Raw genomic sequence first — 112,438 nt, 5'->3', positions numbered from 1 at the left:
GCCGCTGGTGGTGGGCGCCACGCCGTTCTTCGCGCGCCTGGTGGAAACCGCCCTGCGCGAGGTGGACAAGGGCATCATCGAGGCCACCCAGGCCATGGGCGCCAGTACCCGCCAGATCATCTGGAACGCCCTGCTGCCCGAAGCCCGCCCGGGCATCATCGCCGCCATCACCGTCACCGCCATCACCCTGGTGTCCTACACCGCGATGGCCGGCGTGGTGGGCGCCGGCGGCCTCGGCGACCTGGCGATCCGCTACGGCTACCAACGCTTCCAGGACGACGTGATGCTGCTCACCGTGGTGATGCTGGTGGTCCTCGTCCAGATCCTGCAGACCGTCGGCGACAAGCTGGTGGTCCACTATTCCCGCAAATAACCGCAGGGCCCGCCGGATGCGGGCCGACCAAGGAGCCAAGCATGAAGAAACTGTTCGCCGCGTTCGCTGCCGCCGCCGTCATCGGCGCCCCGCTGGCCCAGGCCGCCGACAGCCTGACCGTCGCCGCCACCCCGGTGCCGCACGCCGAGATCCTCAACTTCGTCAAACCCATCCTGGCCAAGGAAGGGGTTGAACTGAAGGTGAAGGAATTCACCGACTACGTGCAGCCCAACACCCAGGTCGCCGAGAAGCGCCTGGACGCCAACTTCTTCCAGCACCAGCCGTACCTGGATGAGTTCAACAAGACCAAGGGCACCAGCCTGACCGCCGTCACCGGCGTGCACATCGAGCCGCTGGGCGCGTACTCCACCAAGTTCAAGAAGCTCGAAGAGCTGCCCTCGGGCGCCACCGTGGTGATCCCCAACGACGCCACCAACGGCGGCCGCGCCCTGCTGCTGCTGGACAAGGTCGGCGTGATCAAGCTCAAGGACAACAAGTCCATCACCGCCACCCCGAAAGACATCGTCGCCAACCCGAAGAACATCAAGGTGCGTGAACTGGAAGCGGCCACCCTGCCGCGCGTGCTGACCCAGGTTGACCTCGCCCTGATCAACACCAACTACGCCCTGGAAGCCAAGCTCAACCCCACCAAGGACGCGCTGGCCATCGAAGGCGCCGACTCGCCCTACGTGAACATCCTGGTTGCCCGCCCGGACAACAAGGACAGCGCCGCCATGCAGAAACTGGCCGCCGCCCTGCACAGCCCCGAGGTGAAGCAGTTCATCCTCGAGAAGTACAAGGGCGCCGTGGTGCCGGCGTTCTGATCGCCGCATCGCTGACGCTGATGAAAAGCCCGGTCGAATGACCGGGCTTTTTCGTTTCTGGCGTTCCGCTTTCCGGCTCGTGGGCTCCGGAGTGTGGACCAGGGGCTTTTCGTAGGAGCGAGCTTGCTCGCGAACCCGTCCAACTCCGGCGCTGCCGGCAAACACTGTTCGCGAGCAAGCTCGCTCCTACTATCGCGGCGGGGCCTGCCCTCTCCCCCTGGCTGTGCACCCTGCTCCGAAGGGAGAGAGCTGTCCGTGCCGGCTGATGCAGTGGTTTCACTCTGCACCGAACGGTCCCCTCTCCCTTCGGAGCGGGGCGCGTAGCCAGGGTTAGGGAGAGGGAATATCTCGGCACGGACTTTTAGAGAAAGACCCCGTTGCTCCTACCTTGACGCGCAACACCCCACCGCTTTGAGCAAATTTTCGCCAACCTTCCTTGCATATTTTCCATGCGGCAAAGGCATCGCTTTTTTGCTGATTCTCGCAAAGCCACGGCTGCCGCGGCCTGCAGCGATCCGGGAAAAACCTATAGTACCGAAAGTTATTTAAATAAGAGAAACAATCACTTCAAGAGCTAAGGCGCTCCGCCAATCATGCAGGTCCGTTTCAAGCGCGACTTAGAGCCGCGCAGACCTGCAAGGAGATCGTTCATGGCTCAACCCCAGCATGCCCTCGCGCCGGATGCCTTCCTGCGCCACGTGCCCGGCGGCGACCTGGTCGATCTCGGCCGCCCGCTGCGCCACGCGCTGGAGCTGGGCCGCCATGTGCCGGCGAAAAGCCGCGCGCTGAGCCGCCGCGAAGCCGTCCTGCTCGGCCTGTTCGCCCTGACGCTGCATGGCGCGGTGGTCTACTGGCTGAGCCAGCAGCCCACGCCGAAGCTGCCCGAAGTGCCGCCGCAGGTGCCGCCGATGACCATCGAATTCACCGCGCCGACACCGCCGGTCGTCGAGCCGCCGCCGCCCGAACCGATTCCCCAGCCGGTGGTACAGGAACCGCCGCCCCCCGTGGTGGACGAGAACGCGGTGAAACCGCCGCCGCCCAAACCGATTCCCAAACCCAAGCCCAAACCGGTGGCCAAGCCCAAACCCGTGCCCAAGCCGGTCGAGCAACCCACGCCGCCCAAGGCCGAAACCCCGCCGCCGCCACCGGCTCCGCCCGCCCCGGCGGCACCGGCCCCGGCACCGCTGACGCCGCCCTCGGCCAGCGCCGGGTACCTGAAGAACCCGGCGCCGGAATACCCGCCGCTGGCCCAGCGCCGCGGTTGGGAAGGCACCGTGCTGCTTCGGGTGCATGTGCTCGCCAGCGGTAGCCCGAGCGAGATCCAGGTGCAGAAGAGCAGCGGTCGCGACGCCCTGGACGATGCCGCGGTGCGCGCGGTGAAACGCTGGAGCTTCGTCCCCGCCAAGCGCGGCGACGTGGCCCAGGACGGCTGGGTCAGCGTACCCATCGATTTCAAATTGCATTGATTCAACTTGCCCAGATCAGCCGCACGAGAATCGCGGAAGGAGAACACCCATGAGTCTGCCCCTTAACCCCCTGGAATCCGTCGAAGGCGCAGTCATCTGGCTGCTGGTCGGCTTCTCCGTCGTCACCTGGGCCCTGGCCCTGGTGAAAGGCGTTCAGTTCACCCGCCAGAAATCCCAGGACAAGCGGTTCCAGAAGCAGTTCTGGAGCGCCACCAGCCTCGAATCGGCCGGTGACCAGGCCGCCGGCAAGCCCGGCGCCGGTGCCCGCGTGGCCCAGGCTGGCTTCGCCGCCATCCAGGTGCAGGACAACGGCCAGCCGGACCTCGCCCAATCGATCAATCACCAGGACCGCCTCGAACGTGCCCTGCGCCAGCAGATCCAGCGTGAGCGTCGTTCCCTGGAATCGGGCCTGGCAGTGCTCGCCTCGATCGGCTCCACCTCGCCCTTCATCGGCCTGTTCGGCACCGTGTGGGGCATCATGGAAGCGCTCAAGGGCATCAGCGCCGCCGGCTCGGCGAGCCTGGAAACCGTCGCCGGTCCCATCGGCAGCGCGCTGATCGCCACCGGCGTGGGTATCGCCGTCGCCGTCCCGGCGGTGCTGGTCTACAACTACTTCCTCCGCCGCCTGAAGCTCACCGCGGCCGACCTCGACGACTTCGCCCACGACTTCTACAGCCTCGCGCAGAAGAGCGCCTTCCGCGTCGTCACCCTGCCCACCGCCGCCCGCAAACCGGCTACCGGCGCCAGCGTGAAGGAGGCGAGCTGACATGGCCTTCTCGACCCAGGACAGCGACGAGGTTCTCTCCGAGATCAACGTCACCCCGCTGGTGGACGTGATGCTGGTGCTGCTGGTGGTGTTCATCGTCACCGCGCCGCTGCTGACCAACGCCATCCCGATCAACCTGCCCAAGACCGAGGCAGTCGCGCCGCCGGAGCAGAAGGACCCGCTGGTGGTGAGCATCGACGGCGCCGGCAAGTGGTTCATCAACAAGGACGAGATCCAGCCCGAGCTGCTGCAGGGCAACCTGGAGGCGGCCAAGGCCAAGGACGCCCAGCTGCGCGTGCAGCTGCAGGCCGACGACGGGGTGAACTACGGCCAGGTGGCCAAGGCCATGGCCTACATCGAGAAGGCGGGCATTACCAAGCTGGCGGTGATCACCGCGCGCTGAGGCCCCTGTAAGACACCTGACACAGAGCGGGTGTAGAACAGGACCTCCACCACATACCGAGCTTCAAGGCCGCTCTCCCAATACTCAGGCAGGGGTGAGCGGCCTTTTTTTATTCGCCGATTCCGCGCCACGGCTGTGGATCGCGTAGGAGCGGACTCCGTCCGTGATGTGCAACCGGCCGGCTCCGAGCCGCCGGCAATTGATCGCGGACGGAGTCCGCTCCTACATGAAGCCATGTACGACGGCCCTCCCTCTCCCTTCAGGGAGAGGGCGAATCGCAGCGCAGAACCGTAGGGCGCATAACCCGGAACGGGTTATCCGCCGCATGCCCCGCGGCGGATAACGCTGGCGCGTTATGCGCCTACGAGAGCGCCAGCGGCCGCTGCGCCTGGCAAATCACCCGCCGTTCGTCGCCCTCCCCGCTCTGGCAATAAACCTATGCCTTTCAGGCCCTTCCGTGGCCGCCGCAGTTCCACTAAGTTGATGACAGTCTGGAGACCTGAGGGGTATCGCGTGACATCGTCTCCCACTTCGCAAGGCCCGTTCTATCCGCCGACACTGGGGGTGCCGGAACGTTTCACACCCGCACAGCTGCGCGCCTCGCTCGACATCACCATGAGCGAACACGGCGCCGGCCCGGTGTGGCTGTTCGCCTACGGCTCGCTGATCTGGCGCCCGGAATTCCCGGTGGCCGAGGCGCGCCGCGCGCGGGTGCACGGCTACCACCGCGGGCTCTACCTGTGGTCCCTGACCCACCGTGGCACTCCGGAAGCGCCAGGCCTGGTGCTCGGGCTCGACCGCGGCGGCTCCTGCGCGGGCTTCGCCTTCCGCCTGCCCGAGGACAACCTCGACGCCAACCTCTATGCCCTCTGGGAACGGGAGATGCCCTACGCCTCCTACCGCCCGGAATGGCTGAATTGCCGCCTCGACGACGGCACCCGCGTGCGCGCCCTGGGCTTTGTCCTCGAACGCCACCTGCCCAGCTACGCCGGCTCCCTGCCCGACAGCATCGTCCAGCACGTGCTCGACAGCGCCCAGGGGCACTTCGGCACCACCCGCGACTACGTCGAGCAGACCGCCAAGGCCCTGCGCGACTACGCCATGCCCGACCTCAACCTGGAGGGCATCCTGGCGCGCTGCTGCCCGCTGCGCCGGGCACAGGAATAGCCCCTTATAGCCGTTTGCTTAGTCTAAATATCGCATAAGCAAAGAATTTCTTATTCCTTAACGTATATTAAAACCCTCCCTAGAATGTCTTCCATGACGATTCGAGAGGGCCGCTCCATGCGCAACGAACGCATCCGCTATCTGATCGTGCCGGGCTGGCACGGCTCCGACGACGCCCACTGGCAGAGCCACTGGCAACGCGCCCTGCCGAACGCCGGGCGGGTGCAGCAGCAGGACTGGATCACCCCGCAGCACAACGACTGGGTCGCCGAACTGGACCGCGAGATCCGCCGCGAGCCCGGCAGTGTGATGCTGATCGCCCATAGCCTGGGCTGTGTGACCGTCGCCTCCTGGGCCGCCCGCGCGGACCGCCGCGCCCTCGCCCAGGTCGCCGGCGCCCTGCTGGTGGCGCCGGCCGACGTAGAGCGGGAAACCTGCCACGAGGCGCTACGCAACTTCGCCCCCATCGCCGCCCAGACGCTGCCCTTCCCCGCCGTGCTGGTGGGCTCGGACAACGACGCCGCCTGCAGCCCGCAGCGCGCGCTGGTGCTCGGCCGCGCCTGGGGTGCCGAAACGGTGATCCTGCCCTCCGCCGGGCACATCAACGTGAAATCCGGCCACGGCGCCTGGGAATCGGGCTACCGTCATCTGTATCGCCTGCAGTACCTGATCGACCAGCAATCGCGCCAGCGCGCCTGAGGCCAGCCTCGATCGCGCGGTGTGACCACCGCGCCTATCCCCTCCTGGCGCGGATTCGGCTAGGGTGTGGCATAGCCCCACGCCGGAGACCGCCATGCCACCGTTGCACGACCTGTCCGCCGTCGAACTGCTGGCCCTGTACCGCTCGCACCAGCTATCCCCCGTCGAGTACCTGGAGCACCTGGTCGCTCACATCGACCGCTGGGAGCCGCAGCTTTGCGCGCTCTTCGCCTTCGATCCGCAGCGGGCCATGGAGCAGGCGCGGCGCTCCGAGGCGCGCTGGATCCGCTGTGCGCCGTGCGGCGAACTGGATGGCGTGCCGGTCACCATCAAGGAACTGATCGCTACCCGCGGCGACCCGATCCCCCAGGGCAGCGCCGCCACCCTGCTGCAACCATCCACGGGTGACGCTCCGCCCGCGGCGCGAATGTTCGAAGCCGGGGCGATCCTGCTGGGCAAGACCACCGTGCCGGACTTCGGCATGCTCTCCTCCGGGCTTTCCAGCTTCCACGAACTGGCGCGCAACCCCTGGGACCTGCGCATGAACCCGGGCGGCTCCAGCGCCGGCGCTGCCTCGGCCGCCGCGGCTGGCTACGGGCCGCTGCACATCGGCACCGACATCGGTGGCTCGGTGCGCCTGCCGGCGGGCTGGTGCGGCCTGGTCGGCTTCAAGCCGAGCTTCGGGCGCATCCCCATCGACCCTTACTACACCGGCCGCTGCGCCGGCCCCATGACCCGCACCCTGGACGACGCGGCGCTGATGATGAAGCACCTCGCCCGCCCGGACTGGCGCGACGCCACCGCCCTGCCACCGGCGAACCTGGACTGGCATATCGAGCCGCTGGACGTGCAGGGCCTGCGCATCGGCCTGCAACTCGACCCCGGTTGCGGCCTGCAGCCGGAAGCGGAGGTCCGCGCCGCCGTCGTGGCCGCTGCCCGGCGCTTCGCCCAGGCCGGCGCGGAGATCGTCGACGTCCGGCCTATCCTCGACCGCGAGCTGCTCGACGGCCTCGACAAGTTCTGGCGGGCGCGCCTGTGGGCCGAGCTGGAACACCTGCCGCGCGAGCGCCAGGCCAAGGTGCTGCCCTACATCTACCAGTGGGCCGAGGGCGGTGCCTCGGTCAGCGGTGCCGATGCGGTGCGCGGCTACAACCGCACCTTCGACATGCGCCGGCGGGCGGCCGAGCAGTTCCACGAGATCGACTTCCTGCTCTCGCCGACCAACCAGGTCGCCGCCTTCCCCGCCGAGTGGGCCTCGCCGACCAACGACCCGGCGCAGCCCTTCGAGCACATCGGCTTTACCGTGCCGTGGAACATGTCCGAGCAACCGGCACTCTCGATCAACTGCGGCTTCACCAGCGCCGGCATGCCCATCGGTCTGCAGATCGTCGGCCCGCGCTTCGCCGACATCGAGGTACTGCGCCTGGGCAAGACCTACGAGCACTGGCGCGGCCCCATCAGCCGCTGGCCGCAACCGCCGGGAGCCAACTAGGCTCAGAGCATCCGCCGACCACAAGGACCCGATCGCGCGCCCATGCAGTACAGCACCTACATCGCCCACTTCCTGGTGGTCATCCAGCTCCTGGGCATCGTCGCCGCGGTGCACGCCGTCCTCAGCGTGCGCACCGCGCAAGGCGCCATCGCCTGGGCCACCTCCCTGGTGTTCATGCCGCTGCTGACCCTGCTGCCCTACCTCGTCTTCGGCCGCAGCCGTTTCGACGCCTACATCGGCGCGCGGCGCCAGGCCAACGAGGAAATGCACCTGGCCGCCGCCGAACTGGACTGGCGCCCCTGGGTGGAAGAGGCGCTCGCCGCGCGCCAGTACCACGCCTACAAGTCGCTCAAGGCCATGGTCGGGCTGGCGCGCATGCCGACCCTGGCCAATAACAACGTGCGCCTGCTGGTGAACGGCAAGGCCTCCTTCGAGGCGATGTTCGAGGCGATCTCCCGCGCGCGCAAAGTGATCCTGGTGCAGTTCTTCATCGTCCGTGACGACGCCCTCGGCCAGCGTCTTGCGCAGCTGCTGCTGGAGCGCGCGGCCAACGGCGTGGACGTGTTCCTGCTGTACGACGGCATCGGCAGCCACGCCTTGCCCCGCCGCTATGTCGAGCGCCTGCGCCAGGGCGGCGTGCAGGTGCATGCGTTCAGCACCGGCAGCGGGATGATCAACCGCTTCCAGGTGAACTTCCGCAACCACCGCAAGATCGTGGTGGTCGACGGCGTGCGGGGCTTCGTCGGCGGGCACAACGTCGGTGTCGAGTACCTGGGCGAGAAGCCACCGCTGGCCCCCTGGCGCGACACCCACATCGAATTGCACGGCCCGGCCGTGGCGTGCCTGCAGGAGTGCTTCGCCGAGGACTGGTTCTGGGCCACCCACACGCTGCCGACGCTGATCCTGCCCGATGGCTACGACGACGCCGGCATGCTCTGCCAGGTGGTCGCCAGCGGCCCGGCGGACACCCAGGAAACCTGCTCACTGTTCTTCGTCGAGTCGATCAACGCGGCGGTGGAGCGGGTGTGGATCACCACGCCGTATTTCGTCCCGGACGAAGCCGTCGCCGCCGCCCTGCGCCTGGCGGTGCTGCGTGGCGTGGACGTGCGCATCCTGCTGCCCTCGCGGCCGGACCACAAGACGGTCTACGCCGCCTCCAGCCTCTATGCGCTGGAGGCCGTACGCGCCGGCGTGCGGGTGTTCCGCTACCAGCCGGGGTTCCTGCACCAGAAGGTGGTGCTGATCGACCACGACAGCGCCGCCGTGGGCAGCGCCAACCTGGACAATCGCTCGTTCCGCCTGAACTTCGAGATCATGGTGATCACCGTCGACGAAGGCTTCGCCCGCGACGTGGAAGCCATGCTGGAAGAGGACTTCGCCCAGTCGGTGGAGATGACCCTGGACGACCGCAAGCGTGTGCACCGGTTGCAGCAGCTGGGGATGCGGGTGGCGCGGCTGGTGTCGCCGATTCTCTGACCCGGCAGCGGATTCAACCTGCGCGCGGTCGCGGGCATGGCCCGCTCCTACAGGGACTGCGAGCGCCGGCTCTTCGTAGGAGCGAGCTTGCTCGCGAACACTTTTGCCCCAAAAGAAAACGCCCGGTTCACTCGCGTGAACCGGGCGTTTCTGTTTCTAGCGCGAAGCGATCAGGCCGGCGCGGAGGAGCGGATCAGGTGGTCGAAGGCGGAGAGCGACGCCTTGGCGCCTTCGCCGACCGCGATCACGATCTGCTTGTACGGCACGGTGGTCACGTCACCGGCGGCGAAGATGCCCGGCAGCGAGGTTTCACCGCGAGCGTCGACGATGATCTCGCCGCGCGAGGTCAGCTCGATGGTGCCCTTGAGCCATTCGCTGTTGGGCAGCAGGCCGATCTGCACGAAGATGCCTTCCAGGTCGATGGACTTGAACTCTTCCGAGTTGCGGTCCTTGTAGGCCAGGCCGGTGACCTTCTGGCCATCGCCTTTCACTTCGCTGGTCAGCGCGCTGGTGATGACTTCCACGTTCGGCAGGCTGAACAGCTTGCGTTGCAGCACCGCGTCGGCGCGCAGCTTGCTGTCGAACTCCAGCAGGGTCACATGGCTGACGATACCGGCCAAGTCGATGGCCGCCTCGACGCCGGAGTTGCCGCCGCCGATCACCGCCACGCGCTTGCCCTTGAACAGCGGGCCGTCGCAGTGCGGGCAGAAGCACACGCCCTTGGCCTTGTATTCCTTCTCGCCCGGGACGCCCATTTCGCGCCAGCGGGCGCCGGTCGCCAGGATCACGGACTTGGCCTTCAGGCTGCCGCCGCCCTCGAACTGCACTTCGTGCAGGCCGCCGGCGGTCTTCGCCGGAATCAGGGCGCTGGCGCGCTGCAGGTTCATGATGTCGACGTCGTAGTGCTTGACGTGCTCTTCCAGCTGGCGAGCCAGTTTCGGGCCTTCGGTCTCGGTGACCGAGATGAAGTTCTCGATGGCCATGGTGTCCAGCACCTGGCCGCCGAAGCGCTCGGCCGCCACACCGGTACGGATGCCCTTGCGAGCGGCGTAGATGGCCGCAGCAGCACCCGCCGGGCCACCGCCGACGACCAGTACGTCGAACTCTTCCTTGGCCGACAGCTTCTCGGCTTCGCGGGCAGCGGCGCCGGTGTCGATCTTGGCGAGGATTTCCTCCACGCCCATGCGGCCCTGGCCGAACACTTCACCGTTGAGGTAGATGCTCGGCACCGCCATCACCTGGCGACGCTCGACTTCTTCCTGGAACAGCGCGCCGTCGATGGCGACGTGGCGGATGTTCGGATTGAGCACGGCCATCAGGTTCAGCGCCTGGACCACGTCCGGGCAGTTCTGGCAGGACAGCGAGAAATAGGTTTCGAACTCGAACGAGCCCTGGATGCCCTTGATCTGCTCGATGACGTCAGCGTCGAGCTTGGACGGGTGGCCGCCGACCTGCAGCAGCGCCAGCACCAGGGAGGTGAATTCGTGGCCCATGGGGATGCCGGCAAACGCCAGGCCGATGTTCGCCCCCGGGCGGTTCAGCGAGAAGGACGGCTTGCGCGCATCGCTGCCATCTTCACGCAGGGTGATCTTGTCGGTCAGGCCGACGATTTCGTGCAGCAGCTCGCTCATCTCGCGGGATTTGTCGCTGTCATCGAGGGACGCGACGATCTCGAACGGCTGCTGGACCTTTTCCAGGTAGGCCTTCAACTGGGTTTTAAGAGTGGCGTCCAACATGATTCAAATCCTCGGAATTTGAGCAAAGGGGTTCCCCGGCGGGCTTTTCAGCCCACCCTACGCACGCTTTTGGCTTAGGTAGAGAGGATGCCGATAGGCATCCTCGGGGTACTGCGAAACGGTAGGGGAAGCTGCCGGGTCTGAAGGAAGGGCAGCAAGCGCTGCGCAACAGCTTCCCAGCCGTTTTAGATCTTGCCGACCAGGTCCAGGGACGGAGCCAGGGTCTTCTCGCCTTCTTTCCACTTGGCCGGGCAGACTTCGCCCGGGTGAGCGGCGGTGTACTGGGCAGCTTTCAGCTTGCGCAGGGTTTCGCCGACGTCACGCGCGATCTCGTTGGAGTGGATTTCGACGGTCTTGATGATGCCTTCCGGGTTGATCACGAAGGTGCCGCGCAGGGCCAGGCCTTCTTCCGGGATGTGCACGCCGAAGGCGTTGGTCAGCTGGTGGGTCGGGTCGCCGATCAGCGGGAACTGGGCTTTGCCAACGGCCGGGGAGGTTTCGTGCCACACCTTGTGGGAGAAGTGGGTATCGGTGGTCACGATGTAGACCTCGGTACCGGCCTTCTGGAACTCGGCGTAGTTGTTGGCGGCGTCTTCGATCTCGGTCGGGCAGTTGAAGGTGAAGGCTGCCGGCATGAAGATCAGAACGGACCACTTGCCCTTGAGGGATTCTTCAGTGACTTCGATGAACTTGCCGTTATGGAAAGCGTTGACCTTGAACGGCTGAACGGCGGTGTTGATCAGGGACATTAGGCAATTCCTCAATGAGAGTTTGTCGTTTAATCGAGTGGTCGATCGGTTGAAATTCGACAGGGGGAAGATTATCGCCTGATGACAAGGAATGCCCATTGATTTAGGGCATCACGGATATTGAGTATCTCTATCGAGATATCTATAAAAGGAAGAAGTTTCCTATCAAGCGAGACGCCGCATCCGACGACTGGATCTCGGCCGCAAGGCCTCTGGCGCGGGGCTCTCGCCCCGTCCCCCGGTGTAGGCGGTGCATGCCAACCTGACCACCTTCGCCCGAAATGGCGATGAGGACAACGCCGGTCGCGACGTACGGCGCCCCAGCCAGCGCCGGGACGCGTGTCCCCCCGCGGTTTCCCTGCCCTGCTGGTCAAGCCGGTCCACGAGCCTATGCTTGTGCCTGAGAGCCTTCGCCACGCAGCGCTCGGCCTCCACGGACAGCCTTTGCGAGGCGGCGCGGCCGCCCGCATGACGACGAGGACTCCCGATGATTGAGTTTCTGCTCGGCGACGAAGCGGTCCAGGCCGATGGATTCGCCCCCGAGACCAGCCTGCTCGACTACCTGCGCATCCACCGCGCGCGCACCGGCACCAAGGAGGGCTGCGCCTCCGGCGACTGCGGTGCCTGCACCGTGGTACTCGTCGAGCCCGAGGGCGAGGCGCTGCGCTATCGCGCGGTGAACGCCTGCATCACGCTGCTGGGCACGGTGCACGGCCGCCAGGTGCTGACCGTGGAGCACCTGGGCAAACCGGGCGCGCTGCACCCGGTGCAACAGGCGATGGTGGACTGCCATGGGTCGCAGTGCGGTTTCTGCACGCCGGGCATCGTCATGTCGCTGTTTGCCTGGCACCACGCGCCGCCACCGCACGACCGGGAGACGGCGCTGAGCGCCCTCTCCGGCAACCTGTGCCGCTGCACCGGCTACCGGCCGATCCTCGACGCTGCCACGCAGATCGCCGGGCAGCCCTGCCATGACCGCTTCACCCAGGACACCGCCCTGACCGTCGCCCGTCTTCGGCAGATCGCCACGGCCGGCGCATTGCAGGCCGGCGACGCCCAGGCCTGGCTGCCCGCCTCGCTGGAGGAGCTGGACGCCCTGCTGCACGAGCACCCGGCCGCCCGGCTGATCGCCGGTGGCACCGACCTGGCGCTGGAAGCCACGCAGAACCTCAAGGCCTTCCCGGCGCTCATCCACCTTGACCGAGTGAGCGACCTGCAACGCCTGGAGGTCCACGACGACCATCTGCTGATCGGCGCCGCGCGGACCTATGCCGACTGCCTGGCGGCGCTGGAGGAATTCCCCGGTGTCGGCGCCCTGCTCGAGCGGCTCGGCTCGCTGCAGATCCGCCAGCGCGGCAGCCTGGGCGGCAACATCGCCAATGCCTCGCCCATCGGCGACATGCCGCCGGTGCTGCTGGCACTGGACGCCCAACTACGCCTGCGCAGGGCAGGTGCGGTGCGCGAGGTCGCCATCGACGGCTTCTTCACCGGCTACCGGCAGACCATCCTGCCACCGGGCGAGTACATCGAAGCGCTGCGGATTCCGCGCTTGCGCAGCCACCAGCGCTTTCGCGTCGACAAGGTGTCCAAGCGCCGTGACGACGATATTTCCGCCGTCTGCCTGGCCTTGCGCCTGGACCTCGACGAGGCAGGCATCGTCGCGGACGCACGCCTGGCCTGTGGCGGCATGGCGGCCACCCCGCTACGGGGTGCGAACACCGAAGCGGCCCTGCGCGGCCGGCCCTTCGACGCCGCTGCCGTGGCGGCGGCGCAAGCCGCGATAGCGCTGGACTTCCAGCCCATCGACGACCTGCGCGCCAGCGCCGCCTATCGCCTGAAGGTGGCGCAGAACCTGTTGCAGCGCGCACTACTGGAAGGGTTCGAATGCCCTGCGGAGGTGCGCCATGCGTAGCCTGCCACCGTTGGCCGGCAACGGCGTCGCGGTCGCCGTGCACAGCGCCGGCAAGCCCCGCGAGCACGACAGCGCCGCGCTGCATGTGAGCGGCGCCGCGCACTATGTGGACGACCTGAAGGCCCCGCGCGAACTGCTGCATGCCGCCGTCGGCCTCACCGAAATCGCCTGCGGCGAGGTGCTCTGCCTCGACCTCGACGCCGTGCGCAGCGCGCCGGGCGTGGTGGCGGTGCTGACCCTGGGCGACGTGCCCGGCCACACGGACATCGGCCCGGTGTTTCCAGGTGATCCACTGCTGGCCGGCGACCGGGTGAAATACCACGGCCAGGCGCTGTTCGCGGTCGCCGCCGAAACCCTCGTCCAGGCGCGCCGCGCGGTGCGCCTGGCGAAGGTCGAGTACGCGAAGCAAGACCCGCTGATCGACCCGCTGCAGGCCAAGGCCGAGGAGCGCTTCGTGCGCCCGCCGCACCACATGCGCCGGGGCGACGCAGACGCGGCATTGGCGCAGGCTCCGCAGGTCCTGGAGGCCCGCCAGTTCATCGGCGGCCAGGAGCACTTCTACCTCGAAGGCCAGGCCTCGCTGGCGCTGCCGACCGACGATGGCGGCATGCTGGTGCACACTTCCAGCCAGCACCCCAGCGAAGTGCAGAAACTGGTGGCCGAGGTACTGGCGATTCCACTGGCCAAGGTCACGGTGGAAGTACGCCGCATGGGTGGCGGCTTCGGCGGCAAGGAAACCCAGGCCGCGCCCTTCGCCTGCCTTGCCGCCCTGCTCGCGCGCCAGACCGGCCGCGCGGTGAAACTTCGCCTGCCGCGTGCCGACGACATGCGCCTGACCGGCAAGCGCCACCCCTTCCACAACCGCTACCGCATCGGCTTCGACGCCGAGGGCCGGCTGCTCGCTGCGCAGCTCGAAGTCGTGGGCGATTGCGGCCATTCCCCGGACCTCTCCGACGCCATCGTCGACCGTGCGATGTTCCACGCCGACAACGCCTATTTCATCCCGGACGTGGCCATCGCCGGCTACCGCAGCTTCACCAACATCGTCTCCCACACCGCCTTCCGCGGCTTCGGCGGCCCGCAAGGGATGATGATCATCGAACGCGCCATGGACGACATCGCCCGCGCGGTGGGCAAGGACCCGCTCGAGGTCCGCAAGCTGAACCTCTACGCAGGCCAGGGCCGGGACCTGACGCCGTATCACCAGAGGGTCGAGCACAACCTGCTGGGCGAGCTGATCGCGCGGCTGGAGCAGAGCAGCGACTATGCCGCGCGCCGCTGCGCGATCCGTGCGTTCAACGCGCACAGCCCGGTGCTGAAGAAAGGCTTGGCGCTGACGCCGGTGAAGTTCGGCATTTCCTTCACCGCGCAGCACCTCAACCAGGCCGGCGCGCTGGTGCACCTCTACACCGACGGCAGCATCCAGCTCAACCATGGCGGCACCGAGATGGGCCAGGGCCTGAATACCAAGGTCGCGCAGATCGTCGCCGAGGAATTCCAGGTACCGCTGGAACAGGTGCACCTCACCGCCACGCGCACCGACAAGGTGCCCAACACCTCGCCCACCGCCGCCTCCAGCGGCACCGACCTGAACGGCATGGCCGCCCGCGATGCGGCGCGCACGCTGAAGAAACGCCTGATCGAGTTCCTCGCCGAACGCGACGGCGTGAGGCCCCAGGAGGTGCGTTTCGAGCGCGGCGGGGTGACGGTGGGGACGCAGCACCTGGGCTTCGCCGAGGCCGTCCAGGCCGCCTATTTCGCGCGCATCCAGCTCTCCGCCACCGGCTTCTACCGCACGCCGAAGATCTTCTACGACCGCGAGAAGGGCCAGGGGCATCCGTTCTTCTACTTCGCCTACGGCGCCGCGGTGTCCGAGGTGGAGGTCGACACGCTGACCGGCGAGTACCGCGTGCCGCGGGTGGACATCCTCCACGACGTCGGCCGCAGCGTGAACCCGGCCATCGACATCGGCCAGATCGAGGGTGGCTTCGTCCAGGGCATGGGCTGGCTGACCACCGAGGAGCTGCGCTGGGACGACGCCGGCAAGCTGCTCACCGTGGGGCCGGCGACCTACAAGATCCCGGCGGTGAGCGACGCACCAGCCGACTTCCGCGTGGCGCTGTTCGACCGCCCCAACGAGGAAGACAGCGTGTACCTGTCCAAGGCGGTGGGCGAGCCGCCGTTCATGCTGGCGATCTCGGTGTGGTCGGCGCTGCGCGACGCCATCGCCAGCCTCGCCGACTACCGGCTGAGCCCGGACCTGGATACGCCGGCGACGCCGGAACGGGTACTCTGGGCTTGTGAGGCGATGCGCCGTTCGGAGCAAGAGCGCCCTCACCCTGGCCCTCTCCCGCAAGCGGGAGAGGGGACTGATCGGCGTGAGGTGAACCAGCAGACTCAGCCGGCAGTTGTGGGGTCACACGACGCACTGATCGCTACCACCGCAGCGGACAGCCCCCTCTCCCTCCGGGAGACGACTGCATGGATGCAGGAGGTAGAGCGACGCAGGATGCCAAAGCCGAGGGTTGGGGTGAGGGAAAACCCACCCACTCCCGACTCGACCCAGGAACCCCAACCATGACCCGCACCTGGATGCACGCCATCGCCCGCCTGCGCGACAGCGCCGAGCCCTACGTGCTGATCACCGTGATCGGTGTGCAGGGCTCCACGCCCCGTGAGTCCGGCAGCAAGATGCTGGTGACCGCCGGGGAAACCTTCGACACCATCGGCGGTGGCCACCTGGAATTCGCCGCCATCGAGCACGCCCGCCAGCTGCTGCTGGCCGGCAAGGATCAACAGGCGCTCGAGCACTTCCCCCTCGGCGCGCGGCTCGGCCAGTGCTGCGGCGGGCGCGCCAGCCTGCTGTTCGAGTGCTTCGCCGCGCGCGGTCCGCAGGTACTGCTGTTCGGCGCCGGCCACGTCGGCCGCGCCCTTGCGCCACTGCTGGCGGGCTTGCCACTGCGCCTGGAATGGGTGGACAGCCGCGCCGCGGAGTTTCCCCGGGCGGTCCCCGAGGGCGTGCGCACGCGCCTGCTGGAGGAGCCGGAAGACGCCGTGCACGAGGCGCCGCCGGGCAGCTACTTCCTGATCATGACCCACAACCACCCGCTGGACTACGCCATCGCCGAGGCGGTGCTCAAGCGCGGCGACGCCGGCTTCCTCGGCATGATCGGTTCGCGCACCAAGGCCCGGCGCTTCCAGATGCGCCTGGAGCAGCAGGGTTATCCACAGGACGTGATCGCGCAGATGCACTGCCCCATTGGCCTGTCCGAGGTCCCGGGTAAACGCCCGCTGGAAGTGGCCGTTTCGGTCGCCGCCCAGGTCATCGCCCGCTACCACCAGGACGCCCCCGCCCGGCAGACCCGCGACGGCGTGGAATGGGAGGCCCTCTCCACTCATGGAACGTGCAGCGAAGGCTCATGTGACGCGTCCTCGCCGCGCGCAAAAACCTGACCAACGCGACAACAGTTTTCCGCACCGCCGCCGATACCCTCAACGACCCCGTCTCTTCGCCCGCCGCCTGGCGGGCGTTTCGTTGTGCGTTCGGAGGAAAACAAGAAATGCGCCTGCGAAGTATCCAGACCCAACTCATCCTCAGCATGGGCGCTGCCCTGCTCATCAGCCTGCTCATCGTCCTGGGCCTGTACGCCGTGCTGGTCAATCGCCTGAGCGAGCGCTACCTGCTCGAACAAGCGCTGCCGGCAAGCATCCAGGCGATCGCCAACGACTTCGAGAAGCGCCTCACCGGCCCCATCACGGCGGCGGCCGGCATTGCCGAGAACACCCTGGTCAAGGACTGGCTGGCCGCCGGCGAAAGTCCGGAAAAACTTGCCGACTTCACCCGGTACCTGGGCGGCATCCGCGCCTCCCAGCACGCCTTCTCCGCGCTGATCACCGCCAACGCCAGTGGCGCCTACTACAGCGACAAGGGCAAGGAACGCACCCTGAGCCGCAGCGACCCGAAGGATGGCTGGTACTTCCAGTTCATCGACAGCGGCCAGGCACGCACCTTGAACATCGACACCGACGCCAGCACCGGCGAGCTCGCGCTGTTCATCGACCAGCGCGTGGAGCAGGACGGCACCCTGCTGGGCATCGCCGGGCTGGGCTTGCAGATGCGCGAGCTGTCGACCCTGATCCGCGATTTCCGCTTCGGCCAGTCCGGCCGCGTGTACCTGGTGAACAACGACGGCCAGGTGCAGATCCACCCCGACGCCTCGCTGCCCAAGGGCCGCAGCCTGGGTGACCTGATCGGTGCCGACGCCGCCGGCGCCCTGCTGGGCCAGCAGGGCTTCCACAGCGCCCGCTTCGAGCGCGACGGCGAAGCCTACCTGGCGGCCAGCCTGCCGCTGCATGATCTGGGCTGGACCCTGGTCAGCGAAGTGCCGGAAGCGGAAATCTACGCCGATGCCCGCTCCGCGCTGGCCTTCTCCGGCCTCGCCGGCGCCGTGGTCGCCCTGCTCTGCCTGGCGCTGGTGGTGCTGATGGCGCGCAGCCTGGTCAGGCCGATCCGCCAGGTCACCGGCGCGCTGCTGGAAATCGGCGGTGGCGGCGGCGACCTCACCCGGCGCCTGGACGACAGCCGCGCCGACGAACTGGGCGACCTGGCCCGCGGCTTCAACCGCTTTCTCGAAGGCCAGCGCGCGCTCATCGGCGCGGTGCTCGGTACGAGCCAGCAACTGCTGCGCACCGTCGGCGAAGTGGCACAGGTGGTGGACAATACCGCCGACCGTGCCGGTCGCCAGCAGGAGATGACCGACATGGTCGCCACGGCGGTGAACGAGATGGGCAGCACGGTGCAGGAGATCGCCCGCAACGCCGAACAGGCCGCCAGCGCATCGCAGCAAGCCCGCGAGGAAGCCGGGCAAGCGCGGCGCGTGGTCGGCGGCTCGTTGCAGGTGGGCCAGCGCATGTCCGGCGAGATTGGCGAAGCAGCCGGCGCCGTGGGCGAACTGGCGGGGCAGGTCGCGAGCATCGACCAGGTGCTGGCGGTGATCCGCGGTGTGTCCGAGCAGACCAACCTGCTCGCTCTCAACGCCGCCATCGAGGCGGCGCGCGCCGGCGAGCTGGGTCGCGGTTTCGCCGTGGTGGCCGACGAGGTGCGCACGCTCGCCAGCCGCACCCAGGGCTCCACAGACGAGATCCTGACGATCATCCAGCGCCTGAAGGACGGTGCGGAAGCGGCGGTGCGCTCGATGCAGTCAGGCCAGCAGGCCACCGGGCAGAGCCTGGCCGCCAGCGAACAGGCCAGCGCTTCGCTGGGCGCCATCGCCGACCAGGTGGAGCGCATCAGCGACATCAACCATCAGGTCGCCACGGCCACCGAGGAGCAGTCGGCGGTGACCGAGGAGATCAACCGCAACGTGCAGGGCATCGCCGACCTCGCCCATGCCACCACCCGGGAAGTGCAGCACGGCCGCGAGCAGTGCCGCGAGCTGCGCAGCCTGGCCGACGACCTGGCGCGGCAGATGGCACAGTTCCGTCTCTGACCCGCTCTGGCGCCGGCCATGCCGGCGCCTTTTCCCCAGTGTTATCCACAGGTTTTCGAAGTGAAGCGGCGGGCATTTCGCCAGGGCTGGCAGCCTGTGACGACCGTTCAGCGCACAACCTGTCTCGCCCGTGAGACAGGTTCCCCACAGATTGCCCACAGTTTATCCAGTGCTTTGCCCCCAACCTCAGGCAACGCAGTCCGCGTCGCCGGCGAAACGCCCGAGCCCAGGCATGGCAAGCCCTGCATCAATCCGATGAATAATCCACCGAAGGGTCAGCTTCGCTCCGCCGTCGCCTTCGCCGATCATTTCACTCACACCTTTTCCACAGCTTGTTCATATTTTGCTCAGCAGCGGACGGGCACATTGGTCAGAAAATGATCAACCTGCGAAAAGCGGCGGATGGCGCGGACAGGCGGAGACCGACCACAGGTTATCCACAGGCGGTTCCACGGTGTTTGGGGAGAAGCGTCAGTCGTCCAGCAAACGAGCCTGGAGTCGTCCGCGACTGAGATCGTTGAGCAGCTTCTGCAGCGCAGGGACCTGGGTGGTCGGCAGGTTCAGCGTCAGTCGAACCCCGTCCGCGCCAAAGGCTTCGTCCTCGACGCTGGCCCCCAGCGCCAGCACCCGCGCCTTGAACAGCGCGTGCTCGGCAAAGTTGCAGTCGAACGCCAGGCGGCTGCTGGGCACCAGCTCGATGCGCGGGACATCCTGCAGGCATTTCGCCGCGCAACCGCCATAGGCACGGGCCAGCCCGCCGGTGCCGAGCTTGATGCCGCCGAACCAGCGGCTGACCATGACCACCACGCGGTCCATGTCCTGCCCCTCGATCGCCACCAGCATGGGCCGGCCGGCGGTGCCGCCCGGTTCGCCGTCGTCGCTGAAGCGATACTGGTTGCCCAGCTTCCAGGCCCAGCAGTTGTGCCCGGCGCTGGCGTCGCGGTGCGCGGCGAGGAAGGCCTGGGCCTCGGCCTCGCTGGCGATGGGCGCGGCGACGCAATGGAAGCGGCTCTTGCGGATGTCTTCGTCGTACACCGCAGGACCGGCGAGGGTGAAGCTCATGCCGTGGCCGGCGGCGTCAGCCCGCAACCCTTGAGGATGATGCGGATGAGGTTGTCGCTGGCATCGCTGAAGTCCTGCTTGGACATGCGCTTGCGCCCGGTGACGAAGCCGATCTGGGTGGCGAAGTCGGCATAGTGCTGGGTGCTGCTCCAGATCAGGAAGATCAGGTTCACCGGATCGACCGCGTCCATCTTGCCGGCGTCGATCCAGGCCTGGAACACGGCGGCGCGGCCGGCGAACCAGGTGCGGTAGTCCTGGCTGAAATGTTCGGACAGGCATTCGCCACCGCTGATGATCTCCATGGCGAAGACCCGCGAGGCCTGCGGGAAGCGGCGGGAGAACTCCATCTTCGCGCGGATGTAGCTCGCCAGCGCGATGGCCGGGTCATCGTCCACGGTGAGGTGGTTGAAGGTGCTGTCCCACAGCTCGAGGATGTTGCTCAGCACCGCCACGTACAGCCCCAGCTTGTTGCTGAAGTAGTAGTGCAGGTTGGCCTTGGGCAGGCCGACGCGCTGGGCGATGGTGTTCATGCTGGTGCCCTTGAAGCCGTGGCGGGCGAACTCTTCCTCGGCGGCGGTGAGGATGGCTTCCTCGTTCTTCTGCCGAATGCGGCCGGCGGGCTTTTCACCGTTGGGCGCGGTATGGGCGGGTACCTGGAGGGTCATGCGTAGGTCCATGCGTGAGCGAGGGGCGGTGCATGGATAACCCAGGCAGGTGGCGGGATTCAAGCGCAAGACGTGAAAAAGGGCAGGAACCGGCATCGCCAGCCCTGCCCTGGTGCTCACAGCCCCCGGCAGCGGACCGGGGGCATGGGATCACTTGGTGGTGCCGGTGGTGCCGGACGAGCCGTGGTGGCCACCGCCGCCACCGCCGTGGCTGCCGATGGCGGCGCCGATGGCGACGACCGCAGCACCGATGCCCACGCCTTCGCCGACGGTCAGGCTGCCGTACAGCGGGCGGGCCAGGCCAAGGCCAGCGCACGGGTCGGCGGTCGGAATCACCGCGACGCCGCGGCGGTTTTCATCCTGCTCGTCGCCACGTGCCTGGGCCTGGGCCTGCTCGTTCTGCTCGGACTTGCCAGCGCCGCCCCAGAGCGGGGCGCACTCGTTGGCCGCGACCACGGCCGCCTTGTGCTCCTCTTGCGGCTCCTCTTTCACCGGTGCCGGCTGGGAACGGGTGATCACGTCCTGGTAGAAACCACCAGCGTGGGTGTTGTCATGCACCTGGGTCGGCGGAATGCTGGGGTGCCCCAGCGGCGCCGCCAGCACGGATGCGCTCAGGCTCGCGGCGATGGCCGCGCTCAACAGTTTCTTCATCATGGCTCACATCTCCTGCGTAAAGCTAAAGAGACGTAAAGCTAGAGGTTGGCGAGCGCCGCACCAATCGGCCGGGAGCCGGAAACGGTGTCGGCAACTTCCGAAAGCGCTGCGGGCCGCGACGCCAGTCCGCCCACCCGCTGTGCGACCCGCACAAGGACCGACCCCGCCAGGCGGCGGGGTCGGTGGGAGCATCAGAAGTGGTACTTGACCAGGGCGCTGACGGTGTTCTGGTCGGTGGTGAAGTACTGCGAATCCTTGATGCCGTACTTGTCGGACCAGTAGTCGTACTCGATACCCACGTACAGGTGCTTGGCCTCGTAGCCCAGGGACTTGCCCAGGTCGTACTTGAGCTGCGGGTTGAAGTGCAGGTTGGCGTGGTAGTCCGACTGGTTACGCTCGCTGGAGCTGGCGCTCTTGTTGTTGACGACCCAGTCCATGAAGCCGTCGAAGAGGATGTCGGAGTTGCCCACCGGGAAGGTGATGGCCCAGGCCGGGGTGATCTGCCAGGCGCCGGACGGCACGCGATTGCCGTCGGGCTTGCGGTAGTAGAAGTTCAGCTGGAAGTAGTCGAAGCCCGGCAGCGCCAGGTCGAAGCCCGGGCCGACCAGGTAGGACTCGACGTCGCCTTCGCCGAATTCGTAGGTGGTGGCCAGCAGCACGTCCTTGACCGGGCCCAGGGACAGGTCGGCACCGGTGATCTTGCCGAACGACAGGCGCGGGCTGAACTCGCCGTAGTAGGTGTTCTTGCCGTTGGTGGCGCTTTCCTTGCCGTTGTAGTTGATCTGGTCGACGAAGAACCAGATGTCGCCCCAGGTCCAGGCGCTCGCGCTCTCGAAGGTGAAGGTCTGCTGGATCGGCGGATCTACCTTGAAGTTCTTGCCCCACAGGTAGGTCAGGCTTTCGTTGTGCCAGATCAGCGGGCCATCGTTGACGGCCGGGGCCGGAGTCAGGTCTTCACCGCCAGCGATGGCCTGCCCGGCCGCGAGCAGCCCGCCGGCGAGCAGCAGGGATGCGAGAGTGCGAGTCATGCGTTGCTCCTAATCAGTGCAGTCGTGTTGCGTTTTTAATTGTCGGTGGAACCTGTCCGGTCGGTCAGGCCTGGCGAGGAAAGCAAGATTGGCGCCAATCCTGACCAGTTGTTCCACTTTTATGACGAACCCTTCAGGGTCCGCTCCTTTGGCAGAGAAGACGCAGGTGCAAAGGCCGGGCGATTTCCTGACCCGCAGGACAACTTCGCCTGATTGCAGGGCACCGCCCCATGGGAAGGCACCGAACTGGCAATCACCCACCGGAAGATTGGATACATGACAAAGCTGTGTTGAAACGAATCAACACAATTTGTGTATACAACACCCTTGTAGGAAATCTACCCAATCGCCTTCGGCGCGCACCGCGTGTTTTTCCGGGCGCGGATAATGCCAGAGGCGGGCCTTCCCCACACCTGCCAGAATGCCTCGGGCCGCCAGGCGGTCACCGTTCGAACGCGGCCGTCGACGCCTCTGCCGGCGCGCCACGCTTGAGGCGCCCGGGCAGGACTGCCAGACTTCGGCCACTCGCGACTGCCGCCCCGATGGACCGATGAAAGGACAAGCTCCCGAACTGCAACGCCTGATCCCGGTGCTGGACCGACTGCCGCGGCCGGTCTATGCGCGCGCCGAACGGCTCCGCGCGGGGTCCTGGACCAGTAGGCACCACCACGCCTGGGTGCAGTTGTCGTATGCCATCACCGGGGTGCTGGGTGTACACACGGCGCAGGGCAGCTTCTTTGCGCCGCCGCAGCGGGCGATCTGGATTCCGGCCTACCTCGATCACGAAGTGGTCACCTCGACCCAGGCGGAAATGCGCAGCCTGTACATCCGCGACGACGCCTGCCAGTGGGCGCCGGATCGCTGCCGTGTACTGGAGGTGACGCCGCTGGCGCGCGAGCTGATCAAGAGCTTCTGCGAGCTGCCGGTGGATTACCCACAGGGCGACAGCGCCGAGTCGCGGCTGGTCCAGGTGCTGCTGGACCAGTTGCGCGAGCTGCCGGAAGTGGCGTTCTCCCTGCCGATGCCGCAGGAGGGGCGGCTGCTGCAGCTGTGCCAGACGTTGATCGATCACCCCACCGACAACCACACCCTGGGTGACTGGGCGCAGCGCATCGGCACGTCGGAGAAGACCCTGTCGCGGCTGTTCCAGCGCGAGACCGGCATGACCTTCCGCCTCTGGCGCCAGCGCCAGCGCCTGCTCGCCTCCCTCGGCTCGCTGGAGGCCGGCGACAGCGTGACGGCGGCGGCGCTGGATTGCGGGTACGACTCCACCTCGGCCTATATCGCCTCGTTCAAGGGGTTGTTCGGGTTTACCCCGGGGGATCTGTTCCGCCAGCGGTAGGCCGTGCCGGTGGATGCCGATCCCGGACGGAGTCCGCTCCTACCCAATGTCCGTCGTCCGCGATGGGCCCAATCCTGTACCGACTCCATGCCGGAGCGCCTTTTGTAGGAGCGCGCCATGCGCGCGATCGCGGGCATGGCCCGCTCCTACAAGGGAGATTCGGTCGCTGAAGATTGTTGGCGTGTAACGGCGCGATCTGTTCGCCAACGGTAGGCCGTGCCGGCGGAATCCGATCGCGGACGGAGTCCGCTCCTGCCCAATGCCCGTCGTACGCGACGGGCTGAACCCCGCACCGAAGCCCCAATGTAGGAGCGAGCTTGCTCGCGAACCGCCCAACCGCGGTGCCGCCGGGAAATTCGTTCGCGAGCAAGCTCGCTCCTACACCCACCTCGGCGGATTTCCGCTCAAGGCCCGCCACGATAGGCGCCCCTTCGCCTGCCCGCACACGCCTCAAACGCTGCGCAACCCTTCTGCCACGCGGCTTTCGCGCCTTGGCACGGTGCCTGCTATCGCCCTCGACACTGCGCCGCCCTCGCGGCGCGCCGGCGTGACGTTTCGAGTAGTCCGCACGCCTGACGACAACAACGACAAGAGGAACACCCCATGGATAGCGCAAGCGCCGTCTCCGCTTCTGCCGCACCCCGCACGACTTCCCAGCGCATCAAGTCGATCTTCAGTGGCTCGGTCGGCAACCTGGTCGAGTGGTACGACTGGTACGTCTACGCCGCCTTCTCGCTGTACTTCGCCAAGGCCTTCTTTCCCCAGGGCGACATGACCGCCCAGTTGCTGAACACCGCCGCGATCTTCGCCGTGGGCTTCCTGATGCGCCCGATCGGCGGCTGGCTGATGGGCATCTACGCCGACCGCAAGGGCCGCAAGGCGGCGCTGCTGGCCTCGGTGCTGCTGATGTGCTTCGGCTCGCTGATCATCGCCCTGACCCCCAGCTATGAAACCATCGGCGTCGGCGCACCGATCCTGCTGGTGCTGGCGCGCCTGCTGCAGGGCCTGTCGGTGGGCGGCGAATACGGCACCTCCGCCACCTACCTGAGCGAGATGGCCAACAAGGAGCAGCGCGGCTTCTTCTCCAGCTTCCAGTACGTGACCCTGATCTCCGGCCAGCTCATCGCCCTGGCGGTGCTCATCGTGCTGCAGCAGACCCTGACCACCGAGCAGCTGGAAAGCTGGGGCTGGCGTGTGCCGTTCTTCATCGGCGCGCTGTGCGCGGTCGTGGCCATGTTCCTGCGTCGCGGCATGGAAGAGACCGAGTCCTTCGCCACCAAGAAGGAAGAGCCCAAGGAGAGCCTGCTGCGCACCCTGCTGCGCCATCCCAAGGAAGTGCTGACCGTGGTCGGCCTGACCATGGGCGGTACCCTGGCCTTCTACACCTACACCACCTACATGCAGAAGTACCTGGTGAACACGGTGGGGATGAGCAAGAACGACTCCACCATGATCTCGGCGGCCACGCTGTTCCTGTTCATGCTGCTGCAACCCATCGTCGGTGCGCTGTCGGACAAGATCGGCCGTCGCCCGATCCTGATCGCCTTCGGCGTGCTGGGCACCGTCTTCACCTACCCGATCCTCAGCACCCTGCACACCATCGACACCTGGTGGGGCGCGTTCTTCCTGATCATGGCCGCGCTGGTCATCGTCAGCGGCTACACCTCGATCAACGCCGTGGTGAAGGCCGAGCTGTTCCCCACCGAGATCCGCGCCCTGGGCGTGGGCCTGCCGTACGCGCTGACGGTGTCCATCTTCGGCGGCACCGCCGAGTACGTGGCGCTGTGGTTCAAGAGCATCGGCATGGAGAGCGGCTTCTACTGGTACGTCACCGCGTGCATCGCCTGCTCGCTGCTGGTGTACGTGACCATGAAGGACACCCAGAAGCACTCGAAGATCACCACCGACTGATTGGGCTGCTTGCCCAGGCCCCGCCGCACACTCTGCGGGGCTTTTTATCCACAAGGCCCGGCATATGCCGGGCCTTGTCGTTCCGGGCTCCAGCTCGGCAGAGGGCTCGGCTGTTTTTTGTAGGAGCGAGCTTGCTCGCGAACAGCGTTCGCCGACCACACTGGCGCTGAGCGGTTCGCGAGCAAGCTCGCTCCTACAGAATCAGCTTCCGGAGAAACCGTCAGGCGCCCTTGTTATGCTCGCCTTCATTTTCTCCGGCGAAGGCCCTCCATGAACCTTCCGCAAATTCCCCTCGGCCCGTTGCAGGCGCGCGAGCTGCGCGGCGCGCTCAGCGGGCCGTTCGATCTCGAGCTGGCGCCCGGCCGCTGCACGGTGCTCAGCGGGCCGTCGGGGATCGGCAAGAGCCTGTTGCTGCGCATGCTCGCCGACCTCGACCCGAACCAGGGCCGCGTCAGCCTGGGCGGCGTCAGCCGCGAGAGCCTGCCGGCCAGCACCTGGCGGCGCCTGGTCACCTACGTGGCGGCCGAGTCCGGCTGGTGGGAAGACAGCGTCGCCGCGCACTTCACCGACCTCGACGCGGTGCGCCCCCTGCTGCCGCAAGTGAACCTCGACCCGGCGCTGTTGCAGGCCCAGGTCCTGCAACTGTCCACCGGCGAACGGCAGCGCCTGGCGTTGCTCCGCGCCCTGGTGCAGCAGCCGCGCTTCCTGCTGCTGGACGAACCCACGGCGGCGCTCGACCCGGCCAGCCGCGACGCCGTCGAGCAGTTGCTGCGACGCCAGCGGGAACAGGGCATGGGCCTGCTGTGGGTCAGCCACGATGCGGACCAGGCGCAGCGCCTCGCCGATATCCACCTGCGGCTCGATGAGCATGGCCTGCATGAGGACGCCCCATGACCCCGCTCCAGCTCAACCTGCCGGAACTGGCCCTCTCCGCGCTGCTGATCGTGGCCGCCGCCGCGCTGTCCTGGGCGCTGCGCCTGGGCCTGCAGCGCACGCTGCTGATCTCCGCCGTGCGCCTGGTGGTGCAGCTGGTGCTGGTGGGATTGTTCCTGCGCCAGGTGTTCGCCCTGTCCTCGCCCTGGCTGACCGCCCTGGTGGTGGCGGGCATGCTCGGCGCCGCCACCGTCGAGGTCGGCTCACGGCAGCGCCGGCGCCTCGCCGGCTTCTGGCACCTGGGCATCGGCGGCGGCACCGTCGGCGTCGCCACCCTGGGCATCGCCCTGTTCGCCCTCGCCAGCAGCCTGCGGCCGCAGCCCTGGTATGACCCACGGCACGCCATCCCGCTGGTGGGCATCATCCTCGGCACGTCCATGAACGCCGCGAGCCTCGCGCTGAACCAGGTGTTCGCCAGCGTCACCCGCGAACGCGCCGCCATCGAAGCGCGCCTGGCCCTCGGCGCCGACCGCTACACCGCGCTGGGCGGCGTGCTGCGCCGCGCGTTGTACACCGGGCTGATCCCGACGCTGAACCAGATGGCCGCCGCCGGCATCATCACCCTGCCGGGGATCATGACCGGGCAGATTCTCGCCGGCATGGACCCGCTGGACGCCGCGCGCTACCAGATCCTGCTGATGTTCCTGCTCGCCGCCGCCGGCTTCGCCACCGCCCTGGGCGCCGTCTGGCTGTCGGCCTGGCGGCTCACCGACGAGCGCGACCGATTGCGTCTGGATCGCCTGCGCGCGGAGGATTGAGCGGTTATGCTGGAGCCTTTCCAACGCTGCCGGAGAGCCCCATGAGTACTGCCAAATCCGCCCTGATCATCGGCGCCTCGCGCGGCCTCGGCCTGGGCCTGGTGCGCGAACTGCTGGGCCGCGGCTGGGACGTCACCGCCACCGTGCGCGACGCCGCCCACCCCGGCGAACTGGCCGCGCTGCCGGTGCGCGTGGAATCCCTGCTGCTCGACGATGCGCCGTCCCAGGACCGCCTCGCCGAAAACCTGGCCGGCGCCCGCTTCGACCTCGTCTTCATCAACGCCGGCATCTACGGCCCGCCGCATCAGTCGGCCATCGACGCCAGCCTGGCCGAGGTGGGCCAACTGTTCATGGTCAACGCCGTCGCCCCGCTGCGCCTGGCCGAGCGCCTGCTGCCGCGGCTGGACGCCGAGCGTGGCGTCCTGGCCTTCATGACCTCGGAACTGGGCAGCGTCGCCGGCAATCAATCCGGCGGCATGGCGCTGTACCGCGCGAGCAAGGCGGCGCTCAACTCGCTGACCCGCAGCTTTGTCGCCGGGCTGGAGGAAACCGGCATCACCGTGCTCAACCTGCACCCGGGCTGGGTGCGCACCGACATGGGCGGCGAGTCCGCGCCGCTGGACGTGCCGACCAGCGTGAAGGGCCTCGCCGACCAGGTCGAAGGCCACGCCGGCCGGGGCGGCCAGTTCTACCTGGATTACCAGGGAACGACGATCGACTGGTGACGGCTCGCGCCGATACGGCTACCATGAGCCTTCACTTGACTCCGACGTCAGGTTCTGCGAGCTAGAGCCAGGCAAGGCGGCGGTTGTCCGGAAAGCACAGTTGACGCCAGTCAATGAGCATTTCCCGACGATCGCCAACGCCCCATGGCCGACGCGCAGCGAACCGCTCGGTAGCACCAAGCGTACCTGGATCAGCAGACAGGGTTAACACTGAGCTGGCTTCCCATGACCCCATGGAGCCGGCTCGACACGAACGGCTCCGTCCGTTTGGAGAACTCACCCATGTCTTCCCCGCGTCTCTGGCTGCGCAACCCGCTGGCCATCTTCACCGCCAACGACCTCGACGCCCGTGGCGGCATCGTCGTCCAGGACGGCCGCATCGTCGAACTCGTCGCCCTCGGCCAGCAGCCCTCCACCCCCTGCCAACACACCTTCGACGCCAGCCGGCACGTGCTGACGCCCGGCCTGATCAACACCCACCACCACTTCTACCAGACCCTCACCCGCGCCTGGGCGCCGGTGGTGAACCAGCCGCTGTTCCCCTGGCTGAAGACGCTCTACCCGGTGTGGGCGCGCCTGACCCCCGACCAGCTGGCGGTCGCCACCAAGGTCGCCCTGGCCGAACTGCTGCTGTCGGGCTGCACCACCGCCGCCGACCACCACTACCTGTTCCCGGACGGCCTGGAGCAGGCCATCGACGTGCAGGCCGGCGTGGTCCAGGAACTGGGCATGCGCGCCATGCTCACCCGCGGCTCCATGAGCCTGGGCGAAGCCGACGGCGGCCTGCCGCCGCAGCAGACCGTGCAGAGCGCCGAGGCCATCCTCGACGACAGCCAGCGGCTGATCCGCGAGTACCACCAGCGCGGCGAAGGCGCCCAGGTGCAGATCGCCCTGGCGCCCTGCTCGCCGTTCTCGGTCACCCCGGAAATCATGCGCGCCAGCGCCGAGCTGGCCGAGCGCGAGGACGTGCGCCTGCACACCCACCTGGCCGAAACCCTCGACGAGGAGGACTTCTGCCTGCAGCGCTTCGGCCAGCGCACCGTGGACTACCTGGACAGCGTCGGCTGGCTCGGCCCGCGCACCTGGCTGGCCCACGGCATCCACTTCAACGACGAGGAAATCCGCCGCCTGGGCGCAGCCGGCACCGGCGTCTGCCATTGCCCCAGCTCGAACATGCGCCTGGCCTCGGGCATCTGCCCCACCGTGGCGCTGGAAGCCGCCGGCGCGCCGGTAGGCATCGGCGTGGACGGCTCGGCCTCCAACGACGCGTCGAACATGATCCTCGAAGCCCGCCAGGCCCTGTACATCCAGCGCCTGCGCTACGGCGCCGAGCAGATCACCCCCGAGCGCGCGCTGGGCTGGGCGACCCGGGGCTCGGCCAAGCTGATCGGCCGCAGCGACATCGGCGAACTGGCCGTGGGCAAGCAGGCGGACCTCGCGCTGTTCACGCTCGACGAGCTGCGCTTCTCCGGCAGCCACGACCCGCTGTCGGCCCTGTTGCTGTGCGGCGCCGACAAGGCCGACCGGATCATGATCGGCGGCACCTGGCGGGTCATCGACGGTGAAGTCGAAGGCCTCGACCTGCAGCGCCTGATCGCCGACCACACCCAGGCGGCGCGCAAGCTGCTCGGCACCCTCTGAGCCACCTGCGTAGGAGCGGGCTCCGGCGCGATGCAGGCCTATCGCGGACGAAGTCCGCTCCTACACCCAGGTCGATTCCGTCGCCCATTGCAGGAGCGGGCCATGCGCGCGATCGCGCGCCTGGCGCGCTCCTACAGTCGCCCCCGACTGACTGGCTCCGGATGCCACTCCCGCCGGCACGTTTTGTCATCGAAAAATCGCTACAACCCGCGTCCCACAAGGCCTGCGCGCTACCGCCCGTCGCCCGCGAAACAGCCTCGATGAACGGCGATTCAGCAAAAACCCCTCTAGATCAAGGGCATATCCCTGACGACGGAAATATGCCGTCAGTTTGACATCACGCAGCAGCACTCTAGTTTTAAATCGCGAGGCCGAATTCCTGCTCAAGACGTATCAAGAGCCGTTCGGCCCGTTCACGGCGCCCGGCAATGGAGTGCATACATGCGCGATTCACAGTTGACCCCCCAGGCGGAACATGACGCCGGCCAGGGCTGGCCGCGGCGCCTCGTCATCCAGAGCCTGCCCTGGGCGGTGGTGGCCGCACTCTGCGCCCTCGGCGTGCCGTTCTGGTGGATGCTGCCGGTGGGCTGGCTGTCCAGCCTGGTGCTGAGCAGCCTGCTGTGCAGCGCCAGCCAGGCCGGCAGCGACCCGCAGGCCGCCAGCCTGAATACGGACGAGCTGCCCCATTGGCGCCCCGTGCAGGACGCCGTGGAAAGCCACCTGGCCTCGGTCAACGGGCATACCCACCAGATCGACAACCTCCTGCACCAGGCCATCCGCCAGCTCACCGACAGCTTCCACGCCCTCGCCGAACGCATCGACACCCAGCGCGGCCTGTCCCATTCGCTGATCGAGCGCTACGACGGCCGTGGCCACCTGGACGGCGACATCGACTTCCAGCGCTTCATCCACGCCACCCAGGAAACCCTCGGGCTGTTCGTCGAAGCCACCCTGGAAACCAGCCGCACCTCGCAGCAACTGGTGGAGCGCATGGACCGCGTGACGCACAAGATCGCCGAGATCCTGCAGTCCACCCAGGACATGGACGCCATCGCCAAGCAGACCAACCTGCTGGCGCTCAACGCCGCCATCGAGGCCGCCCGCGCCGGCGAAAGCGGCCGCGGCTTCGCCGTGGTGGCCGACGAGGTCCGCGCGCTGTCGACCCGTTCCACGCATTTCTCCCAGGCGATCCGCGAGCACGTCGACGTGGTCTATCGCGAAATCAAGGACGCCGAAGGCGCCATCAGCCAGCTGGCCGACAAGGACATGACCTTCGCCCTGGATTCGCGGCAGAAGATCCAGCACATGCTCGACGACCTCGACGCCATGAACCAGCACACCGTGAAGGTGGTGCAGGAGCTGGACCGCATCTCCCTGGAAGTGGGCGACGGCGTCAACGCCGCGGTCACCGCCCTGCAGTTCCAGGACATGAGCAGCCAGCTGCTCGGCCAGATCGGCAAGCACAGCGCGCGCCTGGGCGCCCTCGCCGTCGGCCTCGGCGCGCTGGATGGCCGCCCACCCGGCGAGTGGGGCGAGCGCCTGCGCGGCGAAGTCGCCGAACTCGGCCGCCCCCTGAGCAACCCGGTCGCCCAGACCAGCCTCAGCGCTGGCGAGGTGGAACTGTTCTGATCTGAAGGCAACGCAGGAGCCCCGACATGCTGCAGTCCGTCTTCGAATACCTGGCCAACCTCGCCCTCATCGGCTGAGACCCACCCACCCCTTCCGCGCGCCGGGATGGCGCGAGCACCTGTGCGCCCGCGCGCCAGGCCAACGCATTGCAACCCGAGGAGAACACACGCAATGGGAAAGCAGATTCTGATCGTCGATGACTCGGCCTCCATCCGGCAGATGCTGAGCTTCACGCTCAAGTCCGCCGGCTACGAGGTGGACGAGGCCGTGGACGGCAAGGACGGCCTGGGCAAGGCCCAGCGCAAGACCTACAACCTGGTCTTCACCGACCAGAACATGCCGAACATGGACGGCCTGACCCTGATCCGCAGCCTGCGCGACATGGCCGGTTATCGCGGTACGCCGATACTCATGCTGACCACCGAATCCAGCGACGCCATGAAGCAGCAGGGCAAGAGCGCCGGCGCCACCGGTTGGCTGGTCAAGCCGTTCGACCCGCCCAAGCTGCTGGAAGTGACCCGCAAGGTCCTGCCGTAGGGGTATCGCCGATGGCCACTGGAATGGAACATTTCCTCCAGGTGTTCTTCGAGGAAACCGACGAGCACCTGGCGACCCTCGAACTCCTGCTGATCGGGCTCGACCTCGATCAGCCGGACGCCGAGACGCTCAACGGGATTTTCCGCGCGGCCCACTCGATCAAGGGCTCCAGCGGCATGTTCGGCTTCGACGACCTGACCGCCGTGACCCACGAGCTGGAAACCCTGCTCGACCGCATCCGCTGCGGGCAGACGGCCTTGCACGCGGACATGATCGGCGTGTTCCTCGAAGCCCGCGACGTCCTGCAGCGCCTGCTCGACGCGCACCGCAGCCAGGTGCCCGACCCGGACGCACCGGTGGCCGCCACCGTCGAACGCCTGCGCGCCTGGCTGGCAGCGCCTGTCGCAGCGGCCAGCGATGCCGGCTTCGGCCTGTTCGATGAGGCCCCGGCGGCCCGTGACGGCAACGCCGCTGACGACAGCGCCAGCGATGACGACGCCTTCGGCTTCTTCGACGATGCCCCCGGCACGCCGGACGCCAGCGCCAGCATTAGCGCCAACCACGACGACGATTTCGGCTTCTTCGACGACGCTCCCGGCGCGCCCGCCGGCGCGGCCCCGGTAGCCGTCGCGCCAGCGCCCGCGGCGGCGCCAGGCCCGGCGAAACCGGCCGCCACGCCGCGCGCCGACAGCGAGTCCAGCTCCATCCGCGTCAGCGTCGAGAAGATCGACAGCCTGATCAACCTGGTGGGCGAGCTGGTGATCACCCAGGCCATGCTCAGCCAGCTCAGCGAAGACCTGGACCCTACCCACTTCGAACGCCTGCAGCAGGCCCTGGCGCAACTGGAACACAACACCCGCGACCTGCAGGAATCGGTGATGTCGATCCGCATGTTGCCGATCAGCTTCATCTTCAGCCGCTTCCCGCGCCTGGTGCACGACACCTCCGCGCGACTGGGCAAGCAGGTCGAGCTGATCCTCCAGGGCGAGCACACCGAACTGGACAAGAGCGTTATCGAGAAGCTCAGCGACCCGCTCACCCACATCGTCCGCAACAGCATCGACCACGGCATCGAAACGCCCGCCGAACGCCTGGCCGCCGGCAAGCCGGCCCAGGGCTCGGTCAAGCTCGCCGCCAGCCACCAGGGCGGCAGCGTGGTGGTGGAAATCTCCGATGACGGCCGCGGCCTGTCCCGCGAGCGCATCCTCGCCAAGGCCCGCGAGAAGGGCCTGGCCGTGCACGACGGGATGAGCGATGCCGAGGTCTGGCAACTGATCTTCATGCCCGGCTTCTCCACCGCCGAGGCGGTCACCGAACTGTCCGGCCGTGGCGTGGGCATGGACGTGGTGCGGCGCAACATCCAGGCCATGGGCGGGCGCATCGACATCGATTCGGCGCCGGGCATGGGCACCCGCATGAGCATCCGCCTGCCGCTGACCCTGGCCATCCTCGACGGCCTGATCGTCGCCGTGGAACAGGTCAACTACGTGGTGCCGCTGACCTACATCGTCGAGTCGCTGCAGGCCCGCGCCGACGACGTGCGCGGCCTCGCCGGCGAGGAGTCGACGGTGATCCGCGTGCGCGGCGAGTACCTGCCGCTGTTCTCCCTGAACCAGCTGCTGCACATCGGCGCCGCGCCGCAGCCGCCGGAGCAGGGGATCGTGGTGATCCTCGAATCCGAGGGCAGGAGTTTCGCCCTGCAGGTGGACGAACTGGTCGGCCAGCAGCAGGTGGTGATCAAGAGCCTGGAACAGAACTTCCGCCGGATCGACGGGATCGCCGGCGCCACCATCATGGGCGATGGCAGCGTCGCCCTGATCCTCGATGTCGATGCCCTGCCACGCCTGGCAGCACAAGGAGAACCCACCCATGAGCGCAGCTGAAGCCACCGCGGTGACGAGCCCGGTGCAGGAATACCTGACCTTCACCCTGGGCCGCGAGGAATACGCCATCGACATCCTGCGCGTGCAGGAGATCCGTGGCTACGATCAGGTCACGGCGATCGCCAACGCGCCCGCCTTCATCAAGGGCGTGATCAACCTGCGCGGCGCGATCGTGCCCATCGTCGACCTGCGCATCAAGTTCAACCTGGCCGACATCAGCTACGACCAGTTCACCGTGGTGATCATCCTCAACGTCGGCCGGCGCATCGTCGGCGCCGTGGTGGATTCGGTCTCCGACGTGATCGCCCTGGCCGGCGAGGAGATCAAGCCACGCCCCGAATTCGCCGCCAGCTTCGACACCGAGTACCTGTTGGGCCTGGCCACCCTGGGCGAGCGCATGCTCATCCTGGTGGACATCGAAAAACTCATGACCAGCCGTGAAATGGCGCTGGTCGACGAAACCGCCGCCTGATCGCGACCGAGGAAAAACAACATGGGTCTGTTCAATGCACACGCCGTGGCGCAGCAACGCGCCGACCGCATCACCGCCATCCTCCACAGCCTGGTGGACGGCAATCTCGACGTCGCCATCGGCGAAGCCCCGGCCGCCGGCTACGAGCGCCTCTACGACGGCCTGCGCGGCGTGCAGCGCAGCCTGCGCGAGCAGCGCGCCGAGCAGGCCCAGGTGGAAGCCCTGGAAGCCGGCCTCGCGGAGATGACCCGCCAGCACGAACTGGGCTGGATCGACGAGGTGATCGCGGTGGACAAGTTCGCCGGCCGCCCGGCGCGCATCGCCAAGGGCATCAACGACCTGGTCGCGGCACACATCGCGGTGAAGATGAAAGTCGTCGCCACCGTCACCGCCTACGGCAAGGGCGACTATTCGGTGGAGATGGACCGCCTGCCGGGCAAGAAAGCCATCATCACCGAGGCCATCGACGGCGTGCGCAACAGCCTCAAGGCCAACGCCGATGCCGCCGAGTACAACGCGCGGATCAAGAGCGCGCTGGACAACGTCTCGGCCAACGTGATGATCGCCAACAACGACCTGGAGATCATCTACATGAACCGCACGGTCAGCGAGATGCTGGCCAACGCCGAGTCGGACATCCGCAAGCAGCTGCCGAACTTCAACGCCAGCCGCCTGATGGGCGCCAACATCGACATGTTCCACAAGAACCCGGCGCACCAGCGCGGCATGCTCGCGCACCTCACCGCGCGGCATAAGGCCGAGCTGAGCCTGGGCGGCCGCCGCTTCGCCCTGGACGTGGTGCCGGTGTTCAATGATGCCGGCGAGCGCCTGGGCTCGGCCGTGCAGTGGACCGACCGCACCGAGGAATTCCGCGCCGAACAGGAAGTCTCGCAACTGGTGGACGCCGCCGTCGCCGGCGACTTCAGCAAGCGCATCGAGGCGTCGAACAAGGAAGGCTTCTTCCTGAAGATCGCCACCGGCCTGAACAACCTGGTGGACACCGCCGACAAGGGCCTGCGCGACGTCACCCGCGTGCTCGGCGCCCTGGCCCAGGGCGACCTGACCCAGCGCATCGACGCCGACTACCAGGGCACCTTCGGCGAACTCAAGGACTACGCCAACGAGACCGCGCAAAGCCTGTCGCGCATGCTCGGGCAGATCCGCGAGGCGGCCGACACCATCCACACCGCCGCCAGCGAGATCGCCAGCGGCAACGCCGAGCTGTCCACCCGCACCGAGCAGCAGGCCTCCAGCCTGGAGGAAACCGCGTCGAGCATGGAGGAGCTGACCAGCACCGTGAAGCTCAACGCCGAGAACGCGCGCCAGGCCAATTCGCTGGCGGTGAACGCCTCGGAAGTCGCCACCGAGGGCGGCAGCGTGGTGCAGAAGGTGGTGGGCACCATGTCGGCGATCAACGACTCGGCGCGCAAGATCGCCGACATCATCGGGGTGATCGACGGCATCGCCTTCCAGACCAACATCCTCGCGCTCAACGCCGCGGTGGAAGCGGCGCGCGCCGGCGAGCAGGGCCGCGGCTTCGCCGTGGTGGCCGGGGAGGTGCGCACCCTGGCGCAGCGCTCCGCCGCCGCCGCCAAGGAGATCAAGACGCTGATCAACGACTCGGTGGACAAGGTCGAGAGCGGCAACACCCTGGTGGCCCAGGCCGGCCAGACCATGAGCGACATCGTGGTGGCGATCAAGCGCGTCACCGACATCATGGCCGAGATCGCCGCCGCCAGCGCCGAGCAGAGCAGCGGCATCGAGGAAGTGAACGGCGCCGTGTCGCAGATGGACGAGATGACCCAGCAGAACGCCGCGCTGGTGGAAGAAGCCGCCGCCTCGGCCGAGGCCCTGCAGGAGCAGGCCGGCATGCTCAACCAGCAGGTGGCGGTGTTCAAGCTCGAATCCGTCGCGGCCACCGTGGTGCCGCTGGCCTCCGCCCGCCCGGCCCGCGCCGAACCGGCCGCACACACCTCCCGCGCCGCCCGCGGCGTGGCCAAGGCGGTGCGCGCCAAGGGCAAGGAGGAAGACTGGGAAGAGTTCTGATCGGGCGGGGCTGAGGGATGGCGGCAGCCGGAGCAATGGGAGGGCCGGTTGCCGCGCGCGGACCAGGGAGGGTCAGGGATGGACTGGGTGCCATGCAGAGCCCCTCTCCCTAACCCTCTCCCTGAAGGGAGAGGGGACCGTATGCCATCAAGCGGAACACCGTAACTCCCGGCAACGCCGAACGACTCCCTCTCCCTTCAGGGAGAGGGCTGGGGAGAGGGCAAAAACCCGCGCCGAAGTTTCCGAATCACCGAATGAAGCAGGACGCATAACGCCAAAGGCGTTATCCGCCCTACGCAACCACCACCGAGACCACCCGATGTCGATCAACCTGCCCGCCCCCGAGCACGAGTTCCACTACACCCGCCGGGACTTCCAGCAGGTGCGTGAGCGCCTTTACCGGCACGCCGGCATCAGCCTCTCGGAGAACAAGCAGCAGCTGGTCTACAGCCGCCTCTCGCGGCGCCTGCGCAGCCTGCGGCTGGGCAGCTTCGCCGAGTACTTCGCCTACCTGGAGAACCACGAGGAAGAATGGCAGCAGTTCGTCAACGCGCTGACCACCAACCTCACCGCGTTCTTCCGCGAGAAGCACCATTTCGACCACCTCGGCCGCTTCGCCGCCGAGCAGCTGCGCGACCACCAGCCGCTGCGCTTCTGGTCCACCGCCTCGAGCACCGGCGAGGAGCCCTACTCCATGGCCATGACCCTGGTGGACGCCCTGGGCAGCTTCACTCCGCCGGTGGAGCTGATCGCCTCGGACATCGACACCGGCGTGCTCGGCCAGGCGCGCCAGGGCATCTATCCGCTGGAACGCATCGAGGCGCTGACGCCTGGACAGAAGAAGCGCTTCTTCCTCCGCGGCACCGGCGGCAACGCCGGCAAGGCCCGGGTAGTGCACGAGCTGCGGCAGATGGTCGACTACCGGCAGATCAACCTGCTCGACCGCGACTGGGGCATCCCCGGCGGCCTGGACGCGATCTTCTGCCGCAACGTGATGATCTATTTCGACAAGCCGACCCAGACCCGCCTGCTCGAACGCATGGTGCGCCTGCTGCGGCCCGGCGGGCTGTTCTTCGCCGGGCACTCGGAGAACTTCGTCCACGCCACCCACCTGGTGCGTTCGGTGGGCCGCACCACCTACCAGGCGGTGGGGAGCCAGTGATGGGCGCCGCCCTGGACCAACTCAATCGCTACTACGACCCGCGCTTCGGCATCGAGGCGGTGAAGCTGCTGCCCGGCGAGTGCTACGTCACCGCCGAGCCGCTGATGCTGGTCACCGTGCTCGGCTCGTGCGTCTCGGTGTGCCTGCGCGACCGCAGCAGTGGCCTGGGCGGCATGAACCACTTCATGCTGCCCGGCGACACCGGCGTACAGGGCCTGCTGTCGAATTCCGGGCGCTACGGCGTGCACGCCATGGACCTGCTGATCAACGGCCTGATGCGCCGCGGCGGCCAGCGCCGGCACTTCGAGGCCAAGGTATTCGGCGGCGGCTCGGTGCTGAAGAACCTCAGCGCCGACGTCGGCCAGCGCAACGTCGAGTTCGTGCTGGACTACCTGGCGAGCGAAGGCATCCCGCTGGCCGCCCAGGACCTGCTCGATGTGTACCCGCGCAAGGTCTACTTCTTCCCCGGCAGCGGCCGGGTGCTGGTGCGCAAGCTGCGCACCCTGGCCAACGACACGGTGCTGCAGCGCGAGCGGCAGTACTGCCAGCAACTGTCGCGCCGGGAGCGCGGCGGGAGCATCGACCTGTTCTGAACGGAGGGAAGCCCGATGGCCGTCAAGGTCCTGATCGTCGACGACTCGGCGCTGATACGCAGCCTGCTCAAGGACATCATCCACAACGACCCGGAGCTGCAGCTGGTGGGCGCCGCGCCCGACGCCTTCGTCGCCCGCGACCTGATCAAGCAGCACGCGCCGGACGTGATCACCCTCGACGTGGAAATGCCGCGCATGGACGGCCTGACCTTCCTCGACAAGCTGATGAAGGGCCGGCCCACCCCGGTGCTGATGATCTCCTCGCTCACCGAGAAGGGCTCCGAAGCTACCCTGCGCGCGCTGGAGCTGGGCGCCATCGACTTCATCGCCAAACCGCGCCTGGGGATCGCCGAGGGCATGCAGGCCTATGCCGAGGAAATCTGCGCCAAGCTCAAGACCGCCGCCCGCGCCCGCCTGCCCCGCGCCCGCGCCACCGCGGCGGCCAGCGCAGAGGCAGCCAGCAGCGCGCCGCTGCTGAGCACGGAGAAGATCTTCGCCATCGGCGCCTCCACCGGCGGCACCGAGGCCATCAAGGAAGTCCTGCTGGGCCTGCCGCCGGATTGCCCCGGCACCGTGGTCACCCTGCACATGCCGCCGGGCTTCACTAAATCCTACGCCGACCGGCTCGACCGCCAGACGCGCCTGTCCGTGCGCGAGGCCCGCGATGGTGACCGCATCCTCCCCGGCCATGTGCTCATCGCCCCCGGCGACTACCACCTGGAAGTGCAGCGCAGCGGCGCCAACTACGTGGTGCGCCTGCACCGCGAGGCAGCGGTGAACGGCCACCGGCCGGCGGTGGACGTGATGTTCCACTCCCTCGCCCGCTGCGCCGGGCGCAACCTCATTGCCGCGCTGCTCACCGGCATGGGCAAGGACGGCGCCCGCGGCCTCCAGGCAATCCGTCAGGCCGGTGGCCACACCGTTGCCCAGGACGAGGCCACCTGCGTGGTCTACGGCATGCCGCGCGAGGCGGTGGAGTTGGGCGCGGCCAAGGAGGTGCTGCCACTGGAGCGTATCGCCGCCGCACTCCTGCAACAGGCGCGGCAGAGCGGCAGCGGCAACCGCGTCTAGCCCGGCGGGAATCCCCGCCAACCGCTGCGCGCCTTCTCCCACGGCGCCTGGCGGCCCGACCAATTGAATGGCGCCAATATTATGGCGTTTCAATGTCAATTTGGTTTGATTGTGCCCGTACACAAACTGCACAATTGAGCTTTCGCCAAAAGACCGGCACACGGCGGGCGGCACGGGGAATCGAGATAGCCATGGCGGCAAGATGGGGGTTGCGCGGCAAATCGGTGGTGGCATTGCTCATCGCCTGTCTCCTGGCGCTGGTACCGGCGGTCATGCTGGGCTGGAAGGCCATGGAAGACATCCGCACGCATTTCGGTCTCGCCTTTGCGAGAAACTTCACCCTGCTCAACCAGCAGAAGATCATCGCGCCGGTGATCCGCGAGCTGGCGCTGTCGCGGCGCCTGGCCGAGTCCGTGGTGACCCAGGACTGGCTGCTGGCGGAGAACGACCCCGCCCGCCGCGCGCTGTTCTTCCGCGAGGCCGAAGGCTTCCGCGCCGACCAGCACAACTACTCCTACTTCGTGGTGGTGGATTCTTCCCGCCACTACTACTTCAACGACTCCAGCTCGCCGCTGTCCAACTCCCCGCGCTACACCTTGAGCGACACCGACCCGCAGGACCGCTGGTACTTCGACACCCTGGCGCGCGACGAGCCCTACAACATCAACGTCAACTACGACGCCAAGCTGAAGGTCACCAAGGTCTGGTTCAACATGGTGGTGCGCGCCGGCAACGAGAAAGTCGGCCTGGCCGGCGGCGGCCTGGACCTCACCGAGTTCCTCGACCAGTTCATCTCGCGCCGCGAGGCCGGGGTGACGCCGATGATCGTCGACCCCGAGGGCGCCATCCAGGCCCACCCGGACACCCGTCTGATCGCCTTCTCCTCCGGCTCCAGCGGCCAGGCCCAGCACCACGTCTACGATCTCCTGGCCAACGAGCAGGAGCGCACCGCACTGCGCCAGACCCTGCGCCAGGCCGAGGCCAACCCCGGCGAAGTGGAAACCCTCTGGGGCACCCTCGACGGCAAGGAACAGCTGATCGCCACCGCCTACATCCCGCAGCTGCGCTGGCACGTGCTCAGCGCCATCGACCTGCACGCCGCGCAGGTGCTCGACAACCGCTGGATCTGGCCGCTGGTGGGCACCCTCGCCGGGCTGCTGGCAATCCTTTTGCTTGGATTCGCCTACACCGTCGACCTGCTGGTGCTGCGCCCGCTGCGCGGCCTCAAGCAATCGGCCAAGGCAATCGCCGCCGGGCAGTACGACAGCCCGCTGCCGCGCACCCGCCCGGACGAGATCGGCGAGCTGTCCAGCGCCTTCGCCAGCATGGCCGACCAGGTCCGCCGGCACACCGAGGAGCTGGAGGACAAGGTCCAGCAGCGCACCCAGGCGCTGGAGGCGGCCAACCGCGAGATGGCCGCCGCGCAGAAGAAGATCGGCGACTCCATCGACTACGCCAGCTTGATCCAGCGCGCCATCCTGCCCGACCGCCAGCTGCAGGCGTCACTGGGAGAGCGCCATTTCGTCCTGTGGAAACCGCGCGACGTGGTCGGCGGCGACTTCTACATCTACCGCGAGGGCCCGGCGGACAGCCTGATCGGCGTGGTCGACTGCGCCGGCCACGGCGTGCCGGGCGCACTGATGACCATGCTCGCCCTCGCCGCCATCGACCACGCCATCGACAGCGTGAAGAGCCACGACCCGGCCGCCATCCTGCGCGAGACCGACCAGGTGATGCGCGGCATGCTCGGCCAGCAGGAGTTCACCCGGTCGCTGGCCACCAACATGGACGCGGGCCTGGTGCGCGTCGACCACCAGCGCAAACAGCTGCATTTTTCCGGGGCGAAGATTTCCCTGTTCGCCAGCGACGGCACCGACGTGCGCGAATACAAGGGCGCGCGCCGCGCCATCGGCGACAAGCGCCAGGGCGACTATCAGGACGTGGAAATCCCGATGCAGGCCGGCTGGACCTATTACCTGTGCACCGACGGCTTCCTCGACCAGGCCGGCGGCGAGCACGGCTTCGGCTTCGGCAACAGCCGCTTCGCCGACCTGCTGCGCAACCACGCACGCCGGCCGCTGGCCGAGCAGGCCGAGGTGTTCGCCGCGACCCTTGCGCAGTACCAGGGCGGGCAGCCGCAGCGCGACGACATCACCATTCTCTCTTTCCGCTTCGACTAGGGGTTAATCCATGGAATCGCTAGATCTGCTGGCCATGCGCGAGAGCTTCACCCGGCAACGCATATTGCTCTGCTTCAACGGCCCCATCTCGCGCAGCCTGATCGAGGAGATCGGCCACGCGCTGCGCAACTACATGCAGGCCGAGCAGGCGCACCCGAGCGAGGCGATGGACGTGTTCGCGGTGTACATCGAGATGACCCAGAACATCCGCCACTACGCCACCCTGCGCGGCTACAACGAGCAGGAGGCCTCTGCCACCGTGGCGATCGCGCGCAACGACGAAGGCCACTACGTGGTGTCCGCCGGCAACCTGGTGGAGCTGGCCGATGGCCAGGGCCTGGTGCGCAGCATCGACGCCATCGCCGGGCTCGACAAGGCCCAGCTCAAGGCCGCCTACAAGGAGCAGCTGCGCCGCCCGCGCGACGCCGAAGCCTCCAGTGGCGCGGGCCTGGGCCTGCTGGACATCGCGCGCAAATCCAGCGCGCCGCTCAAGACCTCCCTCACCGAGCAACCCGACGGCCGCGCCTTCTTCAGCGTGCGCGCCGTGATCTGAACTGCGAAATTCAGGAAGACCCGACATGAGCGATCTCACCGTCACCGGAACCCAATCCACCCCACAGATCCATGGCGACTGGCAGGCCGGCATCCTCGCGATGCAGGGCGACTCCTACCCGGAGAACTCCTATGAACTGTTCGGCCAGGTCATCGAGTGGGTCGAGCGCTTCCTCAGCGAGGAACAGCGCCCGCTGGAACTCGACCTGCGCCTGCTGTACCTCAACACCAGCTCGATCAAGGCCATGATGGACATCTTCGATCTGCTCGAGGAAGCCCACGTCCAGGGCCGCACCACCCGCGTCGCCTGGCACTACGACCGGCGCAACGAGCGCGTCGCCGAACTGGCCGAAGAGTTCCGCGAGGACTGTACCTTCCCGTTCGTCATCCAAGCCTACGACGAGTAACCGCCATGACGAGCGAGCGCGAGCTGGACCTGCTGATCGACGAACTGCTGGCCGACCCACGGTACGAGGGGCACCCGCTGCGCGAGGCGCTGTACCTGAAACACCAGCAATCCCTCGACCAGCTCGCGCGCCTGGAGCGTATCGCGCGGATCTCCGACGGCTTCCAGTCCATGGCCCGGCAGCAGACCAGCACCCTCTCCGAGCGCTACCACAAGCAGTTGCGCCAGCTGGAAAAGGTCGCGCGCATCTCCGACCGCTACCAGGACATGATGCGCGACCTCAACATCGCGCTGAAGGAAGCTTCGACCCACGACACTCTCACCGGCATCGCCAACCGCCGCCTGCTGATGGAGCGCCTGCGCGAGGAAAGCGAACGCGCCCAGCGTCACGGCGAGCCCTACGTGCTGGCAATGCTCGACGTCGACCGCTTCAAGCAGGTCAACGACACCTGGGGCCACGAAGTCGGCGACCGCGTGCTGGTGGAGATCGGCCGCGCCATGGAAGCCGCCCTGCGCCAGTACGACCTCTGCGGCCGCTGGGGTGGCGAGGAATTCCTGCTGATCCTTCCCGACACCCGCCTGGCCGATGCCGCCGCCATCATCGAGCGCGTGCGCAACGACATCCGCTGCCTGGCCGTGCGCGTGGGCACCGAGGCCCTGTCGGTCACCGCCAGCTTCGGCGTCGCCGAGCATCACCCGGGCGAAAGCTACTCCCAGACCCTCAGCCGCGCCGACGCCGCCCTGCTCAACGCCAAGCGCAGCGGGCGGGACAAGTGCGAGTTCGCCCAGGCTTGAGCGATTGGCATCCCGGGGCGAACCGGTTTAAGGTCCATGGACCACAGGCAAAGGATGCAGCATGGCTAACAAGACCCCAGTCCCCCGCCAGCAGACACACCTCGCCGTCCTGATCGACGCCGACAACGCGCCCGCCGCCATCGTCGAGGGGTTGTTCGAGGAAATCGCCAAATACGGCGTCGCCAGCGTCAAACGCATCTACGGTGACTGGACCAAGCCCAACCTGGGCAAGTGGAAACAGGTCCTGCTCGACCACTCCATCCAGCCCATGCAGCAGTTCGCCTACACCAGCGGCAAGAACGCCACCGACAGCGCGCTGATCATCGACGCCATGGACCTGCTCTACACCCGGCGCTTCGATGGTTTCTGCCTGGTCTCCAGCGACAGTGACTTCACCCGGCTGGCCGCGCGGCTGCGCGAAGAGGGCCTGACGGTCTACGGTTTCGGCGAGGAGAAGACGCCCAAGCCCTTCGTCTCCGCCTGCGACAAGTTCATCTACACCGAGATCCTGCGCGCCACTGCCGAACCCGCCGCCGATCCCGCGCCGAGCACCGACAAGGCCGCTGCCCCGAGCGCCGCCGAAGCCCCCAGGCCGGCCAGCAAACCCAAGTCGCAGAAAGTCCCGCTGGACTTCATCGCCAAGGTGCTCGACGACATCGATGGCGACGATGATGACTGGGTGCAACTGGGCGCCCTGGGGCAGAACATCAGCAAGCTGCAGCCCGCCTTCGACCCGCGCCTGTACGGCTTCAAGAAGCTCAGCGACCTGATCAAGGGCCACCCCAAACGCTTCGAACTGCAGGCGCGCGGCACCGGCGGCACCGGTGGCAAGGACCTCTACGTGCGCAACGTCGGCCCGGTGCGCTGAGACTGCACCAGCGCAATGAAGCAGCCGATGGCGGGGCGTAAGACTGGGGCAAGAACCCGCAACGGAACCGACTCATGCGCCCCTGGCTGATTGCCCTGCTTCTCACCCTGACCGCCGCCACCGCCCACGCCGGCACCCTGCGCTGCGGCACCAGCCTGATCAACGAAGGCGACCCGATGGACGAGGTGCTCGCCAAGTGCGGGCAGCCGGACAAGCGCGTGGTCACGCCGCCCACCCAGCCCCGCCGCGGGCCGGACGGGAAGTTCATCCCCGGTCGGCCGCAGCTGGAAACCTGGATGTACGGTCCGAACAATGGCGCCTACCGCTACCTGTTCTTCCGAGACACACAGCTGCAACTGATCAACACCACGCGCAAGGAACTGCTCTGAACCCGCCGCACTCATCGCCCCGGAACGCCTGCCGCTACCAAAGGCGCCTACCCATCGTCGCGGCATCTCCCTAGACTGGTCTCCTTCGCCAATCCGGAGGGCACCATGCACAGCCAATTCGATTTCACCCTCGGCATCGACCCGCAAGCGCGCGACGTCGTGGTCAAGGGCCTGCTCGCCTACAACCTGGGCCAGATGGGTCGCAGCAACACCTACGACGACTTCGAGCTCTACGCCCGCAGCGAAGACGGCGAAGTGGTCGGCGGCATGTTCGGCCAGTCCGGCATGGGCTGGCTGTACATCGACTACCTCTGGCTGCAGGACGACCAGCGCGGCAGCGGCCTGGGCAGCCAGCTCATCGCCCTGGCCGAAGACGAAGCCCGCCGCCGCGGCTGCGTCGGGCTGTTCCTCTACACCTACAGCTTCCAGGCCCCCGGCTTCTACGAGAAACAGGGCTTCGAACGCATGGGCGTGCTGGAAGACTGCCCGCCGGGGCATCAGCGGATTTACCTGAAGAAACACTTGGGCTGACGCCGATGCGGCACCTGGAGTCCAACGCTCCCGCCGCGCCCTTCTCACCTGGAATGCCCACCGCCTGACGCTGCTGAACTGGCAGCGCGATCTGTGGATGCGCTGGGGGGGAGTCTCCCGGATGCTCGATTGAGCCTGAGGGCGCGCGACTATGGGTATCGCTGCGCTCCACCCATCCTACGAAGGTTTCAGCCGACTCCCGCAGAGCGACACATGACCTCGGACGTAGGATGGCGTGGAGCGCAGCGATACCCATCGACTACCCAGAGGACGCGCCATGACCTCATACCGCCGAGACAGGACAGATGGCGCCACCTGGTTCTTCACCCTCGCCTTGGCTGATCGCCGTTCCGGCTTGCTGCTGGACAACGTCGATCTGCTCCGCTCAGCTTTCCGCTACACGCAACAACGGCACCGCTGGCACATCGACGCCATCGTCATCCTGCCCGACCACCTGCACGCCATCTGCACCCTGCCGCAAGGCGACGCCGATTACGCGCTGCGCTGGCGGCTGATCAAAACAGCATTTTCACGAGCGCTCCCCAGAACAGAAGTTGTCTCCAGCAGCCGCCAGGCAAAGGGCGAACGCGGCATCTGGCAACGGCGCTACTGGGAACATCGAATCCGGGATGACCTCGATTTCACACGGCACGTGGATTACATCCACTTCAATCCCTGCAAACACGGCCATGTCACCCGCGTGGTCGATTGGCGATGGTCTTCGTTTCATCGCTATGTCCGCGAGGGGCTGCTCAAAGCAAATTGGGGTGAGGCAGGGGTGGAGGCATTCGAAGCGGGGGAATGATGGGTATCGCTACGCTCCACGCCATCCTACGAACACGCTCCCGGTAGCGCGGGAGCATCTGGCAATTTCGTCTGCAACAAAAAAGGCCGGTCATCAGACCGGCCTTTTTCTTACCGCTTATTCACCATCAGCCATTGCTGGGGAAGGCAAACTGCGCCGCTTCGTGCGATTTGCGCTGCGGCCAGCGCTGGGTGATGGCCTTGCGCTTGGTGTAGAAGCGCACGCCGTCCGGACCGTAGGCGTGCAGGTCGCCGAACAGCGAACGCTTCCAGCCGCCGAAGCTGTGGTAGGCCACCGGTACCGGCAGCGGGACGTTGACGCCGACCATGCCGACTTCGATCTCGTCGCAGAACAGGCGGGCCGCTTCACCGTCGCGGGTGAAGATGCAGGTGCCGTTGCCGTATTCGTGGTCGTTGATCAGCTGCATGGCTTCTTCCAGGCTGTTCACGCGCACGATGCACAGCACCGGGCCGAAGATCTCTTCCTGGTAGATGGTCATGTCCGGGGTCACCTTGTCGAACAGGGTGCCGCCGACGAAGAAGCCGTTCTCGTGACCGGCCACCTTGTAGTTGCGGCCGTCGACCAGCAGTTGCGCGCCCTGCTCGACGCCGGCGTCGATGTAGCCGGTAACTTTCTGCTGGGCCGCGCCGGTGACCAGCGGGCCCATGTCCAGGCCGCAGGAGGTGCCGGCGCCGATCTTCAGGGCCTTGATCTGCGGAACGATCTTCTCGACCAGCGCATCGCCGATCTGGTCGCCCACGCAAACGGCCACGGAGATGGCCATGCAGCGCTCGCCGCAGGAGCCGTAGGCCGCACCCATCAAGGCGCTGACGGCGTTGTCCAGGTCGCAGTCGGGCATCAGCACGGCGTGGTTCTTGGCGCCGCCCAGGGCCTGGACGCGCTTGCCGCGCTTGGTGCCTTCGGAATAGATGTACTCGGCGATCGGAGTCGAGCCGACGAAGCTCAGGGCCTTGACTTCCGGGGCCTCGATCAGCGCGTCCACGGCGGTCTTGTCGCCGTGCACCACGTTCAGTACGCCCTTGGGCAGGCCGGCTTCTTCGAAGAGTTCGGCGATCAGCAGGGTGGAGCTGGGGTCACGCTCGGACGGCTTGAGGATGAAGGTGTTGCCGCAGGCAATCGCCAGCGGGTACATCCACAGCGGCACCATGGCCGGGAAGTTGAACGGGGTGATGCCGGCGACTACGCCGATCGGCTGGAAATCGCTCCAGGCGTCGATGTTCGGGCCGACGTTGCGGCTGTATTCGCCCTTGAGGATTTCCGGGGCGGCGGTGGCGTACTCGACGTTCTCGATGCCGCGCTTGAGCTCGCCGGCGGCGTCTTCGAGGGTCTTGCCGTGTTCTTCGCTGATCAGCTGGACGATGCGCTGCTCGTTGGCTTCGAGCAGTTGCTTGAAGCGGAACAGCACCTGGGCGCGCTTGGCCGGCGGGGTGTTGCGCCAGGCGGGGAAGGCGGCCTTGGCGGCGTCGATGGCCTGCTGGACGGTTTCGCGGCTGGCCAGCGGAACCTTGCGCACGGCTTCGCCGGTGGACGGGTTGAAGACGTCGGCGGTGCGGCCGGTGTCGGCGATCATCTCGCCGCCGATCAGGTGCTTGACGATGGTCATGGGTTGTCTCTTCTCGCTTGAGTGGTTCGGGTGAGGGGCTTCGAGAGCCCCTCTCCCTAGCCCTCTCCCTGAAGGGAGAGGGGATTGTTCGGTGTGAGGCGTGGGCGGTGGGGCCCGCCGGCAGCCACTCTAAGGTGACTCGTCCCGGCATGCCTTCTCGCGTGCCCGCGCGCTCAGTGGCTGTGCGGTTGACCGTCCTTGAGCTCGATCTCGATGAACGCCACTTCGTGATCGCACGGGTTGATCACGTTGTGCTCGGTACCGATCTGACGGGTGTAGCTCTGGCCCAGGACCAGCGGCGCGCGCCGCTCGCCCTCGGGGGTTTCCAGCAGCAGCTCGCCGCCGGTCACCGGCACCACGACGTATTCCATGCCGTGGCGGTGCCAGCCGGTCTCGGCGCCGGGGGCGAAGCGCCACTCGGTGACCAGGACCTTGTCGTTGTCGATCTGTACCGTCGGGACGGCCTTCGGACGCTCGCTCACTTACGCGACCCCGTTGAGGGCGTCGCCCACGGCGCTGAACAGGCGGTCCAGGTCTTCGGGCTTGGCGTTGAAGGTCGGGCCGAATTGCAGGGTGTCGCCGCCGAAGCGCACGTAGAAGCCTTCTTTCCACAGCTTCATGCTGGCTTCGAACGGACGCACGATGGCGTCGCCGTCGCGAGCGGCGATCTGGATCGCGCCGGCCAGGCCGCAGTTGCGGATGTCGACGACGTTCTTCGCGCCCTTCAGGCCGTGCAGGGCCTTCTCGAAGTGCGGCGCCAGCTCCAGGGACTGCTGGATGAGGTTTTCCTTCTCCAGCAGCTCCAGCGCGGCGAGACCGGCGGCGCAGGCGACCGGGTGCGCGGAGTAAGTGTAGCCATGGCCGAACTCGACGGCGTATTCCGGCAGGTTCTGGCCCATGAAGGTGTTGTAGATCTCGCTGCTGGCGATCACCGCGCCCATGGGGATGGCGCCGTTGGTGACCTGCTTGGCGACATTCATGATGTCCGGCTTCACGCCGAAGAACTCGGCGCCGGTGGGCTTGCCCATGCGGCCGAAGGCGGTGATCACTTCGTCGAAGATCAGCAGGATGTTGTGCTGATCGCAGATTTCGCGCAGGCGCTGCAGGTAGCCCTTGGGCGGCACCAGCACGCCGGCGGAACCGGACATCGGCTCGACGATGACCGCGGCGATGTTGGACGCGTCATGCAGCTCGATCAGCTTCAGCAGTTCGTTGGCCAGCTCCACGCCGCCGGTCTCGGCCATGCCCTTGGTGAACGCCAGGCCCGGCTGCAGGGTGTGCGGCAGGTGGTCGACGTCCATCAGCTGGCCGAACATCTTGCGGTTGCCGCCAATGCCGCCCAGGGCGGTGCCGGCGACGTTCACGCCGTGGTAGCCACGGGCGCGGCCGATCAGCTTGGTCTTCTGCGCCTGGCCTTTGAGGCGCCAGTAGGCGCGGGCCATCTTGATGGAGGTGTCGGCGCACTCGGAGCCCGAGCCGGTGAAGAACACATGGTCCAGGCCAGCGGGGGTCAGCTGGGTGATTTTTTCAGCCAGCTTGAAGGACAGCGGGTGGCCGTACTGGAAGGCCGGGGAGTAGTCGAGGGTGGTCAGCTGCTTGGCGACCGCGTCGGCGATTTCCTTGCGCGAGTGACCGGCGCCGCAGGTCCACAGGCCCGACAGGCTGTCGTAGATCTTGCGGCCCTTGTCGTCCACCAGCCAGCTGCCTTCGGCGGCGACGATGATGCGCGGGTCCTTGTGGAAGTTGCGGTTGGCGCTGAAGGGCATCCAGTGGGCCTTCAGGTTCAGTTCGCTGGCCACCGACGGGGTGACGTTCACGTGCTGGTTCATGGAGCATGTCCTCGACGACAGTCTTGTTGGGCGCGCAGGCCGCAGTATGCCTGGTGCGATGCTCGTAGATTGGGCCTGACTAAACGTGAGTTAAAGCTTATTCTTCTTACGTTCAGTTTCGGATTGGTAAAACTAAGATGGCGAAACAACGCGCGCCTTCCCTGGGCCAGGTCAGCGACTTCGAGATCCGCCTGCTGCGCATCTTCAAGACCATCGTCGAGTGCGGCAGTTTCTCGGCTGCGGAAAGCACGCTGGGCATCAGCCGCTCGGCCATCAGCCTGCACATGGGCGACCTGGAGAAGCGCCTGGGGATGCGCCTGTGCCAGCGCGGCCGGGCGGGCTTCGCGCTGACCGACGAGGGCCGCGAGGTGTACCGCGCGACCCAATCCCTGCTGGCGGCGCTGGAGGGTTTCCGCGCGGAGGTCAATGAACTGCACCAGCACCTGCGCGGCGAGCTGAACATCGGCATCATCAACAACCTGGTAACCCTGCCGCAGATGCGCATCACCCACGCCTTGCGCGCGCTGAAGGCCAGCGGGCCGGGCGTGCGGATCAACATCGGCATGACCACGCCCAACGAGATCGAGCTGGGTGTGCTCGACGGCCGCCTGCACGTGGGGGTGGTGCCGCTCATCAGTCCGCTGTCGGGGCTGGAGTATTCCGCCCTTTATGAGGAGCGCTCGCTGCTGTTCTGCAGCCGGGAGCACCCGCTGTTCGAGCGCGACGACGCGAGCATCACGGTGGAGGAAATCCACGCCTGCGACGCGGTGGCGCCGAGCTACCGCATCCCCGCCGAGGCGCAGGAGCGGCACCAGGAGCTGTCCGGCAGCGCCACGGCCTCCGATCGCGAGGGCATGGCCTTCCTGATCCTTACCGGCAGCTACATCGGCTACCTGCCCGACCACTATGCCGCCGACTGGGTCGCCCAGGGGCGCCTGCGCGCGCTGCGGCCGGAGCGCTTCCACTACGACATCCCGCTGACCGTGGTGACCCGCAAGGGGCGCCGGCCGAACCTGGTGCTGGAGCGGTTCCTGGAGGCGGTGGCGCAGAGCCGCTGAACGCGATGCCCTTGTCGGAGCGGACTCCGTCCGCGATGGCATCCGGCGCGATGCGGGCCTATCGCGGACAAAGTCCGCTCCTGCGAGATGTATCTGCGCTCGGGTTGGCCCTCACCCTGACCCTCTCCCAGAGGGAGAGGGAACCGTTCGGCGCCGGATGAAACCCTGGCGCCCGTCGGCTCGGACTGCCCCCTCTCCCCGAGGGAGACGACTGCATGGATGCAGGAGGTAGAGCGACGCAGGACGCCAAAGCCGAGGGCTGGGGTGAGTGGATGCATCAGCACGGGCTCGCCCAGAAGAAGACAATTGCTCCTGCGCTCAAATTCATCCCGCCACGAAGCGCACAAGGCAATGTCAGCCTATCCAATTTGTCGCCCCAGCCACCAAAAATCCTATACCCCCACCTCTGCAGCCCGCGGGCCGCGGGGTCTGCGTGGGTGCAGCTTTTCCCTAGCCTGCGACTACAAAAAACATAATTTCGCTATTCCCAGCCTCTGAACAGAATGCGGCCAACACCTCATCGCTAGCCGCAACAAGAACAAACGTGATCAGAGTCTGAGGAAGCAAGCCATGACCGACCTGAATCCAGGCGCCTTCGGCAAGAAGTCGCTTGATAACCTGGAAATCGACACGCTGGTCGTTGGCGCCGGACAAGCCGGCGTGGCCATGAGCGAGCACCTGACCCTGCAGGGCGTGCCGCACCTCGTGCTGGAAAAAAGCCGCATCGCCGAAGCCTGGCGCACCGGCCGCTGGGACTCGCTGGTCGCCAACGGCCCGGCCTGGCATGACCGATTCCCGAACATGGAATTCCCCGTCGGCCCGGACGACTTCCCGCACAAGGAGCAGGTCGCCGATTACTTCGTCGCCTACGCCAAGCAGTTCAACGCGCCGATCCGCACCGGCGTGGAAGTGAAGAAGGTCACCCGCAACGAAGGCCGCCCCGGCTTTTCCGTGGAAACCTCCGAGGGCACGCTGCAGGCCCTGCGCATCGTCTCCGCCACCGGCCCGTTCCAGCGCCCGGTGATCCCGGCCATCGCACCGAAGGACGAAGGCCTGTACCAGATCCACTCGGCCAAGTACTTCAACCCGCAGCAACTGCCCGAGGGCGCGGTGCTGGTGATCGGTGCCGGCTCCTCCGGCGTGCAGATCGCCGACGAGCTGAACCGCGCCGGCAAGAAGACCTACCTCTCCGTGGGCGCCCATGACCGTCCGCCGCGCTCCTACCGCAACCGCGACTTCGTCTGGTGGCTGGGCGTGCTCGGCCTGTGGGACGCCGAGGAAGTGCAGCCGGGCCGCGAGCACGTGACCATCGCCGTGAGCGGTGCCCGTGGCGGCGAGACCATCGACTTCCGCCGCCTGGCCAACGAGGGCATCACCCTGACCGGCCTGACCCAGTCCTTCGAAGGCGGCAAGGTGACCTTCCAGGACGACCTGGTGGCCAACCTGAAGGCCGGCGACGACAACTACCTTGGCCTGCTGGACGCCGCCGACGCCTACATCGAGCGCAACGGCCTGGACCTGCCGCTTGAGCCGGAGGCCCGCAAGGTCTACCCGGACGCCGAGTGCATCCGTCACCCGATCCGCCAGCTGGACCTCGCCGAGGCCGGCATCACCTCGATCATCTGGGCCACCGGCTACGCCGTGGACTTCAACTGGCTGCAGGTGGACGCCTTCGACGACAAGGGCAAGCCCAAGCACCAGCGCGGCGTCTCCCGCGAGCCGGGCGTGTACTTCGTCGGCCTGCCGTGGCTGTCGCGCCGTGGCTCCTCGTTCATCTGGGGCGTGTGGCACGACGCCAAGCACGTGGCCGGGCACATCGCCACCCAACGCCGTTATGTCGAATACCAGGACGCTTCGCAGCGCGAAGCCTCCGTTCAGAAAGCCGCTTCCTGGGAGTAAGAGATGCCTACCCACACTCGCATCCGCATGTTCAACACCAAGGACACCTACCCGAACCAGTCCCTGGACAACGACCTCTGCCAGGCCGTGCGCGCCGGCAACACCGTGTACGTGCGCGGCCAGGTCGGCACCGACTTCGAAGGCAACCTGGTGGGCCTCGGTGACCCGCGTGCCCAGGCCGAACAGGCGATGAAGAACGTCAAGCAACTGCTGGAAGAAGCCGGCAGCGACCTGTCGCACATCGTCAAGACCACCACCTACCTGATCGACCCGCGCTACCGCGAGCCGGTGTACCAGGAAGTGGGCAAGTGGCTGAAGGGCGTGTTCCCGATCTCCACCGGCCTGGTGGTCTCGGCCCTCGGCCAGCCGCAGTGGTTGATGGAAATCGACGTCATCGCGGTCATTCCGGACTGAAAGCTACTGCGCTAGGCCACGCTGCGTTGGGGTCGGTCGAGAAAATGCTCATTTGCTACAGCAAACTCCGCTTTTCTCGCCCAACCCCGCCTTGCCTGGCTGTCGCTCGTAACGCTTTCAAGCGTGCAGGCGATGCGGATTTTCCGCATCGCCCTTTGTCGTTTTAGCTACCAGAACAAGCAAGGAGCCACCATGACCTTCTCCATCGTCGGCCGCTGCGCCGAAACCGGCCAGCTGGGTATCGCCATCAGCTCCTCGAGCATCGCCGTGGGCGCCCGCTGCCCCTGGGTACGCGCCGGCGTCGGCGCGGTGGCTACGCAGAACATCACCCTGCCGGCCCTTGGCCCGCAGATCCTCGACCGGCTCGAAGCCGGCCTGGAGCCGGGCGCGGCGCTGGACCAGGCACTCTCCAGCAACGGCTACAGCCAGTACCGCCAGGTGACGGTGATCGACCAGCACGGCAAGGTCGCGCTGTTCACCGGCAGCGAAGCGCTGGGCGTGCACAACGCCGTGGCGGGTGAGAACTGCGTGGCAGCAGGCAACCTGCTCTCCTCCACGGCGGTGATCGAAGCCATGACCCAGGCCTTCGAGAGCGCCAACGGATGCCTGGCCGAACGCCTGCTGGCGGCGATGCAGGCGGCGATGGCCGCCGGTGGCGAAGCCGGCCCGGTGCATTCGGCGGCGCTGAAGGTGGTCGGCGACTTGGTCTGGCCGATCGTCGACCTGCGCGTCGACTGGGCGGACGAAGCGCCCATCGATGAGCTGGAGAAACTCTGGGTGGCCTACAAGCCGCAACTGGAGGACTACCTGGTGCGCGCCCTCGACCCGACCAAGGCGCCGAGCTACGGTGTGCCGGGGGACGAGTAAGACCACGTACCTGTAGGAGCGAGCTTGCTCGCGAACCCCGGCCCTGCAGCGGGGTTTGTTCGCGAGCAAGCTCGCTCCTACAAAGAGCAAAAACGCAGGACCCAACCATGCCCACCAGCCGTGACATCCTCGCCGACCTGATCGCCTTCAACACCGTCAGCCGCCACTCCAACCTGGCGCTGATCCACTACATCCGCGACTACCTCGCAGGCTTCGGCGTAGCCTGCGAGCTGTTCCACGATGCCGAGGGCGGCAAGGCCAATCTCTACGCCACGCTCGGTCCGCAGGATCGCGGCGGCGTGTGCCTGTCCGGCCACACCGACGTGGTGCCCACCGACGGCCAGCCGTGGACGGTGCCGCCGTTCGAACTGACCGAACGCGACGGCCGCCTCTACGGCCGTGGCACGGCGGACATGAAGGGCTACATCGCCTGCGTGCTGGCGGCGGTGCCGGCGTTCCTCGCCCAGCCGCTGCGCCTGCCGGTGCACCTGGCCTTCTCCTACGACGAGGAAGTCGGCTGCCTGGGCGTGCGTTCGCTGCTCGCCGCGCTGGAGCACCGCGAGCACAAGCCGATCCTGTGCATCATCGGCGAACCCACCGAGCTGAAGCCGGTGCTTGGCCACAAGGGCAAGCTCGCCATGCGCTGCCAGGTGCACGGCGCGCCGTGCCACTCGGCCTATGCGCCGCAGGGGGTGAATGCCATCGAATACGCGGCGAAGCTGATCGGCCGCCTCGGCGAGATCGGCACCCGCCTGGCCGCTCCCGAGCGCCATGACCCGCGCTTCGACCCGCCCTACTCCACCGTGCAGACCGGCGTGATCAGCGGCGGCCGCGCACTGAACATCGTGCCCGCCGAATGCCAGTTCGATTTCGAAGTGCGCGCGCTGCCCAGCGACGACCCGCAACAGGTCGCCGAGGACCTGCGCGCCTTCGCCGAAGCCGAGCTGCTACCGAAGATGCGTGCGGTAAAAGCCGAGACGGATATCCGCTTCAGCGAGATTTCCGCCTACCCGGCACTGGTGACCGACCAGCAGACCCAGGCGGCCGAGCTGATCGCGCAGCTCACCGGTTCGCGGGATTTCACCACCGTCGCCTATGGCACCGAGGGCGGGCTGTTCCACCAGGCCGGCATTCCCACCGTGGTCTGCGGCCCGGGCAGCATGGACCAGGGCCACAAGCCGGACGAGTTCGTCAGCCTGGAGCAGTTGGCCCGGTGCGATGACATGCTGGGGCGGCTGGCGGAGTGGTTGCGCGGCTGATTCGCCACGCGGTTTGCCCCGCTGCGTAGGAGCGGACTCCGTCCGCGATTGCCATCCAACGGGCACCGGCCTGTCGGCCGGTTCGCGGATGAATCCGCTCCTACAAGATCAAGAGCCCCTCACCCCTACCCTCTCCCGGAGGGAGCTCGTAGGGCGCATAACCCGGAACGGGTTATCCGCCGATGCCATGACGGCGGATAACGCTGGCGCGTTATGCGCCCTGCGGTTGTGGGATGAGGGTGTACGCTGTCAGGTTCGCGAGCAAGCTCGCTCCTACGAAGAGCGCACGCACCCTGTAGGAGCGAGCTTGCTCGCGAACCCATCCCAGTCGACGAGCGTCAGGCAAACGCCGCGCGCAGCTCGTCCAGGCTCGCGAAGTAGTGCGCCGGTCGTTCCGCCATCAGCTCGTCGCGGCTGCCGAAGCCATAGCCGACACCCGCCGCGGACAGCCCATTGCGGTGCGCACCGATCAGGTCGTGCTTGCGGTCGCCGATCATCAGCGTCTGCGCAGGATCGAGCTGTTCGATGCCCAGCAGGTGCTCGATCAGCTCGACCTTGTTGGTGCGCGTGCCATCCAGCTCGCTGCCGTAGATCACCTTGAAGTGCCGGGCGAAGTCGAAGTGGCGGGCGATTTCCGCGGCGAACACCGTCGGCTTGCTGGTGCAGATGTACAGCGTGCGACCCTGGTCGCCGAGCAAATGCAGCAGCTCGGCAACCCCGTCGAACACCTTGTTCTCGTACAAGCCGGTGTCCTTGAAGCGCACGCGGTAGTGGTTCACCGCTTCCCAGGCGCGCGCCTCGTCGAAGTCGTAGGTGCTCATGAAGCACTGCAGCAGCGGCGGGCCGATGAAGTGTTCGAGCTGGCGCAGGTCGGGTTCGTCGATACCCAGCTGGGCAAGGGCGTACTGGATCGAACGGGTGATGCCCTCGCGTGGGTCGGTGAGGGTGCCGTCGAGGTCGAAGAGGATGTTCTGGTAGTGCATGGGGTCAGCGTCCGGCCGCGAAAGTCGGGCGGGAAGGATACGCCCCCCGGCAGCGGGCGCGAAACACGAGTCGCCGAATGACCGGCTCAGGGCGCCGAGCCCTGTCCCTGCCGGAGCACGCGGAATCCGCCGCTGGCGCTGACCGGCTCGGCCTCGCCGGCGCCAAAGGTGCGGACTTCATCCTCCTCGGGTTCGTCCTGCGGCTGCGCCAGGCGGCCGGTGAGGCTCTGCTGCACGCGGGCGCCGAGGTGGTCGACGCCGGCCATGACCCCACCTTCGGGGTCACGCATCAGCGCCAGCCACTGTTCATCGAAGGCGGCGTTGATCTCCTTGCGCAGCTGGGTTTCCACCTCGGGCCGCTCGTGGTCGTTGCCGGCCATGCTGAACAGCGTGAAGGCCACCGAGATCACCGAGCCGGCGACCTTGCCCGCCGCGCTCGCCACCACGCCGGCGATGCTGCGGTTGCGCAACTCGTGGACGAGCTTGGCGCTGGTGCGCTGCGCCACCGGTGACACGCCGCTGACCTTGGTGCCGGCGCCCGCCTTGCCCGCCGCCGTGCGGATGTCCTGCATCAGCGCGGCGAAGGCCGGCAGCTTGCCGATGTCCCTGGCGTACACCACGTCGTAGAGCGACGCATCGCGGCTGGCGGGCGGGCCGAGGGCAATCGCCGGGATGCCCATCAGGTGTTCGTCGAAGGCCTTCTGCGGGATGCCGCGACGCTGGGGGATTGCCTTCACCGCCACGCTCAGCAACTCGATGTAGTGTCGGGTGGCCTTTTCCATCACCGCGTCTGGGTCGACCTGTTTGGCCACCGGAACCAGCACCTGCTTGCGGTATTGCTCCTGCAGGTAGGCAGCCAGCTTGTCGACCGTGGGATCGAGGTCGCCATGGGCACCCATCTTGTACCAGGCGACCTTCATGCTCAGCCATTCCTGGGTCCAGTAGCTGGAGAACCAGGGGATGAATTTCTCGTCGGTGCGCTGGTAGACCAGGTCCATCCACTGCTGCATGGCCTCTTCGGCGTAGGCGCGGGCCTGGGAGGTGGCGGCCAGCGACGCGGCGCCGATATCGGCGTCGACCTGGTGCCAGGTGGCTTCGGTGAGGGGGGCGGCGGGCTGGGCCGGGTGATGGGCGCAGCCGCCCAGCGCCAACAGGAGCAGGGCAATGACACCACCACTCCGCCAGGGCGAAGCGGTGGCGCTGGGAGAGCACAGACTGTTCATGGCCGCTCGCCGGCTCGGCGGCGCCGCTGTGGCGGGCCGCCCGCTGCTGAACCCGGCCGGGCACGCGCTGGCGTCCGGTCACCTCGGCTCAGTATAGGGCGCGAGGTTCGGCACGGCAGGCCGTCTGGCGGGCCGGCCTCGATGTAGGGCGCATAACGCCTCTAGCGTTATCCGCCATCGGACATCGGTGGAGGTGATGGTTCGCGAGCAAGCTCGCTCCTACAGGGATATGCCCGCTTTTCGTAGGAGCGAGCTTGCTCGCGAACCGCCCGAAAAGGCGGACTTACTCAGCCCGCGTAACCCTCGGCGAGGTGCTGGTCCTTCAGCTTCACGTAGTTCCCCGCGGTATAGCTGAAGAACGCGCGCTCCTTGTCGGTCAGCGGCCGGGCCTTCTTCACCGGGCTGCCGACGTAGAGGAAGCCGCTCTCCAGTGTCTTGCCCGGCGGCACCAGGCTGCCGGCGCCGAGGATCACTTCGTCCTCGATCACCGCGCCATCCATGACGATGGAGCCCATGCCCACCAGGATGCGGCTGCCGATGGTGCAGCCGTGCAGCAGCACCTTGTGGCCGATGGTCACCTCGTCGCCGATGGTCAGCGGGAAGCCGTCCGGGTTGAAGGGGCCGGCGTGGGTGATGTGCAGCACGCTGCCGTCCTGCACGCTGGTGCGCGCGCCGATGCGGATGCGGTGCATGTCGCCGCGGATCACCACCAGCGGCCACACCGAGCTGTCCGCGCCGATCTCCACGTCGCCGATGACCACGGCGCTGGCGTCGACGAAGACGCGCTCGCCGAGGGATGGCGTTTTGCCCTGATAGGTTCGAATCGTCACGATAGTCGTCCTCAAGCTGCGGTTGACGCCGATTGTATTTAAGATGGCCGGGTGTTTCTTCAGCCAAGGTGCCACCGTGAGCGCGAATCCCCTTCTGCAGAGCTACGACCTGCCGCCCTTCTCCTCCATTCGCCCCGAGCACGTGAAGCCGGCCATCGAGCAGATCCTCGCCGACAACCGCGCCGCCATCGCGCGCATCCTCGCCCAGCAGAACGGCACCCCGACCTGGGCCGGCCTGGTGCTGAGCATGGACGAACTGCATGACCGCCTGGGCAAGGCCTGGAGCCCGGTCAGCCACCTCAACGCGGTGTGCAACAGCGCCGAGCTGCGCGAGGCCTACGAAGGCTGCCTGCCGCTGCTGTCCGCCTACTGGACCGAACTGGGCCAGAACCGCGAGCTGTTCAAGGCCTACGAGGCGCTGGCCGGAAGCCCCGAGTCGAAGGACTTCGACGTGGCGCAGAAGACCATCCTCGAACACGCCCTGCGCGACTTCCGCCTGTCGGGTATCGACCTGCCGGCTGAGCAGCAGCAGCGCTACGCCGAGATCCAGACGCGCCTGTCCGAGTTGGGCAGCCGCTTCTCCAACCAGTTGCTGGACGCCACCCAGGCCTGGACCAAGCACATCACCGACGAAGCGGCGCTGGCCGGCCTCACCGAATCGGCCAAGGCGCAGATGCAGCAGGCCGCCCAGGCCAAGGAGCTGGACGGCTGGCTGATCACCCTGGAATTCCCCAGCTACTATGCGGTGATGACCTATGCCGAAGACCGCGCCCTGCGCGAAGAGGTCTACGCCGCGTACTGCACCCGCGCCTCCGACCAGGGCCCGAACGCCGGGCAGAACGACAACGGCCCGGTGATGCAGGAAATCCTCGACCTGCGCCAGGAACTGTCGCGCCTGCTGGGCTTTGCCAACTTCGCCGAGCTGTCCCTGGCCACCAAGATGGCCGAGACCCCCGAGCAGGTCCTGCACTTCCTGCGCGACCTGGCCGTGCGCAGCAAGCCCTTCGCCGCCCAGGACCTTGCGCAGCTCAAGGCCTACGCGGCCGAGCAGGGTTGTCCGAACCTGTCCAGCTGGGATGCCAGCTACTTCGGCGAGAAGCTGCGCGAAGCGCGCTACAGCGTGTCCCAGGAAGCCCTGCGCGAATACTTCCCGATCGACAAGGTGCTCTCCGGCCTGTTCGCCATCGTGCAGAAGCTCTACGGCATCCAGATCCGCGAGCTGAGCGACTTCGAGCGCTGGCACCCGGACGTGCGCCTGTTTGAGATCGAGGAAAACGGCCAGCACGTCGGCCGCTTCTATTTCGACCTCTACGCCCGCGCCAACAAGCGCGGCGGCGCGTGGATGGACGGCGCCCGCGACCGTCGCCGCACCGCCGGTGGCGAGCTGCAATCGCCGGTGGCGTACCTGGTGTGCAACTTCACCCCGGCGGTCGGTGGCAAGCCGGCGCTGCTGACCCACGATGAAGTCACCACGCTGTTCCACGAATTCGGCCACGGCCTGCACCACCTGCTGACCCGCGTCGAGCACGCCGGCGCCTCGGGCATCAACGGCGTGGCCTGGGACGCGGTGGAGCTGCCGAGCCAGTTCATGGAGAACTGGTGCTGGGAGCCCGAGGGCCTGGCGTTGATCTCCGGCCACTACGAGACCGGCGCGGCGCTGCCCCAGGACCTGCTGGAGAAGATGCTCGCCGCGAAGAACTTCCAGTCCGGCCTGATGATGGTGCGCCAGCTGGAATTCTCGCTGTTCGACTTCGAGCTGCACGCCACCCACGGCGACGGCCGCAGCGTGCTCGACGTGATCGAGGCGATCCGCGATGAAGTCGCGGTGATGCGCCCGCCGGCGTACAACCGCTTCGCCAACAGCTTCGCGCACATCTTCGCCGGCGGTTACGCGGCCGGTTACTACAGCTACAAGTGGGCCGAGGTGCTGTCCGCCGACGCGTTCTCCCGCTTCGAGGAAGAAGGCGTGCTCAACCCGGCGACCGGCGCGGCTTTCCGCGAGGCGATCCTGGCCAAGGGCGGCTCCCAGGAGCCGATGGCGCTGTTCGTGGCTTTCCGTGGCCGCGAGCCGTCCATCGACGCCCTGCTGCGCCACTCGGGCCTGACCGAGGAGGCCGCCTGATGAGCGAGGTGAAGAAGCGCTTCATCGCCGGGGCCGTCTGCCCGGCGTGCAGCGAGCAGGACAAGATCGTGATGTGGGACGTCGACGGCGTACCGCACCGCGAATGCGTCGCCTGCGGCTACGCCGACACGCTCAACGCCCAGGGCCAGTCGGTGCCCAAGGAACTGTCCACCCGCGTTAACACCAGCGCCCTGGACAAGCCCAAGGACCCGAAGGTGCAGGGGGTGCAGTTCTTCCCCAATCCGAAACTGAAGAAGCCGCAGGAATAACGCCCGGGTGACGCACGGAAAATGCCCCGGCTTGCCGGGGCATTTCTGTTTCCGCCGATTCGCTCTTGCCGGCGGCCCCTATAATGACCAGAATTCCGGACATTATTTGGAGCTTTTTCCATGCAGAATCTACTTGCCAGTACGGCCGTCAGCGTCTCGGAACTGAAGAAGAACCCCTCCGCCGTGCTGGCGGAATCCGGTGGCGAGCCGGTGGCGGTGCTCAACCACAACAAGGTGATGGGCTACATGGTGCCGGCGGAGCTGTTCGAGTCGATCCTGGAGCGCCTGGAAGACCTGGAGCTGGCGGAAATCGCCCGCTCGCGACTGGGAGAAAAAGGCATCCCGGTATCGCTCGATGACCTATGAGCTGGAGTTTCTCCCCGCCGCGCTGAAGGAGTGGCGCAAGCTGGGCCATACGGTGCGGGAGCAATTCAAACGCAAACTCGCCGAGCGCCTGGAAGAACCTCGCGTACCGGCCGACGCCCTGCACGGGCTGGCGGACCACTACAAGATCAAGCTGCGCTCGGCAGGCTACCGTCTGGTCTATCGCGTCGAGGATGAGCGCGTGGTGATTGCCGTCGTTGCGGTTGGCAAACGCGAACGTGGCGAGGTGTATAGCGCGGCGCAGGACCGGCGCTGAGCCATCGAAGCTGGTACGGCGCCGAGCCGCGAGTTCCGAAACTGCGCGCAAGGAAGGCCACTGCCCATCGGCAGGACTCGTCCCTGCCCCCACTCGCCCGATGAACCCATGATCTCCATGGCCGGCTAGTCTGTAGGGCATCGCCGCAAGGAATCCGCCCGATGCCGCCATTGACCCCAAGGAAGCCCTCCTGTGCTTGACCGCTTTGGCATGCTCGAGGTGATGCGCGCCTCGCGCCTGACGCAGTTCCCCATCAGCCCCGTGCTGCGCGAGACCCACGGCTTCAAGGGGCGACTGACCTTCTTCGTGCTGCTGGCCGCTGCGCTGGTGTTCACCTTCACGGCGCTGGGGCACGACATCCGCGCCAGCGGCACGCATCTGGAGCCGGGCTGGCCGATGCTGGTACTGGGGGTCACGCTGCTGATCGCCCTGGGCTTCGAGTTCATCAACGGCTTCCACGACACCGCCAATGCGGTGGCCACGGTGATCTACACCAACGCCCTGCCGCCGCGTTTTGCCGTGGCCTGGTCGGGGGTGTGGAATTTCCTCGGCGTGCTCTTTTCCAGCGGCGCGGTGGCCTTCGCCATCGTCTCGCTGCTGCCGCTGGACCTGCTGCTCAAGGTGGACAGCAGCGCGGGCCTGGCGATGATCTTCGCCCTGCTGATCGCCTCGATCCTGTGGAACCTCGGCACCTGGTGGCTGGGCTTGCCGGTGTCCTCCTCGCACACGCTGATCGGCTCCATCGTCGGCATCGGCTTGGCCCACGGCGCCATGGCCGGGCACATCGGGCTGTCCGGCAACGCTTGGTCGCAACTGTTGACGGTGGGCTATGCGCTGTTCCTCTCGCCGGTGGTGGGCTTCTTCGCCGCCTTCGTGCTGCTGCGGGTCGCCAGCGCGAGCATCCGCAACCGCGCGCTGTTCCACGCGCCGGAGGGCCGCACGCCGCCGCCCCGGTGGATTCGCGCGATCCTCATCCTGACCTGTACCGGCGTGTCGTTCGCCCATGGCTCCAACGACGGGCAGAAGGGCATCGGCCTGATCATGCTGATCCTGATCGCCACCGTTCCCCTGGCGTTCGCGGTGGATCGCGCGCACTCGCCGGAACAGACCCGCCAGTTGCTGGCCCTCACCCATGCCGCCCAGGCGCAACTGCAGCGCAGCGGCGGCAGCCCCGCCGCGGACCCGCGCGCGGCGCTGCTGAGCTACCAGGACGACGAGGTGGTGCGGCCGGACCTGCTGCCATCGCTGGGCCGGGTGATCGGCGATGTCGGCGTACGCCTGGCACGCTACGGGCAGCTGGACAAGGTGCCCGCCGAGGACGTGAAAGACCTGCGCAACGACCTCTACCTCAGCCTGGAAACCATCCGCCTGCTGGACCGCAGCGGCCAGCGCTTCGAGCTGGAAACCTGGAGCAGCCTGCAGGCGCTGCGGGCGGAAGCCGACCGAACCATCCGCTTCATCCCGGTGTGGGTGAAGGTCGCCGTGGCGCTGGCGCTGGGCCTGGGCACGCTGGTGGGCTGGCGGCGCATCGTCACCACGGTGGGCGAGGGCATCGGCAAGACGCCGCTGACCTATGCACAGGGCGCCTCGGCGCAACTGGTGGCCATGCTCACCATCGGCGCGGCGGATGGCTTCGGCCTGCCGGTCTCGACGACCCAGGTGCTCTCCTCCGGCGTGGCCGGCACCATGGCCGCCAACGGCAGCGGCCTGCAATGGCCGACCATCCGCAACATGCTGCTGGCCTGGGTGCTGACCCTGCCGGCAGCCATCGGTCTGGCGGCCGGGCTGTACTGGCTGTTCACCCGGCTGCTGTAGGTTCCACCCTGTAGGAGCGAGCTTGCTCGCGAACCGACCCGCGCGGGAGCTGCCGGCTGGCACTGTTCGCGAGCAAGCTCGCTCCTACAGACAGTGGCGAATCACACCGCTGAGCAGTTAGTGCTGGCTGTGGAAAACTCCGTGGATTACTGTATTCATATACAGTATTTCTTCAGAGCCTTCCCACATGAGCACGTCCCTTCCACCCCGCGGCCGGGGCACCGCCAGCAATCCGCACAACCGCTTCGCGCCAACCACCTCGGAGCCTGTGGATAACGACTGGTACGACGAGGTACCCAAGCCCCAGGTGACCGAAATCCGCACGGAGCGGGCGAAGACGGTGATCTCGCGCAACCAGTCGCCGGACCTGCCTTTCGACCGCTCCATCAACCCCTATCGGGGCTGCGAGCATGGCTGCATCTACTGCTATGCGCGGCCCAGCCATGCCTACTGGGACCTGTCGCCAGGGCTGGATTTCGAGACCAGGCTGATCGCCAAGACCAATGCCGCCGAGGTGCTCGAAGAGGAGTTGAGCCGCAAGGGCTACGTCTGTGCGCCGATCAACCTGGGGGCCAATACCGACCCCTACCAGCCCATCGAGCGCCAGCAGCGGCTGACCCGGCAGATACTCGAGGTACTGCTGCGCTTCCGCCACCCGGTGACCATCGTCACCAAGGGTTCGCTGATCCTGCGTGACCTGGACCTGCTGGCCGAACTGGCGCAGCACCGGCTGGTGGCAGTGATGATCAGCCTGACCACCCTGGACGACGAGTTGAAACGCATCCTCGAACCCCGCGCCGCCGCACCGTCCGCACGCTTGCGGGCGATTCGCGTGATGCGCGAACACGGCATCCCGGTGGGCGTGCTGTGCTCGCCGATGATCCCGATGGTCAACGACCGCGAGCTGGAAGCGCTGCTCGAGGCCGCCCACGACGCCGGCGCGCAGAGCGCCAACTACATGATGCTGCGCCTGCCGCGGGAGGTCGGGCCGTTGTTCGAGGAATGGCTGGCGGCGCACTACCCGCAACGGGCGAGCCATGTGATGAGCCTGATCCGCCAGGTGCGCGGCGGGGAAATCTACGACAGCCGCTTCGGCCACCGCTTCCGCGGCGAGGGCCCGTTCGCCGAACTGCTGGCCAAGCGCTTCGAGGTCGCGTTGCGCCGCCTGGGCCTGAACCGGCGCGGCGATTTCGGCCTGGACTGCACGGCCTTCGCGCCACCGCGCAGTCAGATGAGCCTGTTCTGACAGCCTTCACGCGGCTGTCTTGTATGATATTTCGACCCGCGGGATAGCATCATCGCAACATCGATTTGCCATGATAGCTTGCCGATATCATCGTGGAATGTCGGTGAAACATCGTGCAAAAGCTCATTCCAGAGCGGTTTTTTAATTTTGGTTTAATCTTCGTTGGCTAGGGTTTGAACACAAAGTGACTAACCGGTCACGACAGATTTTTTCCCACGCCTGTGCCTTTTCTCCCTGGGGAGAGCGTCGGCTGACGTGGGAAAATTCTTCGTCATTCTTCGAGGCTGATACATGAACGACAAAACGCACGGTGAGGATCACGCCCACGAGTCCGCTGACGAGGCGCTGCGCCATATCGTCGAGGGCTTCCGCCAGTTCCGCCATGAGGTCTTCCCGCAACAGGAAGAGCTGTTCAAGAAGCTGGCCCACGCGCAGAACCCGCGCGCCATGTTCATTACCTGCGCCGACTCGCGCATCGTTCCCGAGCTGATCACCCAGAGCTCGCCGGGCGACCTGTTCGTGACCCGCAACGTCGGCAACGTGGTGCCGCCCTACGGCCAGATGAACGGCGGCGTATCCACCGCCATCGAGTTCGCCGTCATGGCGCTGGGCGTGCAGCACATCATCGTCTGCGGCCACTCCGACTGCGGCGCGATGAAGGCGGTGCTGGCACCGCAGACCCTGGAAGGCATGCCGACAGTAAAAGCCTGGCTGCGCCACGCCGAAGTGGCCCGCACCGTGGTCGCCCAGACCTGCGGTTGCGCCACCCAGGAACACCTGGGCGTGCTCACCGAGGAAAACGTCGTGGCCCAGCTGGACCACCTGAAGACCCACCCGTCGGTGGCTGCGCGCCTGGCTTCCGGCCAGCTGTTCATCCACGGCTGGGTGTATGACATCGAGACCAGCGCCATCAAGGCCTACGACGCCCAGGAAGGCCGCTTCCGCGCCCTCGACGGCGAAGGCCCGACGCCCAGCGCGACGCCCCGCGCTCGCTACTCCCCGCAGTAAGCCACCCGTTGCAGTAATCCCGGGGCGCGGCGGCCCGCCAGAACAAACGCCGCGCTCCGTTCCTCACTTGATCCCTGCCTGAGGCGTACGCCCCACCGCGTTCGCCATCCCTTGAATTGCGCGTGTCGATGCGGTCGAGACCAGCGTCGTGGGCATTCGCGCGCCCGAAAAATGCTCGAAGGAGAACAGCGCCATGTCGGCCTCCCACTCTGTTCCATCCGCTTTTTCCCAGCTGCGCCACGTGCTGCCGCGCGACCTGCTCGCGTCGGTGGTGGTGTTCCTCGTCGCCCTGCCGCTGTGCATGGGCATCGCCATCGCCTCGGGCATGCCGCCGGCCAAGGGCCTGGTCACCGGCATCATCGGCGGCCTGGTGGTCGGCTTCCTCGCCGGCTCCCCGCTACAGGTCAGCGGCCCGGCGGCGGGCCTTGCGGTGCTCGTCTTCGAACTGGTGCGCGCCCATGGCATGGCCATGCTCGGGCCGATCCTGCTGCTGGCCGGCGCATTGCAGTTGCTGGCCGGACGCCTGCGCCTGGGCTGCTGGTTTCGCGTCACCTCGCCAGCGGTGGTGTACGGCATGCTCGCGGGCATCGGCATTCTCATCGTGCTGTCGCAGGTGCACGTGATGCTCGACCTCAAGCCGCAGGCGTCCGGGCTGGATAACCTGCTGGCGTTCCCCTCCGCGCTGCTGTCCGAAGCCAGCGGCTTCGATGCGGCGCTGCTCGGGCTGGGCACCATGGCCTGCATGGCACTGTGGGACCGCTTCAAGCCGAGCCGGCTGCGCATGCTGCCCGGCGCGCTGATCGGGGTGAGCCTGGCGACCCTGGCGAGCATCGCGCTGCAGCTGGACGTGCTGCGGGTGAGCGTGCCGCAGAACCTCGGCGACGCCATCGACTGGGTCCGCCCGGGCGACCTGGCCGCCCTGCTCGACCCGACGCTGCTGTTGGCCGCCGTGGTGGTCGCCTTCATCGCCAGTGCCGAAACGCTGCTCTCGGCCGCCGCGGTGGACCGCATGCACAACGGCCCGCGCTCGGACATGGACCGCGAGCTGAGCGCCCAGGGCGTGGGCAACATGCTCTGCGGGCTGGTCGGCGCGCTGCCGATGACCGGGGTGATCGTGCGCAGCTCGGCCAACGTGCAGGCCGGCGCGCGCAGCCGCGCGTCGGCGATCTTCCATGGCCTGTGGCTGCTGGCGTTCGTCGTGCTGCTGGGCGGGCTGCTGCGGCAGATCCCGATTGCCAGCCTGGCCGGCGTGCTGGTCTACACCGGCATCAAGCTGGTGGACCTGAAGGCGCTGCGCTCGCTGGGCCGCTACGGCCGGATGCCAATGCTGGTGCACGCGGCAACGGCGCTGGCCATCGTCGCCACCGACCTGCTGACCGGCGTGCTGCTGGGCTTTGCGCTGACGGTGCTGAAACTGGTGTTCAAGGCCGCCCGGCTGAAGATCAACCTGCGCTACGACGACACCGGCGACGGCGCCGAACTGCGCCTGGTGGGCGCGGCGACCTTCCTCAAGGTGCCGGCGCTGTCCCAGGCGCTGCAGTCGGTGAAGCCGGGCACGCACCTGCGCGTGCCGCTGCAGCACCTGAGCTACATCGACCACGCCTGCATGGAGCTGCTGGAAGACTGGGGCCGCAGCGCCGCGGCCAGCGGCTGCCGGCTATCCATCGAGGGCAACGGCCTGCGCCGCCGCGTGGAGGGGCGGGTGCGCGCGTTGCAGGGCGCGGGCTGAGCCTCAGTCGCGGCCCAGTTCCAGCTCGACGCCGAACTGCCGCGACAGGCACGGCCACTGCTGCCAGGCCATGACCACCTGCGGGTCGTTGAGGCGTGCGCGGTAGCTGACGGCGGATTCGGCACTGAAGGTGCTGTCGTCGAGCATGCCGTTGACCGCGTGGTGCACCGCCTCGTCCAGCTGGTTGGCGAAGGGCTCGCCGATCAGCTGGTGCGCCACCAGGTTGGCCACCGTGGTGTCCAGCGGGATCAGCGGCTGGTTGAAGTGGGCAATGTAGCGGTCGTTCACCTCTTCCACCAGGCGATGGGCGAGGTACGCCTCGTCCAGCAGCGCATCCAGGCCATCGTGGCCGTCGAGCAGCGCGGGCGGAGTGAGGAAGAACTGCTCGGCGAGCTTGAGCACCGGCTTGATGCGGTCTTCGATGCCGGCGGCGCGGGCCACCGCGTTGGCGGCGTCGAGGAAGTCCGGCACCTGCTCGATATAGGCATGGACGAAGCGTGTCAGCGTACCGCTGGGGTCCTCGCCGGCCAGGGCGATGCTTTTGTGCAGGCTTTGCAGTTGGCTCTGGATCAGGCGGGCAAGGTGGCCGTGGCGGGATTCGAGCAGATGGGCGTTCCGGATCAGCTCACGCAGTGCAGCGGTGTTCATGACAGCTCCAAGACAGCGGGTTTGGAAAGTGAAGAAACACCTTAGCCGCACCTCGGGCGTAGCTAAGACGCGATTGTCATATTCATGAACTGGTTATGCCGACGGGGCATATCAGACCGCCAGCATGGTACCTCAAACCCGCGTCATCCGTGGCTTTGAGATCGCACTTCGGTCTTTCAAACAGGGTTTTTACTCTGCGTTGTTATGTCGCAACCCCTGGCTATACTCCGCTTCGACACACCGAAAACCTGATGGACCCGGCCTGCCCTGCGTGCTGCCGAGGTACGACGTCAAAGTAAGTTGTCTTGGCGGTCACTCCCTTGGCCGTTGGCTTGTTCAGGCTCGAACCCTCTGCAATGGGGTTTGCAGCCAGGGCGCTATGCCGGCGGGATAAAAACAACGATAAGGGGAACCCGAATGCTGCGACATCCACGAGTCTGGATGGGCTTCCTTTTGCTCTTGGCTTTCAGTCAGGCAAACGCCGCCTGGACGGTCAACATGGCCCCCGGTGCGACGGAAGTCAGCCGTAACGTTTTCGATCTGCACATGACGATCTTCTGGATCTGCGTGGTCATCGGCATCGTCGTCTTCGGCGCGATGTTCTGGTCGATGATCGTCCACCGCCGGTCCACCGGGCAGCAGCCCGCGCATTTCCACGAGAGCACCACGGTGGAAATCCTCTGGACCGTCATTCCCTTCCTGATCCTGGTGGTGATGGCCGTCCCGGCCACCAAGACGCTGATCCACATGTACGACACCTCGGAGCCCGAGCTGGACGTGCAGGTCACCGGCTACCAGTGGAAGTGGCAGTACAAGTACCTGGGCCAGGACGTGGAGTTCTTCTCCAACCTCGCCACGCCGCAGGACCAGATCCACAACAAGGCCGACAAGGACGAGCACTACCTGCTGGAGGTGGACAACCCGCTGGTGCTGCCGGCCGGGGTCAAGGTGCGCTTCCTGGTCACCTCCAGCGACGTGATCCACTCCTGGTGGGTGCCGGCCTTCGCGGTCAAGCGCGACGCCATCCCCGGCTTCGTCAACGAGGCCTGGACGAAGGTCGACCAGCCCGGCATCTACCGCGGCCAGTGCGCCGAACTGTGCGGCAAGGACCACGGCTTCATGCCCATCGTGGTGGATGTGAAGTCCAAGCCGGACTTCGACAAGTGGCTGGCCGAGCGCAAGGAAGAGGCCGCCAAGCTCAAGGAGCTGACCAGCAAGGAATGGACGAAGGAAGAGCTGGTCGCCCGCGGCGACAAGGTCTACCACACCATCTGCGCCGCCTGTCACCAGCCTGAAGGCCAGGGCATGCCGCCGATGTTCCCGGCGCTCAAGGGCTCGAAGATCGTCACCGGGCCCAAGGAGCACCACCTGGAGACCGTGTTCAACGGCGTCCCGGGCACGGCCATGGCGGCCTTCGGCAAGCAGCTCTCGGAGGTCGACATCGCCGCGGTGATCACCTACGAGCGCAACGCCTGGGGCAACAACGACGGCGACATGGTGACCCCGCAAGAGGTGGTCGCCTACAAGCAGAAACAACAATAAGGAGGCCGCGATGAGTACCGTGATCGATCACCCCGACCATTCTCACGCCGGCGACCACCACCACGGCCCCGCCAAGGGCCTGATGCGCTGGGTTCTGACCACCAACCACAAGGACATCGGCACGCTGTACCTGTGGTTCAGTTTCTGCGCCTTCCTGCTCGGCGGTTCCTTCGCCATGGTGATCCGCGCCGAGCTGTTCCAGCCGGGCCTGCAGATCGTCGAGCCGGCGTTCTTCAACCAGATGACCACCATGCACGGCCTGGTGATGGTCTTCGGCGCGGTGATGCCGGCCTTCGTCGGCCTGGCCAACTGGATGGTGCCGCTGATGATCGGCGCGCCGGACATGGCCCTGCCGCGCATGAACAACTTCAGCTTCTGGCTGCTGCCGGCGGCCTTCGGCCTGCTGGTGAGCACCCTGTTCATGCCTGGCGGCGGCCCGAACTTCGGCTGGACCTTCTACGCGCCGCTCTCCACCACCTTCGCGCCGCACAGCGTGACCTTCTTCATCTTCGCCATCCACCTGATGGGCATGAGTTCGATCATGGGCGCGATCAACGTGATCGCCACCATCCTCAACCTGCGCGCCCCGGGCATGACGCTGATGAAGATGCCGCTGTTCGTCTGGACCTGGCTGATCACCGCCTTCCTGCTGATCGCGGTGATGCCGGTGCTGGCGGGGTGCGTGACGATGATGCTGATGGACATCCACTTCGGCACCAGCTTCTTCAGCGCGGCCGGCGGCGGCGACCCGGTGCTGTTCCAGCACGTGTTCTGGTTCTTCGGCCACCCCGAGGTGTACATCATGATCCTGCCGGCGTTCGGTGCCGTCAGCTCGATCATCCCGGCCTTCAGCCGCAAACCGCTGTTCGGCTACACCTCGATGGTCTACGCCACCGCCTCGATCGCCTTCCTGTCCTTCGTGGTATGGGCGCACCACATGTTCGTGGTGGGCATCCCGCTGGTGGGCGAGCTGTTCTTCATGTACGCGACGATGCTGATCGCCGTGCCCACCGGGGTGAAGGTGTTCAACTGGGCGTCGACCATGTGGCAGGGCTCGCTGACCTTCGAGACGCCGATGCTGTTCGCCGTGGCCTTCGTCATCCTGTTCACCATCGGCGGCTTCTCCGGCCTGATGCTGGCCATCGCCCCGGCGGACTTCCAGTACCAGGACACCTACTTCGTGGTGGCGCACTTCCACTACGTGCTGGTGCCCGGCGCGATCTTCGGCATCTTCGCCTCGGCCTACTACTGGCTGCCGAAGTGGACCGGCCACATGTACGACGAGACCCTGGGCAAGCTGCATTTCTGGATGAGCTTCATCGGCATGAACCTGGCGTTCTTCCCGATGCACTTCGTCGGTCTGGCCGGCATGCCGCGGCGGATTCCGGACTACAACCTGCAGTTCGCCGACTTCAACATGGTCTCGTCCATCGGCGCCTTCATGTTCGGCACCACGCAGCTCTTGTTCCTGTTCATCGTCATCAAGTGCATCAAAGGCGGCAAGCCGGCACCGGCCAAACCGTGGGACGGCGCGGAAGGCCTGGAATGGACCATTCCCTCGCCGGCGCCCTACCACACCTTCACCACGCCTCCGGAAGTGAAGTAAGCACGAACGTGTAGGAGCGAGCTTGCTCGCGAACGGGTCTCCCAGGAGCCCAAGGCATCAAGCGATTCGCGAGCAAGCTCGCTCCTACAGGTTGAGGAACCGACCCATGAGCGACGGCAACATCGAAACGCGCAAGCTGGTGACCCGGCTGGTCATTGCCGTGGTCGCCATGTTCGCCTTCGGCTTCGCCCTGGTGCCGCTGTATGACGTGATGTGCAAGGCACTGGGCATCAACGGCAAGACCTCCGGCAGCGCCTACCAGGGCGACGGCCAGGTGGTCGATCAGTCGCGCGAGGTGAAGATCCAGTTCGTCGCCAACAACAACATCGACATGGTCTGGGAGTTCCACCCCGAGGCCGAGCAACTGGTGGTGCATCCGGGCGCGGTGAACCAGATGCTGTTCGTCGCCCGCAACCCCACCGACAAGCCGATGACCGCCCAGGCGATCCCGAGCATCGCGCCATCGGTGGCGGCCACCTACTTCCACAAGACCGAATGCTTCTGCTTTACCCAGCAGGTGCTGCAGCCGGGCGAGCGCATCGAAATGCCGGTGCGCTTCATCGTCGACCGCGACCTGCCCAAGGATGTGCGTCACCTGACGCTGGCTTACACGCTGTTCGACATCACTGCCCGCAAGCCACCCGTGGCCAGTAACGAGCGCTGAAGGGCAAAGGAGAACAAGAGAGATGGCAACCCACGATCCCTATTACGTCCCCGCGCAGAGCAAGTGGCCGATCATCGCCACCATCGGCATGCTGGTGACGATGTTCGGCGTCGGCACCTGGATGAACGACATGAGCGCCGGCAAGGACCATTCCCACGGCCCCTGGATCTTCTTCGCCGGCGGGCTGATCCTGGCGTACATGCTGTTCGGCTGGTTCGGCAACGTCATCAAGGAAAGCCGCGGCGGGCTCTACAGCCCGCAGATGGACCGCTCCTTCCGCTGGGGCATGAGCTGGTTCATCTTCTCCGAAGTGATGTTCTTCGCCGCCTTCTTCGGCGCGCTGTTCTACGTGCGCCACTTCGTCAACCCGTGGCTGGGCGGCGAGGGCCACCACGGCATCTCGCACATGCTCTGGCCGCAGTTCGAAACCGGCTGGCCGCAGCTGAACAACCCGGACAACAAGCTGTTCCCGCCGCCCAAGGAAGTGATCGATCCGTGGAAGCTGCCGCTGATCAACACCCTGCTGCTGGTCACCTCCAGCTTCACCGTGACCTTCGCCCACCACGCGCTGAAGAAGAACCACCGCGGCCCGCTGAAGCTGTGGCTGGCGGCGACCGTGGCGCTGGGCGCGTGCTTCCTGGTGCTGCAGGCCTACGAGTACCACGAGGCCTATAGCGAGCTGGGCCTGACCCTGGGCTCGGGGATCTACGGCGCGACCTTCTTCATGCTCACCGGCTTCCACGGCGCCCACGTGACCATCGGCGCGATCATGCTGAGCATCATGCTGATCCGCATCATCCGCGGGCATTTCGACGCCGACAAACACTTCGGTTTCGAGGCGGCCAGCTGGTACTGGCACTTCGTCGACGTGGTGTGGATCGGGCTGTTCATCTTCGTTTACGTGCTTTGAGGGCGCTCACCCTGTAGGAGCGAGCTTGCTCGCGAACCGCCTGAAGCCATTGCGTCAGGGATAAAGATTCGCGAGCAAGCTCGCTCCTACGAAGAGCAATGCGGAACTAGAAATGCCAGGGGGCCGAGCTGCCGAGTTGGCCGCTGAAGAAGCCCCAGGCGATGAGAGCGAGTGTCAGGGCGGCAAGGGTGACCCGCACGGTCAGTGCGTTGACCACCCGCGAACCATGGCCCTCGTCCTTGACCAGGAAGAACAGGCCACTGAACAGGCTGACGACGGTCGCCAGCAACAACAGAACGATCGCAGCTTTGAGCACTACCGGCCTCCTGTCCGCAGGGGACTGGGGTTGAGGGGGATGTCTTGCAGTATAGCCAGCACGCATCTGATCACAGTCCGGGCCGCGCCACCCGCGCCTTCCGGCCCGGCATCGCGCCGACCCTGGTGGTCCTCGCCCTGCTGCCGGTGCTGATCGGCCTGGGCTTCTGGCAACTATCCCGCGCCGCGGAAAAGCGCACCCTGCTCGCCGCCGCCGAAGCGCAGCGCCAGCAGGACCCGATCAGCATCGCCGAGCTCGAACGCCAGCCGCCACGCAGCTACGTGCGCGTGCGCCTGCAAGGCCAGCTCGACGCCGAACACACCGCCCTGCTCGACAACCGCACCCGCAACGGCCAGGCCGGCGTCGAGGTGCTGCAACCCTTCTTCGACCGCGTCGGCCACCAGTGGCTGCTGGTCAATCGCGGCTGGGTGCCCTGGCCCGATCGCCGCGTGCCGCCGAAGATCGAGACACCCACTCACGACCTGCTGCTGGACGCCTGGACCTACGTTCCGTCCGCCCCCGGTCAGAGCCCCCCTCTGGCCAGCTGGCCGCGGCTGATCACCGAGGTGGATGCGCCGTTCCTGTGGGACCAGCTCGGCCGCGAAGGCAGCCCGCTGGAAATCCGCCTGGAGCCGGGCGACGCCGCCTTCGACACCGACTGGGCGATCGTCGCCATGCCGCCGGAGCGCCACGTCGGCTACGCCGTGCAGTGGTTCGCCCTGGCCATCGCGCTGTCCGCCCTCTACCTCTACCTCGGCATCCGTCGCGCACGGGAGACCCTCGACCATGACCGCCATGACCCTGCCTGACTCCACCGCCCGCCGCCGCGGCCGCGTGCAACTGCTGCTGATCCTCGGCATGGTGCTGGGGCCGATGCTGCTCGCCACCGCCATGTACAAACTGCAGTTCTGGGTGCCGGAAGGCCGCAGCTACCACGGCGACCTGATTGCCACCGGGCAGACGCCGGCGGACCTCGGCGTGCAGGACGACAAGGCCAGCGACCGGTGGCAACTGCTGGTGACCGCGCCGGACGCCTGCGCCAGTGACTGCCAGCAACTGGTCTACCTGGCGCGCCAGATCAACATCGGCCTGGGCCGCGAGGCCAGCCGCGCCGAACACGTGCTCGCCTTCGCCAAGCCGCTGCCGGCCGACTTCACCGGTCTGCTCGACAAGGACTACCCGCGCCTGCAGCGCCTGGGCCTGGCGCCCAACCAGCACACCGGCGCGCAGCCGCAGCTGTGGATCGTCGACCCCCACGGCAACCTGGTGCTGCGCTACGACGCCAAGGCCGACGGCAAGTCGATCCTCAAGGACCTGCAGTTGCTGCTCAAGCTGTCGAACATCGGTTGACGCCTTTCTCGCCAGCCCACGACAACAACAAGATCGGGAGCGACGGATGATCCAGGCAAGACGCAAACCCGCCTTCTACCTCGCCGTGCTCGCCACGGCGCTGGCCTTCGTGGTGATCCTGCTGGGCGCCTACACGCGCCTGACCCACGCCGGCCTCGGCTGCCCGGACTGGCCCGGCTGCTACGGCTTCGCCCACGTACCGCTGAACGAGGCGCAGCTGGCCCATGCCGAGATGCATTTCCCCGACTCGCCGGTGGAGGCGCAGAAGGGCTGGAACGAGATGATCCATCGCTACTTCGCCGGCAGCCTCGGCCTGCTGATCCTCGGGCTTGCGGTGCACGCGCTGCGGCGGCGCGGCCGCGACGGCCAACCGCTGCGTCTGCCGCTGCTGCTGCTCGCGGTGGTGATCGCCCAGGCGGCGTTCGGCATGTGGACGGTCACCCTCAAGCTCTGGCCGCAGGTCGTCACTGCGCACCTGCTCGGCGGCTTCACCACGCTGTCGCTGCTGTTCCTGCTCAGCCTGCGCCTGTCCGGCGCCTTCGCCCCGCTGCAACTGCCGTCGAAGCTGCGCGCCCTGGCAGCACTGGCGCTGCTGATGGTGATCGGGCAGATCGCCCTCGGCGGCTGGGTCAGCAGCAACTACGCGGCGGTCGCCTGCATCGACCTGCCGATGTGCCATGGACAGTGGTGGCCGGACATGGACTTCGCCAACGGCTTCCACCTCACCCAGCACATCGGCCCCAACTACCTGGGCGGCCAGCTCGACAGCGACGCCCGCACGGCCATCCACATGACTCACCGCATGGGCGCGCTGGGCGTGACCGCGGTGATCCTGCTGCTGGCCTGGAACCTCCAGCGCCATGGCCTGATCGGCATTACCGCACTGATGCTGCTGGGGCTGTCCTTCCAGGTCGGCCTGGGCATCAGCAACGTGCTGCTGCACCTGCCGCTCCCGGTGGCGGTGGCGCACAACGGCGGCGGCGCCTTCCTGCTGCTGATGCTGGTGTTGGTGAACTACCGGGTGCGCGCACCCGCGGCAAAACACGTCGAACTGCCCGCCAGCAGCCCGATGGCCCTGGACGCCCTGGAGCGCCCGGTGGCTTACCCCTCGCAGGGATGAATCTGCACGCTTGAGCTCGATGGCCGGCGCCGCGGCGCGCCGGTCCCACTAGAAGACGTCAGGAGAAATGCCCATGGCCAGCGTCATCAGCACTTCCAGCCACGCCAGCTGGCGCGACCTGCTCGAACTGACCAAACCCAAGGTCGTGCTGCTCATGCTGATCACCTCGCTGATCGGCATGCTGCTCGCGACCAAGGCCGGCGTGCCCTGGCAGGTGCTGGTCTTCGGCAACCTCGGCATCGGCCTGTGCGCCGGGGGCGCGGCGGCGGTGAACCACGTGGTGGACCGGCGCATCGACTCGATCATGGCGCGCACCCACAAACGTCCGCTGGCCGAGGGACGGGTCTCGCCTCCCGTCGCGCTGGGCTTCGCCATGCTGCTGTCGGTGGCCGGGATGGCAGTGCTGCTGGTGTTCACCAATGAGCTCACGGCCTGGCTGACCCTGGCTTCGCTGCTGGGTTACGCGGCGCTCTACACCGGCTTCCTCAAGCGCGCCACGCCGCAGAACATCGTCATCGGCGGACTCGCTGGCGCTGCCCCGCCGCTGCTGGGCTGGGTCGCCGTGACCGGACAGGTCTCCGCCGAACCGCTGCTGCTGGTGCTGATCATCTTCGCCTGGACCCCTCCGCACTTCTGGGCGCTGTGCCTACACCGCAAGGACGAGTACGCCAAGGCCGACATTCCGATGCTGCCGGTGACCCACGGCGAGCACTACACCAGGCTGCACATCCTGCTCTACACCCTGGTGCTGTTCGCCGTGACCCTGATGCCCTTCGCCATCCACATGGCCGGGCTGGTCTACCTGCTCGCCGCGCTGGCGCTTGGTGCGCGCTTCCTCGACTGGGCCTGGGCGCTCTACTGCGGCAGCCGACCCCATGCGGCGATCAGGACCTTCAAGTACTCTATCGCCTACCTGTTCCTGCTGTTCATCGCGCTGCTGGTGGACCACTACCTGCCGCTGCACCTGAACTACTGAGGGTCCGCGAGCACGCTCGCTCCTACCAGGCGCCCTGTAGGAGCGAGCGTGCTCGCGAACATCTCTGCTTCATTCCAGACGTCCCGACCCACGAGAACCCCATGTCCCGAGTCAACAAGACCGTCTTCATCCTCGTCGCCATCGTCGCCCTGATCCTCGGCCTAACCGTGCAGAAGGTGCTCAACCAGCGTCACCAGCTCGACCCGACCGTGCTGCTCGACGCCGGCATCGTCATCCTGCCGCAGACCCGCAGCGTCCCCGACCTCACCTTCACCGACCAGGACGGCCAGCCGTTCCAGACCGCCAGCCTGAAGGACAAATGGTCCCTGCTGTTCTTCGGCTACACCTTCTGCCCGGATGTCTGCCCCACCACCCTGGCCCAACTGCGCGAACTGCAGACCAAGCTGCCGCCGGACGTGGCGAAGAACCTGCAGGTGGTGTTCGTCAGCGTCGACCCGCACCGCGATACCGCGCCGCGCATCAAGGAATACCTCGGCTTCTTCAATGCCGGCTTCAAGGGCATCACCGGCTCGGAAGAGAACGTGCAGAAGCTCGCCAACGCCATGAGCATCCCCTACATCCCGGCGGATACCAGCAAGCCCAACTACACCGTCGACCACAGCGGCAATCTCGTCATCATCGGCCCGGACAACACCCAGCACGGCTTCATCCGCGCCCCGCTGCACAACGACAAGCTGGCCGCTCAACTCCCCGGCGTGATCGGCGCCAACCCCTGATCCGCGACACCGTGTCTCACCCCTGACGGCCACCCGACAACGGTGGCCGTTGTTTTTTCTGCGCCATTGCCGCGCTTCCTTGCAAGGGCGAGCCCTCTGCCCCACCGCCACCCTCGCCCCTGGCCCCGCGTCGCATGCGGCCTTGAAGCGTTTTGCGGATTTTCCTGACCCTGTAGTCAATGTAAAAAATCTGCTACGCAATGACAGGCATCAGGAATGACTCATACTCCATATTAGAAACATTAATTAACACCTATGCCTGAGCCTGTTGCAGGATTACTGGGCCTTTCGGCGGGCATGGGGAGCCTCTGATGGGTGGTCATTCACGGCGAGGATGACATTTCCTTCCGGTCACAATAGGCAATTAGGCTAAACGCCAGGGCTCACGCGGCCTGGGTGGCGACCGGAAAACTGCGGGTCTGAACGTGACTTGTAGTTATCGCTTCGTACCACTCCAGAACTTCTTGCTGCCCTCCAGGTTCGATTGCACAATGCCGCGGCTGCCGGGTCACACCCGGTCACACAATAACAATTAGACCGTTGCCAGTTCGATAACCCGGGTCGCCAACGCAGTAGCCCGGACAATCCAGGATCACGCAGGAGATTTGCGAGTGCAGATCGGTGTACCCCTCGAGACCCAAGCCGGTGAGACGCGGGTCGCAGCAACGCCGGAGACGGTCAAGAAACTGATCGGGCAAGGCCACCAGGTCGTCATCCAGAGCGGAGCAGGCGTCAGCGCCAGCCAGCCGGACGCCGCCTATGAGGCCGTTGGCGCCAGGATCGGCACTGCCGCCGATGCGTTCGGTGCAGAGCTCGTGCTGAAGGTTGTCGCGCCCAGCGAAAGCGAGCTGGCGCAGATGAAGCCGGGTACCGTGCTGATCGGCATGCTCAATCCCTTCAACAACGAGAACATCGCCCGCATGGCCGAACGCGGCGTCACCGCCTTCGCCCTCGAGGCCGCGCCGCGTACTTCCCGCGCGCAGAGCCTGGACGTGCTCTCCTCCCAGGCCAACATCGCCGGCTACAAGGCCGTGATGCTCGCTGCCAATCACTACCCGCGCTTCATGCCCATGCTGATGACCGCCGCCGGCACCGTTAAGGCCGCTCGCGTGCTGATCCTCGGTGCCGGCGTCGCCGGCCTGCAGGCCATCGCCACGGCCAAGCGCCTGGGCGCGGTGATCGAGGCGTCGGACGTGCGCCCGGCGGTGAAGGAGCAGATCGAATCCCTGGGCGCCAAGTTCGTCGACGTGCCCTACGAGACCGACGAAGAGCGCGAGTGCGCCGAAGGCGTGGGCGGTTACGCCCGCCCAATGCCGGCCTCGTGGATGGAGCGCCAGGCCAAGGCCGTGCACGAGCGCGCCAAGCAGTCTGACATCGTCATCACCACCGCGCTGATTCCGGGCCGCAAGGCGCCGACCCTGCTGCATGAAGCGACGGTCGCCGAAATGAAGCCGGGTTCGGTGGTCATCGACCTCGCGGCATCGCAAGGCGGCAACTGCCCGCTGACCGAGGCCGACCAGGTCGTGGTCAAGCACGGCGTGACCATCGTCGGCCTGAGCAACCTGGCCGCGCTGGTGCCGGCGGACGCCTCCGCACTCTACGCACGCAACCTGCTCGACTTCCTAAAGCTCACCCTGACCGCCGAAGGCTTCACGGTGAACCTGGAAGACGACATCGTCGCCGCGTGCCTGATGTGCCGCGACGGCCAGATCGTGCGCAAGAACGGCTGAGCCCTTCTTATATAAGAACGCGCCGGACCCCGCGTCCGGCCCTGAAGACCGGTGAGAAACTATGGAAGACATGCTGATCTCCCACGGCATCTACAACCTGATCATCTTCGTGCTGGCGATCTACGTCGGCTACCACGTGGTCTGGAACGTCACCCCTGCCCTGCACACCCCGCTGATGGCGGTGACCAACGCCATCTCGGCGATCGTGATCGTCGGCGCCATGCTGGCCGCCGCCCTGACCGTCACCCCGCTGGGCAAGGCCATGGGCACCCTGGCCGTGGCCCTGGCCGCCGTGAATGTGTTCGGTGGCTTCCTGGTCACCCGCCGCATGCTGGAAATGTTCAAGAAGAAAGCGCCGAAGGCGGAGAAGCACTGACATGAGCATGAACCTCGTCACCCTCCTCTACCTCATCGCCTCGGTCTGCTTCATCCAGGCACTCAAGGGCCTGTCGCACCCGACCACGTCGCGCCGCGGCAACCTGTTCGGCATGATCGGCATGGCGATCGCCGTGCTGACCACCGTCGGCCTGGTGTTCAAGATCAGCAGCGAAATCGCCACCACCGGCATCGTCTACGTGATCGTCGGCCTGCTGATCGGCGGCACCGCCGGTTCGATCATGGCCAAACGCGTCGAGATGACCAAGATGCCGGAACTGGTCGCCTTCATGCACAGCATGATCGGCCTGGCCGCCGTGTTCATCGCCATCGCCGCCGTGGTCGAGCCGCAGTCGCTGGGCATCGTGCAGAACCTGGGCGACACCATCCCCACCGGTAACCGCCTGGAACTGTTCCTCGGCGCAGCCATCGGCGCCATCACCTTCTCCGGTTCGGTGATCGCCTTCGGCAAGCTGTCGGGCAAGTACAAGTTCCGCCTGTTCCAGGGCGCCCCGGTGCAGTTCACCGGCCAGCACATGCTCAACCTGGTGCTGGGCCTGACCACCCTGGGCCTGGGCCTGCTGTTCATGTTCACCGGCAACCTGACTGCCTTCGTGGTGATGCTGGCCCTGGCGTTCATCCTCGGCGTGCTGATCATCATCCCGATCGGCGGCGCGGACATGCCGGTGGTGGTGTCGATGCTGAACTCCTACTCCGGCTGGGCCGCGGCAGGTATCGGCTTCTCGCTGAACAACTCGATGCTGATCATCGCCGGCTCCCTGGTCGGCTCCTCGGGCGCAATCCTCTCCTACATCATGTGCAAGGCGATGAACCGCTCGTTCTTCAACGTCATCCTCGGTGGCTTCGGCGCCGAAGCCGACGCTGGCGGCCCGGCGGGCGCCAAGGAAGCCCGCCCGGTGAAATCCGGCTCGGCCGACGACGCCTCCTTCCTGCTGACCAACGCCGACAGCGTCATCATCGTCCCCGGCTACGGCCTGGCGGTGGCCCGTGCCCAGCACGCGCTGATGGAGCTGGCGGAGAAGCTGACCCACCGCGGCGTCAACGTGAAGTTCGCCATCCACCCGGTTGCCGGCCGTATGCCGGGCCACATGAACGTCCTGCTGGCCGAGGCCGAAGTGCCTTACGAGCAGGTGTTCGAGATGGAAGACATCAACTCCGAGTTCGGCCAGACCGACGTGGTACTGGTCCTGGGCGCCAACGACGTGGTGAACCCGGCCGCGAAGAACGATCCGAAGTCGCCGATCGCCGGCATGCCGATCCTCGAGGCCTACAAGGCCAAGACCGTGATCGTCAACAAGCGCTCGATGGCCAGCGGCTACGCCGGCCTGGACAACGAACTGTTCTACCTGGACAAGACCATGATGGTCTTCGGCGACGCCAAGAAAGTCATCGAAGACATGGTCAAGGCAGTCGAGTAAAAACGACCACTGGTCCACAAGACACCGGCCTCGTGCCGGTGTCTTGCTTTTGCGCAATGGAAAACCCGCTGGACATTGGTAGTAAAGAGGCCCCCGCCGGACGATTTTTCGACCTTGGTATAAGAGCCAAAAATCGCCGAGTCCCTAGACTGGCGGCCTCGCACTTCCTACTGCCCCGAGGTTTTCCCATGTTCCGTGATCGCGTGCGTATGTCCTCCCTGCTGGACAAGGTGATGACTGCCGACCAGGCCGCGGCCCTTATCAAGGACGGCATGACCGTCGGCATGAGCGGCTTCACCCGCGCCGGCGAAGCCAAGGCCGTACCCAAGGCCCTCGCCGAGCGCGCCAAGCAGGAGCCGCTGCGCATCAGCCTGATGACCGGCGCGAGCCTGGGCAACGACCTCGACAAGCAGCTCACCGAAGCCGGCGTGCTGGCCCGACGTATGCCCTTCCAGGTCGACAGCACCCTGCGCAAGGCGATCAACGCCGGCGAGGTGATGTTCATCGACCAGCACCTCTCCGAAACCGTCGAGCAGCTGCGCAACCACCAGCTCAAGCTGCCGGACATCGCCGTCATCGAAGCCGTCGCGATCACCGAGCAAGGCCACATCGTACCGACCACCTCGGTGGGCAACTCCGCCAGCTTCGCGATCTTCGCCAAGCAGGTCATCGTCGAGATCAACGTCGCGCACAACCCCAACCTGGAAGGCCTGCACGACATCTACATCCCGACGTACCGCCCGACCCGCACGCCGATCCCGCTGACCAAGGTCGACGACCGCATCGGCAGCACTGCCATCTCGATCCCGCCGGAGAAGATCGTCGCCATCGTCGTCAACGACCAGGCGGACTCTCCGTCCACCGTGCTACCGCCGGACGACGAGACCCAGGGCATCGCCAACCACCTGATCGACTTCTTCAAGCGTGAAGTGGAAGCCGGCCGCATGAGCAACAGCCTCGGCCCGCTGCAGGCCGGCATCGGCAGCATCGCCAACGCCGTGATGTGCGGCCTGATCGAGTCCCCCTTCGAGAACCTGACCATGTACTCCGAAGTACTCCAGGACTCGACCTTCGACCTGATCGACGCCGGCAAGCTGCGCTTCGCCTCGGGCAGCTCCATCACCCTGTCGACCCGCCGCAACGCCGACGTGTTCGGCAACCTGGAGCGCTACAAGGACAAACTCGTCCTGCGTCCGCAGGAGATCTCCAACCACCCCGAAGTCGTCCGTCGACTGGGCATCATCGGCATCAACACCGCGCTGGAGTTCGACATCTACGGCAACGTGAACTCCACCCACGTGGGCGGCACGAAGATGATGAACGGCATCGGTGGCTCGGGCGACTTCGCCCGCAACGCACACCTGGCCATCTTCGTCACCAAGTCCATCGCCAAGGGCGGCAACATTTCCAGCGTGGTGCCGATGGTCAGCCACGTCGACCACACCGAGCACGACGTGGACATCCTCGTCACTGAAGTCGGCCTGGCCGACCTGCGTGGCCTGGCGCCGCGCGAGCGCGCCCGGGTGATCATCGACAACTGCGTGCACCCGTCCTACCGCGACGCCCTGAATTGCTACTTCGATGCCGCCTGCGAGCGCGGCGGCCATACTCCGCACATCCTGCGCGAAGCCCTGGAGTGGCATATCAACCTGGAAGAACGCGGCCACATGCTGGCAGCGAGCTGATTCCAGCTGCCTTGCGGGCCATTCAGCAATGAATGGCCCGCAAGGGTTTACAGCCGGAAAAAAACCACGTAAAAACACTCCTGAACAGATTTTTATCCCGCCTCAACTGTTCAGCTCCCCAGCGGCCAGCGTGGCCGGCACCCTCCGAAAAACCTCAGATCCTCATGCATTGCGCACCAGAATGGAGCGCAACGATACAGTTCGCCCCGAAAAAGACCATTACAGTTCAAAATTACAATCGGGTGAGTAGCCACAATACAGATCAACTGTACCTGTCATCCCTGACCAAAAAGTCAGATCATATGCTCAATCCATTCAGCAACTGACTACTCGCCACAAGCGAGAAGGATGACCACCATGGAACGTACCCTCGGTTCCGCAGCTCTGAGCACCACCCGTAGCACCTCCAGCGCCCACCGTGGCCTCGTCGGCACCGTTCGCCTGTGGCAGCGCCGCATGGAAAGCCGCCGTCAGCTGGCCCGCCTGGACTCCCGCCTGCTGGCCGACGCCGGCATCAGCGAAGCCCAGCGTTACGCCGAACTGAACAAGCCGTTCTGGCGCTGATTCAACAGTACAACTGAGCCAATCTCTCCGGGCTCGCCTAAACTGTACTGGTAGTTTGCCTGAGGCCGCTCATCTGGAGCGGCCTGTGGCATTCTGAACGACCATATTCCTGCACCTCCCCGCCTCGCTGGTTACAGAACAGCCGCGCGCCACCACGCCGGTACAGTTCTGCATTTTCCCTCGCTGTACCCCTTCAATATCCCTCTGCTGCCTCTGATACAGCATGTCGTGCAGTGCGAGTCTGTACTGACCGTCCACTACGGTCGCCAGGAGGCCCGCCATGGAACGCGCACTGTCACCCGACCTGCCTACACCCCACTCTGCCACCCTGCTGCGCCGATTACACGCAGTAGTAGGCGAATGGCTGCGAAACGCCCGCACCCGCCGCCAGCTCGCCGAGCTCACCAGCCTGCAACTGGCAGACCTGGGCATCAGCCCCAGCGAGCGCATGCGAGAAATCTCGAAACCATTCTGGCGCTGAAAGCTGGTGACGCCGGTCAGTCTTGGCTAGTCTTGAGCACAGTTAGAGTGGCCGCCCCGGCCACCTTGTCTGGCCTTATCCGGAGCCGCTCCATGAAGAACAGTCTTCGCCTGATCGCTGCCGCCGCACTGATCGGCTGCGCCACTGGCGCCTACGCCACCAGCTTCGTCTACACCACCGACCTGTCGGTGCGCGCCACCGGCGCCACCTCCGATGGCACCTCGGACCTGAGCAACTCCTTCAAGGACGACAAGATCGTGCTCGAAGCCCGTGACGACGCTGCCACCTTCGTCGCCAGCCAGGGTCAGATCCGCGGTGCGCATCTGGAAGCCGCGCTGGCGCACATCCGCAGCAAACTGCCGACCCTGGCCGCCAACGATCAGCAACTGGCCCAGGCCATCCTGACCATCTGATTCCGCGTTGCATCCCTACCGCGCCGGGCGCTCCGCCCGGCGCTCTGCGCTGGCTCTCCTCCGCGCATTCCGTTAGCCTTGTCGGCTGTGCTTTTCCGATCGTCCGAGCCCATGCGTACCCTGTTGTTGCTGCTGCCGCTACTGACCTGTTCCCTGCCCGTCCGGGCGTTCGACCAGACCACCCAGTTCCCGGTTGCGACCAGCTACGCCACCAGCCAGGTCACCAGCGCGCCCTTCGACAACAAGCTGCTGCGCGGCGCCCGCGATGACGCGGCGCAGTTCGTGGCCACCGACGGCGCTCTGCGCGGTGCCCGCCTCGAAGCCGCGCTACGCTGGCTGCGCCAGGAATATCCGGCGATGGCGGCGAACGATCGGGAACTGGCCGAAGCCATTCTTGCCAAATAAAGTCGTGAGCAGCCCCCGCTGCCCTTTCGGAGACATCCATGCGCCTCAGCTCGCTTTCCAAGAGCCCCCTGATCCTCGGCCTGCTGCTCGCCGCCTGCGCGTCCACCGCCCAGGCCCACTCGGTGGTCCGCGTGTTCAACATCACCACCAACGCCTTCGCCCGCAGCATCGACTTCACCTCGGACACCACCACCTCCGTGCGTGACATGAAGGTCGTCCGCGAAGCCCGTGACGATGCCGCCAGCTACGTCGGCAGCGACGGCGCCATCCGCGGCGCCCAGCTGGAAGCCGCGTTTAAGGTGCTGCGCGAGCAGGTGCCGCAGGCGCGCGAAGCCTCCGACCAGGACCTGGCCGAAGCCATTCTCGCTCTGTGAGACACCGCGCTGGCCGCTGGCTGGCGGCCCTGGCACTGCTCGTCGCCGCCAGCAGCCACGCCTCGCTCCGCCTGGAGCTAGACGCCGACGGCCTGGACGCCGCCCAGCGCCAGGCCAGCCAGCAACTGCTGGACGAAGCCTTGCACACCCTGCCGGACAGCTTCGTGCAGCGCCTGGACCGCAGCGTCCAGGTGCAATGGCGCGACGACCTGCCCAGCAACGGCATGGGCCGCACCCTGCGACCCGGCGCCATCGCCCTGAATACCCGCTATCTTGGCCCGCTCACCGACGGCAGCGCAGCCACCGAGCAGACCGGCCGCACCCACGGCACCTTGCGCCGCGAACTGCTGGCCACCCTGCTGCATGAGCTGACCCACCTCTACGACCGCGCGCGCCTCTGGGAAGCCGACGAGGGCCGGGTGATCCGCCGCTGCACGATGCGCGACAAGAGCCTCGGCCGCGTCGGCGCCCCGGATGAATGCCGCGGGCAGACCGGCCGGCGCTTCACGCTCTCCGACGACCCGCGCCTGCTCGACCTGGCCGGCTGGCCGCAATATGCCGGCAAGCACGGCGAGCGCGAGCAGCACAACCGCTTCCTGCTGCGCAGCCCGGACCGCTACGAGCTGACCAATCCGCGCGAGTATGTTGCGGTGAATATGGAGTACTTCCTGCTCGACCGCAGCTTTGCCTGTCGCCGTCCGGCGCTGTACCGCTATTACGCGGCGCGCTTCGGCGAGCGCCCGCATGACGAATGCTCGCCCCGCTATGCCTACCTCAATGCCGGCCGCGACTTCGGCCGGCAGCCGCTGGGCTATCTCGACCCGGAGCGCGTCTACGAGGTCGACTACCTGATCGCCGAAGCCAACACCGAGATCGCCAGCCGCTGGGGCCACACCATGCTGCGCCTGGTGGTCTGCGCGCCCGGACGCCCGCGCGGCCCGGCCTGCCGCCTGGACCTGGACCAGCACCTGGTGCTCTCCTACCGCGCCTTCGTCGGCGACCTGCAACTGTCCAGCTGGGACGGCCTGACCGGCGCCTACCCGTCGCGGCTGTTCGTGCTGCCGTTGTCCCAAGTGATCGAGGAGTACACCAAGGTCGAACTGCGCAGCCTGGCGTCGATCCCGCTCAAGCTCAGTCGCGAGGAAGTCGCCAGCCTGGTGGAGCGCTCGGCGCAGAGCCACTGGAGCTACGACGGCAACTACTACTTCCTGTCCAACAATTGCGCGGTGGAAACGCTCAAGCTGCTGCGCAGCGGCATCGGTCGGCAGAGCCTGCAGACCATGGACAGCATCACTCCCTACGGCGTGCTGGGCCTGCTGGAGAACAAGGGCATCGCCGACGCCAGCGTGCTGGACAACCCCAAGGAAGCCCTGCGCCTGGGCTATCGCTTCGACTCCTTCCGCGACCGCTACCAGGCCATGTTCGACGTGCTCAAGCAGCGCATGCACGTCCCGCAGGACAAGGTCGAGGACTGGCTGGCACTCCCCGCCGTCGAGCGCCGCCCGTGGTTCGACAAGGCCGACCTGCGCTCCAGCGCCGCCCTGCTGCTGCTCGAGCAGGCCTCGCTGCGCCGCCAGCTGCTGCTGGCCCAGGACGAACTCAAGCGCCTGTACCTGAGCAATCCGGACGCCATGCAGAGCAAGCCGGACCTCGCGGCGGCCGGCAAGACGCTGCAACAGATCCTCGACGACAGCGGCTTCCTCAGCCGCCCGGCAGAGCTGCTCGACGGCGGCTACGGCCTGCCCCAGGCGCCGGAAACCGCCACTCTGGAGAAGCAGACCCAGCAGCGCCAGCAGCGGCTGCGCCAGCTCAGCGACAACCTCGACCGCGAGGTGCGCGCCCTGCTCACCGCCGAGCGCCGCGACGAGCTGGCCGCGCTGGAGGCCAACACCAAACAGATTGGCGCGCATTTGCGCGAGTTGCACAAGGCGTCAGGCGGGCTGGAGCTGCCCTGACAGCCTCCGGAAAGGCTGTTCGCGAGCAAGCTCGCTCCTACAGGGGGCTACGGTGCCGCTCTTCGTAGGACCGAGGGGGACGCCTAGTCCTTGCTCGCGAACCAGGGAGCGACCGCGACGGCTAGAGCTTTTCCTCCCACTCCTCGTCCAGTTGCTCGTCCAGATGAATCCACGGCAACCGGCTTTTCACCCAGATGTGTCGGTCCGGCACCACCGTGGCAACCTCGTCCAGTGTCGCCGTGGTCAGGTCCAGCGTATCCGGCGCGTGGTCGGTGAACAGCGCCAGTTGCGCCCCGCAATTGCCGCAGAAATAGCGCAGGCAGGAAGGCGAAGACCGGTACTGCGCCGGCGTTCCGTGGGTCCAGTGAAAACTCGCCAGGGGCACCGTGACCCAGGTGGTGACGATGCCGCCGGTGGTGCGCCGGCAGATCGAACAGTGGCAATGGGCGACGTCCGTCAGTGGCGCATCGCACGCGTAGCGCAGTTGGCCGCAATGGCAGCCTCCGGTATGCACATCACTCATCGACATTCCTCCGTGGCGAGATCGCTCAATCGTATTCCGCTGCTTCATGGTCGCCCAGCAGGCGTCTCTGGCGCGGGTGCCCAGCGCAGATAGGGCGAAAACTTCTGCGCGACCATGCGCCGGCCGTAATGCGTCTGCAGCAGGTAGCGCGTGCGCTGGCTGGTGTTGCGGCTGCCCGCATGCCACAGCTCGCTGCGCAGCAGCAGTACGTCGCCAGCCTGGCACAGCACCGGCTCCGCCCCCTGGCCCCGCCATTGATCCTCGTCCGCGCGCGGCGCTCTGCCCGCTCGGTGGCTGCCGGGAATCACCAGCGTCGGGCACAGCGACTCGTCGATGTCGCTCAGGTACAGCTGTGCCGTGCAGACGAACGCCGGCAGCTCGAAGGACGGATCGTCCAGGCACGCCGGCGGCAGCGCCATGGGCAGGTAATCCAGGTGCATCTCCGCCCCGATGAAGCCGGGATGGCAGCGCCACGCGGTCTGGCCGATCACATGGCAATCCGCGCCCAGCAGCGCTTCCACCGGCTCGATCACACCGGTCGGATCGAGGTAGGGCAACCACAGCGGGTCGCGGTTGAACACGCACTTGTAATGATCCACCAGCCCTTCGTAGTCCCAGTGCTGCGGCTGCAGTGCATCGATGGCCGCACGCAGTTCCGCCACCTGTTGTGCCGCGACGATGCCCCGCAGCAAGGCATGGCCATCACGCTGCAAGCCCCGGACTGTCTGCTCCGTAGCCGTTTCACAGGTTCCGCCCATCGGTGCCTCCGCATTCGTTCATTGACGCTAAGTCACTGATACGTATACTTTTGTCTTCGATGTAAACACTGTATACAGCGTAAACGAGACTGCTCAAAAAGTGACCACCGTTGTTTCATTTCGCGCCGATGACGCCCTCGTGGCAGCGCTGGACCAGTTGGCCCGCGCCACCCACCGGGACCGGCCGTATCACCTGCGCCAAGCCCTGGCGCAGTACCTGGAGCGCCAGAGCTGGCACGTGGCGGCCATCGATGAAGGGGTGGCGGACGCCGATGCCGGCCATCTGCTGGAGCACGCCGTCATCGAAGCCAAGTGGGGCCTGGCATGAGCCTACAGTGGACGCACAAGGCAGCCGCCGACCTGGATGCCATCTACGACCATTACGTCGTGTTGATCGGCCCGGAGAAGGCGCTGCGCGCCATCCAGGACATCGTCGAGCAGGTTCGCCCGCTGGCGAACCTGGAGCAGAGCAGCAGCGGCATGCCCAGCGAGGTGCCCGGCGTGCGGGAATTGCCGGTGGAGCGCTGGCCGTACCAGGCGGCTTTTCGGGTGAAAGGGCGTTCTGTACAGATTTTGCGCATTGATCGTGTGGATAACTCGGGGTAAAAGTGGCCACACGGTTACAAGATGTTTCAAAGTATTGACTTTCGCCATTGGTCAAAATTCGATCAAAACAACGAAACTTATTGGCCTGGTCGATTCACTACTTACTTCCATATATCTGACTACACCGTGACCGGAAAACTTAATCTGGTCATCCACGTTCCGATGAGGTCTGCCTTTTTCCAGGCAACAAAAAACCCGGCCGTGGCCGGGTTTTTCGTTTTTTCGTCCGACGAATCAGGCGGCTTGCCAGTTCACCGGCAGTTGGCCTTCTTTCCAGGCAAAACGGTCGAGGTGGCTGACCACCACGTTCTGCAGGCGCTCAAGGCCTGGGAGATCAGCGGACTCGGCGTCCATCAGCAGCGCTTCTGCGGTGGCGTGCAGGCGGCAGGTGCCGAATTCGAAGGTCAGTACGCCGCGGTCTTCGGTCAGTTCGACCGGAAGCTTGTGGGCGAAGTGATTGCACAGGCGCTTGAGGTAGCGCGCGGCATCGGGAGTGGGGACGTTGGCACGGCTCGAAGGCATCGTTTCTCTTCTCCATTTTGGGAGATGACATCCTAGGCGCCGCCCATCAAGGGAAAAACCCGCTTTTTCGCCTTTCACTCTTTAGCGCAGCTTCACAATGCAGGCACCGCATCGGAACGTCGTGCCGCGCCTGATTCAAGCCAGCCCAGGCCGATGCGCTACTGAACCGGGTGGTCATGCGCACGCTCGGGCTGGTATATCGTCGCATCCAGGGCGCCCGGCTGGGCTTCATTCCGGCGACGGCTGCAGCGCAGGGTTTCGGCCGCGAACAGCAGACCATGGCCTTCTTCGGGGAACCGTCACCGTTGGAACTCAGACAACTGCGTTACTTCGTCAAGATCGTCGAGCACGGCAGCCTCGGTCGGGCCGCCCTCGAACTGGAGGTGGGCGTCTCGGCGCTCAGCCAGCAGATCGGCAAGCTGGAAAGCGAACTGTGCACGCGCCTGCTCAACCGCTCCGCCACCGGCGTCACCCCGACCCCGGCAGGCATGGCGTTCCTGCACCACGCGCAGCTGTGCCTGCGCCAGGCCGACAATGCCGTCCTGGCCGCCCACCGCGGGCGCATGAGCGGTTACGTCACGGTCGGACTGCCGCCAACCACCGCGACGGTACTGGCGCTGCCGCTCATCCAGGCCATGCGCGAACGCTACCCGGATATCCAGTTGCACCTGGTGGAAATGCTCTCCGGTCACCTGGGCACCCAGCTCAATGCCCGGCAGATCGACCTCGCCATCCTGTTCCAGCTCGAAGGCGGCAAACGCTGGAGCGTGACGCCGCTGCTCGACGAACAACTGTTCGTGATCAGCGCGCCAACCCTGGCCAATGCCCCGCGGACGAACAGCGTGCAACTGGCCGACCTCGGCCAGCTGCCGCTGGTCATGCCCACCGCCCAGCACGGCTTGCGCTCGACGCTGATGACCGCCTTCGAACGCTCCGGGCTGGTGCCCAACATCATCATGGAAGTCGACGGCCTGGCCGTGCTGATGAACGCCGTGCGGGCCGGCCATGCCGCCACCATCCAGCCAGGGGCCGCTGCGGCGCTAAAGGGGGAGGAGGGGCTTCATGTGACGCAGATCAGCGACGCCCATGTCGGCCGACGCAACCTGCTGGCCAGCCTGGCGGACGACGAGCTGTCACCGGCAGCCCTGGCAGCGCGGCGGGTGATCATCGACGTGGCCCGCCAACTGGTTGCCGGGCAACAGTGGCCCGGGGCTGCCTGGATAGCCGATAGCACCTGCTGACGCCCCTCCAAGCCTTTAGCAAAACTGAAGACCCCCTGCGCCAGATCGCCTTTCTGGCCTCGGCGGCCGGCATTACGTTCTCCTCATGCGCAAGGGCTCCTCGTCCACGCCCGTTGCGACCGAGGAGCGAAGATGATCGATGTACTGGTAATCGGCGGTGGCAACGCCGCCCTGTGTGCCGCCCTGATGGCGCGCGAGGCGGGTGCCAGCGTGCTGCTGCTGGAGGCCGCCCCCAAGGCCTGGCGCGGCGGCAACTCGCAGCACACCCGCAACCTGCGCTGCATGCATGACGCCCCGCAGGACGTGCTGGTCGAGGCTTATCCCGAAGAGGAGTTCTGGCAGGACCTGCTCAAGGTCACCGGTGGGGTGACCAACGAGAAACTCGCGCGCCTGGTCATCCGCGCCTCGTCCCGTTGCCGGAGCTGGATGCGCCGGCACGGCGTGCACTTCCAGCCCTCGCTGTCCGGCGCCCTGCATACCGCCCGCACCAACGCGTTCTTCATGGGCGGCGGCAAGGCGCTGGTCAACGCCTATTTCCGCAGCGCCGAGCGTCTGGGCGTGCAGGTTCGCTACGACGCCGAAGTGGTGGACATCGAACTGGACGGCGATCGCTTCGTCGCCGCGCACATCGCCGCGCGCGAGGTGGACGGCAAGCGCCGGGACGCCGAACGGATCGAGGCGCGCACCTGCGTGCTGGCGGCCGGCGGCTTCGAGTCCAACCGCCAGTGGCTGCGCGAGGCGTGGGGGCAGAACGAGCGGGGAGAGTGGCCGTCGGACAATTTCCTGATCCGCGGCACCCGCTTCAACGAGGGCGTCCTGCTGCGCCGGATGATCGACCTGGGCGCCGACAGCATCGGCGATCCCACCCAGGCCCACATGGTCGCCATCGACGCCCGTGCGCCGCTGTACGACGGCGGCATCTGCACGCGCATCGACTGCGTGTCGCTGGGGGTGGTGGTCAATCGCGAGGGCCTGCGCTTCTACGACGAAGGCGAAGACTTCTGGCCCAAGCGCTACGCGATCTGGGGCCGGTTGGTGGCCCAGCAACCCGGCCAGGTGGGCTTCTCGATCATCGACCAGAAGGCCCTCGGCCGCTTCATGCCGCCGGTGTTTCCCGGCACCGCAGCCAACACCCTGGAAGAGCTGGCCGCGCTGCTCGGGCTCCCCGAGCAGGCCTTCGTCGAGACGGTGCGCGCCTACAACGCCGCCTGCCAGGCCGGCACGTTCGACCACACCCGCCTCGACGATTGCCACACGCTGGGCGTGCAGCCGGCCAAGAGCCACTGGGCACGCCCGATCGACACCCCGCCGTTCTACGGCTACCCGCTGCGACCGGGCATCACCTTCACCTACCTGGGGCTGCGTACCGACGAAACCGCCGCCGTGCACTTCGCCGGGCGGCCCAGCCCCAACCTGTTCGTGGCCGGCGAAATGATGGCCGGCAACGTGCTGGGCAAGGGCTACACCGCGGGCGTCGGCATGTCCATCGGCACTGCATTCGGCCGCATCGCCGGCGTCAGCGCCGCGGCAGCCGCCGGCTACCAATACCCCCACGACGAGATCAACCATGACTGCGCAACTGCCTGAACCACGCCAGGTCGAGCCTGCCGAGCCGGGCGTCGACCTCATTCCGCTGCTGAACCTGGAGGAGCAGGAAGTCGACCGGCAAATGCGCATCTGCAATTCCTGCCGCTACTGCGAAGGGTTCTGCGCCGTGTTCCCGGCCATGACCCGTCGGCTGGAATTCGGCAAGGCCGACATCCATTACCTGGCCAACCTGTGCCACAACTGCGGCGCCTGCCTGCATGCCTGCCAATATGCCGCGCCGCACGAATTCGCCGTCAACGTGCCCCAGGCCATGGCCAAGGTGCGACTCGATACCTATACCGAATACGCCTGGCCGCGCGCCCTGGGGCGCCTGTACCAGCGCAACGGGCTGACCCTGGCGCTCGCCAGCGGCTTCGGGCTGGTGCTGTTCCTGTGCCTGAGCCTGCTGGCCATGGGCAACCTGTTCACCGCCATGCCCGGCGGCAACTTCTACGGCATCTTCGCGCACAACACCCTGGCGCTGATGTTCGGCGCGGTATTCGGCTTCGCCGTCATCGCCCTGGCCCTGGGCATCCGCAGGTTCTGGCGGGACGTCTCGCCGGCCGAAGCCCCCACCGCGCTGAAGACCGCCGCGGCAGCGGAAGCGGTGTCCAGCGTGGCGCGGCTCAAGTACCTGGACGGCGGCCACGGCCAGGGATGCAACAACGCCGATGACCGTTTCACCTTGTGGCGCCGCCGCTTCCATCACCTGACCTTCTACGGCTTCCTGCTGTGCTTCGCCGCCACCGGCGTGGCGACGCTCTACCACTACCTGCTGGGCATCGCGGCGCCGTATCCGGTGCTGAGTCTGCCGGTGATGCTGGGCGTGGCCGGCGGTATCGGCCTGCTGCTGGGCCCAGCCGGGCTGTTGTACCTCAATCTGCAGCGCCACCCGGCCCAGGGCGACGCCGAGCAGAAACCGATGGACCGCGGCTTCATCGCGCTGCTGTTGCTGGTCAGCGCCAGCGGCCTCGGCCTGTTGGCGTTCCGCGAAACCAGCGCGCTGGGCGTGCTGCTGGCGCTGCACCTGGGCCTGGTCATGGCGTTCTTCCTGACCATGCCCTACAGCAAGTTCGCCCACGGCCTGTTCCGCAGCGCCGCACTGCTCAAGTACGCCATCGAGAAACGCCAGCCAAACCCGATCAATGCCGGCAACGACTGAACCGCGCATCGCCCGTTGAACAACAACAAAAACAAGCCCCGCAGGTGGCCATGATGAATACATCCACACAGACCCGGAGCGCCAAGCTGGGCGCGATTTTGCGCGTGACCAGTGGCAACTTCCTGGAGCAGTTCGACTTCTTCCTGTTCGGCTTTTATGCCACCTACATCTCCCAGACCTTCTTCCCCGCCGACAGCGAGTTCGCCTCGCTGATGATGACCTTCGCCGTCTTCGGCTCGGGCTTCCTCATGCGGCCGCTGGGTGCGATCGTGCTCGGGGCCTACATCGACAAGGTCGGGCGCCGCAAAGGCCTGATCGTGACACTGTCGATCATGGCCGCCGGCACCGTGCTCATCGCCCTGGTGCCCGGCTACGCCAGCATCGGCCTGTTCGCGCCCCTGCTGGTGCTGCTGGGCCGTCTGCTGCAAGGCTTCTCGGCCGGCGCGGAGATGGGCGGGGTGTCGGTGTACCTGTCGGAAATCGCCACGCCCGGGCACACCGGCTTCTACACCAGCTGGCAGTCCGCGAGCCAGCAGGTGGCGATCGTCGTGGCGGCCGCGCTGGGCTATACCCTCAATGCCTGGCTGCAAGCCAGCGAGGTGGCGGCCTGGGGCTGGCGCATTCCGTTCTTCATCGGCTGCGTGATCATCCCGTTCATCTTCATCATCCGCCGCTCTCTGCAGGAGACCGAGGCGTTCCGCGCACGCCGGCATCACCCGAGCGCCAGCGAGGTGTTCCGCTCGATGTGCGACAACTGGACCACGGTGCTGGCGGGCGGCCTGCTGGCCTCGATGACCACCACCACCTTCTACCTGATCACGGTCTACACGCCCACGTTCGGCCGGACCGTGCTGCACCTGAGCAGCACCGACAGCCTGGTCGTGACCCTGCTGGTCGGGGTGAGCAACTTCATCTGGTTGCCCATCGGCGGCAGCCTGTCCGACCGCATCGGCCGCCGGCCGCTGCTGCTGGGGATCTCCCTGCTATGCATGCTCACCGCCTACCCGGCCATGCACTGGCTGGCCGAGGCTGCCAGCTTCGAGCGCCTGCTGGCGGTGTTGCTGTATTTCTCGTTCTTCTTCGGCATGTACAACGGCGCCATGGTCGCGGCACTGACCGAGGTGATGCCGCAGAACGTAAGGGTCGTCGGCTTCTCGCTGGCCTTCAGCCTGGCCACCGCCCTGTTCGGCGGCTTCACCCCCGCCGTGTCGACGCTGCTGGTCCAGGCCACCGGCGACAAGGCGTCACCGGCCTACTGGCTGATGTTCGCGGCGGCCTGCGGGTTCACCGCGACCACCATCCTCTACCGGCGAAACCGGCAACTCGCCGCGCGCAGCTGCTGAGGACAATTCGCTTATCCGCGCCAGCATTCCCGGGAAGAATCCGCTATGTTGCCTGTCACTCGTTAGCGGAGCTGCACAATGGACAATCTTCGCGGGATGGCGGTGTTCGCCACCGTGGTCGCCCGCGGCTCCATGGCCGCGGCGGCCGACGCGCTGGGCATGACACCCTCGGCGGTGAGCCAGCAGATCCGCAAGCTGGAAGCGCACGCCCAGGTCACGCTGTTGCACCGTACCACCCGCAAGCTGACGCTGACCGAGGCCGGCGAGGCCTTCTACCGCAGTTGCGCGCAGATGCTGGCGATTGCCGAGGAGGCCGAGCAGCGCTTGGGCGAATGGCGCGAGGCACCGGTGGGCGAACTGCGCCTGGCCGCGCCGGTGGGCTTCTCCGGCAAGCTGATCACCGAAGCGCTGCGCCCGCTGCTGGAGAACCATCGCCAGTTGCGCCTGCAGCTGTTCTTCCACGACGAGCAGATCGACCTGATCGAGCAGCGCATCGACCTCGCCATCCGCGTCGGCAGCCTCTCGGATTCGAGCCTGGTGGCGCGTCACCTGGCCGAATGGAACAACGTCATCTGCGCCGCGCCCGCCTACCTGCGGCGCATGCCGGCCATCGACCATCCGCAGCAGCTGCAGGGCGTGGACTGGCTGGCGCTGAACACCGTGGCGCACCAGGCCTACCTGAGCTTCAGCGGGCCGGGCGGGGAGAGCTGCAAGCTGCGGCTCGAAGCGCGGGTGGCCGCCAACAGCATGATCGCCCTGCGCCAGTTCACCCTCGACGGCCTCGGCGTATCCGCCCAGCCGGAGCCGGAAGTGCGCGAGGCACTGCAGGAGGGCAGGCTGGTGCGGCTGCTGCCGGAATGGTCGCTGCCGCCGTTCGGCATCTACGCCGTCACCCCGCGCCGGGATGCCCAGCCGGCCAAGGTGAAGGTCGCCATCGATGCGCTGCGCCGGCACCTGGGCGGCTCGGCCACGCTGCGCTTCCACGCGCCGGTGTGAGGCGCGCTACCATGCCGCTCTGAAGACGCCGCCTCGATGATCGGAGAGAACACCCCATGGCCCTGACCTGGACCTGCAAGCACCACCGCGACCTCACCAAGGAAGAGCTCTACGCCATCCTGCAATTGCGCACCGAGGTGTTCGTGGTGGAACAGAAATGCCCCTACCAGGAAGTCGATGGCCTGGACCTGATCGGCGACACCTGCCACCTGATGGTGGAAGAGGGCGGCCAACTGCTCGGCTACCTGCGCCTGCTCGACCCGCAGCGCCACGCGGGCGACGTGGTGATCGGCCGCGTGGTGATCGCCCCGCAGGGCCGCGGCACCGGCCTGGGCCACCAGTTGATGGAACAGGCGCTGCAGGCCATCGCCCAGCGTTGGCCGGGCCTGCCGATCTACCTGTCGGCCCAGGCGCATCTGCAGGGCTACTACGGGCGCTACGGGTTCACCCCGGTGACCGAGGTGTACCTGGAAGACGACATCCCCCACATCGGCATGCGCCGCACCGCCTGAGTCAGCGCGGCAGGCTCTCGCGCCATGCCCCCGGGCTGGTGCCGTACCAGCGGCTGAAGGCGCGGGAGAAGCTCTGCAGATCGCCGTAGCCGAGCTGGTCGGTGATCTGCGCCAGCGACAGCGCCGATTGCTCCAGCAGGTCCAAGGCCCGGTGGCGGCGCTGCTCATCGAGCAGCTCGCTGTAGCGCCAGCCATGGCTGAGCAGGCGGCGCGCGGCCGTGCGCTCGGTGAGATGACGTGCCTCGCAGAACGACTGGAAGCTCGCCCCCTGTGGCAGTTCGCGGGCGATGTAATCGGCCGCCTCGTCCAGCAGGGTGCGCTGGGTCTGGCTACGCGCCTGCTCCAGCAGCGCCACCAGCATGCCCTCCAGCTCCGCATTGGCCGGCGACAGCGGGTGGCGGAACAGGTCCGGCGCCAGGTGCAGCACGACCTCGTCGGCCCCCCAGCGCAGGGGCACCCGCAACGCCTGCTCGTAGGCCTGCAGTTGGGCCGGTTCGGCGCCGGGCAGGTCGATGCGCAGCAGCGGGTCCTGGCCAATGCCGCTGGCCAGCAGCTTGCGGCGCAACAGGCTGCAGATGCCCACCACCGTGTACTCGCGACTCTGCCGGCCGGAGAGCAGGGCGCCCTGGTCGGCGAGCACCAGCGCCACCTCGCCGTCCGCCTCGCGCAGTCGCGCGCGCAGCGAGCCGTTGAAGTAGGGGAAGTACTCGCAGAAGTACGCGCAGGCCGACTCCAGCGTCGGCGCCACGTCGAACAGGTAGGTGAGGCCATTGGTCAGGGTGGAGGCGAAACGCTTGCCCGCCAGCAGGCCGATGGCCGCCTCGCCGCTGGCCTGCTCGGCCAGGTCCCAGAAGCGCCGGGAGAGAAAGAGCGGCACCCGCACCAGCGGCGTACGCAGCTCCAGCAGCGTGCGGTGGAAGCAGGCTTCCAGGTCGGCGCCGGCGACGCCGCGCGACAACAGCTCCTCGATGGCCGGCAGCAGGGTCGGCGCATAGAAGGCGTTGGACGGATCGGTGGCGGGGTGGCTCATGGCGCGCGGCTCGACGGAACGGGCCAGCCGACCTTACGCATTGCGCCGCGCGCCCACAAGCCGGCTCAGGCCGCGTAAAGGCGGCCGAGGAAGTCCAGCAGCAACGCGTTGACCCGTTGCGGCTGCTGGTTCTGGATCCAGTGGCCGCAGTTCTCCAGCACATGCTGTTCGAGGTTCGGCACGTGCTCGGGCATGCGTTGCACGGTGTAGGCCTCGAAACGTCCGACCGGATCGCGGTCGCCGATCAGGAACAGCGTCGGCTGCTCGACCTTGCGCCCGGCCAGCGGCTCGGTGCGCTGCCAGCTGCGTTCGAAGTTCCGATACCAGTTCAGCGCGCCACGGAACCCGCGCCCTTCGAAGGTGCGCACGTAGTGCTGGAAGTCCTCGGCGCTGCACCAGGCCGGGTGCGCCGGAGGCGGGGGCAGGCCGTCGAACAGGCGGCTGTCGGGGGATTGCGCCGGCGCCAGCAGCACGTTGTCGCCGAGGAAGTGGCGCAGGCTCAGGGCGATGTCGGCATCCATCTCCGCCTCGGCACGACCGGGCTGCTGGAAGTAGAGGATGTAAAAGAATGTGCCGGCGAACACCTCGCGCATGATCTCCACCGGCGGCCGCTTGGCGCGACCGGCGAAGGGCACCGACAGCGTCGCCAGCGCCACCACCCGTTGCGGCTCCAGCAGTGCCAGGTGCCAGGCCACGGGCGCACCCCAGTCGTGGCCGACCATGGCCACGCGCTCGTGCCCCAGCGCATCCATCGCGCCCTGGATGTCCGCGCAAAGCGACAGCACGTCGTAGGCGTCCACCGCTTGCGGCGCGCTGCTCTGGCCATAACCGCGCATCTCCGGGGCGAACACCCGGTAGCCGGCGGCGGCGAGGGCGCGCATCTGGTGCTGCCAGGAATGCCAGCACTCGGGGAAGCCATGCAGCAGCCACACCGGCTTGCCGTCTGCCGGGCCGCAGGCATAGAGGCTCAGCTGGATGCCATTGACCGCCAGCAACTGGTGTTCGAACTCGTCCATGGCGCGTCCCCCGCGAGTGTTGGCCTCCACTATGCCAAGCCCGGCGCTCTGCATCGAAGCGCATTCACCGGGCGAATGCCCGGACCCTGTCGTCGGCCAGCCCCGCAGGTGATCGGAAATTGTCCTGTGCGGCTGGCGGCGCGGGGCAGGGCGCTCTCTAGCATCGGCCGTTCGATTCAGCGCCAGCCGCGGTACCCGTCATGCTCGATCTTCGCCAATTGGACCTGAACCTGCTGCTGGCCTTCGATGCCATCTACCACCAGCGCAGCATCACCCGCGCCGCCGAAACCATGGGCCTGACCCAGCCGGCGATGAGCAACGCCCTGCGCCGCCTGCGCCAGTTGTGCGACGACCCGCTGTTCATCAAGACCCACCTGGGCGTGGCGCCGACGCTGGTGGCGCACCGGCTGTCCGGGTCGATCCGCGACGCCCTCGATGGCCTGCGCGAAGCGCTCAGCCACACGCCGGCCGCCCATCCCGCCTCGACGACGCGCAGCCTGCGCATCAGTTGCCCGGAAACCTTCCAGCCGACACTGCTCGAGGCGCTGCTGGAAAGCCCCGATTTCGACTGGCACCCGCGCTTCTACCAGAGCCGCCGCCGCGAGGCGCTGCAGGAACTGGCGGTGGGCAAGCTGGACCTGCTGATCGACATCGACCAGCCGCTCTCGCAGCAGAGCGGCCTGCGCAAGCTGCCACTGCTCGTCGACCACTACGTGTTCGCCCACGGCGAAGCCCTGGCGCAGCCGCCGCTCACGCTGGCGGAGTACCTGGCGGTGCCGCAGATCCAGGTGTCCCAGCGCCGCGACGGCCTCGCGCCGATCGATCTGGAACTCGGTCTGCGCGGCCAGCGGCGGCACATCGCGCTGACCTTGCAGAGCGCCCTGGCGGCACGCGTGATCGCCGACCAGCGCCCGTATGGGCTGACCCTGCCCAGCCGTGTCGCCCACCTGCTCGGCCTGCGCCAGAGCCCGCTGCCGCTGGAGCAGCCGGTGCGCATCGAGCTGTGCCTGTATGTGGAGAACCGCTACCGCTTCGAGCAGGCCATGGAGCGGGCCATCCGCCAGGTGCAGCGCACCTTCGCCGGCCTGCAGAAGCTGCCGCGGGTGATGACTGCACAGCGCTGACCGTCCGCATGGATAATGGTGGGCATTGCACTTGCCCCCGCCATACGGAAACGCCATGCGATCACAGCCCAGCGCCAGCCTTTGCCCGGAACTCGACGCCATCCTGCAAGCGGAGCTGCGTGCCGGCAACCAACTGGGCGAAGGCCCGGTGCGCACCGACTGGCCGCAGCCCGGCTCGATCTACGCCGCCCTGCGCCATAGCCTGAAGACCCGCAAGCCGGGCACCAGCGGCCCGGTGCGCCATTCGATCTGCCGCGATCCGCACTACGGCTGGAACGACGAGTGCTACTGCGAGCTGCACGGCGACCTGCTGGTCGCGGGCGCCACCCAGAAGCCCTGAGTCTCAGTGAGGGCGGGGGAGAGGGCGGCCCCGACACGACAATCCGTTAGGAGCGGACTGCGTCCGCGATCGGCGTCCGGCGCGCTGAAAACCCATCGCGGACGAAGTCCGCTCCTACGCAATACCTCTCAGCGCACCGCGGCCCCGCGCGGCAAGCGCTGGTCCGCCGCGTGGATGGCCTCGATCATCGCCTGCGCCGCGGGCGACAGAGCGAAACCGGCGCGGCTGACGATGCCGTAGTGCAGCCGCAGTTCCGGACGATCCTGCGGAATGTCGCCGATCCTCAGCAACGCCACCTCCCCGCGCTGCACCGGCGCATGCAGCGCCTCCACCGCCGCCAGCCCCACCGCGTCGGAGCGCGCGACGATGTGCAGGATGGCCGCGAACTGCGCGCACTCGACGTTCATGTGGAAATCGCGCTCGCCGATGACCTCGGCCAGCACCTTGCGCAACGGTGGCGGAATGCGCGTGCCCACCCGCGGATAATCGAGCAGGTCCGCCAGCCTCAGCGCCGAGCGCGCCGCCAGGGGATGGCCGGCGCGGCAAAAGAAGCGCCCCGGCCGGAACTCCATCCAGTCGACCTGGTAGTCCGGATTGCCGGCGAATTCCCGGGCGTCGCCGACGAAGAACTCCACCTGCTCTTCCTTGAGCAACTGGGCCATCTGTTCCCAGTCGCCCATGAGGAATCCGACGTTGATGGCCGGGTGCGCGCGAATGAAATCGGCCATCGCCTCCGGCACCAGCAGTTGCGCCGGGTAGGGCCCGCAGCCGAAACGCAGCTCGCCGGCATTCAGGCCGTTGAACTGCTCCAGCTCGTTGCGCAGCGAACGGCTGCCGGCCACCAGGCGGCGAGCGTGCTGCAGCACCAGCTCGCCTTGTCCGGTGAAACGGAATTCCCGGCTCTGGCGATCCACCAGCTCGCAGTTCAGCTCGCGTTCCAGCGCCTGGATACTGCGGCTCAGGGCTGACTGGCTCAGCCCCACGGTATCGGCGGCGCGCTGGAAGTTGCGGAAATCCGCCAGGGCGATGAGATGACGCAGTTGTCTCAGCTCCACCATGCGCTCCATGCATCAAAGTGTTGAGATAAATGAATTTGATGGATAGCAGAGCAAGCTGATGTAGTAAACCGGTCCTTTCACCGGTCCGCTGCCATGTCGTCCCTGCTGTTCGCTTCCAGCGCCTTCGCCAGCACCATCCTGTTGCACGCCGCCCACCTGGGCCTGTGCCCGGCGGAGCTGCGCCGCCGCGCGGGCATCGCCGAAGCGCTGCTGCTGGACCACCGCGCACGGATTCCGGCAGGGCAGGTGGAGCGGCTGTGGAGCGAGTGCGAACGGGCCAGCGGCAACCCGCAGTTCGGCTGCGAGTTGGTCAACGGCCTGTCCACGCACTGCTTGCAGGGGCTCAATATCCTGCTCGACTCGGCGCCCACGCTCGGCGCCAGCCTGGCCGCCTTCTGCGAGCACCTGCCCTCGGTGACCAACTGCGTGGAAGCGCAGCTGCACGACGACGGCGCCCGCGCTCGCCTGACACTGCAGCTGGTGCAACACGACCTGCACCACTTCGGCCTCGATGCCGCGCTGCTGACGCTGATCCGCAACATCGCCCGGCGCGTCGGCCAGGCGCCGGCAGTAGTGTTCATCGACGCCGGGATCGTCGCCCAGCAACGCTGCGGCGCCGTGCTCGATGAGTGGCGGGTGCCCTGGCGCCTCACGCCAGCGCCCTGCCTGACGCTGCCCTCGTCATTGCTGCAAGCGCCTCTGGTGGGCGCCAACGAATTTCTCTACCAGAGCCTGCGCGGCCAGTGGCTGGGCGCGCGGGAAAGCACCGACGGCGACGGCCTGAGCCTGGCACGCATCTGGCTGCGCTCCTCGGACCAACCCATCGAGCGCATCGCCGAGCGGATCGGCTACCGCCAGAGCGGCAATTTCATCCGCGCGTTCCGCAAGCGCTTCGGCATCACCCCCAAGCAGTTCCGTCTCGGACATTTCTGATTACCCGCCCCGTCAGCGGGATGATCGGATTTTGTCGGCCTGTGCTTGGGGCCTCCCAGCCAGCGCCGGTCATGGTAGCTCCGCGGTATATCCCATCCGGAGCCAATAATGACAAGAATCCATCCGGCCTCCGCCCCCATTACGTCCGCGGGGCGGCGCCAACACTGCATTTCCACACCTCTCCTGCTTGCCCTCGCGGCGGGCTGCGCCAGTCAGGCGGGCGCGACCAGTTTCGAACTCAACGACGACTGGAGCCTGTCCACCAAGACCACGCTGAGCCTGGGCGCCAGCTGGTCCGCGGCGGACCCGAACCGGCATATGATGACCCATGCCAACGCCATCCAGGCGCAGCACATCACCAATGCCGACGGCACCAGCGTCAGCGCCGACGACAACCGCCTGAACTTCAAGAAGGGCGACCCCATCTCGCAGATGTTCAAGGGGCTCACCGACTTCAGCCTGGACGGCCAGGGGCAGGGCGCGTTCGTTCGCTTCAAGTACTGGTACGACCACGCCTACGAGACCGCCGACGGCCGCTTCAAGGACTTCGATGACAGCGGCTGGCCGAAGCTGGCGCGCTTCCATGGCTTCGATACCCTCGACGCCTACGTGTGGAAGGACTTCGACGTCGCCGAGCGCCCGCTGAACGTCAAGCTCGGCAAGCAGGTGCTGTCCTGGGGCGAGTCGATCCTGATCCAGAACGGCATCAACGTGATCAACCCGCTGGACTACAGCGCCTTCAACAAGCCAGGGGTGGACATCAAGGAAGGCCAGCTGCCGGTGGAGATGCTCTCCTTCAACCTTGGCCTGACCGACAAGGTGAACCTGGAAGGTTTCTACCAGTACAACTGGCGGCCCAGCGTGCTCGATGGCTGCGGCACCTTCTTCGCCACCAGCGATGCCATCCAGCCCGGTTGCGGGCCCCTGTACCTGAGCCAGGTGCAGACCGATGCGCAGATGCAGGCCGGCGGCCTCTACGTCCGCCACGGCGACGACCAGGACCCGTCAGACCAGGGCCAGTGGGGCCTCGCCCTGCGCACCCTGATCAGTTCGCTGAACGATGCCGAAGCGGCCTTCTACTACGTGAACTACCACGCCCGCCTGCCCTACCTGCAACTTACCGCACGGGACGTCAGCAAGCCCGGCAACTTCCCCATCGGCCACGTGCAGGGGCCGGTGTACGCCGCCGCCTTCCCCGAGGACATCCACCTCTACGGCCTGAGCATCAACGGCGCGCTGCCCGGCTGGGGTACGTCCCTGGCGGCCGAGCTGAGCTACCGCCCGAACATGCCGGTGGCCCTCAACGGCCCGGACATGAACGTGGCGATGATCACCGGCCCCGGCGGCAGTTCAGCCATCACCGACGTACCGGCCAACGCCTCCACCACCGGCAAGACCCTGGATGGCTGGGAGCGCAAGCCGGTCTGGCAGATGACCACCTCCGCCACCCAGATCATCGACAACGTGCTCGGCGCCACCCGCCTGACCCTGCTCGGCGAAGCCGGCGTGGTGCACGTGGGCGATGTCGGGGACGAGCGCCTGGGACGCAACGCCGCCTTCGGCCGCAGCGCCCCGCTCAGCGGTGCGAAATGCAACACCGTCGCCAGCGGCGTGACCAACCGCTACTGCACCGACGATGGCTTCACCACGCCCTGGTCCTGGGGCTACCGCCTGCGCGCGGGCCTGGAATACAGCGATGTGCTGCCGGGCGTGAACATGCTGCCGTCGGTGAACTTCCGCCACGACGTGGAGGGCTACTCCTACGACCCGGGCGGCCCGTTCCAGGAAGGGCAGAAGGCCGTGGGCCTGTCGCTGGCCTTCAGCTACCTGAACGATTACAGCCTGGAGTTCGGTTACAACAACTTCTTCGGCAGCAACAAGTACAGCACGCTCGACGACCGCGACTTCTACAGCGTCAGCGCCAAGGTCGACTTCTGAGGAACCGCACCATGCAACTTGGAAAAATCTCCACCCTGGCCCTGGCCATGGGTCTGGCACTCTGCACCCACCTCCACGCCGCCGATCTGGGCGCCGGCCTGACGCCGGTAGGCGGCGAAAAGGCCGGCAACGCCGACGGCAGCATTCCCGCCTGGGACGGCGGCCTGCCGCCCACGGCGGGGCAGGTCGACGCCAAGGGCGGCTATGCCAACCCCTACGCCGCCGAAAAACCGCTGTTCACCATCACGCCGGCCAACGTCGGGCAGTACAGCCAGTGGCTGAGCCCCGGCGAGCAGGCGATGCTCAAGCGCTACCCCAACACCTACAAGATCAACGTCTACCCCAGCCACCGCAGCGCACGGTTGCCCGACGCGATCTACGCCGCCACCCGCGACAACGCCAGCAACGCCAAGCTCGCCGACGGCGGCAACGGCGTCCTGAACTACCAGCGCGGCGTGCCGTTCCCGATGCCCAAGCAAGGCGTCGAAGCGATCTGGAACCACATCACCCGCTACCGCGGCGGCAGCATCGAGCGCACCTTCAGCTCGGCCAACGTCAAGGAAAACGGCGTCTACAGCCTGGTCCGCTCGCAGACCGACATGAACTACGCCGAAACCATCGACGACCTGCCGCAGGGCGCCAACCTGCTCTACATGTTCAAGACCCGCGTGCTGGAACCGGCGCGCCTGTCCGGCGAGGCGGTACTCACCCACGAGCCGATGGACCAGGTGGCCGAACCGCGCGCGGCATGGCAGTACATCCCCGGCCAACGCCGTGTGCGCCGCGCCCCGCTGATCGCCTACGACAACAGCGCCCGCTACAGCGACGGCATGGTCACCGCCGACAGCCTCGACGGCTTCAACGGCGCGCCGGATCGCTACGACTGGAAGCTGGTGGGCAAGCAGGAACTGTTCGTGCCGTACAACAGCTTCCGCCTGTACGACCGTTCGGTGAAATACGCCGACATCCTCAAGACCGGCCACATCAACCCGGATCTCGCGCGCTTCGAGAAGCACCGCGTCTGGGTGGTGGAAGCGACCCTCAAGCCAGGTGCGCGCCACGTCTACAGCAAGCGCCGCTACTACCTCGACGAGGACAGCTGGAACATCCTCCTCGGCGAGCTGTACGACAGCCGTGGCGAGCTGTGGCGCAACTACCAGTCCCACGCCATGCCGTACTACGACAAGCAGTTCACCTTCGAGGCGCTGGCCGCCGCGTACGACCTGATCAGCGGGCGCTACTTCGTCAACGGCCTGATGACCGAGGAGAACGCCGGCATGAAGACCGGGCAGCACGCGAAGATGAATGACTACACCCCGTCCGACCTGCGCCGCTGGGCCAAGTAAGACGACCGCTCCCTGGCCCCGGCTGGGCGTAGCCGGGGCACTTGCGCCCCCTTCGGAATCCGGAGGGGGCGTTTTTGTTTTTGCCGGGCGACGGCTGGGCGATCCACGCCAGAGCTTCCCCTCACCCTTCCCCCGCGAGAGGGCCGGCCCTGGGAATACGTTGTAGGAGCGAGCTTGCTCGCGAACCGCTTGAGACTGAAGCCTCGGGAAATCCCTTCGCGAGCAAGCTCGCTCCTACAGCACCCGGCACACTCGACAATAAAAAAACAACACCGTATTCTGCACAGCGGAACAACATTCCGTTAAACAATTCCGTGATAACAAAAGCCAAACGGAGTCCAGCATGTCAGACGCGGTACAGCTCGAGCGCCGGGGTGAGATCGCCCTGGTGACGGTCGACAACCCACCGGTGAACGCCCTCGGACATGCCGTCCGCGCCGGGCTGCTTGCCGCCTTCCAGCAAGCCGAGGCCGACCCGCAGGTGCGCGCCGTGGTGCTGGTCTGCACCGGGCGCACCTTCATGGCCGGCGCGGATATCCGCGAGTTCGGCAAGCCGCCGCAGTCGCCGTCGCTGCCCGAGGTGGTCGACTGCCTCGAAGGCGCCAGCAAGCCCAGCGTCGCCGTGATCCACGGCACCGCCCTGGGCGGCGGGCTGGAAGTCGCCCTGGCCTGTCACTACCGCATCGCCCGCCGCGACGCCCAGGTCGGCCTGCCGGAAGTGAAGCTCGGCCTGCTCCCCGGCGCTGGCGGCACCCAGCGCCTGCCGCGCCTGGCCGGCGTGGCGAAGGCCCTGGCGATGATCGTCTCCGGCGCGCCGATCCCCGCGGCCGACGCCCTGGACAACGGCATCGTCGACGAGCTGTTCGATGGCGACCTGATCGACGCCGGCCAGGCCTTCGCCCAGCGCCTGCTGGCAGACGGCAAGGGCCCGCGCCGCACCGGCGAACGCAACGAGCGCGTGCAGGAAGAGGGCGTCGCCGAGCTCATCGCCCACCAGCGTGGCGAGGTGCAGAAGCGCCTCCCAGGGCAGTTCGCCCCGCTGCGCTGCATCGACGCCGTGGAAGCTGCGACGCAATCGCCGTTGCGCGAAGGCCTGGCGCGCGAGCGTGAACTGTTCCAGCAATGCATGCAGTCACCCCAGCGCGCCGCGCTGATTCACGCCTTCTTCGCCGAACGTGACGCCGCCAAGGTCGAAGGGCTGGCCAGCGATGTGCAACCCCGGGAGATCCGCCGCGCCGCCGTGATCGGTGGCGGCACCATGGGCGTCGGCATCGTGCTGTGCTTCGCCAACGCCGGCATCCCGGTGCAACTGCTGGAAGTGAACGAAGAAGCCCTGCAACGCGGCCTCGAGCGCGCCCGCAGCCTCTATGCCGCCAGCGTGGCGCGCGGCAGCCTGAGTGCCGAGGAGATGGAGCGTCGCATGAGCCTGGTCAGCGGCGTGCTCGACTACGCCGCGCTGGGCGACGCCGACGTGGTGGTGGAAGCGGTGTTCGAAAGCCTGGAGGTGAAGCGCCAGGTCTTCGAGCAGCTGGACGCCGCCTGCAAGCCCGGCGCGATCCTCGCCAGCAACACCTCCTCGCTGGACCTCGACGAAATTGCCGCCTTCACCCAGCGTCCGCAGGACGTGGTCGGCCTGCACTTCTTCAGCCCGGCCAACGTCATGCGCCTGCTCGAAGTGGTACGCGGCAAGGCCACCTCCGACGCCGTGCTGGCCAGTGCCATGCAACTGGGCAAGCGCCTGAAGAAGGTCTCGGTGGTGGTTGGCGTCTGCGACGGCTTCGTCGGCAACCGCATGATCTTCCCGTACGGCCGCCAGGCCGAATTCCTCCTGGAGGAGGGCGCCACACCGGCGCAGGTGGACCGCGCGCTGCGCACCTTCGGCATGGCCATGGGGCCGCTGGCGGTGCGCGACCTGTCGGGCCTGGACATCAGCCACGCGATCCGCTCGCGCCAGCGACCGAACCTCAAGCCGGGCCAGACCCTGCCGCGGGTGCTCGACCACCTGATCGCCGCGGGCATGCTCGGGCAGAAGACCGGCACCGGCTTCTATCACTACGGCGAAGGCGGCCGCGCCGCGCAGGACAACCCGGCGCTGCCGGCCATGCTGGAGCAGGCCGCCGCCGAACGCGGCATCACCCGCGCACCGATCAGCGATGAAGAGATCGTCGAGCGCTGCCTCTACGCACTGGTCAACGAGGCCGCCCAGATTCTCGACGAGGGTATCGCCCAGCGCGCCAGCGACATCGACGTGATCTTCCTCAACGGCTACGGCTTCCCCGCCTGGCGCGGCGGCCCGCTGTTCCATGCCGACAGCGTCGGCCTCGCCCACGTACTCGAACGAATCCGCGAGTTCCACCAGCGCCTGGGCGCGTGGTGGCAACCCGCCCCGCTGCTCGAACGCCTGGTGGCCGAAGGCCGCCGCTTCGCCGATCTGTAGAGGACCTGCCATGGACATCCATTTCACCCCCGACGAACTGGCGTTTCGCGATGAAGTCCGCCACTTCCTGGAAACCAAGCTGCCCACGGACATCGCCACCAAGGTGCGCCTGGGCAAACACCTGAACAAGGCGGACCACCAGCGCTGGCAGCGCGTGCTCGCCGAGCAGGGCTGGTACGCCACGCACTGGCCGGAAGCCTTCGGAGGCACCGGCTGGAACGCCGTGCAGAAGCACATCTTCGAGGAGGAATGCGCCGCCTTCGGCGCGCCACGCACCATCCCCTTCGGCGTCAACATGGTCGCCCCGGTGATCATCAAGTTCGGCACGCCCGAACAGCAGGCGCACTACCTGCCGCGCATCCTCGACGGCACCGACTGGTGGTGCCAGGGCTACTCCGAGCCCGCCGCCGGTTCCGACCTCGCGTCGCTCAAGACCCGCGCCGTGCGCGACGGCGACCACTACGTGGTGAACGGCCAGAAGACCTGGACCACCCTCGGCCAGCATGCCGACTGGATCTTCTGCCTGGTGCGCACCGATCCCGAGGCGCAGCAGCAGCGCGGCATCAGCTTCCTGCTGATCGACATGAAATCCCCCGGCATCACCGTGCGCCCGATCATCACCCTGGACGGCGAGCACGAGGTCAACGAGGTGTTCTTCGACAACGTGCGCGTGCCGGTGGAAAACCTGGTCGGCCGCGAGAACGAAGGCTGGACCTGCGCCAAGTACCTGCTGACCTACGAGCGCACCGGGCTGGCCGGCATCGGTGCGTCCAAGGCGGTGCTCGCGCACCTCAAGCAGGTCGCCCGCCGTGAGCTGTGCGACGGCAAGCCGATGCTCGACGATCCGCTGTTCCGTGCCCAGGTGGCGGAGGTGGAGATGCAGCTGATGGCCATCGAGATGAGCACCCTGCGCATCCTCGCCGCCGCCCGCGAGGGCGGCGTGCCGGGTGCGGAAAGCTCGATCCTCAAGGTCAAGGGCACGGAGATCCGCCAGGCGATCAGCCACCTGCTGCGCAAGGTGCTCGGCCCCTACGCCTTGCCCTTCATCGAGGACGAGTTCGAGCTGGGCGCCGAGCCGCTGCACGCCGACTATTCGGCTGCGCCGGCGAGCCAGTACTTCAACCTGCGCAAGCTGTCGATCTTCGGCGGCTCCAACGAAATCCAGAAGAACATCGTCTCCAAGATGATTCTCGAGCTGTGAGGCCAGGACCATGGACTTCAAACTGAGCGAAGAGCAGCAGATGCTGCAGGACACCGCGGCCCGCCTGGTCCGCGACGCATACCCGTTCGACCAGCGCGAGGCCTTCAGCCGTTCCGAGCTGGGCTATAGCGCCGAATTCTGGGGCCAGCTGGGCGAGCTGGGGCTGACCTCGGTGTCGCTGCCGGAAAGCCATGGCGGCTTCGGCGGCGGCGTGGAAAGCATGCTGGTGCTCACCGAGCTGGGCCGTGGCCTGTGCCTGGAGCCCTACCTGCAGTCGGTGGTGCACGGCGGCGGGCTGATCGCCCAGCTGGGCAGCGACGCGCAGAAGGATCACTGGCTGCCACGCATCGCCAGCGGCGAAGCGCAGCTCGCGGTGGCGCTGGAAGAACCGCAGAGCCACTACCAGCTGCATGACGTGCAGACCCGCGCGGAGCAGGCCGGCGACGGCTGGAGGCTCAGCGGGCGCAAGGCGGTGGTGATCGGCGGGCAGAGCGCCACGGCGATCCTGGTGTCGGCGCGGGTATCGGGCAATGCGCGGGACGAGGCGGGCATCGGCCTGTTCGTCATCGACCCGCAACGGGCCGGCGTGAGCCGCCGCGATTACCCGACGGTGGACGGCCAGCGCGCCTGCGAACTGTTCCTCGACGGCGCCCTCGGCGAGGCCATCGGTACGCCCGGCGAAGCGCTGCCGGCGCTGCGTTATCAGCAGGGCAGGGCGATTGCCGCGCAATGCGCCGAAGCCCTGGGCAGCCTGCAGGAAGCCTGCGCGCTGACCCTGGACTACCTGAAGACGCGCAAGCAGTTCGGCATGCCGATCGGCAAGTTCCAGGTGCTGCAGCACCGCATGGTGGACATGCGCAGCGAGCTGGAGCAGGCCACCAGCATGGCGATCCTCGCCGCCTGCGTCGCTGACCAGCCCGACAGTGCCGAGCGCAGCCGCACCCTGGCCGCCGCCAAGTTCATCGTCACCCGCGCGGCGCGCTATGTGGCCGAGCAGGCGATCCAGCTGCACGGCGGCATCGGCATGACCTGGGAATACGTGCTAGCGCATCACGCCAAGCGCCTGGTGATGCTCAGCCACCAGTTGGGGGACGACGATCATCACCTGAAGGTGTATGCGGGGTTGATGGACGTGGCCTGAGGCGCTTGCCGGCCCTTGTAGGAGCGAGCTTGCTCGCGAACGGATTCACCGGCGGCTTTGGCGCTGGGCGGTTCGCGAGCAAGCTCGCTCCTACAGGAAAAGCGTGCCCGGCGATCCGGTTCGGGCTCTGGCTCCTATTTCCAGAGAAACATCCGCGCACTCCAGACTGCCCCGTTCAGGAGGCCTCGTTGAAGCGGAGTTTCAGGGGTTGAGCGACATGGATGTCGCGAGAGCTGCGATGGGCCAGGGATGGCCCTTCGCAGCGGGCCCCTGAAACTTCGATTCAACGAGGGAATTTTTCGCCTAAGCGAAAAACCGGATGTCCGGGGCGAGACCTTTGCCCACTTTGGGTCGTTTGCCAAAGTGGGTCGCCCGAGGGGGCGAAACAAAATCTATCAGTGCACGCCGAAGCGACGCGGGAAACAAGGCGTGAGGCAGACACATCGCGGACGAAGTCCGCTCCTACGCGGGCGCATGAGGCAGGCGTTCACATAGGACACCGAGTCAGCCGCGATGGATTTCGCGGAGAAGCTCCGCTCCTACGAAAGCGGTTCTCCCTGCCAGGGCTCAGGCCCCAAGGCTCTCGATATCCCGCGCGAGGATTTCCAGCTCATGGGCCAGCGAGCCGCGCAGCGTCTCCTCGCTGAGCTGGAACGACGGCGCGCCGCAGGTCAGCGCCATCAGCCCGCCGTCGGCCAGGCGCAACGGCACACCGGCGGCGCGCACGTTGCGGTCCCAGTCGCCGAGGGACAGGCAGAAGCCATGCTGGCGATATTCCTCGAAGGAAGCCTCCAGCGAGGCCCGCATGGCCGACCAGTCGCCGTCGTGGCGCTCCTGCAGTGCGGACAGCAGGTGCTCGCGTTCCTGCTCCGGCGTCGCCGCCAGGTAGGCGCGGCCAGCCGCAGTGGTGGCCAGCGGCAGGCGCACGCCGGCGTCCATGCGCAGGGAGGTCGCCTCCGGCGGACGGCAGTTTTCCACGTAGATCATCGACAGCCAGTCGCGGCAGGTCAGGCCCACCGTGGTGTTGGTGCGACGGGCGAAGGCATCCATGTACGGCTTGGCCAGCTGGCGTACGCGCAGGTTGGACACGTAGGCGTAGCCCAGCGCCAGCACGCCGGAATCCAGCTGGTACTTCTCGTGCTGCTGCGAGTAGCAGAGGTAGCCCAGCTGGGTGAGGGTGTAGGTCATGCGCGACACCGTCGCCTTGGGCAGGCCGGTGATCCGCGAGATTTCCTGGTTGCCGAGCACCACCGAGCCATGGGTGAAGGCGCGCAGCACATCCAGGCCGCGGGCCAGGGCCTCTACGTACTTGCGGTCCTTGGGGTTGCTGCTGTCTTCGACGTCGTCGCTCATGGGGCCTCGGCGGGGGATCGTTGGGGCGGCGCCACGCGCGGCGCGGGCGAACGATAGCAGATAGCCCCCTCGCCACACAGCGGTCCGCGTGTGCTCGTTGCACCGGGCTAGCCTATCGCATACCATCGATTTCGACACACTGTTTCGCTGTGCAGAACAACAATTCGAAGCCAGGGCCGATCCCGGCTCGGAAAAAGCAACGGAGAAGTCGATGTCCGCTCAACCGTCCGGCCACGTGGCCCGCGAGATCGCCCGTCACGGTTACCAGAACCTCCACGACCTGCTGCGCGATGCCTGTCGCGAATCCCCCGAGCGCCTGGCGTTCTCCTGTGGCGACAGCCACCTCAGCTTCGCCGAGCTGGAGCGGCAGGCCGACGCCTTCGCGCGCTACCTGATCCACCACGCCGGCCTGCAACCCGGCGACCGCCTGGCGCTGATGCTGCCCAACTCGCTGCAGTACCCCATCGCCACCTTCGGCGCGCTGAAGGCCGGGCTGGTGCTGGTGAACACCAACCCGCAGTACACCGCCAGCGAGCTGCGCCACCAGCTGGCCGACTCCGGCGCCAGCGCCGTGCTGCTGCTCGACCGCCTGCTGCCGCTGTTGCGCAGCGTGCAGGCGCAAACCGACGTTAGCCAGCTTCTGCTGACCTCGATCGACGACATCGAGCAGCCCCGGTTCGACAGCGATGAAGCCGATTGCACGCGCTTCCAGCAGGCCCTGCGCCTGGGCGCCGAGGCGCCGCCGGTGGACACCGAGGCGGGCCTGGATCGCCTCGCGCTGCTGCAGTACACCGGTGGCACCACGGGTGTCTCCAAGGGCGCGATGCTCAGCCACCGCAGCCTGGTCGCCAACGTCATCCAGACCCTGGAACTGTTCCTGCGCCCCGGCCTGCTGGACCCGGCCACCGACGTGCGCATCGCGCCGCTGCCGCTGTACCACATCATGGCGTTCGCCACGAACCTGCTGTCCTCGGTCGGCATGGGCCTGCACACGGTGTTTATCCGCGACGGCCGCAACCTCGACGAGATCATCGGGGCCATGCGCCGCTATCCCTTCACCCTGATGAGCGGGATCAACACCCTCTTCGTCGGGCTGATGAACCACCCGGACTTCCCTGGCATCGACTTCAGCCACCTGAAGTGGGTGACCTCCGGCGGCGCGCCGCTGAACCGCGAGGTCGGCCGGCGCTGGGAAGCCCTGACCGGCGCACCGGTGCGTGAAGGGTTCGGCCTGACCGAGGCCTCGCCGGTGGTCTCCACCGGCACCCTGCAGAGCCCCTACCGCGAGGGCTATGTCGGCCAGGCGCTGGTGGACACCGAGCTGCGCACCGTGGACGAGGCGGGCAACGACACCGGCCCCGACCAGCCCGGCGAGCTGTGGCTGCGCGGCCCGCAGGTGATGCAGGGCTACTGGCAGCGCCCGGAGGAGAGCGCCCAGGTACTGACCGCCGATGGCTGGCTGAAGACCGGTGACATCGCCGAGCTGGACGCCGACGGCATGCTGAAGATCGTCGACCGCAAGAAGGACATGATCCTGGTCTCGGGTTTCAACGTGTTCCCCAACGAAGTGGAAGACGCCGTGATGCGCCACCCCGGCGTGCGTGAATGCGTGGCCATCGGCGTGCCGGACGAGCGCAAGGGCGAGTCGGTGAAGCTCTTCGTCAGCCTCAAGGACGAGACGCTGGCGCCGGCGCAGATCATCGCCCACTGCCGCGAGCACCTAACCGGCTACAAGGTGCCGAGCGTCGTCGAGGTGCTCGATGAGTTACCCAAGACCAGTGTCGGCAAGCTCCTGCGCCGACAGCTGCGCGACCTGGAACTGGCCAAAAGGTCCACCGCGTGAGCACACCGTCTATGGTTGATGCAGGTGTGCACGATGAGACCCGCAGCATGACCGAGTCCTTCCAGCGTATCGGCGTGATCGGCGCCGGGGCCATGGGCCGCGGCATCGCCCAGCTGTTCGCCGGCGCCGGCCTGCCGGTGCGCCTGTACGACAGCAACCCGCAGATCGTGGAGCAGGCCCTGGCCTTCAACCGCGATCTGCTGGAGCGCGCGGTGGCCAAGGGCAAGCTCGGCCCCGACGCGCTCGGCGCGACGATGCAGCGGCTGCTGCCGACCCATAGCCTCGACGAGCTGGCTGACTGCGACCTGCTGATCGAGGCCATCGTCGAGGACCTGGGCGCCAAGCAGGCACTGCTCGCCGAGCTGGAGAAGCGCGTGGCGCCCGATGCCGTGCTGGCGAGCAATACCTCGTCGCTGTCGGTCACCCGCATCGCCGCGCGCTGCCAGCGCCCGCAGCGGGTCGCCGGCTTCCACTTCTTCAACCCGGTGACGCTGATGCGCATCGTCGAGGTGGTGCGCGGCCAGCGCACCAGCGAGGGAGTGGTGCAGCGCCTGAGCCGCCTGGCGGAGCAGGCCGGACACTTCCCCGCGGTGTCGCCGGACAGCCCCGGCTTCATCGTCAACCACGCCGGCCGCGCCTTCAGCACCGAAGCGCTGCGCATCCTCGGCGAAGGCATCGCCAGCCCGGCGCAGATCGACCGCATCCTGCGCGACGGCGTGGGCTTCCGCATGGGGCCCTTCGAGCTGCTCGATCTCACCGGCCTGGATATCTCCCACGCGGTGATGGAGTCGCTCTACCAGCAGTTCTACCAGGACCCGCGCTACACCCCCTCGCCGCTGGCCGCCCAGCGCGTCGCCGGCGGCCTGTTGGGGCGCAAGAGTGGCGAAGGGTTCTACCGCTACCGCGACGGCCAGCCGGTGCGTGAGCCCGAGGAACAGCACGAAGCGGTGCTGCTCAATCGCCCCTACTGGCTCGACAGCCAGGACCCGGAGCTGCGCCACCGCGTCGCGTCGATCCTCACCCTCGGCGGCGTGGTGCTGGAGACCAGCGAAGCGCCGTCCTCCCGCGCCATCTGCCTGGTCACGCCGCTGGGCACGGATGCCAGCACGCGCATCGATGCCCTCGGCCTGCCG

The 112,438-nt window shown here is 66.9% G+C and carries 107 protein-coding genes and 2 pseudogenes (2 of these 109 cut by a window edge); 86 read left to right on the top strand and 23 right to left on the bottom strand.

Annotation, left to right across the window (positions count from 1 at the left end; translation table 11 throughout):
- The 9 genes from N0B71_RS09190 to cls form a co-directional block, all read left to right on the top strand.
- On the top strand, positions 1-373 hold the 3' portion of the coding sequence (locus tag N0B71_RS09190) for a methionine ABC transporter permease (protein ID WP_259758460.1). The gene continues 293 nt to the left of window position 1, outside the view; only the last 373 of its 666 coding nucleotides appear in the window; its start codon lies beyond the left edge, outside the window; the stop codon is at positions 371-373.
- Positions 374-414: 41 nt separating this feature from the next.
- Positions 415-1,197, top strand: coding sequence for a MetQ/NlpA family ABC transporter substrate-binding protein (locus tag N0B71_RS09185; protein WP_259758459.1), 783 nt, complete (start codon positions 415-417; stop codon positions 1,195-1,197).
- Positions 1,198-1,847: 650 nt separating this feature from the next.
- Complete coding sequence (locus N0B71_RS09180) at positions 1,848-2,663, top strand: energy transducer TonB (protein ID WP_259758458.1); 816 nt, start codon at positions 1,848-1,850, stop codon at positions 2,661-2,663.
- 49 nt (positions 2,664-2,712) lie between these two features.
- Positions 2,713-3,429: a MotA/TolQ/ExbB proton channel family protein gene (locus N0B71_RS09175; RefSeq protein WP_259758457.1), complete on the top strand. Its 717-nt coding sequence runs from the start codon at positions 2,713-2,715 to the stop codon at positions 3,427-3,429.
- Between the two features lies 1 nt (position 3,430).
- A complete protein-coding gene (locus N0B71_RS09170) occupies positions 3,431-3,832 on the top strand; it encodes an ExbD/TolR family protein (RefSeq protein WP_259758456.1) in 402 nt (133 codons plus the stop codon).
- Between the two features lie 513 nt (positions 3,833-4,345).
- Positions 4,346-4,999 (top strand): gamma-glutamylcyclotransferase, encoded by a 654-nt coding sequence (locus tag N0B71_RS09165; protein WP_259758455.1) that lies wholly within the window; start codon positions 4,346-4,348, stop codon positions 4,997-4,999.
- A 117-nt stretch (positions 5,000-5,116) separates the two neighbouring features.
- Entirely contained in the window at positions 5,117-5,698 is a 582-nt protein-coding gene (locus N0B71_RS09160) for an alpha/beta hydrolase (protein ID WP_259759514.1), read from the top strand.
- A gap of 94 nt (positions 5,699-5,792) precedes the next feature.
- Positions 5,793-7,190, top strand: coding sequence for an amidase (locus tag N0B71_RS09155; protein ID WP_259758453.1), 1,398 nt, complete (start codon positions 5,793-5,795; stop codon positions 7,188-7,190).
- Positions 7,191-7,232: 42 nt separating this feature from the next.
- Positions 7,233-8,666 (top strand): cardiolipin synthase, encoded by a 1,434-nt coding sequence (gene cls / locus N0B71_RS09150; protein WP_259758452.1) that lies wholly within the window; start codon positions 7,233-7,235, stop codon positions 8,664-8,666.
- 170 nt (positions 8,667-8,836) lie between these two features.
- On the opposite strand, the gene ahpF is transcribed toward cls, so the two are convergent.
- Together ahpF and ahpC are read right to left on the bottom strand one after the other, a co-directional pair.
- Positions 8,837-10,402, bottom strand: coding sequence for an alkyl hydroperoxide reductase subunit F (gene ahpF / locus N0B71_RS09145; RefSeq protein ID WP_259758451.1), 1,566 nt, complete (start codon positions 10,400-10,402; stop codon positions 8,837-8,839).
- Between the two features lie 185 nt (positions 10,403-10,587).
- Complete coding sequence (gene ahpC / locus N0B71_RS09140) at positions 10,588-11,151, bottom strand: alkyl hydroperoxide reductase subunit C (protein ID WP_111260455.1); 564 nt, start codon at positions 11,149-11,151, stop codon at positions 10,588-10,590.
- A gap of 487 nt (positions 11,152-11,638) precedes the next feature.
- On the opposite strand from ahpC, the gene xdhA reads away from it, so the two are divergent.
- The 5 genes and pseudogenes from xdhA (at position 11,639) to N0B71_RS28240 (ending at position 18,552) form a co-directional block, all read left to right on the top strand.
- Entirely contained in the window at positions 11,639-13,063 is a 1,425-nt protein-coding gene (gene xdhA / locus N0B71_RS09135) for a xanthine dehydrogenase small subunit (RefSeq protein ID WP_259758449.1), read from the top strand.
- Positions 13,056-15,644, top strand: coding sequence for a xanthine dehydrogenase molybdopterin binding subunit (gene xdhB, locus N0B71_RS09130; RefSeq protein WP_259758448.1), 2,589 nt, complete (start codon positions 13,056-13,058; stop codon positions 15,642-15,644). Before xdhA ends, xdhB begins: the two co-directional genes overlap by 8 nt.
- Positions 15,641-16,516, top strand: coding sequence for a xanthine dehydrogenase accessory protein XdhC (xdhC, locus tag N0B71_RS09125; RefSeq protein WP_259758447.1), 876 nt, complete (start codon positions 15,641-15,643; stop codon positions 16,514-16,516). Before xdhB ends, xdhC begins: the two co-directional genes overlap by 4 nt.
- Positions 16,517-16,623: 107 nt before the next feature.
- A pseudogene (locus N0B71_RS28245) lies at positions 16,624-17,637 on the top strand (cache domain-containing protein); the annotation flags it as partial.
- Positions 17,638-17,814: 177 nt separating this feature from the next.
- Positions 17,815-18,552, top strand: coding sequence for a methyl-accepting chemotaxis protein (locus tag N0B71_RS28240; RefSeq protein WP_442964674.1), 738 nt, complete (start codon positions 17,815-17,817; stop codon positions 18,550-18,552).
- Positions 18,553-18,738: 186 nt separating this feature from the next.
- On the opposite strand, the gene N0B71_RS09115 is transcribed toward N0B71_RS28240, so the two are convergent.
- From N0B71_RS09115 to N0B71_RS09095, 5 genes are all read right to left on the bottom strand, one after another.
- Complete coding sequence (locus tag N0B71_RS09115) at positions 18,739-18,870, bottom strand: hypothetical protein (RefSeq protein ID WP_259758444.1); 132 nt, start codon at positions 18,868-18,870, stop codon at positions 18,739-18,741.
- 153 nt (positions 18,871-19,023) lie between these two features.
- Positions 19,024-19,614, bottom strand: a complete 591-nt coding sequence (locus N0B71_RS09110; protein WP_259758443.1) for an IMPACT family protein — start codon at positions 19,612-19,614, stop codon at positions 19,024-19,026.
- Positions 19,611-20,279, bottom strand: coding sequence for a TetR/AcrR family transcriptional regulator (locus tag N0B71_RS09105; RefSeq protein WP_259758442.1), 669 nt, complete (start codon positions 20,277-20,279; stop codon positions 19,611-19,613). The genes N0B71_RS09110 and N0B71_RS09105 overlap by 4 nt, the downstream gene beginning before the upstream one ends.
- 150 nt (positions 20,280-20,429) lie before the next feature.
- Positions 20,430-20,933, bottom strand: a complete 504-nt coding sequence (locus tag N0B71_RS09100) for a hypothetical protein (RefSeq protein ID WP_259758441.1) — start codon at positions 20,931-20,933, stop codon at positions 20,430-20,432.
- 191 nt (positions 20,934-21,124) lie between these two features.
- On the bottom strand, positions 21,125-21,961 hold the full coding sequence (locus N0B71_RS09095) for an outer membrane protein OmpK (protein ID WP_259758440.1): 837 nt from the start codon (positions 21,959-21,961) through the stop codon (positions 21,125-21,127).
- A 550-nt stretch (positions 21,962-22,511) separates the two neighbouring features.
- Between N0B71_RS09095 and N0B71_RS09090 the strand changes: the two genes are divergently transcribed.
- From N0B71_RS09090 to N0B71_RS08985, 22 genes are all read left to right on the top strand, one after another.
- Positions 22,512-23,303 (top strand): AraC family transcriptional regulator, encoded by a 792-nt coding sequence (locus N0B71_RS09090; RefSeq protein WP_259758439.1) that lies wholly within the window; start codon positions 22,512-22,514, stop codon positions 23,301-23,303.
- A 603-nt stretch (positions 23,304-23,906) separates the two neighbouring features.
- Positions 23,907-25,214 carry an MFS transporter gene (locus N0B71_RS09085; RefSeq protein ID WP_259758438.1) on the top strand — a complete coding sequence of 436 codons (1,308 nt, stop codon included), beginning with the start codon at positions 23,907-23,909 and terminating at the stop codon, positions 25,212-25,214.
- A 270-nt stretch (positions 25,215-25,484) separates the two neighbouring features.
- Positions 25,485-26,108, top strand: a complete 624-nt coding sequence (locus tag N0B71_RS09080) for an ABC transporter ATP-binding protein (protein ID WP_259758437.1) — start codon at positions 25,485-25,487, stop codon at positions 26,106-26,108.
- Positions 26,105-26,905, top strand: coding sequence for an ABC transporter permease (locus N0B71_RS09075; protein WP_259758436.1), 801 nt, complete (start codon positions 26,105-26,107; stop codon positions 26,903-26,905). Before N0B71_RS09080 ends, N0B71_RS09075 begins: the two co-directional genes overlap by 4 nt.
- A 41-nt stretch (positions 26,906-26,946) precedes the next feature.
- Positions 26,947-27,630 carry an SDR family oxidoreductase gene (locus N0B71_RS09070; RefSeq protein WP_259758435.1) on the top strand — a complete coding sequence of 228 codons (684 nt, stop codon included), beginning with the start codon at positions 26,947-26,949 and terminating at the stop codon, positions 27,628-27,630.
- Between the two features lie 282 nt (positions 27,631-27,912).
- A complete protein-coding gene (locus N0B71_RS09065) occupies positions 27,913-29,271 on the top strand; it encodes an 8-oxoguanine deaminase (RefSeq protein WP_259758434.1) in 1,359 nt (452 codons plus the stop codon).
- 441 nt (positions 29,272-29,712) lie between these two features.
- Positions 29,713-30,900: a methyl-accepting chemotaxis protein gene (locus N0B71_RS09060; RefSeq protein ID WP_311197219.1), complete on the top strand. Its 1,188-nt coding sequence runs from the start codon at positions 29,713-29,715 to the stop codon at positions 30,898-30,900.
- Positions 30,901-31,071: 171 nt separating this feature from the next.
- Complete coding sequence (locus N0B71_RS09055) at positions 31,072-31,437, top strand: response regulator (RefSeq protein WP_045213473.1); 366 nt, start codon at positions 31,072-31,074, stop codon at positions 31,435-31,437.
- Positions 31,438-31,448: 11 nt separating this feature from the next.
- Positions 31,449-33,320 carry a chemotaxis protein CheA gene (locus N0B71_RS09050; protein ID WP_259758433.1) on the top strand — a complete coding sequence of 624 codons (1,872 nt, stop codon included), beginning with the start codon at positions 31,449-31,451 and terminating at the stop codon, positions 33,318-33,320.
- Positions 33,307-33,792 (top strand): chemotaxis protein CheW, encoded by a 486-nt coding sequence (locus N0B71_RS09045; RefSeq protein WP_259758432.1) that lies wholly within the window; start codon positions 33,307-33,309, stop codon positions 33,790-33,792. The genes N0B71_RS09050 and N0B71_RS09045 overlap by 14 nt, the downstream gene beginning before the upstream one ends.
- A gap of 21 nt (positions 33,793-33,813) precedes the next feature.
- Positions 33,814-35,838 carry a methyl-accepting chemotaxis protein gene (locus tag N0B71_RS09040; RefSeq protein ID WP_259758431.1) on the top strand — a complete coding sequence of 675 codons (2,025 nt, stop codon included), beginning with the start codon at positions 33,814-33,816 and terminating at the stop codon, positions 35,836-35,838.
- 319 nt (positions 35,839-36,157) lie between these two features.
- Positions 36,158-37,000 (top strand): CheR family methyltransferase, encoded by an 843-nt coding sequence (locus N0B71_RS09035; protein WP_259758430.1) that lies wholly within the window; start codon positions 36,158-36,160, stop codon positions 36,998-37,000.
- Positions 37,000-37,593, top strand: coding sequence for a chemoreceptor glutamine deamidase CheD (gene cheD, locus N0B71_RS09030; protein WP_259758429.1), 594 nt, complete (start codon positions 37,000-37,002; stop codon positions 37,591-37,593). Before N0B71_RS09035 ends, cheD begins: the two co-directional genes overlap by 1 nt.
- A gap of 15 nt (positions 37,594-37,608) precedes the next feature.
- Positions 37,609-38,664: a protein-glutamate methylesterase/protein-glutamine glutaminase gene (locus N0B71_RS09025; RefSeq protein ID WP_259758428.1), complete on the top strand. Its 1,056-nt coding sequence runs from the start codon at positions 37,609-37,611 to the stop codon at positions 38,662-38,664.
- A 191-nt stretch (positions 38,665-38,855) separates the two neighbouring features.
- Entirely contained in the window at positions 38,856-40,844 is a 1,989-nt protein-coding gene (gene siaA, locus N0B71_RS09020; RefSeq protein ID WP_259758427.1) for a biofilm regulation protein phosphatase SiaA, read from the top strand.
- A gap of 10 nt (positions 40,845-40,854) precedes the next feature.
- Positions 40,855-41,397: a biofilm regulation protein kinase SiaB gene (gene siaB, locus N0B71_RS09015; RefSeq protein WP_259758425.1), complete on the top strand. Its 543-nt coding sequence runs from the start codon at positions 40,855-40,857 to the stop codon at positions 41,395-41,397.
- 25 nt (positions 41,398-41,422) lie between these two features.
- Positions 41,423-41,803, top strand: a complete 381-nt coding sequence (gene siaC / locus N0B71_RS09010; RefSeq protein ID WP_259758424.1) for a biofilm regulation phosphoprotein SiaC — start codon at positions 41,423-41,425, stop codon at positions 41,801-41,803.
- Positions 41,804-41,808: 5 nt separating this feature from the next.
- On the top strand, positions 41,809-42,597 hold the full coding sequence (siaD, locus tag N0B71_RS09005; protein WP_259758423.1) for a biofilm regulation diguanylate cyclase SiaD: 789 nt from the start codon (positions 41,809-41,811) through the stop codon (positions 42,595-42,597).
- 61 nt (positions 42,598-42,658) lie between these two features.
- Positions 42,659-43,465 carry an NYN domain-containing protein gene (locus N0B71_RS09000; protein ID WP_259758422.1) on the top strand — a complete coding sequence of 269 codons (807 nt, stop codon included), beginning with the start codon at positions 42,659-42,661 and terminating at the stop codon, positions 43,463-43,465.
- Positions 43,466-43,539: 74 nt separating this feature from the next.
- The gene (locus N0B71_RS08995; protein WP_259758421.1) at positions 43,540-43,854 is read left to right on the top strand and encodes a DUF2845 domain-containing protein; all 315 of its coding nucleotides are present in this window, start codon (positions 43,540-43,542) and stop codon (positions 43,852-43,854) included.
- Positions 43,855-43,959: 105 nt separating this feature from the next.
- A complete protein-coding gene (locus N0B71_RS08990) occupies positions 43,960-44,385 on the top strand; it encodes a GNAT family N-acetyltransferase (protein WP_253441933.1) in 426 nt (141 codons plus the stop codon).
- A gap of 277 nt (positions 44,386-44,662) precedes the next feature.
- Entirely contained in the window at positions 44,663-45,190 is a 528-nt protein-coding gene (locus tag N0B71_RS08985) for an REP-associated tyrosine transposase (protein ID WP_259758419.1), read from the top strand.
- A gap of 127 nt (positions 45,191-45,317) precedes the next feature.
- Here the strand turns inward: N0B71_RS08985 and N0B71_RS08980 are convergent, their stop codons facing one another.
- The 3 genes from N0B71_RS08980 to N0B71_RS08970 form a co-directional block, all read right to left on the bottom strand.
- Positions 45,318-46,814 carry a CoA-acylating methylmalonate-semialdehyde dehydrogenase gene (locus N0B71_RS08980; protein WP_259758418.1) on the bottom strand — a complete coding sequence of 499 codons (1,497 nt, stop codon included), beginning with the start codon at positions 46,812-46,814 and terminating at the stop codon, positions 45,318-45,320.
- Between the two features lie 173 nt (positions 46,815-46,987).
- Positions 46,988-47,296, bottom strand: coding sequence for a cupin domain-containing protein (locus N0B71_RS08975; RefSeq protein ID WP_259758416.1), 309 nt, complete (start codon positions 47,294-47,296; stop codon positions 46,988-46,990).
- Complete coding sequence (locus tag N0B71_RS08970; RefSeq protein WP_259758415.1) at positions 47,297-48,643, bottom strand: aspartate aminotransferase family protein; 1,347 nt, start codon at positions 48,641-48,643, stop codon at positions 47,297-47,299.
- 137 nt (positions 48,644-48,780) lie between these two features.
- Here N0B71_RS08970 and N0B71_RS08965 point away from each other — a divergent pair, with 137 nt between their 5' ends.
- The 5 genes from N0B71_RS08965 (at position 48,781) to argE (ending at position 54,140) form a co-directional block, all read left to right on the top strand.
- Complete coding sequence (locus N0B71_RS08965; protein WP_259758414.1) at positions 48,781-49,701, top strand: LysR family transcriptional regulator; 921 nt, start codon at positions 48,781-48,783, stop codon at positions 49,699-49,701.
- Positions 49,702-50,271: 570 nt separating this feature from the next.
- A complete protein-coding gene (locus N0B71_RS08960; protein ID WP_259758412.1) occupies positions 50,272-51,600 on the top strand; it encodes a flavin-containing monooxygenase in 1,329 nt (442 codons plus the stop codon).
- A 3-nt stretch (positions 51,601-51,603) separates the two neighbouring features.
- On the top strand, positions 51,604-52,014 hold the full coding sequence (locus N0B71_RS08955) for a RidA family protein (protein WP_259758411.1): 411 nt from the start codon (positions 51,604-51,606) through the stop codon (positions 52,012-52,014).
- A 192-nt stretch (positions 52,015-52,206) separates the two neighbouring features.
- The gene (locus tag N0B71_RS08950) at positions 52,207-52,881 is read left to right on the top strand and encodes a DUF1028 domain-containing protein (protein WP_017517807.1); all 675 of its coding nucleotides are present in this window, start codon (positions 52,207-52,209) and stop codon (positions 52,879-52,881) included.
- 107 nt (positions 52,882-52,988) lie between these two features.
- On the top strand, positions 52,989-54,140 hold the full coding sequence (argE, locus tag N0B71_RS08945) for an acetylornithine deacetylase (protein ID WP_259758409.1): 1,152 nt from the start codon (positions 52,989-52,991) through the stop codon (positions 54,138-54,140).
- A 338-nt stretch (positions 54,141-54,478) separates the two neighbouring features.
- On the opposite strand, the gene N0B71_RS08940 is transcribed toward argE, so the two are convergent.
- From N0B71_RS08940 to N0B71_RS08930, 3 genes are all read right to left on the bottom strand, one after another.
- Entirely contained in the window at positions 54,479-55,123 is a 645-nt protein-coding gene (locus N0B71_RS08940; RefSeq protein WP_259758408.1) for an HAD family hydrolase, read from the bottom strand.
- A gap of 86 nt (positions 55,124-55,209) precedes the next feature.
- A complete protein-coding gene (locus tag N0B71_RS08935; RefSeq protein WP_259758407.1) occupies positions 55,210-56,346 on the bottom strand; it encodes a hypothetical protein in 1,137 nt (378 codons plus the stop codon).
- 287 nt (positions 56,347-56,633) lie between these two features.
- Positions 56,634-57,176: a gamma carbonic anhydrase family protein gene (locus N0B71_RS08930; RefSeq protein ID WP_259758406.1), complete on the bottom strand. Its 543-nt coding sequence runs from the start codon at positions 57,174-57,176 to the stop codon at positions 56,634-56,636.
- A 76-nt stretch (positions 57,177-57,252) separates the two neighbouring features.
- Here N0B71_RS08930 and prlC point away from each other — a divergent pair, with 76 nt between their 5' ends.
- The 7 genes from prlC (at position 57,253) to N0B71_RS08895 (ending at position 64,276) form a co-directional block, all read left to right on the top strand.
- Positions 57,253-59,298, top strand: a complete 2,046-nt coding sequence (prlC, locus tag N0B71_RS08925; RefSeq protein ID WP_259758405.1) for an oligopeptidase A — start codon at positions 57,253-57,255, stop codon at positions 59,296-59,298.
- On the top strand, positions 59,298-59,567 hold the full coding sequence (locus N0B71_RS08920) for a YheV family putative zinc ribbon protein (protein WP_259758404.1): 270 nt from the start codon (positions 59,298-59,300) through the stop codon (positions 59,565-59,567). The genes prlC and N0B71_RS08920 overlap by 1 nt, the downstream gene beginning before the upstream one ends.
- 120 nt (positions 59,568-59,687) lie before the next feature.
- Positions 59,688-59,933 carry a type II toxin-antitoxin system Phd/YefM family antitoxin gene (locus tag N0B71_RS08915; protein WP_259758403.1) on the top strand — a complete coding sequence of 82 codons (246 nt, stop codon included), beginning with the start codon at positions 59,688-59,690 and terminating at the stop codon, positions 59,931-59,933.
- Positions 59,923-60,207 carry a type II toxin-antitoxin system RelE family toxin gene (locus N0B71_RS08910; protein ID WP_259758401.1) on the top strand — a complete coding sequence of 95 codons (285 nt, stop codon included), beginning with the start codon at positions 59,923-59,925 and terminating at the stop codon, positions 60,205-60,207. The genes N0B71_RS08915 and N0B71_RS08910 overlap by 11 nt, the downstream gene beginning before the upstream one ends.
- 210 nt (positions 60,208-60,417) lie before the next feature.
- Positions 60,418-62,022 (top strand): inorganic phosphate transporter, encoded by a 1,605-nt coding sequence (locus N0B71_RS08905; RefSeq protein WP_442964673.1) that lies wholly within the window; start codon positions 60,418-60,420, stop codon positions 62,020-62,022.
- 187 nt (positions 62,023-62,209) lie between these two features.
- Positions 62,210-63,268 carry a PA0069 family radical SAM protein gene (locus tag N0B71_RS08900; RefSeq protein ID WP_259758399.1) on the top strand — a complete coding sequence of 353 codons (1,059 nt, stop codon included), beginning with the start codon at positions 62,210-62,212 and terminating at the stop codon, positions 63,266-63,268.
- A gap of 291 nt (positions 63,269-63,559) precedes the next feature.
- Entirely contained in the window at positions 63,560-64,276 is a 717-nt protein-coding gene (locus N0B71_RS08895; RefSeq protein ID WP_259758397.1) for a carbonic anhydrase, read from the top strand.
- A 63-nt stretch (positions 64,277-64,339) separates the two neighbouring features.
- Here N0B71_RS08895 and N0B71_RS08890 read toward each other — a convergent pair whose 3' ends face one another.
- Complete coding sequence (locus N0B71_RS08890) at positions 64,340-64,471, bottom strand: hypothetical protein (RefSeq protein ID WP_259758396.1); 132 nt, start codon at positions 64,469-64,471, stop codon at positions 64,340-64,342.
- On the opposite strand from N0B71_RS08890, the gene N0B71_RS08885 reads away from it, so the two are divergent.
- Positions 64,470-66,005 carry a SulP family inorganic anion transporter gene (locus N0B71_RS08885; RefSeq protein WP_259758395.1) on the top strand — a complete coding sequence of 512 codons (1,536 nt, stop codon included), beginning with the start codon at positions 64,470-64,472 and terminating at the stop codon, positions 66,003-66,005. The genes N0B71_RS08890 and N0B71_RS08885 overlap by 2 nt on opposite strands.
- Positions 66,006-66,008: 3 nt before the next feature.
- Here N0B71_RS08885 and N0B71_RS08880 read toward each other — a convergent pair whose 3' ends face one another.
- Entirely contained in the window at positions 66,009-66,653 is a 645-nt protein-coding gene (locus tag N0B71_RS08880; protein WP_259758393.1) for a hypothetical protein, read from the bottom strand.
- Positions 66,654-67,070: 417 nt separating this feature from the next.
- Here N0B71_RS08880 and coxB point away from each other — a divergent pair, with 417 nt between their 5' ends.
- From coxB to N0B71_RS08860, 4 genes are all read left to right on the top strand, one after another.
- On the top strand, positions 67,071-68,195 hold the full coding sequence (gene coxB, locus N0B71_RS08875) for a cytochrome c oxidase subunit II (RefSeq protein ID WP_259758392.1): 1,125 nt from the start codon (positions 67,071-67,073) through the stop codon (positions 68,193-68,195).
- 10 nt (positions 68,196-68,205) lie between these two features.
- Complete coding sequence (gene ctaD, locus N0B71_RS08870; protein ID WP_017517728.1) at positions 68,206-69,801, top strand: cytochrome c oxidase subunit I; 1,596 nt, start codon at positions 68,206-68,208, stop codon at positions 69,799-69,801.
- Between the two features lie 106 nt (positions 69,802-69,907).
- Entirely contained in the window at positions 69,908-70,465 is a 558-nt protein-coding gene (locus tag N0B71_RS08865; RefSeq protein ID WP_017517727.1) for a cytochrome c oxidase assembly protein, read from the top strand.
- A 22-nt stretch (positions 70,466-70,487) separates the two neighbouring features.
- Complete coding sequence (locus N0B71_RS08860) at positions 70,488-71,375, top strand: cytochrome c oxidase subunit 3 (protein WP_259758391.1); 888 nt, start codon at positions 70,488-70,490, stop codon at positions 71,373-71,375.
- Positions 71,376-71,481: 106 nt separating this feature from the next.
- On the opposite strand, the gene N0B71_RS08855 is transcribed toward N0B71_RS08860, so the two are convergent.
- Entirely contained in the window at positions 71,482-71,691 is a 210-nt protein-coding gene (locus N0B71_RS08855; RefSeq protein WP_259758390.1) for a twin transmembrane helix small protein, read from the bottom strand.
- A gap of 44 nt (positions 71,692-71,735) precedes the next feature.
- Between N0B71_RS08855 and N0B71_RS08850 the strand changes: the two genes are divergently transcribed.
- The 15 genes from N0B71_RS08850 to N0B71_RS08780 all read left to right on the top strand — a co-directional run bounded on the left by N0B71_RS08850 (position 71,736) and on the right by N0B71_RS08780 (position 85,295).
- Positions 71,736-72,500, top strand: a complete 765-nt coding sequence (locus N0B71_RS08850; RefSeq protein ID WP_259758389.1) for an SURF1 family protein — start codon at positions 71,736-71,738, stop codon at positions 72,498-72,500.
- Positions 72,478-73,041, top strand: a complete 564-nt coding sequence (locus N0B71_RS08845) for a hypothetical protein (protein WP_259758388.1) — start codon at positions 72,478-72,480, stop codon at positions 73,039-73,041. The genes N0B71_RS08850 and N0B71_RS08845 overlap by 23 nt, the downstream gene beginning before the upstream one ends.
- Before the next feature lie 46 nt (positions 73,042-73,087).
- Positions 73,088-74,161 carry a COX15/CtaA family protein gene (locus N0B71_RS08840; protein ID WP_259758387.1) on the top strand — a complete coding sequence of 358 codons (1,074 nt, stop codon included), beginning with the start codon at positions 73,088-73,090 and terminating at the stop codon, positions 74,159-74,161.
- Between the two features lie 73 nt (positions 74,162-74,234).
- The gene (cyoE, locus tag N0B71_RS08835) at positions 74,235-75,137 is read left to right on the top strand and encodes a heme o synthase (RefSeq protein ID WP_259758386.1); all 903 of its coding nucleotides are present in this window, start codon (positions 74,235-74,237) and stop codon (positions 75,135-75,137) included.
- Between the two features lie 101 nt (positions 75,138-75,238).
- Positions 75,239-75,874, top strand: a complete 636-nt coding sequence (locus tag N0B71_RS08830; protein WP_259758385.1) for an SCO family protein — start codon at positions 75,239-75,241, stop codon at positions 75,872-75,874.
- A gap of 611 nt (positions 75,875-76,485) precedes the next feature.
- Positions 76,486-77,604: a Re/Si-specific NAD(P)(+) transhydrogenase subunit alpha gene (locus tag N0B71_RS08825; RefSeq protein WP_259758384.1), complete on the top strand. Its 1,119-nt coding sequence runs from the start codon at positions 76,486-76,488 to the stop codon at positions 77,602-77,604.
- A 61-nt stretch (positions 77,605-77,665) separates the two neighbouring features.
- A complete protein-coding gene (locus N0B71_RS08820) occupies positions 77,666-77,980 on the top strand; it encodes an NAD(P) transhydrogenase subunit alpha (protein WP_015474896.1) in 315 nt (104 codons plus the stop codon).
- Position 77,981: 1 nt separating this feature from the next.
- Positions 77,982-79,418, top strand: a complete 1,437-nt coding sequence (locus tag N0B71_RS08815; RefSeq protein WP_259758383.1) for an NAD(P)(+) transhydrogenase (Re/Si-specific) subunit beta — start codon at positions 77,982-77,984, stop codon at positions 79,416-79,418.
- A gap of 188 nt (positions 79,419-79,606) precedes the next feature.
- Positions 79,607-81,103: an acetyl-CoA hydrolase/transferase family protein gene (locus N0B71_RS08810; protein ID WP_259758382.1), complete on the top strand. Its 1,497-nt coding sequence runs from the start codon at positions 79,607-79,609 to the stop codon at positions 81,101-81,103.
- 357 nt (positions 81,104-81,460) lie between these two features.
- Positions 81,461-81,667, top strand: coding sequence for a DUF1127 domain-containing protein (locus N0B71_RS08805; RefSeq protein ID WP_015474893.1), 207 nt, complete (start codon positions 81,461-81,463; stop codon positions 81,665-81,667).
- A gap of 280 nt (positions 81,668-81,947) precedes the next feature.
- Entirely contained in the window at positions 81,948-82,148 is a 201-nt protein-coding gene (locus tag N0B71_RS08800; protein WP_259758381.1) for a DUF1127 domain-containing protein, read from the top strand.
- A gap of 92 nt (positions 82,149-82,240) precedes the next feature.
- Positions 82,241-82,561, top strand: coding sequence for a DUF2388 domain-containing protein (locus N0B71_RS08795; protein ID WP_081518914.1), 321 nt, complete (start codon positions 82,241-82,243; stop codon positions 82,559-82,561).
- A 111-nt stretch (positions 82,562-82,672) separates the two neighbouring features.
- A complete protein-coding gene (locus N0B71_RS08790) occupies positions 82,673-82,966 on the top strand; it encodes a DUF2388 domain-containing protein (protein ID WP_259758380.1) in 294 nt (97 codons plus the stop codon).
- Between the two features lie 38 nt (positions 82,967-83,004).
- Complete coding sequence (locus N0B71_RS08785; protein WP_259758379.1) at positions 83,005-83,340, top strand: DUF2388 domain-containing protein; 336 nt, start codon at positions 83,005-83,007, stop codon at positions 83,338-83,340.
- Complete coding sequence (locus N0B71_RS08780) at positions 83,337-85,295, top strand: DUF4105 domain-containing protein (protein WP_259758377.1); 1,959 nt, start codon at positions 83,337-83,339, stop codon at positions 85,293-85,295. The genes N0B71_RS08785 and N0B71_RS08780 overlap by 4 nt, the downstream gene beginning before the upstream one ends.
- A 121-nt stretch (positions 85,296-85,416) precedes the next feature.
- Here N0B71_RS08780 and N0B71_RS08775 read toward each other — a convergent pair whose 3' ends face one another.
- Both N0B71_RS08775 and N0B71_RS08770 read right to left on the bottom strand, forming a co-directional pair.
- The gene (locus N0B71_RS08775; RefSeq protein WP_259758376.1) at positions 85,417-85,818 is read right to left on the bottom strand and encodes a GFA family protein; all 402 of its coding nucleotides are present in this window, start codon (positions 85,816-85,818) and stop codon (positions 85,417-85,419) included.
- Positions 85,819-85,843: 25 nt separating this feature from the next.
- Positions 85,844-86,576, bottom strand: a pseudogene (locus N0B71_RS08770) (phytanoyl-CoA dioxygenase family protein).
- A 100-nt stretch (positions 86,577-86,676) separates the two neighbouring features.
- Between N0B71_RS08770 and N0B71_RS08765 the strand changes: the two are divergent.
- Positions 86,677-86,904, top strand: coding sequence for a CopG family ribbon-helix-helix protein (locus tag N0B71_RS08765; protein WP_259758375.1), 228 nt, complete (start codon positions 86,677-86,679; stop codon positions 86,902-86,904).
- The gene (locus tag N0B71_RS08760; protein ID WP_259758374.1) at positions 86,901-87,182 is read left to right on the top strand and encodes a type II toxin-antitoxin system RelE/ParE family toxin; all 282 of its coding nucleotides are present in this window, start codon (positions 86,901-86,903) and stop codon (positions 87,180-87,182) included. The genes N0B71_RS08765 and N0B71_RS08760 overlap by 4 nt, the downstream gene beginning before the upstream one ends.
- Before the next feature lie 234 nt (positions 87,183-87,416).
- Here the strand turns inward: N0B71_RS08760 and N0B71_RS08755 are convergent, their stop codons facing one another.
- A complete protein-coding gene (locus N0B71_RS08755; RefSeq protein WP_259758373.1) occupies positions 87,417-87,704 on the bottom strand; it encodes a DUF2218 domain-containing protein in 288 nt (95 codons plus the stop codon).
- A gap of 305 nt (positions 87,705-88,009) precedes the next feature.
- On the opposite strand from N0B71_RS08755, the gene N0B71_RS08750 reads away from it, so the two are divergent.
- From N0B71_RS08750 to N0B71_RS08725, 6 genes are all read left to right on the top strand, one after another.
- A complete protein-coding gene (locus N0B71_RS08750; RefSeq protein WP_259759510.1) occupies positions 88,010-88,945 on the top strand; it encodes a LysR family transcriptional regulator in 936 nt (311 codons plus the stop codon).
- A 132-nt stretch (positions 88,946-89,077) separates the two neighbouring features.
- The gene (tcuA, locus tag N0B71_RS08745) at positions 89,078-90,532 is read left to right on the top strand and encodes an FAD-dependent tricarballylate dehydrogenase TcuA (protein WP_259758372.1); all 1,455 of its coding nucleotides are present in this window, start codon (positions 89,078-89,080) and stop codon (positions 90,530-90,532) included.
- Positions 90,513-91,694 carry a tricarballylate utilization 4Fe-4S protein TcuB gene (gene tcuB / locus N0B71_RS08740; RefSeq protein WP_259758371.1) on the top strand — a complete coding sequence of 394 codons (1,182 nt, stop codon included), beginning with the start codon at positions 90,513-90,515 and terminating at the stop codon, positions 91,692-91,694. Before tcuA ends, tcuB begins: the two co-directional genes overlap by 20 nt.
- 50 nt (positions 91,695-91,744) lie before the next feature.
- On the top strand, positions 91,745-93,037 hold the full coding sequence (locus N0B71_RS08735; RefSeq protein ID WP_259758370.1) for an MFS transporter: 1,293 nt from the start codon (positions 91,745-91,747) through the stop codon (positions 93,035-93,037).
- Positions 93,038-93,115: 78 nt separating this feature from the next.
- Positions 93,116-94,033 (top strand): LysR family transcriptional regulator, encoded by a 918-nt coding sequence (locus N0B71_RS08730; RefSeq protein ID WP_259758369.1) that lies wholly within the window; start codon positions 93,116-93,118, stop codon positions 94,031-94,033.
- Positions 94,034-94,089: 56 nt separating this feature from the next.
- Positions 94,090-94,545, top strand: a complete 456-nt coding sequence (locus N0B71_RS08725; RefSeq protein ID WP_259758367.1) for a GNAT family N-acetyltransferase — start codon at positions 94,090-94,092, stop codon at positions 94,543-94,545.
- 1 nt (position 94,546) lies between these two features.
- Here the strand turns inward: N0B71_RS08725 and N0B71_RS08720 are convergent, their stop codons facing one another.
- Positions 94,547-95,575 carry an AraC family transcriptional regulator gene (locus N0B71_RS08720; protein WP_259758366.1) on the bottom strand — a complete coding sequence of 343 codons (1,029 nt, stop codon included), beginning with the start codon at positions 95,573-95,575 and terminating at the stop codon, positions 94,547-94,549.
- A 65-nt stretch (positions 95,576-95,640) separates the two neighbouring features.
- Positions 95,641-96,591: an alpha/beta fold hydrolase gene (locus N0B71_RS08715; RefSeq protein ID WP_259758365.1), complete on the bottom strand. Its 951-nt coding sequence runs from the start codon at positions 96,589-96,591 to the stop codon at positions 95,641-95,643.
- Between the two features lie 200 nt (positions 96,592-96,791).
- Between N0B71_RS08715 and N0B71_RS08710 the strand changes: the two genes are divergently transcribed.
- Positions 96,792-97,715, top strand: a complete 924-nt coding sequence (locus tag N0B71_RS08710) for a LysR family transcriptional regulator (RefSeq protein WP_259758364.1) — start codon at positions 96,792-96,794, stop codon at positions 97,713-97,715.
- 55 nt (positions 97,716-97,770) lie between these two features.
- Complete coding sequence (locus N0B71_RS08705) at positions 97,771-98,055, top strand: hypothetical protein (RefSeq protein ID WP_259758363.1); 285 nt, start codon at positions 97,771-97,773, stop codon at positions 98,053-98,055.
- 128 nt (positions 98,056-98,183) lie between these two features.
- Here the strand turns inward: N0B71_RS08705 and N0B71_RS08700 are convergent, their stop codons facing one another.
- Entirely contained in the window at positions 98,184-99,113 is a 930-nt protein-coding gene (locus tag N0B71_RS08700) for a LysR family transcriptional regulator (protein WP_259758361.1), read from the bottom strand.
- 93 nt (positions 99,114-99,206) lie between these two features.
- Between N0B71_RS08700 and N0B71_RS08695 the strand changes: the two genes are divergently transcribed.
- The 6 genes from N0B71_RS08695 to N0B71_RS08670 all read left to right on the top strand — a co-directional run bounded on the left by N0B71_RS08695 (position 99,207) and on the right by N0B71_RS08670 (position 108,109).
- A complete protein-coding gene (locus N0B71_RS08695; RefSeq protein ID WP_259758360.1) occupies positions 99,207-100,046 on the top strand; it encodes an AraC family transcriptional regulator ligand-binding domain-containing protein in 840 nt (279 codons plus the stop codon).
- 108 nt (positions 100,047-100,154) lie between these two features.
- Positions 100,155-101,984 carry a DUF1302 domain-containing protein gene (locus tag N0B71_RS08690; protein WP_259758359.1) on the top strand — a complete coding sequence of 610 codons (1,830 nt, stop codon included), beginning with the start codon at positions 100,155-100,157 and terminating at the stop codon, positions 101,982-101,984.
- An 11-nt stretch (positions 101,985-101,995) separates the two neighbouring features.
- Positions 101,996-103,330, top strand: coding sequence for a DUF1329 domain-containing protein (locus tag N0B71_RS08685; RefSeq protein WP_259758358.1), 1,335 nt, complete (start codon positions 101,996-101,998; stop codon positions 103,328-103,330).
- Positions 103,331-103,673: 343 nt separating this feature from the next.
- Positions 103,674-105,767, top strand: coding sequence for a 3-hydroxyacyl-CoA dehydrogenase NAD-binding domain-containing protein (locus N0B71_RS08680; protein ID WP_259758357.1), 2,094 nt, complete (start codon positions 103,674-103,676; stop codon positions 105,765-105,767).
- Between the two features lie 10 nt (positions 105,768-105,777).
- Complete coding sequence (locus tag N0B71_RS08675) at positions 105,778-106,968, top strand: acyl-CoA dehydrogenase family protein (protein ID WP_259758356.1); 1,191 nt, start codon at positions 105,778-105,780, stop codon at positions 106,966-106,968.
- Positions 106,969-106,978: 10 nt separating this feature from the next.
- Positions 106,979-108,109, top strand: coding sequence for an acyl-CoA dehydrogenase family protein (locus N0B71_RS08670; RefSeq protein WP_259758355.1), 1,131 nt, complete (start codon positions 106,979-106,981; stop codon positions 108,107-108,109).
- A gap of 567 nt (positions 108,110-108,676) precedes the next feature.
- On the opposite strand, the gene N0B71_RS08665 is transcribed toward N0B71_RS08670, so the two are convergent.
- A complete protein-coding gene (locus N0B71_RS08665) occupies positions 108,677-109,462 on the bottom strand; it encodes an IclR family transcriptional regulator (RefSeq protein WP_259758354.1) in 786 nt (261 codons plus the stop codon).
- Between the two features lie 211 nt (positions 109,463-109,673).
- Between N0B71_RS08665 and N0B71_RS08660 the strand changes: the two genes are divergently transcribed.
- On the top strand, positions 109,674-111,305 hold the full coding sequence (locus N0B71_RS08660; RefSeq protein ID WP_259758353.1) for an AMP-binding protein: 1,632 nt from the start codon (positions 109,674-109,676) through the stop codon (positions 111,303-111,305).
- Positions 111,306-111,352: 47 nt separating this feature from the next.
- On the top strand, positions 111,353-112,438 hold the 5' portion of the coding sequence (locus N0B71_RS08655) for a 3-hydroxyacyl-CoA dehydrogenase (RefSeq protein ID WP_259758352.1). It continues 438 nt past the right edge of the window; the window shows 1,086 of its 1,524 coding nt (coding positions 1-1,086); its start codon is at positions 111,353-111,355; its stop codon lies beyond the right edge, outside the window.

The sequence above is a fragment of the Pseudomonas sp. GCEP-101 genome (assembly GCF_025133575.1).
In the GTDB taxonomy this organism is placed as follows: domain Bacteria; phylum Pseudomonadota; class Gammaproteobacteria; order Pseudomonadales; family Pseudomonadaceae; genus Pseudomonas; species Pseudomonas nitroreducens_B.
This window is presented reverse-complemented; position numbering and strand designations above follow the sequence as displayed.

Bases quoted from the DNA above. Each gene is read 5' to 3' on its own strand.
- N0B71_RS08895 (WP_259758397.1), top strand. From the start codon at position 63,560: ATGAACGACAAAACGCACGGTGAGGATCACGCCCACGAGTCCGCTGAC.
- siaC (WP_259758424.1), top strand. From the start codon at position 41,423: ATGAGCGATCTCACCGTCACCGGAACCCAATCCACCCCACAGATCCAT.
- ahpC (WP_111260455.1), bottom strand. From the start codon at position 11,151: ATGTCCCTGATCAACACCGCCGTTCAGCCGTTCAAGGTCAACGCTTTC.
- N0B71_RS08785 (WP_259758379.1), top strand. From the start codon at position 83,005: ATGCGCCTCAGCTCGCTTTCCAAGAGCCCCCTGATCCTCGGCCTGCTG.
- N0B71_RS08675 (WP_259758356.1), top strand. From the start codon at position 105,778: ATGGACATCCATTTCACCCCCGACGAACTGGCGTTTCGCGATGAAGTC.
- N0B71_RS09110 (WP_259758443.1), bottom strand. From the start codon at position 19,614: ATGAGCTTCACCCTCGCCGGTCCTGCGGTGTACGACGAAGACATCCGC.
- N0B71_RS09170 (WP_259758456.1), top strand. From the start codon at position 3,431: ATGGCCTTCTCGACCCAGGACAGCGACGAGGTTCTCTCCGAGATCAAC.
- N0B71_RS08710 (WP_259758364.1), top strand. From the start codon at position 96,792: ATGCTCGATCTTCGCCAATTGGACCTGAACCTGCTGCTGGCCTTCGAT.
- N0B71_RS08935 (WP_259758407.1), bottom strand. From the start codon at position 56,346: ATGAACAGTCTGTGCTCTCCCAGCGCCACCGCTTCGCCCTGGCGGAGT.
- cheD (WP_259758429.1), top strand. From the start codon at position 37,000: ATGGGCGCCGCCCTGGACCAACTCAATCGCTACTACGACCCGCGCTTC.
- N0B71_RS09000 (WP_259758422.1), top strand. From the start codon at position 42,659: ATGGCTAACAAGACCCCAGTCCCCCGCCAGCAGACACACCTCGCCGTC.
- N0B71_RS09185 (WP_259758459.1), top strand. From the start codon at position 415: ATGAAGAAACTGTTCGCCGCGTTCGCTGCCGCCGCCGTCATCGGCGCC.
- N0B71_RS09085 (WP_259758438.1), top strand. From the start codon at position 23,907: ATGGATAGCGCAAGCGCCGTCTCCGCTTCTGCCGCACCCCGCACGACT.
- siaA (WP_259758427.1), top strand. From the start codon at position 38,856: ATGGCGGCAAGATGGGGGTTGCGCGGCAAATCGGTGGTGGCATTGCTC.
- argE (WP_259758409.1), top strand. From the start codon at position 52,989: ATGCCCACCAGCCGTGACATCCTCGCCGACCTGATCGCCTTCAACACC.
- N0B71_RS09060 (WP_311197219.1), top strand. From the start codon at position 29,713: ATGCGCGATTCACAGTTGACCCCCCAGGCGGAACATGACGCCGGCCAG.
- N0B71_RS08755 (WP_259758373.1), bottom strand. From the start codon at position 87,704: ATGCCTTCGAGCCGTGCCAACGTCCCCACTCCCGATGCCGCGCGCTAC.
- N0B71_RS08910 (WP_259758401.1), top strand. From the start codon at position 59,923: ATGACCTATGAGCTGGAGTTTCTCCCCGCCGCGCTGAAGGAGTGGCGC.
- N0B71_RS08820 (WP_015474896.1), top strand. From the start codon at position 77,666: ATGGAAGACATGCTGATCTCCCACGGCATCTACAACCTGATCATCTTC.
- N0B71_RS09065 (WP_259758434.1), top strand. From the start codon at position 27,913: ATGTCTTCCCCGCGTCTCTGGCTGCGCAACCCGCTGGCCATCTTCACC.
- N0B71_RS08805 (WP_015474893.1), top strand. From the start codon at position 81,461: ATGGAACGTACCCTCGGTTCCGCAGCTCTGAGCACCACCCGTAGCACC.
- N0B71_RS08720 (WP_259758366.1), bottom strand. From the start codon at position 95,575: ATGAGCCACCCCGCCACCGATCCGTCCAACGCCTTCTATGCGCCGACC.
- N0B71_RS08800 (WP_259758381.1), top strand. From the start codon at position 81,948: ATGGAACGCGCACTGTCACCCGACCTGCCTACACCCCACTCTGCCACC.
- N0B71_RS08815 (WP_259758383.1), top strand. From the start codon at position 77,982: ATGAGCATGAACCTCGTCACCCTCCTCTACCTCATCGCCTCGGTCTGC.
- N0B71_RS08705 (WP_259758363.1), top strand. From the start codon at position 97,771: ATGCGATCACAGCCCAGCGCCAGCCTTTGCCCGGAACTCGACGCCATC.
- N0B71_RS08810 (WP_259758382.1), top strand. From the start codon at position 79,607: ATGTTCCGTGATCGCGTGCGTATGTCCTCCCTGCTGGACAAGGTGATG.
- N0B71_RS08795 (WP_081518914.1), top strand. From the start codon at position 82,241: ATGAAGAACAGTCTTCGCCTGATCGCTGCCGCCGCACTGATCGGCTGC.
- N0B71_RS09035 (WP_259758430.1), top strand. From the start codon at position 36,158: ATGTCGATCAACCTGCCCGCCCCCGAGCACGAGTTCCACTACACCCGC.
- xdhB (WP_259758448.1), top strand. From the start codon at position 13,056: ATGCGTAGCCTGCCACCGTTGGCCGGCAACGGCGTCGCGGTCGCCGTG.
- N0B71_RS09050 (WP_259758433.1), top strand. From the start codon at position 31,449: ATGGCCACTGGAATGGAACATTTCCTCCAGGTGTTCTTCGAGGAAACC.
- N0B71_RS08915 (WP_259758403.1), top strand. From the start codon at position 59,688: ATGCAGAATCTACTTGCCAGTACGGCCGTCAGCGTCTCGGAACTGAAG.
- N0B71_RS08980 (WP_259758418.1), bottom strand. From the start codon at position 46,814: ATGACCATCGTCAAGCACCTGATCGGCGGCGAGATGATCGCCGACACC.
- N0B71_RS08735 (WP_259758370.1), top strand. From the start codon at position 91,745: ATGATGAATACATCCACACAGACCCGGAGCGCCAAGCTGGGCGCGATT.
- N0B71_RS08955 (WP_259758411.1), top strand. From the start codon at position 51,604: ATGCCTACCCACACTCGCATCCGCATGTTCAACACCAAGGACACCTAC.
- N0B71_RS08700 (WP_259758361.1), bottom strand. From the start codon at position 99,113: ATGGTGGAGCTGAGACAACTGCGTCATCTCATCGCCCTGGCGGATTTC.
- N0B71_RS08985 (WP_259758419.1), top strand. From the start codon at position 44,663: ATGACCTCATACCGCCGAGACAGGACAGATGGCGCCACCTGGTTCTTC.
- N0B71_RS09105 (WP_259758442.1), bottom strand. From the start codon at position 20,279: ATGACCCTCCAGGTACCCGCCCATACCGCGCCCAACGGTGAAAAGCCC.
- tcuA (WP_259758372.1), top strand. From the start codon at position 89,078: ATGATCGATGTACTGGTAATCGGCGGTGGCAACGCCGCCCTGTGTGCC.
- N0B71_RS08965 (WP_259758414.1), top strand. From the start codon at position 48,781: ATGGCGAAACAACGCGCGCCTTCCCTGGGCCAGGTCAGCGACTTCGAG.
- N0B71_RS09100 (WP_259758441.1), bottom strand. From the start codon at position 20,933: ATGATGAAGAAACTGTTGAGCGCGGCCATCGCCGCGAGCCTGAGCGCA.
- N0B71_RS09070 (WP_259758435.1), top strand. From the start codon at position 26,947: ATGAGTACTGCCAAATCCGCCCTGATCATCGGCGCCTCGCGCGGCCTC.
- N0B71_RS09155 (WP_259758453.1), top strand. From the start codon at position 5,793: ATGCCACCGTTGCACGACCTGTCCGCCGTCGAACTGCTGGCCCTGTAC.
- N0B71_RS08905 (WP_442964673.1), top strand. From the start codon at position 60,418: ATGCTCGAGGTGATGCGCGCCTCGCGCCTGACGCAGTTCCCCATCAGC.
- N0B71_RS08990 (WP_253441933.1), top strand. From the start codon at position 43,960: ATGCACAGCCAATTCGATTTCACCCTCGGCATCGACCCGCAAGCGCGC.
- N0B71_RS09175 (WP_259758457.1), top strand. From the start codon at position 2,713: ATGAGTCTGCCCCTTAACCCCCTGGAATCCGTCGAAGGCGCAGTCATC.
- xdhC (WP_259758447.1), top strand. From the start codon at position 15,641: ATGACCCGCACCTGGATGCACGCCATCGCCCGCCTGCGCGACAGCGCC.
- N0B71_RS09180 (WP_259758458.1), top strand. From the start codon at position 1,848: ATGGCTCAACCCCAGCATGCCCTCGCGCCGGATGCCTTCCTGCGCCAC.
- N0B71_RS09080 (WP_259758437.1), top strand. From the start codon at position 25,485: ATGAACCTTCCGCAAATTCCCCTCGGCCCGTTGCAGGCGCGCGAGCTG.
- N0B71_RS08970 (WP_259758415.1), bottom strand. From the start codon at position 48,643: ATGAACCAGCACGTGAACGTCACCCCGTCGGTGGCCAGCGAACTGAAC.
- N0B71_RS08725 (WP_259758367.1), top strand. From the start codon at position 94,090: ATGGCCCTGACCTGGACCTGCAAGCACCACCGCGACCTCACCAAGGAA.
- N0B71_RS08880 (WP_259758393.1), bottom strand. From the start codon at position 66,653: ATGAACACCGCTGCACTGCGTGAGCTGATCCGGAACGCCCATCTGCTC.
- N0B71_RS09025 (WP_259758428.1), top strand. From the start codon at position 37,609: ATGGCCGTCAAGGTCCTGATCGTCGACGACTCGGCGCTGATACGCAGC.
- N0B71_RS08680 (WP_259758357.1), top strand. From the start codon at position 103,674: ATGTCAGACGCGGTACAGCTCGAGCGCCGGGGTGAGATCGCCCTGGTG.
- N0B71_RS08730 (WP_259758369.1), top strand. From the start codon at position 93,116: ATGGACAATCTTCGCGGGATGGCGGTGTTCGCCACCGTGGTCGCCCGC.
- siaD (WP_259758423.1), top strand. From the start codon at position 41,809: ATGACGAGCGAGCGCGAGCTGGACCTGCTGATCGACGAACTGCTGGCC.
- N0B71_RS09075 (WP_259758436.1), top strand. From the start codon at position 26,105: ATGACCCCGCTCCAGCTCAACCTGCCGGAACTGGCCCTCTCCGCGCTG.
- N0B71_RS08920 (WP_259758404.1), top strand. From the start codon at position 59,298: ATGAGCGAGGTGAAGAAGCGCTTCATCGCCGGGGCCGTCTGCCCGGCG.
- N0B71_RS08960 (WP_259758412.1), top strand. From the start codon at position 50,272: ATGACCGACCTGAATCCAGGCGCCTTCGGCAAGAAGTCGCTTGATAAC.
- N0B71_RS09095 (WP_259758440.1), bottom strand. From the start codon at position 21,961: ATGACTCGCACTCTCGCATCCCTGCTGCTCGCCGGCGGGCTGCTCGCG.
- coxB (WP_259758392.1), top strand. From the start codon at position 67,071: ATGCTGCGACATCCACGAGTCTGGATGGGCTTCCTTTTGCTCTTGGCT.
- N0B71_RS08860 (WP_259758391.1), top strand. From the start codon at position 70,488: ATGGCAACCCACGATCCCTATTACGTCCCCGCGCAGAGCAAGTGGCCG.
- N0B71_RS28240 (WP_442964674.1), top strand. From the start codon at position 17,815: ATGACCGACATGGTCGCCACGGCGGTGAACGAGATGGGCAGCACGGTG.
- N0B71_RS08775 (WP_259758376.1), bottom strand. From the start codon at position 85,818: ATGAGTGATGTGCATACCGGAGGCTGCCATTGCGGCCAACTGCGCTAC.
- N0B71_RS08660 (WP_259758353.1), top strand. From the start codon at position 109,674: ATGTCCGCTCAACCGTCCGGCCACGTGGCCCGCGAGATCGCCCGTCAC.
- siaB (WP_259758425.1), top strand. From the start codon at position 40,855: ATGGAATCGCTAGATCTGCTGGCCATGCGCGAGAGCTTCACCCGGCAA.
- ctaD (WP_017517728.1), top strand. From the start codon at position 68,206: ATGAGTACCGTGATCGATCACCCCGACCATTCTCACGCCGGCGACCAC.
- N0B71_RS08715 (WP_259758365.1), bottom strand. From the start codon at position 96,591: ATGGACGAGTTCGAACACCAGTTGCTGGCGGTCAATGGCATCCAGCTG.
- N0B71_RS08840 (WP_259758387.1), top strand. From the start codon at position 73,088: ATGATCCAGGCAAGACGCAAACCCGCCTTCTACCTCGCCGTGCTCGCC.
- N0B71_RS08940 (WP_259758408.1), bottom strand. From the start codon at position 55,123: ATGCACTACCAGAACATCCTCTTCGACCTCGACGGCACCCTCACCGAC.
- N0B71_RS08685 (WP_259758358.1), top strand. From the start codon at position 101,996: ATGCAACTTGGAAAAATCTCCACCCTGGCCCTGGCCATGGGTCTGGCA.
- N0B71_RS09045 (WP_259758432.1), top strand. From the start codon at position 33,307: ATGAGCGCAGCTGAAGCCACCGCGGTGACGAGCCCGGTGCAGGAATAC.
- N0B71_RS09055 (WP_045213473.1), top strand. From the start codon at position 31,072: ATGGGAAAGCAGATTCTGATCGTCGATGACTCGGCCTCCATCCGGCAG.
- N0B71_RS08900 (WP_259758399.1), top strand. From the start codon at position 62,210: ATGAGCACGTCCCTTCCACCCCGCGGCCGGGGCACCGCCAGCAATCCG.
- N0B71_RS08695 (WP_259758360.1), top strand. From the start codon at position 99,207: ATGTCGTCCCTGCTGTTCGCTTCCAGCGCCTTCGCCAGCACCATCCTG.
- tcuB (WP_259758371.1), top strand. From the start codon at position 90,513: ATGACTGCGCAACTGCCTGAACCACGCCAGGTCGAGCCTGCCGAGCCG.
- N0B71_RS09040 (WP_259758431.1), top strand. From the start codon at position 33,814: ATGGGTCTGTTCAATGCACACGCCGTGGCGCAGCAACGCGCCGACCGC.
- N0B71_RS08790 (WP_259758380.1), top strand. From the start codon at position 82,673: ATGCGTACCCTGTTGTTGCTGCTGCCGCTACTGACCTGTTCCCTGCCC.
- N0B71_RS09090 (WP_259758439.1), top strand. From the start codon at position 22,512: ATGAAAGGACAAGCTCCCGAACTGCAACGCCTGATCCCGGTGCTGGAC.
- N0B71_RS08885 (WP_259758395.1), top strand. From the start codon at position 64,470: ATGTCGGCCTCCCACTCTGTTCCATCCGCTTTTTCCCAGCTGCGCCAC.
- N0B71_RS08760 (WP_259758374.1), top strand. From the start codon at position 86,901: ATGAGCCTACAGTGGACGCACAAGGCAGCCGCCGACCTGGATGCCATC.
- N0B71_RS08690 (WP_259758359.1), top strand. From the start codon at position 100,155: ATGACAAGAATCCATCCGGCCTCCGCCCCCATTACGTCCGCGGGGCGG.
- N0B71_RS08845 (WP_259758388.1), top strand. From the start codon at position 72,478: ATGACCGCCATGACCCTGCCTGACTCCACCGCCCGCCGCCGCGGCCGC.
- N0B71_RS08830 (WP_259758385.1), top strand. From the start codon at position 75,239: ATGTCCCGAGTCAACAAGACCGTCTTCATCCTCGTCGCCATCGTCGCC.
- cls (WP_259758452.1), top strand. From the start codon at position 7,233: ATGCAGTACAGCACCTACATCGCCCACTTCCTGGTGGTCATCCAGCTC.
- cyoE (WP_259758386.1), top strand. From the start codon at position 74,235: ATGGCCAGCGTCATCAGCACTTCCAGCCACGCCAGCTGGCGCGACCTG.
- N0B71_RS08950 (WP_017517807.1), top strand. From the start codon at position 52,207: ATGACCTTCTCCATCGTCGGCCGCTGCGCCGAAACCGGCCAGCTGGGT.
- N0B71_RS08995 (WP_259758421.1), top strand. From the start codon at position 43,540: ATGCGCCCCTGGCTGATTGCCCTGCTTCTCACCCTGACCGCCGCCACC.
- xdhA (WP_259758449.1), top strand. From the start codon at position 11,639: ATGATTGAGTTTCTGCTCGGCGACGAAGCGGTCCAGGCCGATGGATTC.
- N0B71_RS09160 (WP_259759514.1), top strand. From the start codon at position 5,117: ATGCGCAACGAACGCATCCGCTATCTGATCGTGCCGGGCTGGCACGGC.
- ahpF (WP_259758451.1), bottom strand. From the start codon at position 10,402: ATGTTGGACGCCACTCTTAAAACCCAGTTGAAGGCCTACCTGGAAAAG.
- N0B71_RS08890 (WP_259758396.1), bottom strand. From the start codon at position 64,471: ATGGCGCTGTTCTCCTTCGAGCATTTTTCGGGCGCGCGAATGCCCACG.
- N0B71_RS08665 (WP_259758354.1), bottom strand. From the start codon at position 109,462: ATGAGCGACGACGTCGAAGACAGCAGCAACCCCAAGGACCGCAAGTAC.
- N0B71_RS08670 (WP_259758355.1), top strand. From the start codon at position 106,979: ATGGACTTCAAACTGAGCGAAGAGCAGCAGATGCTGCAGGACACCGCG.
- N0B71_RS08865 (WP_017517727.1), top strand. From the start codon at position 69,908: ATGAGCGACGGCAACATCGAAACGCGCAAGCTGGTGACCCGGCTGGTC.